Annotated in this window: 106 protein-coding genes, 1 tRNA gene and 1 pseudogene (1 of these 108 only partly in view); 38 read left to right on the forward strand and 70 right to left on the reverse strand. The window is 74.8% G+C overall.

The window, feature by feature from the left end:
• Window positions 1–120: 120 nt before the first annotated feature.
• Window positions 121–1,542: an NlpC/P60 family protein gene (locus ACH443_RS11925; RefSeq protein WP_430590424.1), complete on the reverse strand. Its 1,422-nt coding sequence runs from the start codon at window positions 1,540–1,542 to the stop codon at window positions 121–123.
• A 341-nt stretch (window positions 1,543–1,883) separates the two neighbouring features.
• Here ACH443_RS11925 and ACH443_RS11930 point away from each other — a divergent pair, with 341 nt between their 5' ends.
• The 4 genes from ACH443_RS11930 to ACH443_RS11945 all read left to right on the forward strand — a co-directional run bounded on the left by ACH443_RS11930 (window position 1,884) and on the right by ACH443_RS11945 (window position 5,991).
• Window positions 1,884–3,305 carry a bifunctional o-acetylhomoserine/o-acetylserine sulfhydrylase gene (locus ACH443_RS11930; protein ID WP_430590579.1) on the forward strand — a complete coding sequence of 474 codons (1,422 nt, stop codon included), beginning with the start codon at window positions 1,884–1,886 and terminating at the stop codon, window positions 3,303–3,305.
• A complete protein-coding gene (locus tag ACH443_RS11935; protein WP_430557482.1) occupies window positions 3,302–4,591 on the forward strand; it encodes a homoserine O-acetyltransferase in 1,290 nt (429 codons plus the stop codon). Before ACH443_RS11930 ends, ACH443_RS11935 begins: the two co-directional genes overlap by 4 nt.
• Window positions 4,592–4,598: 7 nt before the next feature.
• Complete coding sequence (locus ACH443_RS11940) at window positions 4,599–5,441, forward strand: aldo/keto reductase (protein ID WP_430557483.1); 843 nt, start codon at window positions 4,599–4,601, stop codon at window positions 5,439–5,441.
• 121 nt (window positions 5,442–5,562) lie between these two features.
• A complete protein-coding gene (locus ACH443_RS11945; protein ID WP_429766758.1) occupies window positions 5,563–5,991 on the forward strand; it encodes a VOC family protein in 429 nt (142 codons plus the stop codon).
• Between the two features lie 9 nt (window positions 5,992–6,000).
• Here ACH443_RS11945 and ACH443_RS11950 read toward each other — a convergent pair whose 3' ends face one another.
• Window positions 6,001–6,942 carry a hypothetical protein gene (locus ACH443_RS11950; RefSeq protein WP_430590425.1) on the reverse strand — a complete coding sequence of 314 codons (942 nt, stop codon included), beginning with the start codon at window positions 6,940–6,942 and terminating at the stop codon, window positions 6,001–6,003.
• A 90-nt stretch (window positions 6,943–7,032) separates the two neighbouring features.
• Here ACH443_RS11950 and ACH443_RS11955 point away from each other — a divergent pair, with 90 nt between their 5' ends.
• Window positions 7,033–7,992, forward strand: a complete 960-nt coding sequence (locus tag ACH443_RS11955; protein ID WP_429766756.1) for a zinc-binding dehydrogenase — start codon at window positions 7,033–7,035, stop codon at window positions 7,990–7,992.
• Between the two features lie 82 nt (window positions 7,993–8,074).
• Here the strand turns inward: ACH443_RS11955 and ACH443_RS11960 are convergent, their stop codons facing one another.
• Together ACH443_RS11960 and ACH443_RS11965 are read right to left on the reverse strand one after the other, a co-directional pair.
• Window positions 8,075–9,661 carry a hypothetical protein gene (locus ACH443_RS11960; RefSeq protein WP_430590426.1) on the reverse strand — a complete coding sequence of 529 codons (1,587 nt, stop codon included), beginning with the start codon at window positions 9,659–9,661 and terminating at the stop codon, window positions 8,075–8,077.
• Between the two features lie 251 nt (window positions 9,662–9,912).
• On the reverse strand, window positions 9,913–10,230 hold the full coding sequence (locus ACH443_RS11965; RefSeq protein WP_429733876.1) for an MTH1187 family thiamine-binding protein: 318 nt from the start codon (window positions 10,228–10,230) through the stop codon (window positions 9,913–9,915).
• A 61-nt stretch (window positions 10,231–10,291) separates the two neighbouring features.
• On the opposite strand from ACH443_RS11965, the gene cofD reads away from it, so the two are divergent.
• Genes cofD through ACH443_RS11980 form a run of 3 tightly spaced genes read left to right on the forward strand, consistent with a single transcriptional unit; the run spans window position 10,292 to window position 12,377 of the window.
• Window positions 10,292–11,242, forward strand: a complete 951-nt coding sequence (gene cofD, locus ACH443_RS11970) for a 2-phospho-L-lactate transferase (protein WP_430590427.1) — start codon at window positions 10,292–10,294, stop codon at window positions 11,240–11,242.
• Window positions 11,239–11,997, forward strand: a complete 759-nt coding sequence (cofC, locus tag ACH443_RS11975; RefSeq protein ID WP_429766752.1) for a 2-phospho-L-lactate guanylyltransferase — start codon at window positions 11,239–11,241, stop codon at window positions 11,995–11,997. The genes cofD and cofC overlap by 4 nt, the downstream gene beginning before the upstream one ends.
• 38 nt (window positions 11,998–12,035) lie before the next feature.
• Window positions 12,036–12,377: a cupin domain-containing protein gene (locus ACH443_RS11980; protein ID WP_429766749.1), complete on the forward strand. Its 342-nt coding sequence runs from the start codon at window positions 12,036–12,038 to the stop codon at window positions 12,375–12,377.
• Window positions 12,378–12,410: 33 nt separating this feature from the next.
• Here the strand turns inward: ACH443_RS11980 and ACH443_RS11985 are convergent, their stop codons facing one another.
• Complete coding sequence (locus ACH443_RS11985; RefSeq protein ID WP_430590428.1) at window positions 12,411–13,391, reverse strand: aldo/keto reductase; 981 nt, start codon at window positions 13,389–13,391, stop codon at window positions 12,411–12,413.
• A gap of 91 nt (window positions 13,392–13,482) precedes the next feature.
• On the opposite strand from ACH443_RS11985, the gene ACH443_RS11990 reads away from it, so the two are divergent.
• The 3 genes from ACH443_RS11990 to ACH443_RS12000 all read left to right on the forward strand — a co-directional run bounded on the left by ACH443_RS11990 (window position 13,483) and on the right by ACH443_RS12000 (window position 15,972).
• The gene (locus ACH443_RS11990) at window positions 13,483–14,967 is read left to right on the forward strand and encodes a PLP-dependent aminotransferase family protein (RefSeq protein ID WP_430590429.1); all 1,485 of its coding nucleotides are present in this window, start codon (window positions 13,483–13,485) and stop codon (window positions 14,965–14,967) included.
• Between the two features lie 70 nt (window positions 14,968–15,037).
• The gene (locus ACH443_RS11995; RefSeq protein WP_430557490.1) at window positions 15,038–15,478 is read left to right on the forward strand and encodes an ATP-binding protein; all 441 of its coding nucleotides are present in this window, start codon (window positions 15,038–15,040) and stop codon (window positions 15,476–15,478) included.
• Complete coding sequence (locus ACH443_RS12000) at window positions 15,475–15,972, forward strand: DUF4143 domain-containing protein (RefSeq protein ID WP_430590430.1); 498 nt, start codon at window positions 15,475–15,477, stop codon at window positions 15,970–15,972. Before ACH443_RS11995 ends, ACH443_RS12000 begins: the two co-directional genes overlap by 4 nt.
• 38 nt (window positions 15,973–16,010) lie before the next feature.
• On the opposite strand, the gene ACH443_RS12005 is transcribed toward ACH443_RS12000, so the two are convergent.
• From ACH443_RS12005 to ACH443_RS12015, 3 genes are read right to left on the reverse strand one after another with little or no spacing between them, the layout of a single operon-like run.
• Complete coding sequence (locus ACH443_RS12005) at window positions 16,011–16,616, reverse strand: nitroreductase family protein (protein WP_430590431.1); 606 nt, start codon at window positions 16,614–16,616, stop codon at window positions 16,011–16,013.
• Window positions 16,617–16,660: 44 nt separating this feature from the next.
• Window positions 16,661–18,841: a YhgE/Pip family protein gene (locus ACH443_RS12010; RefSeq protein ID WP_430590432.1), complete on the reverse strand. Its 2,181-nt coding sequence runs from the start codon at window positions 18,839–18,841 to the stop codon at window positions 16,661–16,663.
• Window positions 18,838–19,752, reverse strand: a complete 915-nt coding sequence (locus ACH443_RS12015) for a hypothetical protein (protein WP_430590433.1) — start codon at window positions 19,750–19,752, stop codon at window positions 18,838–18,840. The genes ACH443_RS12010 and ACH443_RS12015 overlap by 4 nt, the downstream gene beginning before the upstream one ends.
• 94 nt (window positions 19,753–19,846) lie before the next feature.
• Between ACH443_RS12015 and ACH443_RS12020 the strand changes: the two genes are divergently transcribed.
• Window positions 19,847–20,485 carry a TetR family transcriptional regulator gene (locus tag ACH443_RS12020; protein ID WP_430590434.1) on the forward strand — a complete coding sequence of 213 codons (639 nt, stop codon included), beginning with the start codon at window positions 19,847–19,849 and terminating at the stop codon, window positions 20,483–20,485.
• 18 nt (window positions 20,486–20,503) lie between these two features.
• On the opposite strand, the gene ACH443_RS12025 is transcribed toward ACH443_RS12020, so the two are convergent.
• The 4 genes from ACH443_RS12025 to ACH443_RS12040 form a co-directional block, all read right to left on the reverse strand.
• On the reverse strand, window positions 20,504–23,539 hold the full coding sequence (locus ACH443_RS12025; protein ID WP_429766735.1) for an FAD-binding and (Fe-S)-binding domain-containing protein: 3,036 nt from the start codon (window positions 23,537–23,539) through the stop codon (window positions 20,504–20,506).
• 130 nt (window positions 23,540–23,669) lie between these two features.
• The gene (locus tag ACH443_RS12030) at window positions 23,670–24,728 is read right to left on the reverse strand and encodes a TetR/AcrR family transcriptional regulator (protein WP_430590435.1); all 1,059 of its coding nucleotides are present in this window, start codon (window positions 24,726–24,728) and stop codon (window positions 23,670–23,672) included.
• A gap of 83 nt (window positions 24,729–24,811) precedes the next feature.
• Window positions 24,812–25,627: an ABC transporter permease gene (locus tag ACH443_RS12035; RefSeq protein WP_429766732.1), complete on the reverse strand. Its 816-nt coding sequence runs from the start codon at window positions 25,625–25,627 to the stop codon at window positions 24,812–24,814.
• Entirely contained in the window at window positions 25,624–26,616 is a 993-nt protein-coding gene (locus ACH443_RS12040) for an ATP-binding cassette domain-containing protein (RefSeq protein ID WP_430590436.1), read from the reverse strand. Before ACH443_RS12040 ends, ACH443_RS12035 begins: the two co-directional genes overlap by 4 nt.
• A 138-nt stretch (window positions 26,617–26,754) precedes the next feature.
• On the opposite strand from ACH443_RS12040, the gene ACH443_RS12045 reads away from it, so the two are divergent.
• The gene (locus ACH443_RS12045; protein WP_430590437.1) at window positions 26,755–27,816 is read left to right on the forward strand and encodes an NAD-dependent epimerase/dehydratase family protein; all 1,062 of its coding nucleotides are present in this window, start codon (window positions 26,755–26,757) and stop codon (window positions 27,814–27,816) included.
• Here ACH443_RS12045 and ACH443_RS12050 read toward each other — a convergent pair.
• The gene (locus ACH443_RS12050; RefSeq protein WP_430590438.1) at window positions 27,796–28,341 is read right to left on the reverse strand and encodes a MarR family winged helix-turn-helix transcriptional regulator; all 546 of its coding nucleotides are present in this window, start codon (window positions 28,339–28,341) and stop codon (window positions 27,796–27,798) included. The genes ACH443_RS12045 and ACH443_RS12050 overlap by 21 nt on opposite strands.
• A 135-nt stretch (window positions 28,342–28,476) precedes the next feature.
• Here ACH443_RS12050 and ACH443_RS12055 point away from each other — a divergent pair, with 135 nt between their 5' ends.
• Window positions 28,477–29,109, forward strand: a complete 633-nt coding sequence (locus ACH443_RS12055; RefSeq protein ID WP_430590439.1) for an FMN-dependent NADH-azoreductase — start codon at window positions 28,477–28,479, stop codon at window positions 29,107–29,109.
• A gap of 115 nt (window positions 29,110–29,224) precedes the next feature.
• On the opposite strand, the gene ACH443_RS12060 is transcribed toward ACH443_RS12055, so the two are convergent.
• The 3 genes from ACH443_RS12060 to ACH443_RS12070 form a co-directional block, all read right to left on the reverse strand.
• Window positions 29,225–29,668, reverse strand: coding sequence for an OsmC family peroxiredoxin (locus tag ACH443_RS12060; RefSeq protein WP_429766724.1), 444 nt, complete (start codon window positions 29,666–29,668; stop codon window positions 29,225–29,227).
• 120 nt (window positions 29,669–29,788) lie between these two features.
• Window positions 29,789–31,270 carry a hypothetical protein gene (locus tag ACH443_RS12065; protein ID WP_430590440.1) on the reverse strand — a complete coding sequence of 494 codons (1,482 nt, stop codon included), beginning with the start codon at window positions 31,268–31,270 and terminating at the stop codon, window positions 29,789–29,791.
• A 61-nt stretch (window positions 31,271–31,331) separates the two neighbouring features.
• Window positions 31,332–31,913 carry an RNA polymerase sigma factor gene (locus ACH443_RS12070; protein WP_430590441.1) on the reverse strand — a complete coding sequence of 194 codons (582 nt, stop codon included), beginning with the start codon at window positions 31,911–31,913 and terminating at the stop codon, window positions 31,332–31,334.
• A 149-nt stretch (window positions 31,914–32,062) separates the two neighbouring features.
• Here ACH443_RS12070 and ACH443_RS12075 point away from each other — a divergent pair, with 149 nt between their 5' ends.
• Complete coding sequence (locus ACH443_RS12075) at window positions 32,063–33,967, forward strand: DUF4012 domain-containing protein (RefSeq protein WP_430557662.1); 1,905 nt, start codon at window positions 32,063–32,065, stop codon at window positions 33,965–33,967.
• A gap of 124 nt (window positions 33,968–34,091) precedes the next feature.
• Window positions 34,092–34,832: an LPXTG cell wall anchor domain-containing protein gene (locus ACH443_RS12080; RefSeq protein ID WP_430557661.1), complete on the forward strand. Its 741-nt coding sequence runs from the start codon at window positions 34,092–34,094 to the stop codon at window positions 34,830–34,832.
• Between the two features lie 79 nt (window positions 34,833–34,911).
• Here the strand turns inward: ACH443_RS12080 and ACH443_RS12085 are convergent, their stop codons facing one another.
• The 11 genes from ACH443_RS12085 to ACH443_RS12135 all read right to left on the reverse strand — a co-directional run bounded on the left by ACH443_RS12085 (window position 34,912) and on the right by ACH443_RS12135 (window position 44,598).
• Window positions 34,912–36,588, reverse strand: coding sequence for a glycosyl hydrolase family 18 protein (locus tag ACH443_RS12085; RefSeq protein ID WP_430590442.1), 1,677 nt, complete (start codon window positions 36,586–36,588; stop codon window positions 34,912–34,914).
• A 181-nt stretch (window positions 36,589–36,769) separates the two neighbouring features.
• The gene (locus ACH443_RS12090; RefSeq protein WP_430590443.1) at window positions 36,770–38,410 is read right to left on the reverse strand and encodes a LuxR C-terminal-related transcriptional regulator; all 1,641 of its coding nucleotides are present in this window, start codon (window positions 38,408–38,410) and stop codon (window positions 36,770–36,772) included.
• A 96-nt stretch (window positions 38,411–38,506) separates the two neighbouring features.
• Window positions 38,507–38,932, reverse strand: coding sequence for a D-aminoacyl-tRNA deacylase (gene dtd, locus ACH443_RS12095; protein WP_429766713.1), 426 nt, complete (start codon window positions 38,930–38,932; stop codon window positions 38,507–38,509).
• Window positions 38,929–39,945: an asparaginase gene (locus tag ACH443_RS12100; protein WP_430590444.1), complete on the reverse strand. Its 1,017-nt coding sequence runs from the start codon at window positions 39,943–39,945 to the stop codon at window positions 38,929–38,931. The genes dtd and ACH443_RS12100 overlap by 4 nt, the downstream gene beginning before the upstream one ends.
• 10 nt (window positions 39,946–39,955) lie before the next feature.
• Window positions 39,956–40,300 (reverse strand): DUF2516 family protein, encoded by a 345-nt coding sequence (locus ACH443_RS12105; protein WP_430546128.1) that lies wholly within the window; start codon window positions 40,298–40,300, stop codon window positions 39,956–39,958.
• 9 nt (window positions 40,301–40,309) lie between these two features.
• Window positions 40,310–40,735: a type II toxin-antitoxin system VapC family toxin gene (locus ACH443_RS12110; protein ID WP_429766708.1), complete on the reverse strand. Its 426-nt coding sequence runs from the start codon at window positions 40,733–40,735 to the stop codon at window positions 40,310–40,312.
• Window positions 40,736–40,781: 46 nt separating this feature from the next.
• On the reverse strand, window positions 40,782–41,087 hold the full coding sequence (locus ACH443_RS12115; RefSeq protein WP_430590445.1) for a type II toxin-antitoxin system Phd/YefM family antitoxin: 306 nt from the start codon (window positions 41,085–41,087) through the stop codon (window positions 40,782–40,784).
• 174 nt (window positions 41,088–41,261) lie between these two features.
• Window positions 41,262–42,095, reverse strand: coding sequence for an ABC transporter permease (locus ACH443_RS12120; protein WP_429766704.1), 834 nt, complete (start codon window positions 42,093–42,095; stop codon window positions 41,262–41,264).
• Complete coding sequence (locus ACH443_RS12125) at window positions 42,092–43,147, reverse strand: ABC transporter ATP-binding protein (RefSeq protein ID WP_430590446.1); 1,056 nt, start codon at window positions 43,145–43,147, stop codon at window positions 42,092–42,094. Before ACH443_RS12125 ends, ACH443_RS12120 begins: the two co-directional genes overlap by 4 nt.
• Window positions 43,148–43,273: 126 nt before the next feature.
• Complete coding sequence (locus ACH443_RS12130) at window positions 43,274–44,203, reverse strand: permease prefix domain 1-containing protein (protein ID WP_429766700.1); 930 nt, start codon at window positions 44,201–44,203, stop codon at window positions 43,274–43,276.
• On the reverse strand, window positions 44,200–44,598 hold the full coding sequence (locus tag ACH443_RS12135; protein WP_429766826.1) for a PadR family transcriptional regulator: 399 nt from the start codon (window positions 44,596–44,598) through the stop codon (window positions 44,200–44,202). Before ACH443_RS12135 ends, ACH443_RS12130 begins: the two co-directional genes overlap by 4 nt.
• A 132-nt stretch (window positions 44,599–44,730) precedes the next feature.
• Here ACH443_RS12135 and ACH443_RS12140 point away from each other — a divergent pair, with 132 nt between their 5' ends.
• Window positions 44,731–46,749, forward strand: coding sequence for a DHA2 family efflux MFS transporter permease subunit (locus ACH443_RS12140; protein WP_430590447.1), 2,019 nt, complete (start codon window positions 44,731–44,733; stop codon window positions 46,747–46,749).
• Window positions 46,750–46,786: 37 nt separating this feature from the next.
• Here ACH443_RS12140 and ACH443_RS12145 read toward each other — a convergent pair whose 3' ends face one another.
• From ACH443_RS12145 to ACH443_RS12155, 3 genes are read right to left on the reverse strand one after another with little or no spacing between them, the layout of a single operon-like run.
• Window positions 46,787–48,016 carry an aromatic acid exporter family protein gene (locus ACH443_RS12145; RefSeq protein WP_430590448.1) on the reverse strand — a complete coding sequence of 410 codons (1,230 nt, stop codon included), beginning with the start codon at window positions 48,014–48,016 and terminating at the stop codon, window positions 46,787–46,789.
• Between the two features lie 10 nt (window positions 48,017–48,026).
• On the reverse strand, window positions 48,027–49,178 hold the full coding sequence (locus ACH443_RS12150) for a YgfZ/GcvT domain-containing protein (protein WP_430590449.1): 1,152 nt from the start codon (window positions 49,176–49,178) through the stop codon (window positions 48,027–48,029).
• A 10-nt stretch (window positions 49,179–49,188) separates the two neighbouring features.
• Window positions 49,189–49,755, reverse strand: coding sequence for an FABP family protein (locus ACH443_RS12155; RefSeq protein WP_429766694.1), 567 nt, complete (start codon window positions 49,753–49,755; stop codon window positions 49,189–49,191).
• A 169-nt stretch (window positions 49,756–49,924) separates the two neighbouring features.
• On the opposite strand from ACH443_RS12155, the gene ACH443_RS12160 reads away from it, so the two are divergent.
• Both ACH443_RS12160 and ACH443_RS12165 read left to right on the forward strand, forming a co-directional pair.
• The gene (locus ACH443_RS12160) at window positions 49,925–50,311 is read left to right on the forward strand and encodes a DsrE family protein (protein WP_429766693.1); all 387 of its coding nucleotides are present in this window, start codon (window positions 49,925–49,927) and stop codon (window positions 50,309–50,311) included.
• A 187-nt stretch (window positions 50,312–50,498) separates the two neighbouring features.
• Entirely contained in the window at window positions 50,499–51,173 is a 675-nt protein-coding gene (locus tag ACH443_RS12165) for a YceI family protein (RefSeq protein WP_429766692.1), read from the forward strand.
• Window positions 51,174–51,212: 39 nt separating this feature from the next.
• Here the strand turns inward: ACH443_RS12165 and ACH443_RS12170 are convergent, their stop codons facing one another.
• Window positions 51,213–51,959, reverse strand: coding sequence for a hypothetical protein (locus ACH443_RS12170; protein WP_430590450.1), 747 nt, complete (start codon window positions 51,957–51,959; stop codon window positions 51,213–51,215).
• 276 nt (window positions 51,960–52,235) lie between these two features.
• Between ACH443_RS12170 and ACH443_RS12175 the strand changes: the two genes are divergently transcribed.
• Window positions 52,236–52,958: a winged-helix domain-containing protein gene (locus ACH443_RS12175; RefSeq protein ID WP_430590451.1), complete on the forward strand. Its 723-nt coding sequence runs from the start codon at window positions 52,236–52,238 to the stop codon at window positions 52,956–52,958.
• Window positions 52,959–53,078: 120 nt separating this feature from the next.
• Entirely contained in the window at window positions 53,079–54,011 is a 933-nt protein-coding gene (locus tag ACH443_RS12180) for an alpha/beta fold hydrolase (RefSeq protein WP_430590580.1), read from the forward strand.
• 32 nt (window positions 54,012–54,043) lie between these two features.
• Here ACH443_RS12180 and nth read toward each other — a convergent pair whose 3' ends face one another.
• Window positions 54,044–54,793, reverse strand: coding sequence for an endonuclease III (gene nth / locus ACH443_RS12185; RefSeq protein WP_430590452.1), 750 nt, complete (start codon window positions 54,791–54,793; stop codon window positions 54,044–54,046).
• A 186-nt stretch (window positions 54,794–54,979) separates the two neighbouring features.
• Between nth and ACH443_RS12190 the strand changes: the two genes are divergently transcribed.
• Window positions 54,980–55,657 carry a Crp/Fnr family transcriptional regulator gene (locus ACH443_RS12190; protein ID WP_416345052.1) on the forward strand — a complete coding sequence of 226 codons (678 nt, stop codon included), beginning with the start codon at window positions 54,980–54,982 and terminating at the stop codon, window positions 55,655–55,657.
• A 430-nt stretch (window positions 55,658–56,087) separates the two neighbouring features.
• Here the strand turns inward: ACH443_RS12190 and ACH443_RS12195 are convergent, their stop codons facing one another.
• Complete coding sequence (locus ACH443_RS12195; protein ID WP_429766688.1) at window positions 56,088–56,549, reverse strand: RidA family protein; 462 nt, start codon at window positions 56,547–56,549, stop codon at window positions 56,088–56,090.
• A complete protein-coding gene (locus tag ACH443_RS12200; RefSeq protein ID WP_139820690.1) occupies window positions 56,549–56,713 on the reverse strand; it encodes a DUF4177 domain-containing protein in 165 nt (54 codons plus the stop codon). The genes ACH443_RS12195 and ACH443_RS12200 overlap by 1 nt, the downstream gene beginning before the upstream one ends.
• Window positions 56,714–56,852: 139 nt before the next feature.
• On the opposite strand from ACH443_RS12200, the gene ACH443_RS12205 reads away from it, so the two are divergent.
• From ACH443_RS12205 to ACH443_RS12215, 3 genes are all read left to right on the forward strand, one after another.
• Entirely contained in the window at window positions 56,853–59,225 is a 2,373-nt protein-coding gene (locus tag ACH443_RS12205; RefSeq protein WP_430590453.1) for a transglycosylase domain-containing protein, read from the forward strand.
• Window positions 59,222–60,151, forward strand: a complete 930-nt coding sequence (locus ACH443_RS12210) for a metallophosphoesterase (protein ID WP_430557664.1) — start codon at window positions 59,222–59,224, stop codon at window positions 60,149–60,151. Before ACH443_RS12205 ends, ACH443_RS12210 begins: the two co-directional genes overlap by 4 nt.
• Window positions 60,152–60,244: 93 nt before the next feature.
• Window positions 60,245–60,321 (forward strand) — tRNA-Pro (locus tag ACH443_RS12215).
• A 97-nt stretch (window positions 60,322–60,418) separates the two neighbouring features.
• On the opposite strand, the gene ACH443_RS12220 is transcribed toward ACH443_RS12215, so the two are convergent.
• The 6 genes from ACH443_RS12220 to ACH443_RS12245 all read right to left on the reverse strand — a co-directional run bounded on the left by ACH443_RS12220 (window position 60,419) and on the right by ACH443_RS12245 (window position 65,282).
• Window positions 60,419–61,279 (reverse strand): site-specific integrase, encoded by an 861-nt coding sequence (locus ACH443_RS12220; RefSeq protein ID WP_430590454.1) that lies wholly within the window; start codon window positions 61,277–61,279, stop codon window positions 60,419–60,421.
• Between the two features lie 90 nt (window positions 61,280–61,369).
• A protein-coding gene (locus tag ACH443_RS12225) for an IS3 family transposase (protein ID WP_430590455.1) occupies window positions 61,370–62,553 on the reverse strand; the annotation gives its coding sequence in 2 pieces (ribosomal slippage) (window positions 61,370–62,263 and window positions 62,266–62,553; 1,182 coding nt in all).
• Between the two features lie 259 nt (window positions 62,554–62,812).
• Window positions 62,813–63,007, reverse strand: a complete 195-nt coding sequence (locus ACH443_RS12230; RefSeq protein WP_429766681.1) for a DUF1737 domain-containing protein — start codon at window positions 63,005–63,007, stop codon at window positions 62,813–62,815.
• 130 nt (window positions 63,008–63,137) lie between these two features.
• On the reverse strand, window positions 63,138–63,890 hold the full coding sequence (locus ACH443_RS12235) for an AraC family transcriptional regulator (RefSeq protein ID WP_430590456.1): 753 nt from the start codon (window positions 63,888–63,890) through the stop codon (window positions 63,138–63,140).
• Between the two features lie 50 nt (window positions 63,891–63,940).
• Window positions 63,941–64,243 carry a putative quinol monooxygenase gene (locus ACH443_RS12240; protein ID WP_429766677.1) on the reverse strand — a complete coding sequence of 101 codons (303 nt, stop codon included), beginning with the start codon at window positions 64,241–64,243 and terminating at the stop codon, window positions 63,941–63,943.
• A gap of 256 nt (window positions 64,244–64,499) precedes the next feature.
• Complete coding sequence (locus ACH443_RS12245) at window positions 64,500–65,282, reverse strand: hypothetical protein (protein WP_430590457.1); 783 nt, start codon at window positions 65,280–65,282, stop codon at window positions 64,500–64,502.
• Between the two features lie 299 nt (window positions 65,283–65,581).
• Here ACH443_RS12245 and ACH443_RS12250 point away from each other — a divergent pair, with 299 nt between their 5' ends.
• On the forward strand, window positions 65,582–66,469 hold the full coding sequence (locus ACH443_RS12250; RefSeq protein ID WP_430590458.1) for a hypothetical protein: 888 nt from the start codon (window positions 65,582–65,584) through the stop codon (window positions 66,467–66,469).
• Between the two features lie 13 nt (window positions 66,470–66,482).
• On the opposite strand, the pseudogene ACH443_RS12255 reads toward ACH443_RS12250, so the two are convergent.
• Window positions 66,483–66,572 (reverse strand): annotated as a pseudogene (locus ACH443_RS12255) (integrase core domain-containing protein); the annotation flags it as partial.
• Window positions 66,573–66,852: 280 nt separating this feature from the next.
• Between ACH443_RS12255 and ACH443_RS12260 the strand changes: the two are divergent.
• The 3 genes from ACH443_RS12260 (at window position 66,853) to ACH443_RS12270 (ending at window position 69,601) form a co-directional block, all read left to right on the forward strand.
• Entirely contained in the window at window positions 66,853–67,119 is a 267-nt protein-coding gene (locus ACH443_RS12260; RefSeq protein WP_429766673.1) for a GlsB/YeaQ/YmgE family stress response membrane protein, read from the forward strand.
• Between the two features lie 178 nt (window positions 67,120–67,297).
• Entirely contained in the window at window positions 67,298–68,266 is a 969-nt protein-coding gene (locus ACH443_RS12265) for an epimerase (protein ID WP_430590459.1), read from the forward strand.
• An 87-nt stretch (window positions 68,267–68,353) separates the two neighbouring features.
• The gene (locus ACH443_RS12270; RefSeq protein WP_430590460.1) at window positions 68,354–69,601 is read left to right on the forward strand and encodes an NAD(P)/FAD-dependent oxidoreductase; all 1,248 of its coding nucleotides are present in this window, start codon (window positions 68,354–68,356) and stop codon (window positions 69,599–69,601) included.
• A gap of 23 nt (window positions 69,602–69,624) precedes the next feature.
• Here the strand turns inward: ACH443_RS12270 and ACH443_RS12275 are convergent, their stop codons facing one another.
• The 6 genes from ACH443_RS12275 to ACH443_RS12300 are packed head-to-tail and all read right to left on the reverse strand — an operon-like array spanning window position 69,625 to window position 79,303.
• On the reverse strand, window positions 69,625–71,043 hold the full coding sequence (locus ACH443_RS12275) for a UDP-glucose dehydrogenase family protein (protein ID WP_430590461.1): 1,419 nt from the start codon (window positions 71,041–71,043) through the stop codon (window positions 69,625–69,627).
• Entirely contained in the window at window positions 71,040–73,694 is a 2,655-nt protein-coding gene (locus ACH443_RS12280) for a phosphotransferase (RefSeq protein ID WP_430590462.1), read from the reverse strand. The genes ACH443_RS12275 and ACH443_RS12280 overlap by 4 nt, the downstream gene beginning before the upstream one ends.
• The gene (locus ACH443_RS12285) at window positions 73,687–75,474 is read right to left on the reverse strand and encodes an ABC transporter ATP-binding protein (protein ID WP_429766667.1); all 1,788 of its coding nucleotides are present in this window, start codon (window positions 75,472–75,474) and stop codon (window positions 73,687–73,689) included. The genes ACH443_RS12280 and ACH443_RS12285 overlap by 8 nt, the downstream gene beginning before the upstream one ends.
• Window positions 75,467–76,732: a glycosyltransferase family 4 protein gene (locus tag ACH443_RS12290; RefSeq protein ID WP_430590463.1), complete on the reverse strand. Its 1,266-nt coding sequence runs from the start codon at window positions 76,730–76,732 to the stop codon at window positions 75,467–75,469. Before ACH443_RS12290 ends, ACH443_RS12285 begins: the two co-directional genes overlap by 8 nt.
• Complete coding sequence (locus ACH443_RS12295; RefSeq protein WP_430590464.1) at window positions 76,729–77,985, reverse strand: glycosyltransferase family 4 protein; 1,257 nt, start codon at window positions 77,983–77,985, stop codon at window positions 76,729–76,731. Before ACH443_RS12295 ends, ACH443_RS12290 begins: the two co-directional genes overlap by 4 nt.
• 10 nt (window positions 77,986–77,995) lie before the next feature.
• On the reverse strand, window positions 77,996–79,303 hold the full coding sequence (locus tag ACH443_RS12300) for a glycosyltransferase family protein (protein WP_430590465.1): 1,308 nt from the start codon (window positions 79,301–79,303) through the stop codon (window positions 77,996–77,998).
• A 139-nt stretch (window positions 79,304–79,442) separates the two neighbouring features.
• Here ACH443_RS12300 and ACH443_RS12305 point away from each other — a divergent pair, with 139 nt between their 5' ends.
• Complete coding sequence (locus ACH443_RS12305) at window positions 79,443–80,825, forward strand: DUF4232 domain-containing protein (protein ID WP_430590466.1); 1,383 nt, start codon at window positions 79,443–79,445, stop codon at window positions 80,823–80,825.
• 34 nt (window positions 80,826–80,859) lie between these two features.
• Here ACH443_RS12305 and ACH443_RS12310 read toward each other — a convergent pair whose 3' ends face one another.
• The 3 genes from ACH443_RS12310 to ACH443_RS12320 all read right to left on the reverse strand — a co-directional run bounded on the left by ACH443_RS12310 (window position 80,860) and on the right by ACH443_RS12320 (window position 85,466).
• A complete protein-coding gene (locus ACH443_RS12310; RefSeq protein ID WP_430590467.1) occupies window positions 80,860–81,480 on the reverse strand; it encodes a hypothetical protein in 621 nt (206 codons plus the stop codon).
• A complete protein-coding gene (locus ACH443_RS12315) occupies window positions 81,477–83,330 on the reverse strand; it encodes a LamG-like jellyroll fold domain-containing protein (RefSeq protein ID WP_430590468.1) in 1,854 nt (617 codons plus the stop codon). The genes ACH443_RS12310 and ACH443_RS12315 overlap by 4 nt, the downstream gene beginning before the upstream one ends.
• Window positions 83,331–83,615: 285 nt before the next feature.
• Window positions 83,616–85,466: a cytochrome c biogenesis protein DipZ gene (locus tag ACH443_RS12320; protein WP_430557638.1), complete on the reverse strand. Its 1,851-nt coding sequence runs from the start codon at window positions 85,464–85,466 to the stop codon at window positions 83,616–83,618.
• Window positions 85,467–85,593: 127 nt separating this feature from the next.
• On the opposite strand from ACH443_RS12320, the gene ACH443_RS12325 reads away from it, so the two are divergent.
• Complete coding sequence (locus ACH443_RS12325; protein ID WP_429766653.1) at window positions 85,594–86,280, forward strand: fasciclin domain-containing protein; 687 nt, start codon at window positions 85,594–85,596, stop codon at window positions 86,278–86,280.
• 219 nt (window positions 86,281–86,499) lie between these two features.
• Here the strand turns inward: ACH443_RS12325 and ACH443_RS12330 are convergent, their stop codons facing one another.
• The 3 genes from ACH443_RS12330 to ACH443_RS12340 all read right to left on the reverse strand — a co-directional run bounded on the left by ACH443_RS12330 (window position 86,500) and on the right by ACH443_RS12340 (window position 89,099).
• On the reverse strand, window positions 86,500–87,219 hold the full coding sequence (locus ACH443_RS12330; protein WP_430590469.1) for an anti-sigma factor domain-containing protein: 720 nt from the start codon (window positions 87,217–87,219) through the stop codon (window positions 86,500–86,502).
• On the reverse strand, window positions 87,212–87,784 hold the full coding sequence (locus ACH443_RS12335) for a sigma-70 family RNA polymerase sigma factor (protein ID WP_429766650.1): 573 nt from the start codon (window positions 87,782–87,784) through the stop codon (window positions 87,212–87,214). Before ACH443_RS12335 ends, ACH443_RS12330 begins: the two co-directional genes overlap by 8 nt.
• A gap of 247 nt (window positions 87,785–88,031) precedes the next feature.
• Window positions 88,032–89,099, reverse strand: coding sequence for a 3-deoxy-7-phosphoheptulonate synthase (locus ACH443_RS12340; RefSeq protein WP_430590470.1), 1,068 nt, complete (start codon window positions 89,097–89,099; stop codon window positions 88,032–88,034).
• Window positions 89,100–89,540: 441 nt separating this feature from the next.
• On the opposite strand from ACH443_RS12340, the gene ACH443_RS12345 reads away from it, so the two are divergent.
• From ACH443_RS12345 to ACH443_RS12355, 3 genes are all read left to right on the forward strand, one after another.
• A complete protein-coding gene (locus tag ACH443_RS12345; RefSeq protein ID WP_430590471.1) occupies window positions 89,541–90,038 on the forward strand; it encodes an NUDIX hydrolase in 498 nt (165 codons plus the stop codon).
• A gap of 26 nt (window positions 90,039–90,064) precedes the next feature.
• Window positions 90,065–90,451, forward strand: coding sequence for a DUF5655 domain-containing protein (locus tag ACH443_RS12350; RefSeq protein WP_430590472.1), 387 nt, complete (start codon window positions 90,065–90,067; stop codon window positions 90,449–90,451).
• Window positions 90,452–90,617: 166 nt separating this feature from the next.
• Window positions 90,618–92,936 carry an immune inhibitor A domain-containing protein gene (locus tag ACH443_RS12355; RefSeq protein ID WP_430590473.1) on the forward strand — a complete coding sequence of 773 codons (2,319 nt, stop codon included), beginning with the start codon at window positions 90,618–90,620 and terminating at the stop codon, window positions 92,934–92,936.
• A 143-nt stretch (window positions 92,937–93,079) separates the two neighbouring features.
• On the opposite strand, the gene ACH443_RS12360 is transcribed toward ACH443_RS12355, so the two are convergent.
• The 10 genes from ACH443_RS12360 to ACH443_RS12405 form a co-directional block, all read right to left on the reverse strand.
• On the reverse strand, window positions 93,080–93,820 hold the full coding sequence (locus ACH443_RS12360; RefSeq protein WP_430590474.1) for a glutamine amidotransferase: 741 nt from the start codon (window positions 93,818–93,820) through the stop codon (window positions 93,080–93,082).
• 9 nt (window positions 93,821–93,829) lie between these two features.
• Window positions 93,830–94,786 carry a bile acid:sodium symporter family protein gene (locus tag ACH443_RS12365; RefSeq protein ID WP_430557286.1) on the reverse strand — a complete coding sequence of 319 codons (957 nt, stop codon included), beginning with the start codon at window positions 94,784–94,786 and terminating at the stop codon, window positions 93,830–93,832.
• Window positions 94,787–94,828: 42 nt separating this feature from the next.
• Entirely contained in the window at window positions 94,829–95,641 is an 813-nt protein-coding gene (locus ACH443_RS12370) for an ABC transporter permease (RefSeq protein WP_429766638.1), read from the reverse strand.
• Window positions 95,638–96,657, reverse strand: coding sequence for an ABC transporter ATP-binding protein (locus ACH443_RS12375; RefSeq protein WP_430590475.1), 1,020 nt, complete (start codon window positions 96,655–96,657; stop codon window positions 95,638–95,640). Before ACH443_RS12375 ends, ACH443_RS12370 begins: the two co-directional genes overlap by 4 nt.
• Before the next feature lie 68 nt (window positions 96,658–96,725).
• Window positions 96,726–97,496, reverse strand: coding sequence for a hypothetical protein (locus ACH443_RS12380; RefSeq protein WP_430557287.1), 771 nt, complete (start codon window positions 97,494–97,496; stop codon window positions 96,726–96,728).
• 5 nt (window positions 97,497–97,501) lie between these two features.
• The gene (locus ACH443_RS12385; protein ID WP_430590476.1) at window positions 97,502–98,278 is read right to left on the reverse strand and encodes a hypothetical protein; all 777 of its coding nucleotides are present in this window, start codon (window positions 98,276–98,278) and stop codon (window positions 97,502–97,504) included.
• Window positions 98,275–99,237, reverse strand: coding sequence for an ATP-binding cassette domain-containing protein (locus ACH443_RS12390; RefSeq protein ID WP_429766630.1), 963 nt, complete (start codon window positions 99,235–99,237; stop codon window positions 98,275–98,277). The genes ACH443_RS12385 and ACH443_RS12390 overlap by 4 nt, the downstream gene beginning before the upstream one ends.
• On the reverse strand, window positions 99,234–99,629 hold the full coding sequence (locus tag ACH443_RS12395; protein WP_429766628.1) for a GntR family transcriptional regulator: 396 nt from the start codon (window positions 99,627–99,629) through the stop codon (window positions 99,234–99,236). The genes ACH443_RS12390 and ACH443_RS12395 overlap by 4 nt, the downstream gene beginning before the upstream one ends.
• A gap of 144 nt (window positions 99,630–99,773) precedes the next feature.
• Window positions 99,774–100,319, reverse strand: a complete 546-nt coding sequence (locus ACH443_RS12400) for a hypothetical protein (RefSeq protein WP_430590477.1) — start codon at window positions 100,317–100,319, stop codon at window positions 99,774–99,776.
• 49 nt (window positions 100,320–100,368) lie between these two features.
• Window positions 100,369–100,827, reverse strand: a complete 459-nt coding sequence (locus tag ACH443_RS12405; protein ID WP_430590478.1) for a DUF6194 family protein — start codon at window positions 100,825–100,827, stop codon at window positions 100,369–100,371.
• A gap of 39 nt (window positions 100,828–100,866) precedes the next feature.
• Between ACH443_RS12405 and ACH443_RS12410 the strand changes: the two genes are divergently transcribed.
• Together ACH443_RS12410 and ACH443_RS12415 are read left to right on the forward strand one after the other, a co-directional pair.
• Entirely contained in the window at window positions 100,867–101,622 is a 756-nt protein-coding gene (locus ACH443_RS12410) for a MerR family transcriptional regulator (RefSeq protein WP_430590479.1), read from the forward strand.
• The gene (locus tag ACH443_RS12415) at window positions 101,619–102,431 is read left to right on the forward strand and encodes an alpha/beta fold hydrolase (protein ID WP_430590480.1); all 813 of its coding nucleotides are present in this window, start codon (window positions 101,619–101,621) and stop codon (window positions 102,429–102,431) included. Before ACH443_RS12410 ends, ACH443_RS12415 begins: the two co-directional genes overlap by 4 nt.
• A gap of 74 nt (window positions 102,432–102,505) precedes the next feature.
• On the opposite strand, the gene ACH443_RS12420 is transcribed toward ACH443_RS12415, so the two are convergent.
• Window positions 102,506–103,621, reverse strand: coding sequence for an aspartate-semialdehyde dehydrogenase (locus tag ACH443_RS12420; RefSeq protein WP_430590481.1), 1,116 nt, complete (start codon window positions 103,619–103,621; stop codon window positions 102,506–102,508).
• Between the two features lie 7 nt (window positions 103,622–103,628).
• Entirely contained in the window at window positions 103,629–104,930 is a 1,302-nt protein-coding gene (locus ACH443_RS12425; protein WP_429766618.1) for an aspartate kinase, read from the reverse strand.
• A gap of 246 nt (window positions 104,931–105,176) precedes the next feature.
• Here ACH443_RS12425 and ACH443_RS12430 point away from each other — a divergent pair, with 246 nt between their 5' ends.
• Window positions 105,177–106,946 carry an N-acetylmuramoyl-L-alanine amidase gene (locus ACH443_RS12430; protein WP_430590482.1) on the forward strand — a complete coding sequence of 590 codons (1,770 nt, stop codon included), beginning with the start codon at window positions 105,177–105,179 and terminating at the stop codon, window positions 106,944–106,946.
• On the opposite strand, the gene ACH443_RS12435 is transcribed toward ACH443_RS12430, so the two are convergent.
• Complete coding sequence (locus tag ACH443_RS12435; RefSeq protein ID WP_429766615.1) at window positions 106,943–107,719, reverse strand: TSUP family transporter; 777 nt, start codon at window positions 107,717–107,719, stop codon at window positions 106,943–106,945. The two genes, ACH443_RS12430 and ACH443_RS12435, sit on opposite strands and share 4 nt — an antisense overlap.
• Before the next feature lie 81 nt (window positions 107,720–107,800).
• Here ACH443_RS12435 and ACH443_RS12440 point away from each other — a divergent pair, with 81 nt between their 5' ends.
• Complete coding sequence (locus tag ACH443_RS12440) at window positions 107,801–108,328, forward strand: SRPBCC domain-containing protein (RefSeq protein ID WP_429766613.1); 528 nt, start codon at window positions 107,801–107,803, stop codon at window positions 108,326–108,328.
• Window positions 108,329–108,343: 15 nt separating this feature from the next.
• On the opposite strand, the gene ACH443_RS12445 is transcribed toward ACH443_RS12440, so the two are convergent.
• The 4 genes from ACH443_RS12445 to ACH443_RS12460 all read right to left on the reverse strand — a co-directional run.
• Entirely contained in the window at window positions 108,344–108,913 is a 570-nt protein-coding gene (locus tag ACH443_RS12445) for a DUF5063 domain-containing protein (protein ID WP_429766611.1), read from the reverse strand.
• A gap of 75 nt (window positions 108,914–108,988) precedes the next feature.
• The gene (recR, locus tag ACH443_RS12450) at window positions 108,989–109,588 is read right to left on the reverse strand and encodes a recombination mediator RecR (protein ID WP_429766609.1); all 600 of its coding nucleotides are present in this window, start codon (window positions 109,586–109,588) and stop codon (window positions 108,989–108,991) included.
• Window positions 109,589–109,628: 40 nt separating this feature from the next.
• Window positions 109,629–110,234 carry a response regulator gene (locus ACH443_RS12455; protein ID WP_430557297.1) on the reverse strand — a complete coding sequence of 202 codons (606 nt, stop codon included), beginning with the start codon at window positions 110,232–110,234 and terminating at the stop codon, window positions 109,629–109,631.
• Window positions 110,231–110,907: the 3' portion of a sensor histidine kinase gene (locus ACH443_RS12460; RefSeq protein WP_430590483.1), read on the reverse strand. 577 nt of this gene lie beyond the right edge of the window; only the last 677 of its 1,254 coding nucleotides appear in the window; its start codon lies off the right edge, out of view — the gene reads right to left on this strand; it ends in the stop codon at window positions 110,231–110,233. Before ACH443_RS12460 ends, ACH443_RS12455 begins: the two co-directional genes overlap by 4 nt.

The following is a 110,907-nucleotide window of genomic DNA, read 5'->3' on the forward strand; positions in this document are numbered from 1 at the left end:
CGCGCCCGGGCTCGGCGCCCCCCGCCCCGCCCGCCCGGCCCCCCCCCCCCCCGGCCGGGGGGGGGGGGGGGTCGCCCCCCCACCCCCCCCCCGGCCCCCCCCCCCCCCCGCTCACAACCCCTACGGGCGGCCGGCGTACGGCATGACCTCGTCCCAGCGGACCGGGGTCTCGCGGACGTCGATGCCGGGGCGCGGGGCCTCGACCATCATCCCGCCGCCGGCGTAGATCGCCACGTGCCGGATGGTCGACGGGTCGGACGTGTCGTTGGCGTAGTAGATCAGGTCGCCGGGGCGCATCCGGTCGTAGGAGACCTTGCCGACCGTGAGGTACTGCGACCGCGACGTGCGGGTGATCCACACGCCCGCCGCGTTCCACGCGCCCGACGTCAGGCCGGAGCAGTCGTAGCCCGGGTTGCCGTCGCCGCCCCACTGGTAGGCCGTGCCGATCTTCGAGCGCGCCCACGCCAGCGCCTCGCGGCCCTGCGCGGCGCTGCCCTGGCCGACGCCGCTGACCGGCGGGGGCTCGGGCCTCGGGTCCGGCTTCGGGTCGGGCCGCGGCGCCGGGTCCGGGGCGGGCTCGCGGGTGCGCGTCGGCTGCGGGTCGGGCTCGGCCGCCCGCCCGGCGTCGGCCCGCGCGCCGTCCGTGCCCCCGGACCGCGGGCGCTCGGGTTCCGGTCCGGCCTTCCCGGCGGCGTCCGCCCCGTCGGCGGTCCCGTCGGACGCGCCCGACGAACCGCCCGACGACGAGGCGTCCTCGGCACGGTCCCGCGCGGCGGCCTCGCGCGCGGCGACGACCTTCTCCTGGCGGTCGGCCTCGCGCTGCCGCTCGAGCTCGACGCTGGTGCTGCGCAGGTCGGCCAGCCGCGTGAACAGGCGGTCGCGCTCGTCCTCGGCCGCGGCGGTGCGGGCGGTGAGGTCGTCGGCCGCGCGCCGCGCGGTGGCGAATGCGGCCTCGGCCGCCGCGCTGGCCTCCTGCTGCGCGGCGCGGGCGGCCTGCCAGCGGGCGTCGGCGTTGCGCGCCGCGGAACGCACGTCCGCCTGCCGGGCGAGCGCGCCCGCGACCTTCCGGTCCACCGCGCGCTGCGCGGCCTCGGTCGACACGACGTCGCCGACCTCGCGCGCCCCGGTGACGACGTCGAGCGGCCCGAGACCGTTCTCGTTCGCGCGCGCCGTGGTGCGGTACGCCTCCGCGAGCGTCCCCCGGGCATCGTCCTCGGCCTGCTGGGCGCGGTCGGCCCGCTCGCGCGCCTCCGCCGTCCCGCGCTTCGCGGCGGCGAGCGCCTCGCGGGCCTCCGCGTAGTCCTCGGCGGCGGTCTGGACCGCCGCCTCGGCGCGCCCGAGCTCGGCGCGGATCGCGTCCAGCCGCGCCTGGGCGCCGGTGACGTCGAGGGCGGCGGCGTCCGCCGCGGCGTGCGCGGCCGCGACGTCGTCGTCGGACGGGGGCTCCGCCCACGCGACCCCGCCGGCGACGACGGGCGTGCAGGCGAGCAGCACGACGACGGTCCACGACGTGACCCTGGCGGCACGGCGGGTGCGAGGCATGGTCTGCTCCTCCGTGGGCTGACGCGCCGGCGGGCGCGCTCCGGGCAACCTCGCCCAGACTCACCCCGGCCGACCAGGAGCGCCACCGGAGAGTGCGCCCAGGACACGCCAGGCAAGCCGACACGCCGTCCATATCCTGGTCCCGAATGGCGAGACACGGGTGTCGCGCGCTACGCCGCCGGGCTACGGTCGTCCGCATGACCCGTCGAATGTGCCGCTGACCACCGCGCACGTTCGCCTGCCTGCGGCCGCTCGTCGACCCAGCCATCCGCTCCGCGTGCGCAGCCGACCGCCGCGGCCCGCCCCAGACGCGCAGGCCTCCTGGTTCCCGCCGCGGCCCGATCACCGCCGACCGAGCCCGAACCGCGCCCGACACCGCCCAGGAGCACGTCATGACCTCCAGCTGGACCTTCGAGACCCGCCAGATCCACGCCGGCCAGACCCCGGACCCCGTCACCGGGGCCCGCGCGCTGCCGATCTACCAGACCACCTCGTTCGAGTTCCCCAGCGCCGACGTCGCCGCCGACCGCTTCGTGCTCGCCGACCTCGGCCCCATCTACACCCGCATCGGCAACCCCACGCAGGAGGCCGTCGAGGCACGCATCGCCGACCTCGAGGGCGGCGTCGGCGCGCTGCTCGTCGCGTCCGGGCAGGCCGCCGAGACGCTCGCGATCCTCAACGTCGCGCAGGCCGGCGACCACGTCGTCGCCAGCCCCAGCCTGTACGGCGGCACCTACAACCTGCTGCGCCACACGCTGCCGAGGCTCGGCATCGAGACGACGTTCGTCGACGACCCGCACGACCCCGAGTCCTGGCGCGCGGCGGCCCGGCCGACCACCAAGGCCTTCTTCGCCGAGACCATCCCCAACCCGCGCGCGGACGTGCTGGACATCGCCGCCGTCTCGACCGTCGCCCACGAGGTGGGCGTGCCGCTCATCGTGGACAACACGATCGCCACCCCGTACCTGGTGCGCCCGATCGAGCACGGCGCGGACATCGTCGTGCACTCGGCCACGAAGTACCTCGGCGGGCACGGCGCGGCCATCGGCGGCGTCATCGTCGACGGAGGCACCTTCGACTACGCCGCGCAGCCCGAGCGCTTCCCCGGCTTCAACCAGCCGGACGAGAGCTACCACGGCCTCGTCTACGCCCGCGACCTCGGCGTGGGCTCCGCGCTCGGCGCCAACCTCGCGTTCGTGCTCAAGGCGCGCGTCCAGCTGCTGCGCGACCTCGGCCCCGCCGTCGCCCCGTTCAACGCCTTCCTGCTCGCGCAGGGCCTCGAGACCCTGTCGCTGCGCGTGGAGCGGCACGTCGCCAACGCGCAGACCGTGGCCGAGTGGCTCGAGGGGCGCGCCGACGTGCGCCTCGTGCACTACGCCGGCCTCCCCTCGTCGCCGTGGCACGAGAACGCCCGGAAGTACGCGCCGAAGGGCGCCGGCGCGGTGATCGCGTTCGAGCTCGACGTCGCCGACCCGGAGCTCGCGAACGCCGCGGGCCGCGCGTTCGTCTCGGCGCTGCAGCTGCACTCGCACGTCGCGAACATCGGCGACGTGCGGTCGCTGGTCATCCACCCGGCGTCGACCACCCACGCGCAGCTCACCCCGGAGGCGCAGGCGCAGTCCGGCGTGACGCCGGCCCTGGTGCGGCTCGCGGTCGGCCTCGAGGGGATCCAGGACATCCTCGCCGACCTCGAGCTCGGCTTCGCCGCGGCGGCGGACGTGGTCGCGGGCGGCACGACGTCGGACGACGAGGCCGCCGCGTGACCGCGGTGCCCGGCCCTTCCGCGCGGTGCGGGGGCGGCGTCGCCGCCACCGTGCCGTCGGTGGGCGGCCGCCACCAGGCCGCCCCCACCGTCCGCCCCACGCCGGTCTCGCGGGACCGCGTCAAGCCGCCGGTGCCGGCCACCGGCGCGTGGCGCGAGGGCGACCCGGCCGCCGACCGGGCGTTCGTCGACGTCGGCGCGGTCGAGCTCGAGGCGGGCGGCGTGCTGCCCGACGTGCGTGTGGCCTACGAGACGTGGGGCGAGCTGGCCCCCGACGGCACCAACGCCGTCCTCGTGCTGCACGCGCTGACCGGCGACGCGCACGTCACCGGCCCCGCCGGGCCGGGGCAGCCGACCGCCGGCTGGTGGGCCGACATGATCGGCCCCGGCGCGCCCATCGACACCGACCGGTACTTCGTCGTCGCGCCCAACGTGCTGGGCGGCTGCCAGGGCACCACGGGGCCGGCGTCCACCGCCCCCGACGGGCGGCCGTGGGGCGGGCGCTTCCCCCGCATCACCACGCGCGACCAGGTGGCCGCGGAGATCGAGCTCGCCCGGCAGCTCGGCGTCGAGCGCTGGTCGCTGGTCGTCGGGGCGTCGATGGGCGGGCTCCGCGTGCTGGAGTGGGCGCTGCTCGGCCCCGAGGCCGGGATCGCGGTGGACGGCATCGCCGCCATCGCGACGACGGCGCAGACGTCGGGCGACCAGATCGCGTGGGCGCACCCGCAGCTCGGCGCGATCCGGGCGGACCCGCGCTGGCGCGGCGGCGACTACTACGACGCCGCCGACGGCGACGGCCCGGACACCGGGCTCGCCATCGCCCGTCAGATCGCGCACACGACGTACCGGACGGCGGCCGAGCTCGACGTCCGGTTCGGGCGGCTGCCCCAGGGCGGCGAGGACCCGCTCGAGGACGGCCGGTACGCCGTGCAGTCGTACCTCGACCACCACGGGGACAAGCTCGCCCGGCGCTTCGACGCCAACTCCTACCTCGTGCTCACCGAGTCGATGCTGAGCCACGACCTGGGCCGCGACCGCGGCGGCGTCGAGTCGGCGCTGTCGCAGATCACGGCCCGCGCGCTGGTCGTGGCGGTGGACTCCGACCGGCTGTTCCCGCCGGAGCAGGCGGGCCGCATCGCCGCCTGGGTGCCGGGGGCGGAACCGCTGCGCATCGTCACGTCCGACTTCGGCCACGACGGCTTCCTCATCGAGTTCGACCAGCTCGGGCCCATCGTCGCCGACTTCCTCGCCGGCGCGAGCGTCGAGGAGGACGAGGCCGGGGCATGATCGGCGTATGACCACCACCGTCACGCTGCCCGACGGTCGCGCGGTCCCCGCGCTGGGCCAGGGCACCTGGTTCCTCGGCGAGACGCCGTCCCGCCGCGCCGACGAGCTGGCCGCGCTGCGCACCGGCCTCGATCTGGGCCTCACCCTGATCGACACGGCCGAGATGTACGGCGAGGGCGCGGCCGAGGAGCTGGTGGGCGAGGCCGTCGCCGGACGACGCGACGACGTCGTCCTGGTCAGCAAGGTGTACCCGTGGAACGCCGACGCCCGCGGCACGGTCGCGGCGTGCCGGGCCAGCCTGCGCCGCCTCGGCACCGACCGGCTCGACCTCTACCTGCTGCACTGGCGCGGCGGGGTGCCGCTGGCGGAGACGGCGGCCGCCCTCGACGCGCTGGTGCAGGCGGGCGACGTGCTCGGCTGGGGCGTCAGCAACCTCGACGTCGACGACCTGCGCGAGCTCGACGGCGTCGCCGGCGGGCTGGGCAGCGCGTGCCAGACCGACCAGGTGCTCTACAACCTGTCCCGGCGTGGGCCGGAGCACGACCTGCTCCCCATCCTCCGGGAGCGCGGCCTCGCGGCCATGGCCTACTCGCCGGTGGAGCAGGGGCGCATCCTCGGCGACCCCGCGCTGCGGAAGGTCGCCCGGCGGCACGGCGCCACCCCGGCGCAGGTCGCGCTCGCGTGGGTGCTGGCGGGAGAGGGCGTCGTCGCGATCCCGCGGTCCGGGTCCGCCGCGCACGTGCGCGAGAACGCCGCGGCTCGCGACCTTCGCCTCGGGGCCGAGGACCTCGCCGAGCTCGACGCCGCCTTCCCGCCGCCCAGCGGCCCCGTGCCGCTCGACATGCTCTGAGGGGACCCGCCGCCGGCCCGCGGTGCCCGCCGCCCGCGCGTGTGTCAGGGGCCTTGCCTAGCGTGGTGACCGGCCGCCGACCCGCGCGGCCAGCCACCCCGCAGCGCTGCTGGAGGCCCCCATGGTCCGGCTCAACCCGTATCTCAGCTTCAAGAACCAGGCCCGCGAGGCCCTCGAGTTCTACCGGTCGGTGCTCGGCGGCGAGCTCGACGTCAGCACGTTCGGCGGGATGCCGGCCGACTCGGGCATGCCGATCGCGGACTCCGACAAGGACCTCGTCATGCACGGCCAGCTCGAGACGCCGTCCGGCCTCACGCTCATGGCCGCCGACACCGGCTCGATGATGCCGTACGTCGCACCCACCAGCGGCGTCACCGTCGCGCTGACCGGCGGGCCGGAGGACTACGACTACGTCGCGGGCGCGTACGCGAAGCTGGCCGAGGGCGGCAGCGACGCGATGCCGTTCGACAAGGCGCCGTGGGGCGACTTCTACGGCCAGGTGACCGACCGGTACGGCATCACCTGGATGTTCGACGTCGGCGCCCCCTGACGGCGACCGTCACGCGACGAGCAGGCTCTCCCGCCGGGCGGCGAGCGCCGCGAGCTCCGCCTCGGCTGCCGCGGACCGCTCGGCGAGGCGCTGCCGGACCCCGTGGACGGCGCGGCTCGCCGCCGCGACGCGGTCGCGCGCCTCGGCGATCCGGTTCCGCACCGACCAGTCGGTGAAGATGTTGTCGAACCAGACGTCGAGCGTGCGGGTGAGCCCGTCGACGCCGACCCCGCCGACCCCCTGCTCGCCGAGGTCGCCGAGCTCGACGGTGAGGTGCCGCAGCGCCCCGTCCGCCTCACGCAGCAGGCCCGCGGCGCGGTCCATCCTGTCGTGCTTGACCATGCTCGCGAGCATGCCGCCGTCGAAGAACGTGTCGTAGGTGGACCAGCCGTCGGCGCCGCGGAGCTCGACCTCCGCCGCGGCCAGCGCCCGCGCGGCCCGCTCGGCGGCCGCCTGGGCCTGATCGATCTCGACCTGCTGGGCACGCCACCCGCCCACCTGCTCGGCCACCGCGGCCAGCTCGGCCGCCCCGGGGCCGCCCGCGCCGTGCACCCACTCCTCCTTCGCCGCGAGCGCGGTGCGCCACCGGGCCCGCACGTCGCCGAGCGCCGCCAGACCGGCGTCGACGGCGCGCACCTCGCGCTCCGCGGCGTCCCGCCGCGCCTCCGCCGTCGCGGCGACGTACTCCGCGGCCTGCTGCTCGGCGCGCTCGGCGTCGAGGCGCTGCGCGCGGTCGCCGCGCAGCCCCGCCCACACGCGCGCGAGGCTCAGGGACTCCAGCCGCGCGACGTCGGCCGCCTCGTCGGCGAGCGAGGCCCGCGCGTCCGCCAGAGCCTCCTCCGCCGCGGCGAGCTCCCGGCCCGCGACCTGACGCCGCACCGACTGCTGCGCGTGCTCGACGACGGCCGCGCGCGCCGCGGCCAACTCTTCCTCGACCCCACCGGTAGGCATGGCGGACAACCTAGGGCATCTCCGGCCCCGACCTCCAGGTCCGTCCGCGCGGGCCGACCACCAGGAGGGCGGGACAGTAGGTTGGGACGCATGCTCGCCGCCACCGTCGCCCGGTTCTCGCCCGACTCCCCCCTCGACGGCCTCGAGGTGGGTGAACGCCCCGAGCCCGAGCCGCGGGAGAACTGGACCACCGTGCGGGTGCGCGCCGCGACGCTCAACCACCACGACCTGTGGTCGCTGCGCGGCGTGGGCCTGCGGCCCGAGCAGCTCCCGATGATCCTCGGCACCGACGCCGCGGGCACGGCCGCGGACGGCACGCCGGTGCTCCTGCACGGCGTGATCGGGGCCGACGGGCACGGCGTCGGGCCCACCGAGCGACGCACCCTGCTGTCGGAGCACTACCCCGGCACGCTGGCGGAGTACGTCGCGGTGCCGACCCACAACCTGGTGCCCCTCCCCGACGACCTGTCGTCGGAGGAGGCCGCGTGCCTCCCGACCGCCTGGCTCACCGCCTACCGGATGCTGTTCGGCGCCGCCGGCCTCGCCCCCGGCGACCGGGTGCTGGTGCAGGGCGCGGGCGGCGGCGTCGCCTCCGCGGCGATCGTGCTCGGCGCCGCGGCCGGCCTGGAGGTGACGGTGACCTCGCGCTCCGCGGAGCGCCGGGAGCGCGCGCTGGAGCTGGGCGCGGCGCACGCCGTCGAGACGGGCGCCCGCGTGCCGGCCCGTGTGGACGCGGTGATCGAGTCCGTCGGTCAGGCCACCTGGGCGCACTCGGTGCGCTCCGTGCGGCCGGGCGGCACGATCGTCGTCTGCGGCGCGACGTCGGGCGACGCCCCGCCCGCCGAGCTGACCCGCGTCTTCTTCAACGAGATCCGGGTGCAGGGCGTGACGATGGGTTCGCGCGACGACCTGGCCGCGCTGACCCGGTTCGTCGCCCGCACCGGCGTGCGGCCCGTCATCGACTCGGTGGTGCCGCTCGCGCGGGTCGGCGAGGGGCTGGCGCGTCTCGCGGCCGGCGAGCAGACCGGCAAGATCGTCGTCCTGCCCTGACCCCGCCCTGTTGTGAGCGTGATCTTGGCCCTGTTTCGCAACCGGAACAGGGCCAACGTCACGCTCACAACAGCCCCCAGGCTCAGGCGAAGCGGTGCCGGAAGGCGTCCATCAGGGTCGGGCCCTCGGCGCCGAGGCGCCAGACGCTCCACCCGTCGGCGGTGGGCGAGCCCGAGGCGGCGGACGCCGCGTGGTCCGGGTGCCAGTAGCGGGAGCCGTCGGCGAGCTGGATGGCGCCGTCCTGGTGCAGCACGGCCTCGAAGTACTGGCGGCGACGCGGGCGCGACCACACGATCGTCGTCGGGTGCACCAGCGTGCCGGCCAGGGCGACGAGGTCCGGGTCCACCTCGTCGTCGCCCGCGGCGGGCGGCGCCCACGACCCGGACGCCGCGAGCGGCTCCGGCGGCGGCGGGACGGGCGACGTGAGCGGGTCGTAGCCGTGGTCGTGCGGCGCGGGCGTCCAGCCGAGCTCCAACGGGTCCGACGGCGGCGTGCGCAGACGCGGCGGCTCGAGCGGCGGCACCTGCAGGCGGGGGAGGTCGTCCTCGACGCCGGACCAGCGCGGCTCCGGCACCGGCAGGTCGAACGCGGGGGCGGCGACCTCCGCGAACGCCTGACCGAAGTCCTGCCGACCGAAGTCCTGCCGACCGAAGTCCTGCCGACCGAGGTCCGGCGACGGCACGTCGAGCTCCGGTCGCGACGTGAAGCGGTCCGAGCGCGAGCGGCGGCGCGGGGCTCCGTCAGGGAGCGGCGGCCGCTCGCGGGTGATGTCGCGGTCGTCGTCGAGACCCGTTGCGCGGCTCGGGGCGGGCGCCGGGATCGGCGACGAGGACGGCGGAGGCACGGGAGCGTGCGGGGCCGGCACGGGCGGCAGGGGCTCGGCGGCCGGGACGGGTAGCGGGCCTCCGGGGAGCGCGGCATCCGACGGGCCGGCCTCGGCCGACCGCGGGCGCGCGGCCCGGCGGCGGGTCCGCGACGGCGGGGCCGCCGACTCCGCCCTGTCGCGAGGCGCCTGCACCGTGGCGGGCATCTTCCCGCCCAGCGCGAGCCCGACGGCCACGCCCTCGGCGAAGGTCTCGGGGTCGACGCGGTCGGGCGCGTCGGACGCCCGCGCGGCGGCGTCGTCGGACGCGGCGACGGTGTCCGTCGGCGCCGCCGGCGCGGCGGGCGCGGACAGGCTCGGGGCCGACGGCGCGGACGCGGGGTGGATCACCAGCGGCGAGACGTCCACGAAGCGGCGCCCGTCCGCGCTGTGCACCACGCCCATCTTCAGCACCTCGACGGGCATGGTGGGCTGACGCAGGAAGTCGACGGCGTTGAGGATCTCCTCGCTCGCCTCCTGGCAGATGACGATGAGCCGCGCGCTGCTGCGGCCCGGCTGCGACCGGGTGATGGGCACGCTGTCGTAGAACGCCGCGACGTCGCGGTGGAACGCCGACGGCCCGCCGTGGTACCGCTCGGCGAGGGCGCCGCGCGTCAGTCGGCCGGCGGCTCCGGCGTGGTCCAGCGCGCGGGTGAGGGCGGCGCGGTCGAGGTCGGCGACGAGCTCGACGACGACGGGCGAGCCGGTCGCGTCGAGGGCGAGCAGGTGCGGCTCGTCCGGGCCGACGCCGGGACTCACCGGGAAGATCTGCTCGCCGAGCAGGCCGTCGATATGGCTGTCCACCACCCGGTGGGCGGTGGTCCCGACCCCCTGCGCGCTTGCTGCGGGCGACCGGTCGGACTGGACGAGGAGGGGCCTCTGGGCATCGACCTCGAACAGGGGCATTGCACACCACTCCTGGATCGGACCCGACCCCGGCGGCCGGATCCCGGGGCAAGCCTAAGGCCCTTGCGGCGTGGCGTGTACCACAGCGGGCTCCCAGGCGCGCGTCGGCGCAACAGGCCGCCCGCGGAGAGGTCCGGCGACGTGCCGCGGGGCTACGCGTGCCCGGTGCCGCCGTCGTCGGCGAGCCTCTCCTCGACGCGCGCGACCTTCGCGTCAAGCTGCCCGGTGTACCCGGGCCGGATGTCCGCCTTGAGCACCAGCGACACCCGGTGCCCGCCCGCGCCCACCGCCTCCGTGGCGCGCTGGATCACCGGCATCACCTCGTCCCAGTCCCCCTCGATCTCGGTGAACATCGCGGTGGTGCGGGTGGGGAGCCCGGACTCGCGGACGATGCGGACGGCGGCGGCGACGGAGTCCGCGACGGACTCGCCCGCGCCGAGCGGGGCGACGGAGAAAGCGAAGACGGCCATGCCCCCATCCTGCACGTCCACCTCCGCCCGCGTCGGTCCACGAGGACCGTAGGCTCGTCGGGTGAGCACACGCGTCACCCTTCTCGCCGGCGGGGTCGGCGGCGCCCGCCTGGCGCACGGCCTCGCCCTCGCCCTGCCCGACGACGGCGCCCGGGCGCCCGACGGCGGCCTCACCGTCGTCGTGAACGTCGGCGACGACACCGAGCGGCACGGCCTGCTCGTCTCCCCCGACCTCGACACGGTCATGTACACGCTCGCCGGCCTGAACGACGAGACCCGCGGCTGGGGACTGACCGACGAGACGTACACGACGCTCGACCAGCTCGCCCGGCTCGGCGAGGACACGTGGTTCACGCTGGGCGACCGGGACCTCGCCACGCACGTGGTGCGCACGGCCGCGCTGCGCGAGGGGCAGCCGCTGCACGCCGTCACGGCACGGCTCGCGGCGTCGCTGGGCGTGCACGCCCGCCTGCTGCCGGTGACCGACGACCGGCTGCGCACGCTCGTCGACACGCCGTCCGGCCGGGTCGCGTTCCAGGAGTACTTCGTGCGGCGGCAGCACGCCGACGCGGTGCTGGGGATCGAGCTCGACGGCGTCGCCGCAGCCAGGCCCGCGCCCGGGGTGCTCGACGCGATCGCGCGCGCCGACCTGCTCGTGGTCGCGCCGTCCAACCCGTTCCTGTCGGTGGAGCCGGTGCTGGCCGTGCCCGGGGTGCGCGACGCCGTCCTGGCCTCGCCCGCACGGCGCGTGGCCGTGAGCCCGATCGTCGGCGGGCAGGCGATCAAGGGCCCGGCGGCGCAGATCCTCGAGACGCTGGGGCACGAGGTGTCCGCGCTGGGGGTGGCCCGGCTGTACGCGGACCTGGTCGACGTCATGGTCGTGGACGACGCCGACGCCGACCTGGCCGGCCCGATCCGCGAGCTGGGGGTCGAGGTGCTCGTCACCGACACGATCATGGGCGGGGCCGCCGGCCGCGAGCGCCTCGCCCACGACCTGCTCGCCCTCGGATGAGCGCACCGGACGGTCCCGCCCCCGTCCGCACGATTGCGCTGGTGCCGCTGCGCGACGGCGTCTCGGGCAAGTCGCGGCTGGCGTCCTCGCTCGACCCGGCCGCGCGACGCCGGCTCGTCGCGGCGCTGGCCCGGCACGTCGTCGCCGTCCTGCTGGCGGCGGACGGCGTCGACCGCGTGCTCGTCGTCACCGCCGACGTGCCGTTCGTCGACCAGACCCTCGCCCCGCTCCGTCACGGCGGCACGTCGATCTCGACGCGGCAGCTCGAGCTGCCGCGCCGAGCGGAGACTGCCGCGCCGAGCATCGAGGTGGTGCCGCAACCGCCGGGGCGGCCGGGGCTGAACGCGGCGCTCGACGTCGGGCGAGAGGCGGCGCTCGAGCGCGGCGCGGACCGGCTGCTCGTCGCGCACGCCGACCTGCCGCTGCTCACGACCGACGACGTCGCGGCCCTGCTCGCCGCGGGCGCGCCGGCTCCGGACGACGCACGGCGTCGTGCCGCCGCCGTCGTCGCCACCGACCGGCACCTGGCGGGGACCAACCTGCTGGTGCTGCCCGCGGCGCCACCGTTCCGGTTCCGCTTCGGCGAGGCGTCGCGGGCGGCGCACGTCGCCGAGGCCGAGCGCGCGGGACTACGGCCGGTGGTCGTGCGCCGCCCGGGCACCGCCGTCGACCTCGACACGATCGACGACTGGGGCGAGCTGCCCCGCGCCGTCCGTGACCGGCTGCGGCACGGGCTCGACCTGCCGCTCCCCTGACACCGCTCAGTCCTGCCGGGGACGGCAGTCGACCCGGCATGAGCACCGAGTCGAGCATCGAGCTGATCGAGCAGGCCACGCTGCCGGGCGCGGACTTCGAGGGTTACCTGCACGGGTCCACCGTGTCGGTGATGTTCGAGCGGTTCGACCGGGACGGCGTCGGCCCTCGCCTGCACCGCCACCCCTACACGGAGACGTTCGTCCTCCGCTCGGGGCGGGCGCTGTTCCGGGTGGGCGACGACGAGGTGGTCGCCGTGGGCGGCCAGATCCTCGTCGCCCCCGCCGGGACGCCGCACAAGTTCACGGTGATCGGCCCCGAGGTGTACGAGGCCCTGCACGTGCACGCCAACGACCGGTTCGTCACCGAGTGGTTGGAGTGACCGCGCAGGGCCCCCGCCGGTCACCCCTGACGGTCAGACGGCGTCGAGACGCGCACGCACGTCGTCGTCGAGGTCGAGGTCCGCCGCACCCAGCAGCTCGTCGAGCTGCGCGACGCTGCTCGCCCCGACGACCGGGACCACGGGCACGTCGCCGCCGAGGAGCCAGGCGAGCACCACCTGGTGGGGCGTGGCGCCGATCTCGGCCGCGACCTCGCGCAGCACGCGCAGCCGCTCGTGCGTCGTCGGGTGGTCGAAGCCGTCCCACAGCGGCTTGTCGTCGCGCACCAGCGCGCCCTGCATGAGCGGCGAGTAGGCGACGACGGCGAGCGGGTGCTCGGTCGCGGCCGACGCGCCGGCGTAGTCGAGCAGCTCGTACGACGCCCAGTTGTGCCGGCCGACGTCGGGCCGCGGGTACGGGTAGGTGAGCTGCTGCTGCACCAGGCCGTACGGCGCGACGCCCTGGCGACGGGCCTCCTCGCGCGCCTCGACGACGCGGTGCAGCGCGACGTTGGAGATGCCGCCGATCCCGATCAGCCCCTCCGCCTGGAGCTTGCCGAACGCGCCGACGGTCTCGGCGAGCGGGGTGTCGTAGTCGTCGACGTGGCCGTAGTAGGCGTCGATGTGGTCGACACCGAGGTGGCGCAGGCTCTCGCGCGCCTCCCACGCGATGGTCTCCGCGCCGAGCCCCTGGTAGTTCGTCGGCGGCACGTGCTGCAGCGGCAGGTTCGGGTCCTTCTTGGCGGCGCCCACCTTGGTGGCGATGCGCAGCTCGTCACGGTTCCCCCGGTCGGCGAGCCAGCGGCCGATGACGTCCTCGCTGTCGCGGCCGTGCCCGCCACCCCAGCCGTTGTAGTTGTTCGCGGTGTCGAGGAACGTGCCGCCGGCCTCGACGAAGCGGTCGAGGACCGCGCGAGCGGTCTCCTCGTCGGTGCGGGTGCCGAACCACATGGTGCCGAGGCACAGCGTGCTGACCTCGAAGGACGTGGTGCCGTCACCGATGGTGCGGTAGCGCATGGTGTCTCCCTGTCGCGTGGCGCCGGGGCGGTCCCCCGGCTGACACCCACGACGCTAGATGCCGATCGGTCCGGGTGTACCGTCCAATTTCATGGCAACTACCCAGACCAATCCCGTGCTGGCGTGGGACACCGTCCTCGACCTCGGGGACGACGACGCCCCGCTGGTCGCGCGCGTCGAGCGCGCCGTGCGGGACGCCGTGCACGCGGGCCGGGTCCCCGGCGGGGCGGCGCTGCCGCCGTCGCGCGCCCTCGCGGAGACGCTGGGGGTGTCCCGGTGGGTCGTGACGGAGGTGTACGGCCAGCTCGTCGCGGAGGGGTTCTGCGAGGCCCGCGTCGGGTCGGGCACCCGGATCGCGGCCGGCGCGGCTTCGCACGCCACGCCGAAGCACCCGACGGCGCGCCCGACGTCGTCCGGCGCCGCCCCCGCGCGCCGCGCCCGCCTGGACCTCGCGCCCGGCGTCCCCGACCTGCGGCACGTGCCCCGGGCGGCCTGGCTGCGGGCGCTGCGCGACGCCCTGGCCGACACCCCCGACGCCGATCTGGGCGCCCCGCACCCGGCCGGCCACCCGGCGGCCCGCGGCGCCGTCGTCGCGTACCTGGCGCGTGCCCGCTCCACGTGCGCCGGGCCCGACGACGTCCTCGTGACGCACGGCGCCACCGACGGCATGACCCGCCTCGCCCGCGCGCTGCGCTCCGCCGGCCACCGGGCGATCCTGGTCGAGGACCCGAGCTGGGGGCGGCTGCGCGACGTCGCGCGCGACGCCGGCCTGGTCCCGGTACCGGTGCCCGTCGACGACCGTGGGGTGGACGTGGCCGAGCTCGCCGCGTCCGCCGTGCGGACCGGCGCCCGCGCCGCGCTGGTCGCGCCGGCGCACCAGTTCCCCACCGGCGTGGCCCTCGCGCCCGAGCGGCGCGACGCGCTCGTGTCGTGGGCGCGCGCCGTCGACGGCCTGGTGGTCGAGGACGACTACGACGCCGAGTTCCGCTACGACCGGCGCCCGGTCGCGGCGCTGCAGGGTCACGACCCGGGTCGGGTCGCCCTGCTCGGGTCGCTCAGCAAGACCGTCTCCCCCGCGTTCGGGCTCGGCTGGCTGGTGCTGCCGCCGCGCTGGCGGGCGCGCCTGGGGACGGACGCGGGCGGCCCCGCGCCGTCGACCCTCGACCAGCTCGCGCTCGCCCGGTTCCTCACGGGGGGCGGCTACGAGCGGCACCTGCGGGCCGCCCGCGGCAGGTTCCGCCGCCGTCGTGCCGCCCTGCTCGCCGCGCTCGACGACGCGCTGCCCGGCCTGCCGGTGACGGGCCTGGCGGCCGGGCTGCACGTGGTGCTCGGTCTGCCCGACGGCGTCGCCGCCGCCGACGTCGTCCGCGCGGCCGCGGCGCGCGACGTCGCCGTCGCCGACCTGCGCCGCTACCGCGTCACGGCGGCGCCGCTGCCCGCGGCCCCGCAGGAGGCAATCGTCGTCGGGTACGGCAACCTCGCCGACGCGCGGGTCGACGAGGCAGTCACGGCGCTCGCCGGGGCGGTGCGGGCCGCGACGACGCCTCGAGACATCGCGGGAGTGCTACCTCGTTGAACGTCAGAGTGATACTCGAGAGATCGCAGAAGTGATACTCAGATCATCGCAGAAGTGATATCTATCCACGATGAGCGGCTATACCAGGCGCATGGTCGACAGTCTCCTGCTCGACTCGCTCGACACTTTCGGGGCGGTGATCATCGAGGGGCCCCGCGCCGTGGGCAAGACGACCACCGGGCTTCAGCTCGCCAAGAGCTCCGTCCGCCTCGACTCGTCTCCGGAACTCTCCGGACTGGCTGAGGCGTCCCCTCGAAGCGTCCTCACAGGCGACACGCCTCGGCTGATCGACGAATGGCAGCTCGCGCCCACTCTGTGGAACGCCGTCCGGCACGAGGTGGACCAGCGCGGAGCGCCCGGTCAGTTCATCCTCACCGGGTCCGCGACTCCTGCCGACGATGTCACCCGGCACAGCGGCGCAGGACGCTTCCGGCGCGTCACGCTCCGACCGATGTCCCTGGCGGAGAGCGGTGAGGGCACCAATGATGTCGCGCTGTCGGCGATGCCTTGAGCCGTGTCTTCGTCGTCGAGGAGCAGCCCGCCTGGGCACCCCAACTCCGCTCGCGCGTCCGGCTGCGCACCCAGCCGAAGTGGCATTTCGTCGATCCTTCCCTCGCCGCCGCCGCTCTCGGCGCCACCACGCGCACGTTGCTCGGCGACCTCAACACCCTCGGCCTGCTGTTCGAGTCCCTGTGCATCCGTGACCTACGCGTGTACTCCCAGGCGCTCGGTGGCACCGTCTACCACTACCGCGACGAGGTCGGTCTCGAGGTCGACGCCGTCGTCGAGATCGCAGACGGTCGATGGGCCGCGTTCGAGGTCAAGCTCGGCGGCACAGCGCACATCGACACCGCGGCGGCCCATCTCACCGCGCTCGCGAAGAAGGTCTCGGCCCAGCGCGCCGACCAGCTCACCTCACTGAACGTCCTCACAGCAGGAACCACCAGCTACACACGGCCCGACGGCGTGAACGTGGTTGCCCTCGGCCACCTGGGCGGCGCGTAGGCGTCCCACCGATCCGTCGGGGCGTGACAGTCCGGCCGTCACCACCGCCCGCGGTGCACGACGTCCTCCAACGGCTTGCGACGGCGGCGCGTCGGGGAGCCCTTGGCCCCGCCGTCGGCGGGGTGCCCGACGGCGACCACCCCGGTCTGGACCCACGCGTCGGGGATGCCGAACGCCTCGCGGAACGCCGGCATCTCGCCCGCGCCGACGCCGAAGAAGCACGCGCCCAGGCCCTCGTCGACCGCCGTCTGGAGCATGAGCAGCGACGCCATGCCCGCGTCGACGTGCCAGTACGGCACGGGCCAGCGCGCCTCGTCGCGGTCGGTCCACCCCTTGTCGGCCTCGGCGTACCGGCCGAGGTAGGCGTCCTTGGAACACAGCGCCACGACGAGCACCGGGGCGGTGCGCATGCCCGCCAGCCAGGCGGACATGTCACGCTCGGAGTCCGCCGGGGTCGCGGCGGACCAGAACCGTTCGCGGTCCGCCGCCTCCGTGAGGACGAGGAACGACCAGCCCTGCGAGAACCCCGCGCTGGGGGCGCGCACGGCGTTGCGCACCAGCCGGTCCACCGTCTCGGGCGGCACGGGCTCGTCCGTGAACCGCCGCACCATCCGCCGTCTGCGCACCACGTCCTGGAACTCCACGCGCCCATCCTGCCCCCTTGCCGGACAGGCGGTGCGCGGGGAGGTCAGAGGACGAGCTCGGGCTGCAGCTTCGTCACGGTCCACACACGCTGCCTGCGGGCGGCGAGGGTCGTGAGGCCCAGCGCGACGACGAGGACGCCGAGCAGCACGGTGACGTCGCGCGTGACGGTGGCGAGGTTGCCGCCGTACAGGAGCTGGCGCAGGCCCTCGACGGCGTAGGTCATCGGCATGAACTGGTGCATCGCCTTGAGCGGCTGCGGGATCGTCTGCCAGGGGAACGTGCCGCCCGCGGTGACGAGCTGCACCAGCATCAGCACCAGCCCCAGGAACTGGCCGGCCGCGCCCAGCCAGACGTTGAGCGCCTGGAGGACCGCGACGAACGTGCCCGACACCAGCACGAGGAACAGCGCCGTGAACAGCCCGTAGGACGGCTGGATGTCCAGCGCGAACTTCGTCACGGCGAACATCGCCGCCACCTGCACGACGCCGATCGCGGCTGGGGTGGCCCAGCCGCCCAGCGCCGTCGCGAGCCCCGACCGGCCCGCCGCGAGCGCCCGGGTGGACAGCGGCCGCACCAGCAGGAACAGCACGTACGCGCCGATCCACGTGGCAAGCGACAGGAAGAACGGCGCGAGGCCGGCGCCGTACGTACCCGCCGACGACAGGGCGTCGTTGCGCACCTCCAACGGGTTGCCGATGGTCGACGCCGTGTCCTCGCGCGTCTGGTCGTCGAGGTCGGGGATCTGGCCGAGGCCCTCGGCGAGCCCGTCGCGCAGCTCGGCGATCCCGCTCTTCAGCTCCCCGGAGCCGTCCGCGAGCTTCGTCGTGCCCGAGGCCAGCTCCGCGGCCCCGTCGGACACCTGGCCGGTGCCGTCCGCGAGCCGGTGCACGCCGTCGACGAGCGCGGGCGTGGCGGCGGCGAGCTGGCCCGTGCCGTCGGCGAGCCGGTCGGCGCCGTCCGCCGCCGACGCGATGCCGGCGGTGAGCTGCGGCGTCGCGCCCGCCAGGGTGGCGGCGCCGTCAGCCACCCGCCGGGAGCCGTCCGCGAGCTGGTCGAGCTTCTCGGACGCGCCCTCGACCGTCGTCACGGCCGACTCCACGTCCTTCCGCTGCGCGTCGAGGGCGCCGTCGACGTCGGCGCGCGTGGCGTCGAGGCGGTCGAGCGCCTGCGTGCGGAGGTCGGCGCACTGCGCGGCGAGGTCGGCGGCGTCGTCCGGCACCTGCGCGCACAGGTCGGCGAGCTGCTGGTCGAGGTCCGTGCGCCCCTGGTCGAGGGCGGACGCCGCGTCGGAGCGCGCGCCGTCGAGGGTCGGCAGCACCTGCCCGGCCGCCTCGGCGGCCTCCTGACCGTACTGCGCCACCTGGGCGTTGCCGTCGGCCACCTGGGCGGCGCCGTCGGCGAGCTTCTGGGTCTGCGCGGGCAGGTCGGCCGTCCTGTCCTGCAGCGTCCCGAGGCCGGTCGCGAGCTGCCCCGCGCCGTCGTCGAGCTGTCCGACGGCGGACGCCAGCGTGCCGACCTTGCCGTCCAGGGTCGCGGCGCCGTCCGCCGCCTGCGCCGCGCCGTCGGCGAGCGTGTGCGCGCCGTCGTCCGCGTCCGCGAGGCCGTCGTCGAGCGACGTCGCGCCCGTGAGCAGCTGCTTCGCGCCGTCCACCGCGTCCGCGAGGTTGGTGTGGATGGACGCGAACCCGCGCAGGAACGTGTCGGCCGCCTCGGTGCCGACCTCCTCCGCGATCGAGTCGCGCACCTTCCCCACGATCGTGTCCGAGATGGTGCCCGCGAGGTAGTTGTTCGCGTCGTTCGTGATGAGCGTGAGGCTGGCCTGCTGCGGCTCGAACTCCCCCGCCGACGCGAGGTCGGCGGAGAACGTCGGCCCGATGATCAGGGCCGCGTCGTAGCGGCCGGAGCGCACCCCCGCCTCGGCGTCCGCCTGGGACGTCTCGACCCAGCCGAACCCGCCGTCGTCGAGCAGCTGGTCCGCGACGTCGCGGCCGAAGTCGCGCTCGGTCGTCTCGCCGGTGTCGGCGTCCTTCGTCGTGGTGCCCTCGTCCTGCACGACGACGGCGGCCGGGACCTGCTCGAGCTGCCCGTACGGGTCGTGGTTGGCGAACAGGTACAGCCCCGCGTACAGCGTGGGGATGAGCGCCATCGCGAGGATGGCGAGCTTCGGCAGGCGCCCGGCGGCGAGACGCTTGAGCTCCGAGAGAGCGAGCCGGACCGCGGTCATCGGGCCTCCTCCTGCGGGTCGTCGGCCGGCGTCGCGGCCATGCTGTCGTGGATCGGGGTGTCGTCGATCGGGGTGTCGTCGATCGGAGTGTTGTCGGGGGCCGCGGCGTCGGGCGGGTCGTCGAGCTCCTCCTCCGCGCGGGCGTCGGGGTCGGGGGACGGCTCCAGCTCGTCCTCGACCTCGGGCTCGACGACGGGGCCGGTCTCGGCGGCGGGGAGGACGGCGGTCGCGCCGGGCTCCTCAGCGGGCGCGCCGGGGGTCTCGCGCCGCACGACCTGCGGCGGCTCGTGCAGGGTGGCGCCGCGCGCGGGCGGCAGGTCGACGCCCAGGTCGCGGGCGGACGACCGCGTGCACTGCACGAGCACGCCGAGCCCGGACGCGGCGAGCGTGCGCGCCGTCTCCCACCAGCCGGACGGCTCGCCGCCGTGCCGGTCGGGCAGCGTCAGCACGACGAACCGGACGTCCGGGTTCTCGGTCGCCAGCGCCGCGAGGACGGCGGTGCGCACGACGCCGGGCAGCTGGTCCACCCGCCGCCCGCGGTCCTCGGTGAGGGCGCGCTCCTCGAGCCACCGCGTCACGTCGCGCGGCAGCGACCGGCGGCCGGCGAGGGCCAGGCCCTCAGCGACGACGTCGGCGAGGGACAGGGCGTCGTCGGGCTCGCTGATACCGGGCACGTCGACGACGGCGGTGCGGGCGCGCAGCGCGGGCGGCGGCACGACGGCGCCGTCGAGGCGCACGGTGCCGGACGACGGGACGAACCGCCCGGTCGCGACGAGGGCGAGGGCGGTGTGTCCGTGCCCCGGCTCGCCCGCGACGAGCAGGCACTCCCCCGTCGACCAGGCGAGGTCCGTGGCCTCCAGCATCGGGTCGCGACGCCCGTCGACCCGCACCCCGCTCAGCGTGATCTGCACCCTGCTCCCCGTCCCCCGACACACTGTTGACTTGCGATCAACAACTCTACGACCGCTGTTGACTGATGGTCAATAACGCCGTACAACTGTGCCCATGACCTCCGCCACCCCGCGCCCCCGCACGCGCCACGAGCCGTCGGACCGGCGCCGCCAGCTCCTCGAGGCGGCCGTCGCCGAGGCGGAGGCCGCGGGGCTGGACGCGCTGACGCCGGCGACGGCGGCCGCCCGCGCGGGGGCGTCGAAGGCGCTCGTCTTCCACTACTTCGGGTCCACGACGGCGCTGCGCCGCACGGTCGCGCTCGAGGCGGTGTCCGACCTGGAGCAGACGCTGCTGGCACCCGACGATCGTCCCCTCGCCGACCGCCCGGCGCACGCGATGTCGCTGTTCCTGGGCTCGGTCACGTCGCACCGGCGCGTCTGGGAGGACATCTGGCGCGGCGCGCTCGCCGGCGACGACGCCACCGAGGACGCCCTGCAGCGCGTGCGGACCGCGCTCGTCGCGCGCATGACGACGACGGCCGGCGTCATCGGCTTCACGCCCAGCGACCGGCTGCAGCTCCTGGCCGGCGGGTGGGTGGCGCTGGTCGAGAGCGTCACCGCCGCCTGGCTGGGCGGCAGCGGCATCCCGCGCGACGAGCTCGAGCGGCTGCTGCTCGAGTCCCTCGTCGTCCTCGTCCCGGAGCTCCCTGAGCCCGCGCGCTCCGGCGTCCTCGCCCTCGTCCGCCGTCCCTGACGCTTGTGGGCGCGCGGGTCAGAGGCGCTCGGCGATGACCTCCACGAGCGCCTTGCCCTGCGTGCCCTCGAGCTGCACGGCCTGGGTGCGGCAGGAGAAGCCGTCTGCCACGTACTCGGTGCCCGGCGCGGCCTCGCGCAGCGCGGGCAGCAGCGCGTTCTCCGCCACGGCGACGGACACGTCGTAGTGGCCCTTCTGCATGCCGAAGTTGCCGGCGAGGCCGCAGCAGCCGGCCAGGACCTTGATCTCGGCGCCCGCGGTGCGCAGCAGCGCCTCGTCGGCGTCGAAGCCCATCACGGAGTGCTGGTGGCAGTGCGGCTGCACCACGGCGGTGAGGTCGGACAGGTCGGGCATCTCCCAGCCCGACCCGGCCGCCGGCGCGGTCTCCGGCGAGGTGAACAGCTCCGCCAGGGTGCGGGTCGCGTCCGCGACGGCCTGGGCGCGCGGGTCGTCGGGGAAGAGGTCCAGCAGGTCCGAGCGCAGCACCGCCGTGCACGACGGCTCCAGCCCGAGGATCGGGATGCCGTTGACCGCGTACGGCCCGAGCACGGACAGCAGCTGCGACAGCCTGCGGCGTGCGCCGTCGAGCTGGCCGGTCGAGATCCAGGTGAGCCCGCAGCACGCCTGCTGGTCGGGGACGACGACGTCGTACCCCGCCGCGGTGAGCACCTTCACCGCGGCCTGCGGGACGGAGGGCGCGAGGGCGTCGCTGAACGAGTCCGCCCAGAGCACGACCTTCGGGCGCGATCCCGTGGGGCGGTCGTGCGGCGTCTGGCCGGCGCCCAGGCCGGGCACGCCGTGCGACGCCCAGCCGCGCTTCCACCAGGTGCGGAACGGGATCTCCGCGAACTGCGGCACCTGCCGCCGCGTGTCCATGCCGCCCGCCCACAGCACCGCCTTCGCGATCCACGGCACGCCGAGCACCTTGTTGACGAACCGCGGCATCCCGCCCGCGAGCCGCGCCCAGCGGGGCAGCCAGCCGAGGGCGTAGTGGTCCACGGGGCGCAGCTTCCCCTTGTAGGTACGGTGCAGCACCTCGGACTTGTACTGCGCCATGTCGACGCCTGCCGGGCAGTCGGACGAGCACGCCTTGCAGCTCAGGCACAGGTCGAGCGACTCCCGCACCTCGGGCGCCGTGAGGCCGCCCACGAGGGTGCCGTTGACGGCCTCCTGCAGCACACGCGCCCGCCCGCGGGTCACGTCCTTCTCGTCCTTCGTCGCCTGATAGCTGGGGCACATGAACCCGCCGGAGGCGTGGTTGTCGGCGCGGCACTTGCCCACGCCGACGCAGCGGTGCACGGCGGTCGTGAGGTCGTGGTGGTCGTGCGCGAACGAGAACCCGGTGTGGCCCGCCTTCTTCGCGATGCCGTGCAGCGGGCCCGAGCCCGCCATCCCCCGGTCCCCCACCGGCAGCGTCGAGAGCACGGCCTTCGCCGCGGGGCGGCGCAGGTCGGCGTCGACGGCCGCCGGACGCACGACGACGCCCGGGTTGAGCAGGTCGTCCGGGTCGAACAGCGCCTTGAACCGCTCCATGAGCCGGATCGCCTCGGGCGTGTACATCAGCGGCAGCAGCTCGGAGCGGGCGCGGCCGTCGCCGTGCTCCCCCGACAGCGAGCCGCCGTGGTACGCCACCAGCCGCGCGGCATCGGTCATGAACGTGCGCAGCACGGAGCCCGACGTCTCCATCGGGATGTCGATGCGCAGGTGCACGCAGCCGTCACCGAAGTGCCCGTAGGGCAGCCCGTCGACGCCGTAGCGCTCCATGAGGTCCTCGAGGTCGCGCAGGTACGCGCCCAGGCGCTCGGGCGGGACCGCGGAGTCCTCCCAGCCCGGCCACGCCTGCTCCCCCGCGGGCGTGCGGCCCGCGAGCCCCGCGCCGTCGGCGCGGATCTGCCACATCTTGGTGGCGTCCGGCCCGGCGGGCAGCACCAGCGAGGACAGGGCGGACGACGACGTCACGATCGCCTCTGCCCGCGCGCTCGCCTCGTCCTGGCTCGCGCCGCCGACCTCGATCATCAGCCAGCCCGCGCCCTCGGGCAGCGCCGGCACGGACGCCTCGCCCTTGGCCCTGCGCACGACGTCGACCAGGCGGGCGTCGAGGCCCTCGATCGCGAGCGGCTTGTGGCCGAGCAGGTGCGGGACGTCGTCGGCCGCCGCGGGCATGTCCGGGTAGCCGAGCACGACGAGCGTCGGCGCGGTCGGCACGGGCACCATCCGCAGCGTGGCGCCGAGCACCGTGACCAGCGTGCCCTCGGTGCCCACCAGCGCCTTGGCGAGGTCGGAGCCGTTCTCCGGCAGCAGGTGCTCCAGCGAGTACCCGGACACCTGGCGCCCGAACCGGCCGAACTGGGTGCGGATCAGCGCGAGGTTCTCCCGCACGAGCTCCGCCAGGCCCGGCACGGCGGCGAACGTCGCGTCGCCGCGGCCCGCGGTGAAGCGCCGGCCGCGTCCGTCGACGACGTCGAGCTCCACCACGTTGTCGGCGGTGCGGCCGTAGGCCACGGCGTGCGGGCCGCACGCGTTGTTGCCGATCATCCCGCCGAGCGTCGCGCGGTTCTGCGTGGACGGGTCCGGGCCGAAGCGCAGGCCGTGGGCGGCGCCCGCGCGCTGCAGGGTCGACATCACGGTACCGGGCTCGACGACGGCCGTCCCCGCCTCCGGGTCGACGGAGACCACCTCGTTCAGGTGCCGGGAGAAGTCGAGCACCGCGCCCGTGCCGACCGCGTTGCCGGCCACCGACGTGCCGGCGCCGCGCGCCGTCACCGGGATCTTCAGCTCGCGCAGCACCTCCAGGCCGCGGACCACGTCGCGCGAGCTGCGCGGGAAGGCGACGACGTCGGGCACGACGCGGTAGTTCGAGGCGTCGGTGGAGTACTCCGCGCGCCGCCGGGAGGAGGAGTCGACGTCGCCCGCGATCACCGTCCGCAGCGCGGAGACGACGGCCGCGCGGGCCTCGTCGGCCGCGCGCCTGGCCGCGCTCTCCGCCTCGTCACGGGTGGGCGCGACGTCCGCGCCGCCGTCCGGGGTGGGGGCGTTCCGGGTCTGGGCTGGCACGCGCCGATTCTGCCATCGGAGCCCCCGGGGTGCCGACGCGTCCACGCCGCCGACGCCCCGCCCGCCCCCGTCGAGCAGTCGGTCCGTCGCCGGAAGGGGTCGTCCCCGCGACGGATCGCCTGCCCGGAGGTCAGCCGCGGTCGGCCTTCTCCTGCGCCGCCCGCACGGCCTCGGCCTCCGCCTTCAGGGCGTCACGCTCGGCCTTCTGGAGGTCGCGCACGCGCTTCTGCGCCTCGCGCACCCGCTTCTCGGCCTCCTTGCGCTTCGCGGCGGCCTTCTTGACCTTGGCGTCGGCGGCGTACGCGCCCGCGGTCGCGACGGCGGCGGCCACCTCCGGGTCGTCGCCGGGCGACGCCGCCGGGGCGCGGCCGTCGGGGTGGACGACCGCCGCGTCCCGCGACGCGACGTAGGCGCCCACGCCGTCGAGCGTCCGCTCGAGGCCCCATGCGACGTCGTCGAGCTCGTCCAGGCCGCCGCCGCTGGGGGGCACGTACGTGCCGCGCTCGACCAGCGGGCGCAGGTAGGGGAAGCGCACCTCGTCGACGAGGTGGCGCAGGACGTCGTGGTAGGCGGAGCCCAGGGCGTCGCCGTCGCCGCCCGCCGCGACGACTGCCCGGTCCAGGTCGCGACCCAGGATCGCCGCGTTCCGGACGTAGCCGCTGGTGAGCAGGATCGTCGCGATCTTCTCGTCGTCGTCCAGCGGCGTGGAGCGCAGCGCGCGCAGCCCGGCGTCGAGCACGCGCAGGTTGGCCGGGGTCATCGGGGCGCCGGTGACGGGGATGTCGAGCACCCAGGTGTGCTTGCGGAAGACCGCGAGGGTGAACAGCGCCCACTCCCGCAGCTCGGCGCGCCAGTCCGCCGGCTCGTGCGCGGGCGGGAACTCGACGTCGATGGCGACCTCCTGCATGAGCAGCAGCAGGTCGTCCTTGCTGGTGACGTACCGGTACAGCGACATCGTGGTGAAGCCGAGGCTCTTGGCGACGCGCGCCATGGAGACGCCGGCGAGGCCCTCGGCGTCCGCGATCTCGACGGCGGCCTCGACGATGCGCTCGATGCTCAGCTCCCGGCGGGGCACGCGCTCCGGCCGTTCCGCCACGCCCCAGGCCAGCGCGAGGCGCGGCGGCAGCTCCGGCACGTCGGGCCCGGGCGGGTCGGTCTCCGGCAGGTCCGTCTCCGGCGTGTCCGTCATGGGTTCATCATCCCCGAATCTCCCGTCGGTCGAGCCTGTCGAGACCCGGGACGCGGTCCCGACAGGCTCGTCCGCCATCAGGATCAGCGGGCGGTCCGACGGCGGTACAGGCGGCCGCCGGCGACGACGCTCGCCGCGAGGAAGCCCACCAGCCACACGCACGCGGTGACGATCGTGCCGGCGTCGGGGCTGCCCATGAGCAGGCCGCGCACCGACTCGATGATCGGCGTGAACGGCTGGTGCTCGGCGAAGCCGTGCAGCCAGTCCGGCATGGTGTCGACGGGCACGAACCCCGAGCTGAGGTACGGCACGAACAGGAAGATCATGTTCACCGACATCGACGCCTCGACGCTGAGCACGAGGCCGAGGGTGACGCTGAGCCACGTGAAGGTCAGCACCGACAGGACCGCGAACCCGGCGAAGCCCAGCCAGCCGGCGAGGCCTGCGGCCGGGTCGAACCCGTAGGCGAGCGCCACCAGCAGCACGACCGCGGCCGAGGCGAGGTTGCGCACGACGCTCGCGACCACGTGCCCCCACAGCGCGGACGGCCCGAAGATCGGCAAGGTCTTGAAGCGGTCGATCGTGCCCGTGGCCATGTCCTGGGCCACGCCGGTGGCCGCGGTGGCGGAGTTCATGCCCAGGCACATGATGAGCACGCCGGGCACGACGTAGTCGATGTACTCGCCCCCGGTGCCGCCCGCGATCGCCCCGCCGAAGATGACGACGAACACGGTCATGATCAGCACGGGCAGCGCGAACGCGGTGATGAGGCCGTCGATCGAGCGCAGGGAGCGGCGCGCCTCGCGCCGGGTCATGGTGGCGACGTCGCGCAGCGGCGCGCGCGTGGCGCGGACGGGGGCGGGTGCCGTCGGCCTCGCCGGGGCCAGGGTGGTGGTCATCGCAGCGCCTCCTCAGGGGCGGTCTGGTCCGTGGTGCCGGTCGTGCGGTCGGTGGCGGCGCTGCCGGTGAGCGCCAGGAAGACGTCGTCGAGGGTGGGCTTGACCACGCTCACGCCCGCGACGGCGAGGCCGCGGGACTCGGCCCGCTCGAGGACGTCACGGATGGCGCGGACGGGCTCGGCGCTCGGGAAGGTCAGCGCGAGCGCCCGGAGGTCCTCCTCGGCGGCGTCGAGGCCGACGACGCCGAGCTCGCGCGCGGTGGCGAGGCTCGCGGCGTCGTCGAACGTCACGCGCACGTGGTCCCCGGCGACGAGGGTCTTGAGCTCCTCGGCCGTGCCGCGCGCCGCGATGGTGCCCTGGGCGAGGACGGCGATCGTGTCGGCGAGCCGGTCGGCCTCCTCGAGGTACTGGGTGGTGAGCAGGATCGTGGTGCCGTCGGCCGCGAGGCCCCGCACCACCTCCCAGAGCTGGGAGCGCGACGCCGGGTCGAGCCCCGTGGTGGGCTCGTCGAGCACCAGCACGGCCGGGTCGGCGACGAGGCTGATGGCCAGGTCGAGGCGGCGGCGCATGCCGCCGGAGTAGGTGCCGACCCGGCGGCGGGCGGCGTCGGTCAGGTCGAAGCGCTCCAGGAGCTGGTGGGCCCGACGGCGCACGACGCGCTTCGGCAGGTGGGCGAGGTCGGCCATCATGACGAGGTTCTCCTCCCCCGTCTGGAACTCGTCGACGCTCGCGTACTGGCCGGTCAGCGCGATGCTGCGCCGCACCGCGGCGGGCTGCTTCACGACGTCGGCGCCGGCGATGGTGGCCGTGCCGCCGTCCGGCTGCACCAGCGTGGTGAGGATGTTGACGGTGGTGGTCTTGCCCGCGCCGTTCGGCCCGAGCAGCGCGAAGATCTCGCCGCGTCGGACGGCGAGGTCGACGCCGCGCAGGACGGCGGTGCGTCCGTAGGACTTGCGCAGCCCCCGCACCGCGATCATCGGGTCGTTCATGGCCGTTCCCCTCGGTCGGTCTGTGTATGACATACACGAGCGTACGGCATACACAACGTGTTGGCCATACACATCGTGTCTCCGATACACGCGGGCCCTGCACGCGCGCCGCGCCGCCACCGCGGCTACGGTCGGACCGTGCGCGTCGTCGTCGTGGGAGCCAGCGGAAACGTCGGGACGGCCGTGCTGGGCGCACTCGCCCGCGAACCCGCCGTGACCTCGGTCGTCGGCGTCGCCCGGCGCGTGCCGCGCGCCGACGGCAGCAGCACGGTCACCTACCCGCACTCCGCCGCCGAGTGGGTCCGCGTCGACCTCACCGACACCGCGGACGCCGTCGTGCGCGGCCTCGACCGGGCGTTCCTCGGGGCCGACGCCGTCATCCACCTCGCCTGGGCGCCGCCGTCCGCCCGCGACTCCGGGCAGGCCCGACGCCTCAACCTCGACGGCTCGCGGGCCGTCGCCGACGCCGTCGTGCGCGGCGGGGTGCCGCACCTTGTGTTCGGCTCGACCTCCGGCGTCTACTCCCCCGGCCCCCCGGACGGCGGCCTCGTCGGCGAGGACTGGCCGCGGCGCGGCGTGCGCACGTCGTCGTACTCCGTGCAGAAGGCCGCCGTCGAGCGGATGCTCGACGACGTCGCCGAGCGGCACCCGGGGCTGGTCGTGACCCGCGTACGCCCCGCGCTCATGCTGCAGCGCGAGGCCGGCGCCGAGCTCGCGCGCTACTTCCTGGGGCCGCTCGGCACCCGCGCGCTGCGGCTCGCCGCGAAGCGCGCCCCCGAGGGGGCGCTGCTGCCCGCGGTGCCCGCGCTCGCCGGGCTCCGCCTGCAGGTGATGCACGTCGACGACGCCGCCGACGCGTACCGCGCCGTCGTCGTCGGCCGCCATCCCGGGGCGTTCAACCTGGCGCCCGAGGGCTGGCTGACGTCGGCCGACCTCGCCGACACGCTCTCCGGCGGCCGCAGCGTCGAGGTCTCGCCCGAGGTCGCGCGGACCGGGCTGACGGTCGCCTCCCGGCTGCGCCTCGCGCCGATCGACGTGGGCTGGTTCGACATGGCCCGCGCCGACGTCGTCCTCGACGCGACGCGCGCCCGCGAGCTGCTGCGCTGGGAGCCCGCCCACGACCCGCGCGACGTGCTGCGCGAGACGGTCGAGGGCGTCATCGCCGGCACGGGCGCCGGCTCACCGCCCCTGCTCGGCTGACTCCGCGGGGAGCGGTCCGCAGCCGGTGCCGCGGGCCCGCTCGCCGCACGCGAGCGCCGGGTCGATCGTGCGCACGACGACGTCGGCGGCCACGCCGAGCGCCGCGAGCTGATCGTCGTCGAGGGCGTCCACCACGAGGCGGCGCACCTCCCGGACGTGCCCCGGGGCGGCCGCCACGAGCTTGTCCCAGCCCACGTCCGTGAGCCGGGCCTCCATCCGCCGCCGCCCGTCGGAGCACGCGCTGCGCTCGACCAGGCTGGACCGCTCGAGGCGACCGACGGCGTGCGACAGCCGGGACAGCGAGCCGCGCGAGAGCGCCGCCAGGTCGGACATACCGAGGGTGCGCCCGGGCGCCTCACCCAGGGCGACGAGCACGTGGTACTCGAACAGGTTGAGCCCGGAGTCCGCGCGCAGCTGCGCGTCGAGCGTGGCGGGCAGGGTCATGAGAAGCGCGGCTACCGACGACCAGCTCCGCTGCTGATCGTCGTCGAGCCACACCGGGGCGTCGGTCGGTGCGGACGGCATACCCCATCCTAGGCCGACTTGAACCGTCTACACCGTCCGGGTACGTTGATATTGAACGTTCAAGACGACGTTCTCCCCAGCGCTGTGCCCGTCCGCCGCCCGTGCGCCGGCGACCCCCACCGGAGGAACCACCCCATGACGCTTCTTCGTCTCGACGCCAGCATCCAGGGCGACCGGTCCGCGAGCGCCGCCCTCGCGGACACCGTGGTCGCGGAAGTCATGGCCGCCCGCCCCGGCACCGCCGTCGTCTCCCGGCACCTGGGCAAGGACCCGCTGCCCGCGGACGCCTGGGCCCACGCCACCTCGGGCGGCTTCGTCGCCGAGTCCGAGCGCACCCCGCAGCAGCGGGCCGCCCTCGACCTCGCCGCGGCCCTGGCCGACGAGGTCCGCGCCGCGGACGCCTTCGTCCTCGCCATGCCGCTGTACAACTACGGCGTCTCGCAGCACGCCAAGACCTGGATCGACCTCGTCACGACCGGCGCGGGCGCGGGAGTGCCCGTGCTCGAGGGCAAGCCCACGGTGCTCGTCACCACCCGTGGCGGCTCCTACGGCGAGGGCAGCCCGCGCGCCGGCTGGGACCACAACACCGACTACCTGCGCCGCATCCTCGCGGACCTCTGGCTGGCGGACCTCACCGTGGTCGAGCGCGAGTTCACGCTGGTGGGCGTCAACCCCGCCCTGGACGAGTTCTCCGACGTCGCCGCCGTCATGGCCAAGCAGGCCGAGCAGGACGCCGTCGCGGCCGGGCGAGCGCTCGCCGCCCGCTGAACGCCGAGATAGAGAAGCTGGACCCGCGAGATAGAGAGGGGGACCGGACCACTGGTGTGGTGGCCCGGTCCCCCTCTCTATCTCGCGGGTCCAGCTTCTCTATCTCGGCGGGGGGTCAGCCCTCGAAGGTCACGTCCAGCGTGATCTCGCCGACGCCCGCGAGCGCCTTCGAGACCGGGCAGCCGGCCTTCGCGGCCTCGGCGGCGGCGCGGTACGCGTCGGCGTCGATGCCGGCGGCCGAGCCCACCACGGTGAGGTTGATCTTCGAGATCTCGAGGCCGCCGCCGGCGGCCGGGGTCAGGGTGACGTCGGCGGTCACGTCGGTCTTGCCGGGCGTGCCGCCCGCGTTCGCGACCTCGAGCGAGAACGCCATCGCGAAGCACGACGAGTGCGCGGCGGCGATGAGCTCCTCCGGGCTGGTGACACCCTCCGCGGCGTCCGCCGTCCGGCGGGGGAACGAGACGTCGAACGCCCCGACGCCGGAGCTGGCGAGCTCGACCCGGCCGGAGCCCTTCTGGATGTCGCCGTTCCAGGCGGTGCGTGCGGTACGGGTGGACATAGGAGATCTCCTTCGTGCTCCGGGACAGGTCACGACGACCGTAACCCGCACCCGCACCTCGCGTCAGGGAGCGCCCGCGTGGTGGCGGTCACGTCCGGGCGACGGCGTCCGCCACGGGCCTCACCGCGGGGCCGAGAAGTCCATCGCGTCGTCCACGACGGCGACGACGGACCACGCGTTGCCGTCGGCGTCGGACAGCTCGTACGCCGGGACGAGCACGACCGAGCCGTCGTCCTGCGTCTGCTGCGCCAGGCCGAGCCGTGCGTCGGTGATCTCGACGTCGGAGACCGGCCAGTCCACCGGGTCGCCGGCGGCGGGCGGCGCGGGGGGCGCGGTCGGCTCGGTCCCGTCCTCCTCGGACGCAGCCCACATCTTCTCCTCGTCGGCGTACACGACCGGCCAGGCCGCGCCGGAGAACCGCGGGTCGCCGAGGCGCTGCACCGCCTCGGCCGGGCTGATCACGGGGTACTCGCCGAGGTCCTCGGTGGTGGCGAGGAACCCGTCGAGCCAGGCGACGCCCTCCTCCCCGACGGTGGCGCTCCACTGGGCGCCGGTCCGGCTGCCGTCGACCACCTGGGAGGCGGTGACCCAGCGGCTGGGGTCGCCGTCGGTCTTCTCGCCCACCTCGATCTCGAACGTGTCGGGGTCCACGCCGAGGCTCCGCATGACGTCGGTGAGCGCGTCGCGCGCCTCCCGGTCGCCGACGGACGACGTCGCCGGCTCGTCGCAGGCGGGCTCGGTGCCCTCCTCGTCGTCCCCTCCGTCGCTGCGCGCGGCGACGTCCTCGCACTGCCACGGGTCGGCGCCGGGGTCGTTGTAGCCGAACGTCGCGCTGCCGTCGGCGGACAGCCAGACGTGCGAGCCGCTGCCGTCCTGGGGCCCCACGGTCCAGCCGTAGTCCCACCGCGGCTCCCCCTCGACCCCGAGCGTCTGCGCGAGCCGCGCGGCCCCCTCGCGGGTAGCCACGCCGGTCGCGTCGAACGCGAACGCCGAGGCCGTCCCGCCCTCGGTGGACAGCCCGTCCGCGTGGAAGACGGCCCGGCCGGAGGTGGCCCAGCTCGGCATGGTGGAGGCGGTGTCCGCCGACCCGGCGGCGTCGCTCGCGCCCGCGCTGTCCTCGGCGGCGCCCATCGCCGCGCCGCCGGCTGCGGCGTCGTCCCCGGCCGCCCCGGCGGCCCGGCCGCCGCCGTTCAGCACGACCGGGGCGTCAGCGGACGCGGACGCGCCGGGCGCGGCAGCGCCGCCGAGGGCGTACCCGCCCACGCCCACCGCCGCGAGCACCACGACGCCCGCGGCGGCCAGCCACGGCGTGCGGCGCCGCCCGCGGCGCGCGGCGAGCTCGTCGCCCTCCTTGCCACCGGTCAGGTCGTCCCCGGGCCTGTCGGCGGCGGAAGCGTCGCCGTCACCGGCCAGCCGGGCGTCGACCTTCGCCCGCAGCCCCGCACCGACCGCCCCCGCCCCCGCGGCCGGGTCGGCCGCCCGCAGGCGGGCGAACGCCTCGTCGGCGCGGTCGTCGCGGTCGTCGCGCGGCCCTGCCGGAGTGGCGGGCTCCCCCTGGGTCGCGTCACCGCGCACCTCGTCCTGGCCCTCGTCCCGGCTCATGATGTCCTCCCGGCCCTGCGGCCCGCCGGCCCGGCGGGCGTCTCGCACCCCGTCTGTGTCGTCACCGCGCGCCCGCTTGCGCCGCGGCGTCGCCCTCGCCCGCTGCGTCGTCCTCACCCGTGCCGTCGTCGGCCGCCGCCTCGGCGTCCCAGGCGGCGCGCAGCCGCGCCCGCGCGCGGGACAGCGCGGCGTCGGCTCCCCCGCGCGAGACTCCCAGCACCTGCGCCAGCCCGTCGCCGCCGACGCCGTCCCACGCGACGAGGAGGAGCACCTGCCGGTCGCGCGGCGAGAGGCGCGCGAGGACCGCGCGCACGCGGTCGTCGTCGACGGCGAGCGCCGCAGGGTCGACGTCGTCGGGCACCTCCGGCACCACCGCGACGGGCGTCGGCCGAGCCTTGCGGCGGTGGTTGGCCAGGACGAAGCCGGCGGTCCGGTAGAGCCACGGCAGCTCCGCCCCGCGCGGCACGTCCGCCCGGCGGCGCCAGGCGGTGGCGAGGACGTCGGCGGCCAGGTCCTCCGCCTCCGCCCCGCCCGTGGGGAGGCGCCGCACGAGGTAGCGGTGCACCGCCCCCGCGTGCGCGGCGAAGAGGTCGTCGAACCACGCCGTGTCGTCGTCGACACGCGCCGTCTCGTCCGGGTCCACCGGGCCTCCTGCGGTCCTGGGCGCGCGAGGGCGCGCGCCACCCCTCGACGCGACTGTGTCGCCGCACCCCGCGGTCTTGCACCCGCGCGCGCCGACATCACCCGCAGATTCATCCCTCCGACCGCGCCGCGCGGACCTACGGTGCGGGGATGACCGTCGACACGGGCGCGGCGCCCGCCAGCACGGAGCCCGCGGCGCCGGCGCCGCGCCGACGGCGCGCCGTGCGCTGGGTGCTGCTCGGCGCCGTCGTCGCCCTGCTCGTCGTCGCCGTGTGCGCGGTGCTGCTGGTCCGCGACGCGCTCGCCGCGCGCGGCGCCCTCACCCGGGCCGCCGCGCAGGTGCCCGCGGTGGCGGAGGAGCTGCGCGCCGGCGCCCGGTCCGAGGCGGACGGCGCCTCCCCCGCGACGCTCGCCTCCTCACCGGCCCTGGCGGAGCTGCGCGCGCAGACCACGATCGCGCGCGAGGCGACCGACGGCCCGCTGTGGTGGCTCGCCGCACGCCTCCCCGTGGTCGGCCCGTCGGCGGGGGCGGCCGTCGACGTCGCCGTCGTGCTCGACGACGTGACCGACGACGTGCTGCCCGCCCTGGCCGACCTGGCCGACGCCGTGGCCGCCACGGGCCGCACCGCGGACGGCGGGCTCGACCTCGCCCCCCTGCGGTCGGCCGCCCCGGGGATGGTCACGGCGCGGGCCTCGATCGACGCGTCGAGCGCCCGGCTCGACGCCGTCGACCCGGCGGCCCTGCTGCCGCAGCTCGTCGACCCGGTCACGTCGCTGCGCGACCGGGTCGACGAGCTCGCCGGCGCCGTCGCGACCGGCGACCGCGCGGCCGCGCTCGCCCCGGCGATGCTCGGCGCGGACGGTCCGCGCACCTATCTCGTCCTGGGCATGAACAGCGCGGAGCTGCGGCCGGGCGGCGGGATCCCGGGGGCGCTCATCCTGGTGCGGGTCGACGACGGGCGCGTCGAGGTGGTGCGGCAGGTGGGCTCCTCCGAGGTCGGCCCGTTCCGCTCCCCCGTGCTCCCCCTGTCCGCGGACGACGAGGACGCCTACACGGGCCGGCTCGGCACGTTCGTGCAGGACGTGACCGCCACCCCGGACTTCCCGACGTCGGCCACGCTGGCCGCCGAGATGTGGGCGCGGGCGCAGGGCGAACAGGTCGACGGCGTCCTCGCCACCGACCCCGTCGCGCTCTCCCACCTCCTCACGGAGACCGGCCCCGTGCGGGTGCCCGTGTCCCGCCCGGTGGCGGAGGCCCTGGGCCGCGACTCCGTGGAGCTGACGGCCGAGAACGCCGTCGACGTGCTGCTGCGGCGCGTCTACGACGTGCTGGACCCCGAGACGGCCGACCGGTTCTTCGCCGACGCCGCTGCCGCGGTCCTCGCCCGCGCGACGTCCGAGGACGTCTCCCCGGGCGCGCTGCTCACCGGCCTGCAGCGCGCCGCCGGGGAGCACCGGGTACGCGTCTGGTCGGCGGACCCCGCCGAGGAGGCCCGGCTCGAGGGCACGCTGATCGCCGGCTCGTACGCCGCCGACCCGCGCGCCGCGGACGCCGTCGGTGTGTTCCTCGGCGACCACGTGGCCGGGAAGATGTCCGCCTACCTCGAGTCGTCGCTGCACGTCGTCGACGGCACGTGCACGGCGGGCGGGCGGGTGGACACGCTCGAGCTGACCCTCGCGTCGACGGCCCCCGCCGACGCGGCCACGTCGCTGCCCTGGTACGTCGCCGGGCTGCCCGGGCGAGCGCGTCCGCCGGGCACCCTCAGCCTCGCCGTGACGGTCGCGGGGCCGCGCGACGCCGAGGCCCCGCGCGTCGAGCGCGACGGGACCGCCGTCGGCGGCGAGGCCCGCACCACGCACGGACGTCCCACCCAGACGGTCACGGTCGTCCTCGCCCCGGGCGAGAGCACCACGCTGCGGCTGGTCGTGCCGGCGGCCCCCGGCACCGCGACGGGCGACGCGGGCGGCACGCCGGACGGCCGGCTGGAGGTCTGGTCGACCCCGACGACGACGACCGGCGGGCTGCTCGACGTCGAGGCCCCGACCTGCGGGTGAAGATGCCCCGCTGCCTGCGGTTTCACCCGGGTGAGACGGGGTCCGCGGAACGCCCGCGCGGCTAGCGTGAGGGCCCCGGGCAGCCGCCGGGCAGCACGGAGAGCACCGCCCCCGAGGAGTCGAGATGGCCCACGCACGCACCGCCGCCGGCGCCGCCGTCGGCCTGGTCCTGAGCGGCGCTATCGCGGTCGCCGCCGCCGCGCCGGCGCTCGCCGACACGGTGCCCAGCCCGAACAGCAGCCCCAGCAGCACGGACTACCCGCCGCCCGAGGTCCCGACGCTCACCGCACAGATCTTCCAGCCCGAGTGCGACGGCGACGTGCCCTACCTCCGCTACGCCGTCACCGCCACGGGCACCGAGAACACCACCGTGACCATCACGTGGCTCAACCCGGGCGGCGACGACGTCGTGCAGGCCGACCTCCCGATGAGCGGCCGGGTCCTGTGGCCGGGCGCCGTCGTGGACGCGTCGGGCGCGCCGCTCGACTGGCCCGGCTGGCGCCTCGAGAACGGCGTCTGGGTGGAGGGCGACGAGTTCGACTGGGTGCGCCCGTCCGTGGACGTGAAGCTCGAGGTGAACCCCGAGCTCACCATGACCGCCGCCTACCCGCCGTCGTCGCCGAACTGCGCGACCAACCCGCCCGGCACCGTGCCGCCCGACGAGCCCGGCGAGCCGACCCCCGGCACGACCGTCCCCGCCGCGGTGCCCGCGGACGGCGCCCCGCCCGCGGCCGCCCCGCCCGCGTCGGGCTTCCTGCCGCAGACGGGCGCCGGCGTCGCCGGGCTGGTCGCCGCGGCCGCCGCGCTCGTGGCCGCGGGCGGCGTCGCCGTCGGCGTCGCGCGCCGGCGTCGTACCGACCACTGACGCTCCCCACCCGTCGGTCGGGCCTGTCGAGACCCGGGTCTCGACAGGCTCGACCGGCGGTGCGCGTCCGGGTGGCGGATCAGCAGGCGCCCCGGTCCGCCCAGACCCCCCACTCACCGGTGGTGCCGGGCTCCTCGCCCTGCGTCCACCACTTGGCCCGCCACTCGTGGCCCTCGTGCGCGACCGTGGCGCCGCCGGTGTACACGGCGCCCGCGTCCCACGCGGTGGCCGCGCAGTCGCCCGGCTCGGTGGGCGGGTCCGTCGGGTCGGTCGGCGGGTCCGTCGGGTCCGGGCCCGGGTCGCCCGGGTCGACGGGCCCGGGCGTGCCGGTGAACAGCCCCGCCTCGACGGCGTCGAGCAGCTCGCCCGGCTCGTCGCCGGACAGGTCCCACCACATCGCGCCGCCCAGGCCCTGGGCCCTGATGTAGTCCGACTTCTGCGCCACGGTCCGCGGCGTGTCGAGGCTCCACCACGTGGTGCCGTCGTAGCGCCAGGCGGCGCCCACGGCCTCGTCGTAGTAGCCGGTGCCACGGTTCTTCAACAGGTCGTAGTCCTCGATGCCGGCCTCCCACGTGGCGGGCGCCCCGCCCGTCGCCGGCCCCCACGGCTCGGCCCGGGTCGCGCCCGTCCAGCCGCGACCGTACATCGCCATGCCGAGCCCGAGCTGCGCCGGGTCGACACCGTTCCCGACGTACTCCTGGACGGCCTTGTCCGCGCTGAACCGACGGCCGTCGGAGCGCGGGTCGGCCGGGTCGTCGTACAGATTGATCTGGTGGCCGGTGAGGTCGGGCTGCCAGGCGCCGTGCAGGTCGTAGCCCTGGATGTTGCCGAAGTCGAGCGACTCGAAGACGGCCGGGTCGTTCCACCCGCCGGCCTCGATGTCCTCCGGGTTGGCGGGCAGGAACGCCGACAGCAGGTAGTCCTCGCCCGTCGTCGCGCCGTACGCGTCGAGCTGCTTGCGGAACTCGGCGAGCAGGAGCTTGAAGTTCTGCCGGTCGTTGACCTCGTCGACGTGGTTGCCCTCGTTGCCGTTCTGCGACCCCGGCCACTCCCAGTCGATGTCGAAGCCGTCGAAGACGCCGGCGGCGGCGCCCGGACCCCCGCGCCCGTCGATCACGGGGAGGTTCCCCTTGAGGTACTGGTCGACGCACGAGCTGACGAACTTCTCCCGCGACGCCTGGGTGGCGGCCGCCCGGGAGAAGTTCTTCGACCACGTCCAGCCGCCCAGCGACAGCATCACCTTGAGGTGCGGGAACTTCGCCTTGAGCTGCTTGACCTGGTTGAACGACCCGGCGAGCGGCTGGTCCCAGGTGTCGGCGACGCCGCCGACGCTGGTCGCCGCCGTGTAGGTCATGCCGTAGTCGGCCCACGCGTCGCCCGCGCCGTCCGACCCGTTCGGTCCGGTGCCCTGCGCCTTGTTGGCCTCGAAGCAGGTGAGCGTCTGGTGGTGGATGTTGCCGAAGGAGTAGTTGATGTGGGTGAGCTGCTCGGCCGCCCCGGAGTCCACCAGGTCCTTGACCTGGAAGCCCCGGCCGTACACGCCCCACTGCGTGAAGTAGCCGACGTTCCGGTAGCCGTTGATCGCGCTGTCGCCGGGGTTCGCCGGCTCGGCGGAGGCGCTCTGCGCGGCGGCGACGGCGCCGACCGCACCGGCGGCGGCGACGGCGAGCGCCGCGACGCCGGCCAGGACGCCGCGGAGACGACGTCGTCGACGCGGGTGTCCGGGGTGGCGCGGTCCCTCTGCGTGCTTGTCCATCGGGGTTCCTCCCTGTCCTGCGCGGATGGGCCCGCGCCCGCAGGCGCGGGTGGATCAGATGGTGCACGCAAAAGTTAAGACAGCTTCCTATCCCGGCGACATCGGGGACTCCCACACTCACCGGCGCCGGCCGTACGCGACAACGCGTACGCCCGCGGCTGCGGGCCAGGTCGGGCGCGGGTCACGACGCGGGCCGCAGCGCGACCACCGTGAGCTCGGCGCGCGAGCTCACGCCGACCTTGCGGAACACGCGCCCCAGGTGCACCTCGACGGTGCGCACGGACACGCACAGCCGGTCGGCCACCTGCTTGTTCGCCAGGCCGTCCGCGACGAGGCGCGCGACGTCGAGCTCCCGCGCCGTGAGCACGTCCGCCCAGCGCGCCCACACGTCCGCGAGCCCGTCCGGACCGCCCCGGCACGTCCGCACGGCGCTCACCACGAGCGACGGCACGGCGGCCGGGCGCGGGTACCCGAGGTCGCGGCAGGCGGTGACCGCGGCGGGGACCGGGTCCGGGCCGACGGCGCGCAGCCCGGCGGCGAGGGTGTCGGAGCCCCCGGTGCGACGTGCCACCTCCGCCGCGAGCCCGCCGACGACGTGCGTCACCGGCAGCCGCGCCGCGGCGTCGTCGAGCACCCGGGCCGCCTGCTCGGCGTCGCCGCCGCGCAGGAGCACCAGCGCCTGCACCACCCGCAGGTGCGCCTCCGCCAACGGGGAGAGCCCGTCGGCTCCCGCCCAGGCGACGGTCTCGCGGTACGGCACCGCGGTCACGACGGCCCGCGCCAGGACCTCGTCGGCCTCGCGGGGGTAGCGGTCGAGGCGGGCCAGCGCCTCGACCACGGCGGCCAGGACGGCGCGGTCCGCCGAGGACACCGTGGCGCGGGCCACCGGCACGACGAGGCGCGCGAGCCGGACGCCCGGCGGGTCGTCGTCCGCGTCGAGCGGGGCGGCCGCGCCGCCGCCCGGGCGCGGGGCGGCGGTACCCGCGGCGCGGGCGACCGTCCGGGCGTCGACCAGCGCGAGCACCGCGTCGCGGGCACGCTCGGCAGCCTCCTGGACCGTCGCCACGCCGGTGCTCGCGACCCGCTCGAGCCACCCGGCGGCGTCACGCACGTGCCCGGCGAGCAGCGCCGCGCGCCCCGCGACGAGGAACGCCCGCGCCCGCACGTCTCCGGTGCCGTGGCTGGCCGCCTCGCGCGCGATCGCGTGCGCCACGACGGCGCACCCCTGCCCCAGCCGCTGCCGGGCGAGGCGCACCAGGCCGTCGGCCAGGGCCGGGTCGCCGGCGAGGGTGGCGAGCGCGGCGTGCCACCGCGCCGCGCCGGGCTCGCCCACCCGCTCCAGCTCGGTCGCCAGGGCGGCGTGCACGGCCGTGCGCTCGGTGAGGTCGGCGTCCTCGTGCACGACGGCGCGCAGCCTCGGGTCCGCGACCCGGAACCGGCCGTCGGCGAGCTGGAGGTGCCCGGCCAGCGGCGGTGCGAGCAGCCGTTCGACGGGGGCGCCGGTCGCGCCGAGCAGGACGTCGACGCGGTCCAGGACGAGCACCCCCGCGGTCAGCAGCAGGCGCCGGTCCGCCGCGTCGAGCGCGCCGGCGGTCCCGTCGAGGGCGGCCGCCCGCACCGCGGCTGTCACGGGGAGCGGGTCGGGCAGCGCGGCGACGCCGGCGAGCTGGTGGGGCGTGAGCAGACCGAGCGTCTGGGCGAGGGCCTCGGGGTCGGCGCCGACGAGCTCCGAGACCCGTCGCACGACCTGCGGCGCGACCGGGCGTGCACGCGCGCCGGACGAGGACTGCCAGGGCGCCGCAGTGTCGCGGATCGAGGTCATCGTCGGCCTCCCGTCTCGTGCCGGGCCTCGGTGCTCGGCGGCACCACTCTGCCGCATCGCCCCGAGATGTGCGCGAAGACGCAGGTCAGCGATTTGTCAGGTCTCCACCAATATCGTCACGGGGCCGTCGTTCACCAGGGCGACGTCCATGTCCGCGCCGAACCTCCCGGTGGCCACCTCGAGGCCCCGCGACCGCAGGTCGGCCACGACCGCGTCCACCAGCGGCTCCGCCACCGGGCCGGGCGCGGCCGCGTTCCAGGTGGGCCTGCGACCTTTGCGCGCGTCCCCGTACAGGGTGAACTGGCTGACCACCAGCACCGGGGCGCCCGCGTCCGTGACCGAGCGCTCGTCGCGCAGGATCCGCAGCTCCGCGATCTTGCGGGCGACGGTCGCCACCTCGGCGGCGCCGTCGTCGTGCGTCACGCCGACGAGCGCGAGCAGGCCGGGGCGGTCGATCGCGCCCACCACCTCGCCGTCGACCGTGACGGACGCGCTCGACACGCGCTGCAGCACGGCCCTCATGCGACGTCCGCCGCGAAGGCCGGGCGCACCGCGCCGACCGGGGCCCCGCCGCCCAGCACGGGCGTGACGCCGACGGCGTCGAGCGCTGCGGCGTCCGCCCCCGCGACGCCGGCCGCCCCTGCCGCGCGCATCGCCGCGGCGAGGATGGCCGGGCGCGGCCGGTCGCCGCCGTCGAGGATCTTGAACGCCACCGCCGACCCGTCGGGCAGGCCCGCCGCGCACACGCCGTCCGCGCCGATCTTGGCGATCGCGCCGGGCACGGCGGTCATGACGAGGGTGTCCTCGCGCCCGCGGCCGGCCACCATCTCCGGGTGCCGCGCCATCGCGCGCGCGATCCGCCCGCCGTCGGCGGAGGCGCCGTCGGCGGCCGCCGACGCGAGCCGGCCGAACGAGCGGGCCAGCCCGAGCACGGTCGTGGAGAACAGCGGCGCGCCGCAGCCGTCCACGGTGACGTGCGGGTCCGCGCCCCCCGTCAGCCCGACGACGGCGTCGCGCACCGCGTGCTGCAGCGGGTGGTCGACGTCGAGGTAGGTCGCGGCGTCCCAGCCGGCCGCGACGCAGGTCGCGAGCATCGCGGCGTGCTTGCCCGAGCAGTTCTGCGCGATCCGCTCCGGGCCGTGCCCTGCCTCCTGCCAGGCGAGCGCCTCGGCGCGGCCCAGCGGCAGGTCGGGCGTGTTGCGCAGCGCGGACTCGTCGAGCCCGGCGCCGGCGAGGATCTCGCGGACGCCGGCCAGGTGCTCCGGGGCACCGCTGTGGCTGGCGGCCGCGAGCGCCAGGAGGCGGTCCGGCAGGTCGAGGCCGGTGCGCAACATGCCCACGGCCTGCAGCGGCTTGACCGACGAGCGCGGCCAGATCGTCGTCGTCGGGTCGCCCAGGGCGAGCCGGACCGCGCCGTCCGGGCCCAGCACCACCAGGTGCCCCAGGTGCACCGACTCCACGAGGTCCCCCCGCACGACCTCGGCCAGCGGGGCCGCGCCCCGCGCCACGGGCGCGCTCGAGCCAGGCGTCGTCACCTCGACCACGTCACCAGCCGCCCGTCGGGCCCTGGGGACGACGCCCCCCGCCCGTGCCGTAGGGCAGGATCCGCGGGCGCACGTCGACCCAGTAGATGATCGCGGGCGTCACGGCGATGACGTTGAAGAACGACCCGGCCGTCATGAGCATCGGCGGCAGCCCGAACAGCCCGATGAGGGCCGCGATGCCGAGGATGATCAGCCAGATGTTCTTCTTCAGCTTCCCCTCGGACACGTAGGCGTTGGCCGGCCGGCGGGCGGCGTCGAGGAACGCGACGAGCTGCACGACGAACACCACGACGGCGAGCACGACGAGCACGATGTACTGGAAGGATCCGAAGGCGGCGGAGATCACCCGCCGAGCCTACGGGAGGACGCGGAGGCGCCGGGAGCGGGCGGCGCCCGCGACGTGCTCGTCCCACGCGGCGACGACGGTGTCGTCGTGCGCGACGGCGAGGGCGCTCGCCACGTGCAGGGCGTCGGCACCACGCAGCGGCACGGGGCACGACGCGACGAGCTCGGCCGCGCGCTTCGAGACCTCGGCCGTCACCTCGAGAGTGTGCAGCCCGACGCTCAGCTCGTCCCAGATCGCCGTCCCGCGCCGTCGCGCGAGCGGGTCGAGGACGCCGGCCCGCTCGCCGGCGGCGAGCGCCGCCCGCACCTCGGCGTCGGCGATGCGCGACGAGACGACTATGTCGGCGCGGTTCCACAGCGCGCTCGCCAGCGCCGAGCCGGGCTCGGGCACGCACAGCTTCACCAGCGCGCTGGCGTCGAAGTAGACGAGTGCCATCCTGCTCCGTTCTCCGTGACGGCGGTCGGGCGGGTCGAGAACGGCGTCAGCGCCGGATGCGCCGCACGAGGTCGGACATGCGCGACGCCGGCCGGGCCGCGGGGCGCGGGGCCGGCCGCGCGACCGCCCGGGCGGCCTCGCCGTCGTCGGGCACCGCGTGCACCGGCCGCTCCGTCGCGGCGGGCGTGAGCAGGCCGTCGCGCACCAGCCCGGCGACGAGGTCGGCGGTCTGCACCCCCGACAGGCGTGCGACCGGCACCCCCCGCTCGGTGATGACGACCTCCTCGCCCGCCCGCGCCTTCTCGATCCACGACTTGAGCTCGGCGCGCAGCGCGCTGACGGAGACCTCCATGACCGACGACCGTACCGTCCCCGTCGAGCCCCGAACAGACACCACCGCCGAGGGAATACCGAACCTGACGAGGTAGGACGCACCCTGCCGAGGTAGGACGAGACCTGCCGAGGTAGTACGAGACCACGTGTCCGGTACCACCTCGGCAGTCCTGCTGCTCCCGCTCCCTCGGCGTCAGACGGCGCGCCGGTAGGCGCGGAACGCCGACGACGCGAGCGCGCCCATGACCGCGACGGCGCCGGCGAGCAGGCCCAGGTGCAGCCACACGGTGCCGGGGTCGGCGAAGCCCTGGAGCGCGTCGCGGGCCACGACCACCGCCCAGTCGAACGGGTTGTACCTCGCGGCGGTGGCGATCCAGTCCGGCGCGAGGGCCGGGTCCATCACCGCCGACGAGAGGAACATCAGCGGGATCGTCAGCAGCTGCGAGACGCCGATGAGCGCCTCCTGCTGGCGCGTGAGCAGGGCGACGGCGCCGGACAGCGCCGCGAACAGGCAGCTCAGCAGCGCGACGGCGACCAGCATGACGAGCACGCCGGCCCAGCCGCCCGGGAACCGCGCCCCGCCGAGCCACGCGACACCCACGACGACCAGCGCCTGCGCGCAGCCGAGCAGCGCGTACCAGGCCATCGACGCGGACAGCAGCGCGCCGCGGCTGGTCGGCGAGGCGAGGAAGCGGTCCATGACGCCGCGGTCCATGTCCTGCACGAACGTGGTGCCCGCCCAGGCCGCGCCGCCCATCGCCGTCATCATGACGACGCCCGGCGTGAGGTACTCGAGGTAGCTGACGTCCGCTCCCCCGGCGAACCCGGGGATCTCGATGACGGACCGGAAGAGCTGCCCGAACAGCAGCAGCCAGATCATCGGCTGCAGCAGGTTCATCACCATGAAGACGGGGATGCGCACGCCCTGTCGGGCCTGCCGCCCCGTGAGGAGCGCGGCCTGGGTCAGCGCGCTCGTGCGACGGGCCGGACGGCGCGTCGTGGTCGGGTCGATCGTCGCGGTGCTCATGCCGCCACCTCCGTGGCCTCGGCGCCGGCGCTGCCGGCGGTCTCGCTCGCGGCCCGGTGGGCCGCCTCCAGGCTGCGGCCGGTGTGCCGCAGGTAGACGTCGTCGAGCGTGGGCCGGGACAGCCCCGCCGCCCGCACGCCCAGGCCCGCGGTGTCGAGGGCCGCGAGCAGCGCCGGGAGCGCGGTGGCCCCCGCGTCGGCGCGCGCCCGCAGCGTGCGACCTTCCGCCACGACGTCGACGACGCCCGGCACGCCCGCGGCGACGGGTGCGGCGGCCGCCGCCGCGGCGACGTCGTCGAGCTCGACGGTGACGCCGTCGCCGCGCAGCCCGTCCTTCAGCGCGTCGGGGGTGCCCGCGGTGACGACGCGGCCCGCGTCCACGATGACCACCTGGTCGGCGAGGCGGTCGGCCTCGTCCAGGTAGTGGGTGGTGAGCAGGATCGTCATGCCGTCGCCGGCCGCCATGCGCTCGATCTCGGCCCACATCGCGGCGCGCGCCTCGGGGTCGAGGCCCGTGGTGGGCTCGTCGAGGAACAGCACCTGCGGCCGGTGCACCAGGCCGACGGCGACGTCCAGCTTGCGCGCCATCCCGCCGGACCAGGTCTTCACCAGGCGGTCGGCGGCGTGCGCGACGCCGAACCGCTCGAGCAGCTCGCCGGCCCGCGACCGGGCGTCGCGGGCGCCGAGGCCCTGCAGCCGGCCGGCCAGGACGAGGTTCTCGCGGCCCGTGCCCATCGGGTCGGTGACGGGGCGCTGCGCGACGTAGCCGATGGCGCGCCGGACGGCGGCCGGGTCGCGCACGACGTCGTGGCCCGCGACGCGCGCGGTCCCGCCGTCCGGGGCGGAGAGCGTCGCGAGGATCTTCACGGTGGTGGACTTGCCGGCGCCGTTCGGGCCGAGCAGCCCCAGCACGCTGCCGGAGGCGGCGGCGAGGTCGAGGCCGTCGAGGGCGCGCACCGTGCGCGAGCCTCGACGAGCGGTGCGGCCGGAGCCGTAGGTCTTGGTCAGGCCGGCGACCTCGATCGCCGGCGCCGACAGGGTCGGGGTGGACATGCTTCCTCCAGGGGTCGGAGGGTCCGGCGCACGCCCTAGGGTGGGAGTGCGTCTCGTGGTGCGGTCGTGCACCGGACCCGAGCCACCGGTCCCGGGCGATGGCAGTCGCCCGGGACCGTTCTGCTGCTACTTCTTCTGCTGCTCCTCCGTCGACCGGAAGAGCATCCGGGCGAGGACGAGCATCATCACCGCGAGGGCGACGACGAAGGTCAGCCAGGACCAGGCCCAGCCGACGGTGACGCCGAGGACGACGAACACGACGAACGCCACCAGCCAGATGACGACCGTGTAGACGCCGAACCGCGCGGCGGCGGCCGGGTCGTGGTCGAACCGGTCGTAGTGGTGACCGGAGGCCTGGGCCCGCGCGACGTCCCGCACCCACGCCTTCTTCCGGTTGGTCTGCGTGACGCCGAGCATCGTGAACACGACGCCGCCCACCACGAGGAGTCCTGCCGAGACGACGTACCCCCACGCCTCGAACGTGCCGAGCAGGGTGAACCCGGCGAGGAGCAGGCCGAAGACGGCGAGGCCCGTGGCGAGGTAGTAGCCGCCCGCGCGCCGCGACGGCACGGGATGGTTCGTCGTCGTCTCCTGCGAGAGCGACGACCCGACCACGAACCCGGCGGCGCTGGACGCCGTGAGCAGGAGCGCGGCGACGACGACGCCCGGCAGGGCGAGGACGTCGAGGGCTGCCAGCAGGCAGAGGGCGACCAGGGCCACGAGCACCAGCGACGCGAGGACGACGCCCAGGACGAAGCGCGGCTTCGGCCGGACACGGTGCTGCCGGGCGGCCACGAAGGCCTCCTGCAGCGCCGTGCGGGGCGCGCCGCCGGTCTCGGCGACGACGTCCGCCTGCGCGTCGGCGACGAGCGCGCCGACGTCGCCCAGCTCGTCGAACGCCCGGCGGGCGGCGTCGTCGGGCGACGCACCGCCGGCCTGCAGCTCGGCGGCCCGGGCCTCGAGGTTCGCCCGGATCTCCTCCTTGAGGTCCTGGACCTCGGGGGACGGCTCGACGCCCGCGAACGCGTCGTCGAGGAGGCGGTGGACGGTGGTCATCGGGAGGTGTCCTTGTCTGTGCTGGTGCCCGTGCTGGTGCCGGTGCTGAGGAGGGAGTCGATGACGTCGCGGGTGGCGACCCACGCGGCGACGTTGCTCCGGAACACGGCCCGCCCGGCGTCCGTGATCCGGTAGTACTTGCGGCGCCCGCCCTGGGACTCGTCACCCCAGTAGGCCTCGACCAGGCCGTCCTTGGTGAGACGGCGGTACGTCGCGTAGAGCGTGGCCTCCTTGATCTCGTGCGCACCGCCCGTGGCGTCGCGGATCGTCTTGTAGATCTCGAAGCCGTAGCGGTCCCCGCGACGGAGCGTCGCGAGCACGATCGTGTCGGTGTGACCACGCAGCAGGTCGGCGGAGAACGCGTCGTCCGCCGTCGAAGGTTCAGCTCGCTGCATCACGCCAAGTACTGTATCTCATCAACTACTCGACGACAACGAGTGGTTCCGCATGCCGACCCGCACCGTCCGTGGCAACGTGCGACCCGGACGAGTTTCGACAGGCTCAACCACCGGGCCGGGAGGCATCCCATGACCGCTCCGAGCGCACCACCCGCCGAACCGGAGGCCCTGCCGCAGCGCAGGGTGCTGGCCATCTTCGGCGGGCTCATGCTCGCGATGCTGCTCGCCGCGCTCGACCAGACGATCGTCGCGACGGCGCTGCCCACCATCGTGTCCGACCTCGGCGGCGCGGAGCACCTCTCCTGGGTCGTGACGGCCTACATGCTCGCGAGCACGGCCACCACGGTGCTGTGGGGCAAGCTCGGCGACCTCTACGGGCGCAAGGCGCTGTTCATCGCCTGCATCCTCATCTTCCTCGTCGGGTCGATCCTGTCCGGCACGTCCCAGACGATGGGCCAGCTCATCGCGTGGCGCGCCGTGCAGGGCGTGGGCGGCGGCGGGCTCATGGTGCTGTCGCAGGCGATCATCGGCGACGTCGTCCCGCCGCGCGAGCGCGGCAGGTACCAGGGCTTCTTCGGCGCCGTCTTCGGCGTCTCGTCGGTCGCCGGCCCGCTGCTGGGCGGCTTCTTCGTGGACAACCTCGACTGGCGCTGGGTCTTCTACATCAACATCCCCATCGGCGTGGTCGCGCTGCTCGTCGTCGCCTCCGTGCTCCCTCGCATCGAGGCCGGCCGCAAGCCCAAGGTCGACTACGCCGGCATCGTCCTGCTCGCCATGGTCTCGACGGCGATCGTGCTGGTCACGAGCCTGGGCGGCAGCACCTGGGCGTGGGACTCCGTCGCCGTGTGGGCGATGATCGCGGCCGCCGTCCTCGGGATCGTCGCGTTCGTCGTCGTCGAACGGCGAGCCCCCGAGCCGGTGCTGCCGCTGCACCTGTTCCGCAGCAGGGTGTTCACCGTGGCCGCGGTCGTCGGATTCGTCGTCGGGTTCGCGATGTTCGGCGCGATCACCTACCTGCCGCTGTACCTGCAGACCGTCAAGGGCTCCACACCCACGGAGTCCGGGCTCGAGATGACGCCGATGATGCTCGGCATGCTGCTCACGTCCATCGGGTCCGGGCAGCTCATCTCCCGCACCGGGCGGTACAAGATCTACCCGATCCTCGGGACCGCGATCACCTCCGTCGGCCTCTACCTGCTCTCGCTCATGGGCCCGGACACGAGCACGCTCCAGGCCGGCCTGAGCATGTTCGTGCTCGGCGCCGGGCTGGGCATGGTCACGCAGGTCCTGGTGATCGCGGTGCAGAACGCCGTCGACTACAAGGACCTCGGCACGGCCACGTCGGGCGCCACCTACTTCCGGACCATCGGGTCGTCCGTGGGCGTCGCGGTGTTCGGCACCGTCTTCGCGAACCGGCTCGGCACCGAGCTCACCACCGCCGTCCCGGCGACCGCCCAGGGCCCCTGCTCACCGGCCGCCCTGTCCGCCTCGTCGCAGACGCTCGCGCAGTGCCCGCCCGAGGTGCAGAGCTGGTTCGTCGACGCCTACGCAGGCGCGCTGCACGTCGTCTTCCTCTGGGCCGTACCGGTGGCGGCGCTCGCCTTCCTCCTCACCTGGCTGCTGCCCGAGGTCGAGCTGCGCAGCGCCACCCGCGGGGACGGGCCCGGCAGCGCGGGCCAGGCCGCCGGTGGGTCGTTCGGACTGGGGTCCGCCCGCACGTCGCTCGACGAGCTGCGGCTGATCCTGTGGCGCCGGGTGGGCAAGCTCGACCCGCTCAAGGTGTACGAGACGATCTCGCGCGACGACGACCTCACCGCCGAGGAGGCGTGGATGGTCACGCGTGTCTCCCTCAAGCGGAAGCGCTCCGTTCAGCTCATGGCCGAGCGCACCGAGGTCTCGCCCGCGACGGTGCGGCGGGTCGCGGAGGCGCTGGAGGCGCGCGGCCTCGTCGAGGTCGACGGCGACGCGGTCCTCGCCACCCCCGACGGCGACGTCGCGGCCGAGTCGATCCGCGAGGCGGAGCGGCAGCGGCTGCGGCGGTACGTCGCCGAGTGGCCCGGCGGCGACGAGCCGGAGGTCGACGAGCTCGTGGAACAGCTCACCCACCAGCTCCTCGCCGACGACACGGACACCGTCGAGCACCGCTGAGACCAGCTACCTCGGCAGGTTCGGTACTACCTCGCCGTCACATCTCCGGGAGGGCGTCCCGCGCCTCCTCGGGCGGCAGGCCCGCCGCCTCCAGCAGGTCGACGACGGGCGAGCGCAGCAGCAGCACCAGCGACTGCACCTGCCAGTGCCCCTCGCCCACGGTGCGCGGGTCGACGTCGCGCGCGACGTCGAGGAGCGCGTCGCGCGCCTGCCCCAGGCCCGTGCCCGAGCCGAGGGCGGCGGCGAGCAGCCGCACGCCGTGCGCGAGGCGCACGACGAGGTCGGCCACCGGGTCGGCGGTCGGGTCGACCTCCGGCGGGGGCGGCAGCCCGCCCGACAGGGGCGCCGCCGTCACGCGGTGGCTGCCCTCCTCCCCCAGCTTCCCCAACGAGCGGAGCGTCGCCGGGGCACGCCGGGCGAGCACGCGGACGCTGCGCATGGCCCGGTCGACCAGCACCGCCTGGCCGGTGAGCCGCGTGATCTCCGCCCTGAGCACGCGGTTGACGCTCACCCGGGCGATCTCGTCCGACTTCGTCGCGACGTCGTGCCACTCCTCGAGCGACTTCTCGGCGGCCCGGCCGCGCACCAGCGCCGCGGCGAGCTCGTCGGCGTCGCCGTCGCGCAGGCCCAGCGCGACGGACTCCAGCGTGAGCGCCAGCTCCCGGGTCGCGCTCTGCGCCAGGTCACGGATGCGCCGCCGCGGGTCGCCGGGCGTGAGGAGCGCGACGAGCAGCGCGACGCCGCCCCCGACCAGGGCGTCCGTCCACCGGCCGAAGGCGCCGTTGGTCGCGACCGACGCCGGCAGGCCCACGACGACGCCCGCCTGGACGCCCGCCTGGATCGTCACCAGCGGGCCGCGGTCGACGAACCGGGCGAGGAGGGCCGAGACCGCCATCACCAGCGCGATCTGCCACCAGCCCGACCCGATGAGGTGGACCATGAGGTCCCCAAGACCGACGCCGAGGGCCACGCCCGCGGCCACCTCGGCCACCTTCCGCAGCTCGCGGTCGAAGCTGAAGCCGAGGCAGACCCACGCGGCGACGGCGGCGAAGAAGGGCTGGGTGTGCCCGAGCACGACGACCGCGATCCCGTACGCGACGCCCGCGGCCAGCGCCGCCTGGACGATCGGCCAGAACGCGACCCGGACCCGCGAGATGCCCTGCCGCAGCCGGATGCGCCGGGGCAGGGACCGCAGCGCGGCGCGCGCGGCGGCGCCCGCGCGGCGGGACATGTCGCCCGTGGGACGGGCCGCCGGCTCGTCGCTCACGGGCGCCTGCTCACAGCAGGCTCTGCGGGGCGTCGGGCCCGCGCGGGGTGAGGCCGCGGGTCAGCGGCCCGTGCGCCTCGGGGCGGTCGGCCGAGACGCCGTCGCCCGGCACCACGACCTCCTGCGCGGCCGCGACCTGCAGCTCCTGCCCGCCGACGTCGCCCACCACGGTGAGCTCGGCGTCCTCGGGGGCGGACCGCTTGATCACGGCGAGCGCGACCGGTCCGAGCTCGTGGTGCCGCGCCACGGTGGTCACGGTGCCGACCGCACGCCCGTCGGGCCCGCCGACGAACACCTGGGCACCCGCCTCGGGGACCACGTGCTGGGAGCCGTCGAGGTGGAGCAGCACCAGCCGCCGCGGCGGGCGGCCGAGGTTGTGCACGCGCGCGATCGTCTCCTGCCCGCGGTAGCAGCCCTTGTGCAGGTGGACGGCGGTGCGCAGCCAGTCGAGCTCGTGCGGCACGCTCCGGTGGTCGACCTCGTGGGCCAGCCGCGGGCGCCACGCCTCGACGCGCAGCGCCTCGGTGGCCCAGGTGCCGGCCAGGCGCCATCCGGCGGCCTCGCGCTCGGCGACGGCGGCCTCCAGGTCGGCGCGCGGCACGAGGACGAGGCGCCACGGACGGTCCAGGCCCGGGTGCTCCGTCTCGGGCGGGCCGTACCGGGTGCCGCCCTGAGCGACGCGCGGCCAGGTGTCCCACCAGGTCACGGGCTCGCCCTCGACGCCCTCGGCGTCGACGGGCTCCCCCAGCGCCGCGTACTCGGCGGAGAGGTCGTCGATCTCGACCCGCATCATGAACTTCATGCGCTCGAGCCAGGCGGCGAGCGGCGCGGCGTGGTCGCCCTCGGTGACCAGCCAGGTGGCCTCGCCGTCGTCGACGACGCCGGCGGCGTGCTCGACGTGGCCCTGCGGCGACAGCACGAACAGCTCGGTGGAGGTGCGCGGCGGCAGCGCCTGCACGTCCTGCGACGTGATCGAGTGCAGCCACGACAGGCGGTCGGGCCCGGCGACGCGCACGACGCCAAGGTGCGACTGGTCGACCACGGCGCCGCCGCGGGCGAGCGCGCGCTGCTCGGCCACCGGGTCCCCGTAGTGCCAGGCGACGCCCTCGTCGGCACCCGTGGCGGCCACGGCGCCCTGTCGGGCCAGGAGCGGCGAGTCCATCGGGGTCCCCTCAGTCGTTCTCGACGCGGTCGAGCTGGGCGGAGGCGTACGAGCCGAGCGGGTGCCCGAACGCGGCGAGCTCCTCGACCCACATCAGGCGCCCCTCGACCAGGCCGTACAGGCGCTTCGCCGCGGTGACCTCCGCGGCCGTCGAGGTGCGGGCCACGAAGTCCGTGGCCAGGTCGATGCGGCCGTTGCCCGCGACGCCGAGGAACAGGGAGAGCCGGCCGGACGCGTCGGTGACGAGCACCTCCAGCGCGTGCCGGTCGTCCTCCAGCCCCTCCGGCCGGTCGCTCGACACGCGCCAGTAGCCGGTCTCCGTCGACCAGACCGTGTCGGGCTCGTCGTCGCCCGGCGCGTCACCGCCCTCGCCGTCGGCCGCCGCGGCGGAGCGCACGCGCAGCGTGGACTCGAACCGCAGGTAGGGGCCGCCGTCGTGGTCGAAGACGAGGTCGTGCACGAACGGCGTCTCGTCGATGCCGGTGTACTCGATCACACCCTCGCCCCGCCAGCGGCCCACGAGCCACGCGAGCGGGTAGACCTCGGGCGCGAGTCCTTCGGGGAAGGCGAAGGGCATCAGCGCTGGCCCTGGAACAGCTTGTAGACGACGTAGCCGGCGAACCAGATGATCGTGACCGAGACGACGACCAGCAGACCGGTGAACACTGCCTCGAGAGCGTGGATCGACATGCCGCGATCCTACCCAGCCGTCACCCGGTCGGTCAGCGTGAGTAAGGTCGCCGCCCATGAGCACCCCCACCGCTGCGACGCCCGCGCGCTCGCTCGTGATCAAGACCACGTCGGGGACGGACCGGCCGGAGGCCGCCAACCAGGCGCTCACCGTGGCGGCCGCGGCCGTCGCCGCCGGCGCGGAGGTGAGCCTGTGGCTCACCGGCGAGGCGGCGTGGTTCGCCGTCCCGGGCCGCGTGGCGGAGCTCGAGCTCGAGCACGCGGCACCCGCCGCCGACCTGCTCGACGCCGTCCTCGCCGCCGGCTCGGTCACCCTCTGCACGCAGTGCGCAGCCCGCCGTGACCTCGGGCCCGACGACGTCCTGCCGGGCGTCCGCATCGCCGGGGCGGCGGTCTTCGCCGAGGAGGTGCTCCGACCGGGGGCCCAGGCGCTCGTCTACTGACGCCCGCACCGACGTGTGAGGCGCACCACCCGGCCGGCGGACCCACTCCCGCCGGGCACCCCCCGTACCGTAGATTGAACGTTGAAGCATCGAGTGACGTCCCGCCGTCGAGCCGGCCGGCGGGCGCACGTGCCCCACGGGCCCGCCCCCCGGCGCCGGCCGACGTCGCGACCACGGAGAACCATCCATGACCTCGTCCACCAGGACCTGGAACGACCTCGTCATCCCCGCCGCCGGCGACTACGTGCTCGACAAGGAGCACCGGCGGCTCGGCTTCCTCGCGATGCACATGATGGTGAGCCCGGTGCGCGGCGAGTTCTCGTCGGGGAGCGCGACCATCCGCGTGGCCGAGGACCCGCTGCAGTCGTCGGTCGCAGCCAGCCTGGACGCCGCGTCGATCAGCACCCACCTGCCGGACCGGGACGCGCACCTGCTGAGCCCCGACTTCCTCGACGTGGAGAACTACCCCACGATCGACTTCCGCAGCACGGGCCTCGAGTGGCGCACCGAGGTCGACCCGATCTTCTCCTGGGCCCGGCTCAAGGGCCGCACCCCGGGTCGCGCCGACACCGCCCCCAGCACGCTGAAGACGTCCGCGAAGTTCGTGCTGCACGGCGACCTGACGATCCGCGGCATCACGCACCCGATCGCGCTCGACGCCGAGTTCGGCGGGGCTGGGCGCGACCCGTACGGCCGCGACATCTTCGGCTTCAGCGCGGCGGCCGACTTCGAGCGCGAGCGGTACGGGCTGGTGTGGAACGTGCCGCTCGAGGCCGGCGGCGTGCTCGTGAGCAAGAAGGTGCGCATCGAGCTGGCCGGCGAGGCCATCAACATGGCGGGCGTGGTCGAGCGCCCGGCGTGACGCCGGGCCGGGCCCGCCACCGCGGGGTGGCGCGCCGGCTCAGGCGACGACGAGTCGCCCCACGACGAACACCAGGATGCCGCTCACGGCGACCGGCGCCGTGACCGCGGCCAGCATCGCCCGGCGGCCGGTCAGCGCGGGCTGACGCTCGAAGAGCAGTCGCAGCACCGCGACCACCAGGCCGGTCACGGCTCCCGCGACCAGGCCGCTCACCGGGTCGATCGACGGCAGGAGCGTCGCCACCCCGCCCGCCGCGACGGCGCCCAGCACCACACCCACGAGCGAGCCCGCCCAGCCGCGCGCGACCGGCGTCGCCGACACCCCCGCGGCGACCGCGAGGCCGAGCGCGCTCACGACCACGAGCGACGCGCCCGCCTCGGAGCGCCCCGCGGCCACCCAGCCGGAGCAGCACACCGCGACGACCGCGCCCGTCACCGTGCCGCTCACGGACTCCACGAGCCGGGCCCGCCCGCCGCGGCGCAGCATCTCCGCGACGAACGCCAGCACCAGAGCCATCGCGAGCACCAGCGGCACGTTCCGCAGCACCGGCTCGCCCTGGGTGGCCCACGCCACGGCGACGGCGCCGAGCCCCGCGACCCCCACGACGACCGTCGTCCCGCCCTGGGCGGGCAGCCGCAGCAGCGGGCCCCAGCCCGTCGCGAGGAGCAGCACGAGGACCCCGGCCACCGCCGTCAGGGGCAGGATCCCGTAGTCGTCGAGGGCGGCGGCCGCCGCGACGACAGCGGAGAGGACGGCCGTCCAGACGGCGCGGGTGGTGACGGTCACGACGACGAGTGTCGCAGACGGCGGGCGGCGCCCCGCCCGCTCGCGACACCGGCCGCGCCCCGCCGCCGACACGTCGCGGCACCCTCTCGGCCGCGCCCGTCACAGTCCGGTCGTCGATCGGAAACGCGCCCGCAACACGGTTCGGGGCACACTGCGGGAACCGGTCACCCGACCGGGACGGGTGCGGTGTGATCGACGCCGCACCGCGGTACGTTGGCGGACGCACCTGTCGGACGCTGTCGAACGGACCGTCCGACGACCCGGGAGGAGGTGCCGGTGGCCGAGCTGCTGATCCTCACGCCCGCGTCCGGCGGGTCGGTCGAGGTGCTGCCCGCCCTCGGACTGCTGAGCCACCGGATCCGGGTGCTGCCCATGGAGCCGTCCGCACTGGTGGACGCCCCGGACTCCGACGTGGTCCTGCTCGACGCGCGTCGTGACCTCGTCGCCGCCCGCACCACGTGCCGGCTCCTGCACGCCACGGGCCTCACCGTGCCGCTCGTGCTCGTGCTCACCGAGGGCGGGCTGACCGTCGTCACGCACGAGTGGGGCGCCGACGACCTGCTGCTCGAGACCGCGTCCCCCGCCGAGGTGGAGGCGCGCCTGCGCCTCGTCATCGAGCGGTCCGAGCGCGGCCCCGTCGACGACGGCCCGCAGGAGATCGCCGCCGGCGACCTCGCGATCGACGCCGGCGGCTACACCGCCCGGCTGCGCGGGCGTCCCATCGACCTCACCTACAAGGAGTTCGAGCTCCTCAAGTACCTGGTGCAGCACCCCGGGCGCGTCTTCACGCGGGCCCAGCTGCTGCAGGAGGTGTGGGGCTACGACTACTACGGCGGCACCCGGACCGTGGACGTGCACGTGCGGCGCCTGCGCGCGAAGCTCGGCCCCGAGCACGAGCAGCTCATCGGCACCGTCCGCAACGTCGGCTACCGGTTCGACCCGCCCAAGGAGCCGCGTCCGTCCGAGGGCGGAGACGTGCCGGTCGAGTCCGCCGGCTGAGCCCGCCCGCCTGCCTGACCTGAGCCCGTCGCAGGGTCGGGCAGGCGGACGAACCTGTGACATCGCGCGCCCGTACGGGCCCCGGCGCGCCGCAGCGGGTAGGTTCGACCGGTGACCGCGATGTCGGACTCCAGCGACTTCTCCAGCGCCCTGGTCGACGGACCCTGGCGGCACGAGCTCGTGCCCGCGAACGGCGCCCGCTTCCACGTCGCGCTCGCCGGGCCCGACCGGACGAACGGCGGCCGCAGCCCGCTCGTCGTGCTGCTGCACGGGTTCCCGCAGTTCTGGTGGGCGTGGCGGCACCAGATGGAGCAGCTCGCCGACGCCGGGTACCGGGTGGCGGCGATGGACCTGCGCGGCGTGGGCGCCTCCGACAAGCCGCCGTCCGGCTACGACGTCCCCACCGGCACCCAGGACGTCGCGGGCGTGGTGCGCTCCCTCGGCCACGACCGGGCGGTCGTCGTCGGGCACGGCACCGGCGGCGTCACCGCGTGGTCGATGGCGCGGCTGCAGCCGGCCGTGACCGCGGCCGTGGGCGCCGTCTCCGCGCCGCACCCGGCCCGCCTGCACGTCTCGGGCCGCCGGCTGCTCACCCCGCTGGCACGCCGCCAGCTCGCCGCCTACCAGCTGCCCACCCTGCCCGAACGCCGGCTCACCGACGGCGACCAGGTGGCGCGCGTGCTGCGCGACGGCGCCGCGCGCCCCCTCGGCACCGACGCCTACGAGCTGTACCGCACGGTGATGCGGATCCCGTTCGCGGCGCACACCGTGATGGAGTCGCTGCGCTGGATGGTCCGCTCGACGCCGCGCCCCGACGGCCGCCGCTACCTCGCCGCGCTGCGCGAGCCCGTCGACGTCCCGGTGCTGCAGGTGCACGGCGAGCTGGACGGCTTCCTCGACCCCCGCCACGCCCCCGTCGACGGGGCGGCGCTCGCCCGCGACTTCCGCTACGAGACCGTCGACGGCGCCGGGCACTTCCTGCCCGAGGAGGCCCCCGACGAGGTCGGCAAGCTCCTCGTCGACTGGCTCGACCACGCGCTCGCCGCCCGCTGAGACCGGGTCACGGCTCGGTCAGTGGTCGGGGCTCAGCCCCGCGGCCCCGGCTTGACGAGCTTCGCCGCGGCGACCGGGTCGGTCTCCCCGATCCCGAACGACGGGCACCAGCGCGCCACCGGGCACGCCCCGCACGCCGGCCGCCGCGCGTGGCACCGCCGGCGCCCGTGCCAGACGAGGTGATGGCTCAGCATCGTCCAGTCCTTCTTCGGGAACAGCGCCCCGACCTCGTGCTCGACCTTGACCGGGTCCTCCTGGTCGGTCCAGCCGAAGCGGCGCGCCAGCCGGCCGAAGTGCGTGTCCACCGTGATCCCGGGGACGCCGAACGCGTTGCCCAGCACCACGTTCGCCGTCTTGCGCCCCACGCCCGGCAGCGTCACCAGGTCGTCCAGGCGGGCCGGGACCTCGCCGTCGAACCGCTCCACGAGCGCCTGCCCCAGCCCGATGATCGAGCGCGTCTTGGCCCGGAAGAAGCCGAGCGGCTTGAACAGCTCCTCCATCTCCGCCGGGTCCGCGCCCGCGTACGCGGCGGCGTCCGGGTAGCGGGCGAAGATCGCCGGCGTGGTCGCGTTGACCCGCACGTCCGTGGTCTGCGCCGACAGCACCGTCGCCACCAGCAGCTCCAGCGGCGTCGTGAAGTCCAGCTCCGCCCGCGCGTCCGGGTACGTCACCGCCAGCTCGCGGTCGATGCGGCGCGCGCGTCGCACCAGCGCGACCCGCGACTCGCCCGTAGGCGTCGCGTCGGACGGGAGGGCGGTCGAGGAGGTGGGCTTCGTCGGCACACTGCGAGCGTAGCCACGCCCGCCCACACGGGCTCCGGCAACGCTTCCCCGGCGCCTCCCGGCGCTTCGTCGTGCCGCGATTTGGTGCGGTGAGGCAGACTGAGAACCGGAACACACCCTCTTGACAACCCCCGGACGACCGCACCCGACCCGGGACGGCCGCCCACGAACCACGTGAGGAATCCTGTGGACGACACCGTCGTGCTCTCCGCCCCTCTCTTCGCGGACATGGAATCCGAGGAGACGAAGGCGCTCTTCGAGTCCATGGTCCCGGTCGAGCTGACCCGCGGGGACGTCCTCTTCCGCGAGGGCGAGCCCGGCGACCGGCTCTACGTCATCGCGCAGGGCAAGATCAAGCTCGGCCGTCGGTCGAGCGACGGCCGGGAGAACCTGCTGTCGATCCTCGGCCCCGGCGAGATGTTCGGCGAGCTGTCCCTGTTCGACCCGGGCCCCCGTACCGCGACGGCCTCGTCCGTGTCCGACGCGCTCGTCTACGAGCTGCGCCACCAGGCCCTCGTGCAGTGGATCGCCGCGCACCCCAGCGTCGCCACCACCCTGCTCGGCGCCCTGGCCCGCCGCCTGCGCCGTACCAACGAGACCCTGGCCGACCTCGTCTTCTCCGACGTCCCCGGCCGCGTCGCCAAGGCGCTCCTCGACCTCTCCGCCCGCTTCGGCGAGCCCAACGACGACGGCATCCGCGTCGCCCACGACCTCACGCAGGAAGAGCTCGCCCAGCTGGTCGGCGCCTCGCGCGAGACGGTCAACAAGGCTCTGGCGGACTTCGCGACGCGCGGTTGGGTGCGTCGTGAGGGTCGCGCTGTGGTGCTGCTGGACATCGACCGTCTGGAGCGGCGGGCTCGCTAGTCCTCGCGGCCGCACCTGGTTGCGGCCGACACCTTTCTCGCTGCCGCAGGCGGGAGGGCCGCCACTCCTGCCTTGCGCGTCGCGGTTCGTTCGCGCCGCGCCGTCGTGCGGCCGCGTGAGGAGCGCGCTCGCTCGTGGTGGGAGATCTCCCGGTGCTGTGACCCGGCCGGGGACCTGTCCCCCGAAGCCACCCGCCGCCGGCGCCCTGCAAACCCAGGGACCGCAGGTCGCGCCGCGCACCGTCACCACGTCGTCGAGCGCGTCATCCGAGGAAGCGGCGCGCGAGACGGTGCAGGAGCGGGTGGGGACGAGGTCCTTCGCCAGGTCGTAGAAGTCCCGAAGTCGAGGGCCCCCCTGGGGCCCGTGAACGAGACCTGGCGAAGGACCTCGTCCCCACCCGCGTCCGCAACCAAGAGCTACGGACAGAACCTCAGGAAAGCTCGACGACCAGCTCCACCTCGACCGGAGAGTCGAGCGGAAGAACCGCCACCCCCACCGCGGAGCGGGCGTGCACGCCCGCCTCGCCGAAGATCTCGCCGAGGACGTTCGAGGCGCCGTTGACGACGCCGGGCTGGCCGGTGAACGACGGGTCGGAGGCGACGAAACCCGTCACCTTGACGATCCGCGCGCCGTCGAGGGTGCCCACGAGGGAGCGGACGGCGGCGAGCCCGTTGAGCGCGCAGGTGCGCGCCAGGTCGGTGGCCTCCTCCGGCGAGACGCCGGCGCCGACCTTGCCGGTCAGCGGCAGCGCGCCGTCGACGAAGGGCAGCTGGCCCGCCGTGTAGACGTAGTTCCCGGAGCGGACGGCGGGGACGTAGGCCGCGACGGGCGCGGCGACGTCGGGCAGGGTGATGCCGAGCTCGGCGAGCCGGGCCTCGGGCGAGACGCTCATCACTGCCCGCCGGAGGGGCGCTTGAGGTAGGCGACCAGGTTGGTGCTGTCGGGGCCGGGGACGACCTGGACGAGCTCCCACCCGTCGGCCCCCCATTGGTCGAGGATCGCCTTGGTGTTGTGGATCAGCAGGGGGATGGTCGCGTACTCCCACGTGGTAGCCATGCCGCGATCGTAACCAGCGACCGCCCCGAGCGCCGTCGTCACGTCGTCCCGTCGCTCCCACGACGGGTCCACACGATCTGCACAGCGGGACCGGCGTCGCGGCCGTGCCGCCCCGGACTCAGCCCGTACCCTGGTGGGCATGGCCAAATCCGACCCTCGCCGCATCACGCGCACGATGCCGGCGACGCAGCTCGTCGCGCTGCTGCTCGCGTTCGTCCTCGCGGCCGGTGTCGGCGGCGTCCTCGCCGCCGGGCTGGTCATCCCGATGGTGGCGGGAGCCAACGCCGCGGCCGACAGCACCGTCGCGATCTACGACGAGGTGCCGGCGGAGCTGGAGCCGCGGCCGATGTCGCAGCAGTCGCGCATCTACGCCGCGAACGGGAAGCTGCTCGCCACGTTCTACGCGCAGAACCGCATCGTGGTGCCGCTGGACGAGATCTCCGAGCCGATGCAGCACGCGGTGATCTCCATCGAGGACGAGCGCTTCTACGAGCACGGCGGCATCGACGTGCAGGGCATGACGCGCGCGCTGGCCAACAACGTGGCCGGCCACGCCACGCAGGGTGCGTCGACGCTGACGCAGCAGTACGTGAAGAACATGCTCATCGACCAGGCCCTGCAGGACGGCGACCAGTTCGGCGTCATCAAGGCGAGCGAGGACTCGATCTCCCGCAAGCTCACCGAGGCGAAGATGGCCATCTCCCTCGAGAAGACGATGACCAAGGACGAGGTGCTGCAGGGCTACCTCAACGCCGCGCAGTTCGGGTCGCGCAGCATCTACGGCGTGGAGGCCGCGGCCCGCTACTACTTCGACAAGCACGCTTCCGAGCTGAGCATCGTCGAGGCCGCGACCATCGCCGGCATCACGAAGTCGCCGAGCCGCTTCGACCCCACGGTGAACCCGAAGGACGCCAAGGAGCGTCGCGACCTCGTGCTGCAGAACATGTGGAAGCTGGGGTACATCTCCACCGAGGAGCGCGACGAGGCGAAGGCGACGCCGATCAAGAAGTCGCTGGACGTCAACCCGACCGAGATCGGCTGCGCCGCCGCCAAGGACTCCGCGTTCTTCTGCGACTACGTCACCAAGGAGATCGTCACCAACCCGGTGTTCGGCGAGACGAAGGCCGAGCGTCAGCAGCTGCTGTACCGCGGCGGCCTCGAGATCCACACCACGCTGGACCCGAAGAAGCAGAAGGCCGCGGCCGCGGCGGTCAAGAACGCCGTCCCCGCGGGCGACTCGAGCGGCCTGCAGTCGGCCATCGCGTCCGTCGAGCCGGGCACCGGGAAGATCCTCGCGATGGCGCAGAACATCCCCTACACGCCCTCCGAGGGCAAGGAGGGGACCACGCGCGTCAACTACGCGGCCGACCCGACCCACGGTGCGTCCGGTGGTTTCCAGGTGGGCTCGAACTTCAAGCCGTTCGTGCTCGCGGAGTGGCTCAAGGAGGGTCACACCCTCTCGGAGCGCGTGAACGCGAACGAGGTCACCCGCGTGGTGGGCAACTTCCAGACCAAGCCGTGCGTCGGCTGGCTCGGCCCCGAGCCGTGGACACCGGGCAACGCCGAGGGCGGCGGGCAGGGCTACATCAGCGCGCTCGAGGCGACCTACCGGTCCGTCAACACGGCCTACGCGTCGATGGGCTACGAGCTCAACCTCTGCAACCTGCGCAACACCGCGTGGGACATGGGCTTCCGGCCCACCCGGTCCGAGGACAACAACGGTGCCGTGATCAACGAGCCGAAGCGGGACAACATCGACGTCCGGGCGCCGATGATTCTCGGCACCCAGGAGTCGACCCCGCTGTACCAGGCGGCGGCCTACGCGACGCTCGCCACCGGCGGCACCTACTGCTCGCCGGTCGCGATCACCGCGGTCTCCGGCCCCGGAGGCAAGGAGTACGACGTCCCGGACGCGAAGTGCGACAAGGACGCCCTGCCCTCCAACGTCGCGAACACCGTGGTGTACGCGATGGAGAAGGTCTTCACCGAGGGCACCGCGCGCACGCTGGGCGGTCTGGCGGACGGGCGGCCGGTCGCCGGCAAGACCGGTACGTCGAACGCGTCGGCACAGACCTGGTTCACCGGGTTCACGCCGAACCTCTCGACCTCCGTCTGGGTGGGCAACGCCGACAAGCCCAACGAGGACCACACCAACGGTGGGGTTGTGAACGGCAAGCCCTACCGCGTCCTGTACGGCTCGACCGTCGCCGCCCCGGCGTGGAAGGACTACATGGACAAGGCGATCTCGGGTCTCCCGGTGAAGGACTTCGGCGCCCCCGACCAGTCCATGATCGGTGTCTCGGCCCCGCCGCCCTCGTCGGGCGGTGACGACGGCGACGACACGAGCGACGACGGCGGCGGCGGCGACAAGGGCAAGGAGCCCAAGGGCGACGAGGGCAACGACCGCGGCGGCAACGGCAACGGGAACGGCCGCGCCGACGCGGCGGCCGCCTGGGACGCCGTCCAGAACGGTGACTGGGAGTCGCTCGGCGACGCCTGGGGCGACAACTGACCCCCGGCTGGCAGGTCGCCGGCGGGCTCGTCGCCGCCGGCGTCGCGGGACTCGGTTACGCCCACCTGGAGACCAAGCTCTTCACGGTGCGCCGGGCCACGGTTCCGGTGCTGCCCGCGGGCGAGCCCGAGCTGCGGGTGCTGCACGTGTCCGACCTGCACCTCACGCCGTCGCAGAGCCGCAAGATCGCCTGGGTGCAGTCGCTGGCGGAGTACGAGCCGCACCTGGTGGTGAACACCGGCGACAACCTGGCCCACCGGGACGCGCTCGGGCCGCTGCTGGAGGCGCTCACCCCCCTGCTCACGACGGCGCCCGGCGCGTTCGTCATGGGGTCGAACGACTACTACGCGCCCGTGCCGAAGAACCCCGCGCGGTACCTGCGCCGCGACACCCGCATCGTGCACACCCGCCCGGCCGAGCTGCCCTCCGACGAGCTGGCCGGCGCGATGGTCGCCGCCGGATGGCGGGACCTCACCAACCGCCGCGACACGGTCGAGGCCGACGGCCGGCTGCTGTCGCTCGTGGGCGTGGACGACCCGCACCTGGACCGTGACGACTTCCCCCCGTCGCCGGCCACCACCGGCGTTGCGCCGGACGACGCGGTGCTGCACCTCGGCGTCACGCACGCCCCGTACCGGCGCGTGCTGGACCGCATGCACGCCGACGGCGCGGACGTCGTCCTCGCCGGCCACACGCACGGCGGGCAGCTGCGGCTGCCGGGCGTCGGCGCGCTCGTCACCAACTGCGACATCGACCGACGCCGGGCCAGCGGCCTGCACGGCTGGCCGGGTCCGCGGCCCGACGAGACGGGCGGTGCGGGCTCCGCGTGGCTGCACGTGTCGGCCGGCGCGGGCACGTCGCCGTACGCCCCGGTGCGCTTCGCGTGCCGCCCGGAGGCGACGTTGCTCACGTTCACCGCCCGGTAGCCGGATCTCGTTTTCGTCCAGGCCCGATCGTCGGCTATTCTGAGCAGGCTTCCGCACGAGGACGTAGGTCCTGCGGCGTGGAAGCAAGTCCTTCGGGGTGTGGCGCAGCTTGGTAGCGCGCTTCGTTCGGGACGAAGAGGTCGCAGGTTCAAATCCTGTCACCCCGACCAGCCGAGAGGCCCTCTGACCAGCGGAAACGCTGAGCAGGGGGCCTCTCGCTTTGCCCATCGGGACGTCGAAATCGCCGTTGGGGGCGCAACTGGGGGCTTACGCACCGGCAGCGGAGTCGGTACCCGGCAGCTTGAACAGCGGTTCCATGTGCCAGTCGGGGGCGACGACTTCGATGGTGGCGAACGAGTTCATGAAGGTCGCACCGTCCTGAATCACCGGTCGTAGCTCGTGCCGGTAGATGCGCTCCGTGGTCGAGGTGTCCGAGTGCCCGACGACGTCGGAGATCTTCTCGACCGCGGCACCGCCCAGCGACATGAGCGAGACGAACGAGTGCCGTAGCTCGCGCGGCGTCCACTGGGCAGGGTCGATGCCGGGCACCAGCTTGAGCGCCGACCGGAACCCACGGCGCACGTTGGCTGCGTCCAGTGCCGTGCCGAGCGTCGTCGTGAACACGAGGCCGTGCTCCTTCCACACGGTGCCGGCCTTCACCTTGTCGGCAACTTGGTCGCGATGTCGCCGACGGAGGACGTCGGCAACGAGCTCGGGCATCGCGAGGGTGCGCCGCGACTTCTCTGTCTTCGTGTCTCCAGACTTCCGCACCGAGCGCCAGACGGCGATCGTCGGCGGCTCACCCTCGAGGTCGACCCGATCCCACGTCAGCGCGCGCATCTCCTCGGTCCGGATCCCGACGAGCATCGAGACGACGATGTACGGGTACATCCAGTGACCCTTGGTGAGCATGAGGACGTCGAGGGCCTGCTTGTCGGAGAGCGACTTCGACTTCCGTCCGGCCGTACCCCGGGGCGTCACCACGAGCTCGACGACATTCCGCTCCAGGAGGTCGCGCGCCATCGCCCGCTTCACGACGGCGTTGAGGCATGCCCTGACGTCCGTGATGGTCCGGGTCGAGTGGGTCGCGACCAGAGACTGCAGCAGCTTCTCGACGTGCTTGGCCACACATGTACTCGTGCTTCCTGACGGTCGCGTCGTCGACCTGGCCCTGCCCGTAGAGCAGGGGTCTGCTGCACGGGTAGGTGACAGTGGTTGTCAGGCGGCGAGTGCGACCTGAGTGGTGATGATGGCTTCGTACTCGATGGGGGTCAATCGTCCGAGGCGGGCCTGGCGGCGGCGTCGATGGTAGGTGCGCTCGATCCAGGTGATGATCGCGATCCGTAGTTCGGCCCGGGTGGTCCATCGGCGGCGGTCCAGGACGTTCTTCTGCAGCAGGGAGAAGAAGGACTCCATCGCGGCGTTGTCGCCCGCGGAGGCGACTTGCCCCATCGATCCGACCATGCCGTGACGGCGTAGCGCGGCCAGGAATTTCCGGCTTCGGAACTGGCTGCCTCGGTCGCTGTGGATCACGCAGCCGGTCACGTCGGCGCCCTCGACGTGGCGTCTGGCGACGGCGTTCTCCAGTGCCTGGACGGCCAGCCTCGACTTCATGCGGGCGCTGATGGAGTAACCCACGATCCGGTTGGAGTACACGTCCTTGATCGCGCACAGGTAGACCTTGCCCTCGGCCGTGGGGTGCTCGGTGATATCCGTCAACCACAGGCTGTTGGGCTCACTGGCAGTGAAGTCACGTCGCACGAGGTCGTCGTGCGCGGGCGGGCCGGGCTTCTTGCCGCCCTTGGTCGCCTTCTTCTTGCCGAACACCGACCACCAGCGCCCGTCGCGACACAGCCGCCACATCGTGCGGTCACACCCGACATGGCCTGCCTGGCGGGCCTCGTCGGCCAGGAGCCGGTACCCGAACTCCGGGTCGTCTCGGTGGGCGTCGAACAGGGCGTTGGCGAGATGAGCCTGCTCGAGGTCGGTGGCCGTGACCGGGTCGGCGAGCCACCGGTAGTAGGGCTGGCGGGCGATCTTCAGGACCCGGCACGTCACCGCGACGGGGATCCCCGCTGCGGCGAGCTCACTCACGAGCGGGTAGCTCATTTTCCCGGCAGGTGCGCCTGGGCGAAGTACGCCGCCGCACGACGCAGCACCTCTTTCTCCTGCTCCAACGCACGCACCCGCTTGCGCGCCTCACGCAGCTCGGCAGACTCCGACGCCGTCACGCCGGGCTTCGCGCCGTCCTCGACATCGGCCTGGTGCAGCCAGTTGCGCAGGCACGACTCGCTGATGCCGAAGTCCTTCGCGACCTGCTTGACCGGGATCTCGCCCTGCCGGGCGATGGCCACGACGTCGTCGCGGAACTCCTCGGGATGGGGTCTGGGTACGGGACACATCCTTCCAGCAGCACCCGCAGGCACCACAGGTCAGGTGTCACCTATCCGTGCAGCAGTCCCACCGCGACTTGAGCGTGTCGTCGGGTACGAGGTAGGCGGCTCCTACTGCCCGCCAACGGCGGAGCCCAGCACCAGCACGGCCGTAGCACCGGGATCAGGCCCCCCTGAGGTCCCCGGTATCGGGAACACGGGCTTTGCGCGCGCCTCGCTGGGGCGGAGGACCTCCACGATGGCCGCCGGCAGCCCACCTGAGGAAGCATCACTCCTCGGACGTCGACCGGGGCCACAGCACGGCCTGTGCGGCGATGACCCGCTCCCCGCTCAGGCTGATCGACGGTGACCCGTAGAGGCGGTAGCCCAGCGTCAGGGCTTCGGAGACGCGGCGGCAGAACGTCGCGTCATCCGGGCCGGTCAGTAGTCGATACACGGGAAGCCCGTCCGGCGGCTGAGTCATGCGATCTCCTTGCGGTGCGGGGTGGATCAGTTCTGCCACTTCCCCTGCCGGATGCCCACCACCGATGCTGACGCGGCAGCGGGACGCTCAGGCCTGGCGGGTGCGAGTCAGCGAGCTGGCGGCCGACAGTTCAGGACCGGAAACTAGCCCGGTACTGCGTGGGAGTACGGCCGGTCAATTCCTTGAATGCGAGGTTGAAGGCGGACAACGAGCTGTATCCGACGGCGTACGCGACGTCCGTGACCGGGGCCTCGTCGGCGGCGAGGTGCTCGATCGCGGCCGCGACCCGCATCCTGCGCAGCACCGCGCGCCACGTCATGCCGGCCTCTTTCTCGAAGCGGCGCGCGAGGGAACGCGGGGCGAGGCCCACCGCGTCGGCGACATCCTCGAAGCGGACCGGATCCGTGAGGCGTCGCTCCGTCAGCGCCAGCGCGCGGCGCAGCTCGGGCGAGCGGCCCGCCGGCACGACGACCGGGCTCGGCTCCCGGGCGAGCCGCCAGGCCACCGCGGCGAGCGCGGAGTACAGCGTCTCGGCGTACGCGGTCAGCGGTGCGTCAGCCTCGCCCCAGGCGCGGCACTCGGCCAGCAGCGCGTGCGCCAAGGGGTCGAGGTCGAAGACCGTCAGCGGAGCCGGCGGGGGCGGCACCCAGGCCGTGTCGAAGAGGACGGATGCGGTCGTGGCCGGCCGCGGGATGCTCACCCGGATGGATCGGCCCGCCTCGATCAGCGCGGCGCGCGCCGGCGGCAGCAACCATGCCTGGCCCTGCGCCTCCAGCCGGAGGGTTCCGGCGGAGGCGCAGAGCAGGTAATGGCGGTCCGGGCAGAGGTCGCGGGCGGGCTCCGGCGCGAACCTGCGGACGAAGCTGGACGCGCGGCGGGTCATCGGCGGTCTCGCACGGCTCGATCCTAGGCGGCTGGTCGTGGCGCCGTCGGTCAGGCCACCGACTCAAGCAGGTCAGCACGGAAGCGCCGGCTCACCGTCGTGCCGTTCTGCAGCGGGCGGACCGACCCGCCTAGGCGCGCGAAGGAGTCGGAGCCCAGGTAGCGGGCGAACGAGGCCTCGTCGTCCCACTCGTGGACCACGGCGATCGCGGTGTCGTCCTCGCGTGCGGCGTAGACCCGAAAGGCGACGTTGCCGGGCATCGCGCGCACCAGGTCGGCCTCCGCATCGAACCGGGCGAGGGCGGCGGGGCGGTCGGCTGCGGCGGTGTGGAGATCGAGGATCGCGATGAACATGGGGCCTCCTGACGTGGGCGGCGGCTGCCGCGGAACGGGGACGACCCGATCCTCCGGCAGGGTCGACGCGGCACGCTCCCGCCGGTCGGACACGTTCACGCGTCCACCGGACGCGAGGTCATATCGCTGGAGTTGCCGCTGGCCGGCGCCCCGTCCTGCCTTCTTCCCGCCGCAAGCTCGCGACAATGGCCAAGGTCAGCCACTGATCAAGTGGTACCCGGGTGGGCGTTCACCGACCCTGAGTGTCCGGTGCGTCTCAGTGCGTCGTGACGGGTCGCAGGTACAGGCCGGCGCGGCAGCCCAGTTCTCCCGGCTCGAGCAGGATCCGGTCGAAATCGGTGAACCGCCAGGCCTCCTCATCGTCGGGCCGGACTGCCACCACGCAGTCGCGCGTGCCCAGCACCTGGACGGCGACGACGAGCACGTCCTCCTCCCGTTCGGCGTCGACCGCGGCGTCGTCACCGAGCGCGGCCCACACCGCAGGCCCGACATCCGGGGGCTGCGTGCCGTCGGGTAGCGCATTGAGGACCTCGAGTACACCCGACTCGAGGTCGGCGCGCTGAGACGCGACGGGGGTCGGCCGCGGTGTTGCCGCCGTGAGGGGCTCTGGACAGTCGATCTGATCGTGGTCGGCGACACCGTCCGGGTCGAACTGGTGCACGACGAACCGAACGCACGTCGTGCGGCTCCCGGAATTCCTTCCGACGTCGAACAACCCGACGCCGTCTTCGTGAGCTACGTGGACGGTGACAGCCAGGTCGACCTGCGCGCCCCTGTCGTCGTCCGTGCGGCCTTCCCAGGCGAGCGGCACCACGCCGTACGAGGCACCGACCACGTCATGGGGAAAACGGGGGTAAGCCACGGCGCCCCGGGTCACGGACTCAGCATCCAACGCCTCACCTTGCACCTCCTGGATGTCGTCCGCGAGGCCGACGATCACGTCCCCGTTGAGACTGCGCGCCAACCGCTCCCCGCTCTGCGGAGTGAACGCGACATACCCGATCACGGCGGGGACTCCGAACACGAGCGCGAGGAACACGAGTGCCCCCGCCCGGCCGCCTCCGCCGCGCGCCGACCGGCGGGTGCGCTCAGGCGCGACGTCAGCGCCCCAAGGATCGATCACATCCCGGATCATCTCGGTGCGGGCGGGCCAGCGGCAAGAGTCGGCCGATGCCGGGACTCCCCCGGCGGGCGACTGCTGACCTGCAGCGACGATGTCATCGCATCAAGGTGCGAGCCCGACTGCTCTGCCGTTGGCGCCGCTCATCGGGCCGCTCGGAACCGGCGGCAGCCAGCGGGAGGCTGGCGCTCCGGGCAGCGGTCCGCCAGGATCGTCGCGTGCTCAACGCCGAGGGCAAGCCACAGCGTCGCAAGACCGGCCTCTTCATGAAGGTCCTGGGACTCGTCGCGCTCCTCGCGATCGTGCCGACGATCGCCACCATCTACATCGTGAACAAGCTGGTCGACGGGCCCGTCCGCGACGCCGCCGGGATCTTCGTCGCGGAAGACGGCGATGCTCTGGCCGCTGAGCTCGGGGAACGCGTCGCGATCGGGATCGCCGACGACGTCGAACCGTCCTACGACGAGCCCGCCGACGCCGCCGCGATCGTTCAACGACCCGCGATCGTGTCGCCGCGGCTGCCGCAGGGCGAGGACGGCGTGTCCTACTCGGTCGTCGCCCTCGCCTGGCAGGGGTCTTCCGGCGACCACGACGGAGCGGTGATCGACCTCGCCATCGTGGTCAACGTCGATCACATCGACAGCGTCATGGGCGATGCGGGTCGCAACTCGGGGAGCTCGAGGTCCTGCTGGCGGTTCGTGGTCCGGGCATCCGACCTGGACGACATCGCCGACTACGACAAGGTCGACTGCCCGAAGGCCTCGTCGCCTGCCCAGCCCTCGCCGACGCCGCCTCCGTCCCTCGACGAAAGCGAGAGCGGCGAGGTACGGCAGGTGCTGGACCGGCTCCCCGACCGAGCGAGCCCGGACGACGCGATCGCGGCCCTGCGCGCCGTCTTTCCCCGGGTCGACGTCGTCCGGGCGGAACGGACAGCCGACGAGCCCGTCGCAGCCGTGGGCATCACCCAGGCACGCGACTGCATCGTGGCCGTGCGCCCGGACGGCAAGCCCACGTGGCAGTTCACTGCCTTCGACAGGATCCTCATCGGACCCGGCGGGTCGGGCTGCACACCGAGCCTTGACACCAGCCCGGTCACCACCCACTAGTTGTACCCGGCCATCACGTTGGTTGCAGTCGGCTGATTGGTGGTCGTCCGTCGAGTGCGCTGTGGCGGCGTTCAGTGTTGTAGTGCTCGATCCAGGGCGCAAGAGTGTCCCGCCCCGGCTCTGATGGAGGCGCCGTCGGGGCCACGGGGCGCCTCTCCGTGATGATCGCCGCTGGAACGGTCGCCGGCCTCCGGCGACGGACGCTAGCGCCACAACCGTCAGCAGGCGCGGCGAGACCGCTCGGCTACCTGCGGGGCCGCCGTGTGTCCTTCGCCACGTGCCCTTCAGGATGCGAGACACGAAGACCCGTGGAAATGTCCCGGCCCGGCGCAGAAGTGCGTTTCGCTGTGAAGTTCTGATTCGCGAACGAAAAGGAGATTGTCGTGAGCATCATCGGGTGGATCCTCATCGGGCTCATCATGGGAGCAATCGCCCGGGCCATCGTTCCGGGTGCGCAGAAGGGCGGCTGGATCGTCACGCTGCTGCTCGGGATCGTCGGCGCGCTCGTGGGTGGGTTCATCGCATCGGCTGTCTTCGGCACCAGCGTGAACGACGAGTTCTTCGACCTCGGCACGTGGGGCTTCGCCCTCGTCGGGTCGATCATCGTCGTGGCGATCTGGTCGTGGGCCACAGGTCGCAAGCACGCCTGACTCTCCATCGCTCGCCCCCTGCGCACCACGACCCGCGCAGGGGGCGAGTGCCGCAGTCCTGGGTCCGGCCGCGCGCCATGGCCGAGATACTGATCTCGATCGGCAACGGCGTCGCCATGCAGGCCCACGGCGGAGAGCCCGGCGTCGACAGTGTGCTCGAGGTGCGGAAGGGATGACGATGCGCGGACGTGCGGTGGTCGCGGGCTGGAACGGGTTCATCGGGCACCGGCTGGTGGCCGACCTGACGAAGCGTGGGTACGACGTCGCCCGCGTCGGGCGCACGGGTCCCGAGGCCCGCTGGGGCGACCCCGCCGCGCTGGCCGCCGCCGTCGACGGCGCCGACCTGGTCGTGAATCTCGCGGGCAAGAGCGTCGGCTGCCGGTACACCGAGGCGAACCGCGACGAGATCCTGCGCTCCCGGGTCGCCACCACGCGGGCGCTGCACGAGGCGATCGCGGCGGCCGCGGCGCCCCCACGACTGTGGCTCAACGCGAGCACCGCCACCATCTACCGGTACGCGGCGGACCGACCGCAGACCGAGTCCGACGGCGAGCTCGGCACGGGCTTCTCCGTGGACGTCGCCCGCAGCTGGGAGCGCGAGCTCTTCGCCGGCGACCTGCCCGGCACGCGCCGCGTGGCGCTGCGCATGGCGATCGTGCTCGGCGGGCCGGCGTCCGACCTGCTGGCCCGGATCGCGCGGCTCGGCGTGGGCGGGCCGCAGCACGACGGCTGGTGGTTCCCGCACCGCCGCTACCGCGGCATCGGCGACGAGCCGACGGGCGGCCCGTTGCCGGTCCACCGCTCCGGCGGCCGGCAGAGGTTCTCGTGGATCCACGTCGACGACGTGCTCGCCGCGATCCGGTTCCTCGACTCCCACGACGAGCTCGCCGGGCCGGTCAACCTGTCCTCGCCGCACCCGAGCGACAACCGCACCCTCATGGCCGAGCTGCGCCGCGCCGTCGGCATGCCGGTGGGCCTCCCCACCCCGCGCTGGCTGCTGGAGCCCGCGCTGTGGGCGCTCCGCAACGAGTCCGAGCTGGTGCTCAAGAGCCGCTGGGTGCTCCCGGAACGGCTGACCTCCGCCGGCTTCGAGTTCTCCTGGCCGCAGATGCGGCCCGCGATCGCCGACGTCGTCGGGCAGCGCTGACGCGTCCGGGCGGAGGGTCGCCAGCAGCGCGGAACTGTGGCACCGTCGGCCTCGGCAGCCCTCTTCCCCGCTGGTCAGGAGTCCACCATGCCCGCGTCGTCCACCGCACCCGTCGTCGTCGTCGGAGGCGGCCTGGCCGCCGCCAGGGCCGTGGAGGCCGTCCGGGAGCAGGACGCCGACGTCGACCTCGTCGTCGTCACCTCCGAGGGGCACCGCCCGTACGAGCGCCCGCCCCTGTCGAAGGACTACCTGCGGGGGCAGGCGGAGCCGGACGTCATCTACCCGCTCAAGGCGGGCTGGTGGGACGACCACGCCATCGACCTGCGCACGCTCACGACCGTCGTCGACCTCGCCCCGGCCGACCACGAGGTGACGTTCGCCGACGGCTCCACGCTCGGCTACTCGAGGCTGCTGCTCGCGACCGGCTCGACGCCCCGCGCGCTCCAGGTGCCGGGCCGGAGCCTCATCGGCGTGCACACCCTCCGGACGGTCGACGACGCGGACCTGCTCGCCGGCCTCCTGCTGCCCGCGTCGCTCGAGGGCGAGGGCAAGGTCGTCGTCGTCGGGGACGGCTGGATCGGCACCGAGGTGGCGGCGTCCGCCCGGATGCTCGGCCTGGACGTGTGCCTCGTCGGCCAGACCGAGCACCCCCTCCAGGCCACGCTCGGCCCGGAGCTCGGCTCTTTGTACGGGAAGCTGCACGACGAGCGCGGCGTCGTGCGGCACCGCGGCGACGTCGTCGCGTTCACCGGGGAGTCCGGGCGGGTCAAGGGCGTCGAGCTGGCCGACGGCACCCACCTGGAGGCCGACCTCGTGGTGATGGGCGTGGGCGTGACGCCCAACGTCGGCATCGCGTCGGCCGCGGGCATCGAGCTGCGCTCGCGCGACCTCGGCGGCGGGATCCTGGTGGACGGCACCTTGCGCACCTCGGCGCCCGACGTCTTCGCCGCCGGCGACATCGCCTCCGTCCCGTCGCCGCACTACGGCCGCCCGCTGCGCGTGGAGCACTGGGCCGTGGCGCAGGACACGGGCGCGCACGCCGGCCGCGCGATGCTCGGCGACGACGCCGCCTACGACGTCCTCCCCTACTTCTTCAGCGACCAGTACGACGTCGGGATGGAGTACAAGGGTTTCGTCGACCCGCGCGCCGGCGACACCGAGGTCGTGATCAGCGGCTCCGTCGACGACCGCGAGCTCGTCGCGTTCTGGCTGCGCGACGGCGAGGTGCAGGCGGGCATGGCCGTCAACGTGTGGGACCGCATGGACGACGTCGAGGAGCTCATCCGCTCCCGCCGGCAGGTCCCCCGCGCCGAGCTGGAGGCGTTCACGGGCTGACGTCCCGTGAGCGTCTCTGTCCGTCAGGAAGACGGAGTCGAATCCTGACGGACAGGGACGCTCGCGGGGCCGACGGCGGGGCGGCCGAGGGCGCGCACCCGCCAGCCGGCGGCGGCCCAGCGGTCGGCGTCGAGCGCGTTGCGACCGTCGACGACGACGCGGCGCGCGGGCTCGAGGGCCGCCGGGTCGAGGTCGCGGAACTCCTGCCACTCGGTGAGGTGCAGCACGAGGTCGGCGCTGGCGACCGCCTCCTCGACGGTGTCCGCGTAGCCCAGCGTGGGGAAGGTGCGCGCGGCGGTGGCGTTGGCCCGCGGGTCGTGCACGCGCACGTGCGCCCCCTGCAGCTGCAGCTGGGCGGCGACGTTCAGCGCGGGCGAGTCGCGCACGTCGTCGGTGCCGGGCTTGAACGCCGCGCCCAGGACGGCGACGCGGCGCCCGAGCACGCTGCCGCCGCACTCCTCGACCGCCAGCGCGACGGTGCGCGACCGGCGCCGCATGTTGATGGCGTCGACCTCGCGCAGGAACGTCAGCGCCTCGTCGACGCCCAGCTCGCCGGCACGCGCCATGAGCGCGCGGATGTCCTTGGGCAGGCAGCCCCCGCCGAACCCGAGGCCCGCCGACAGGAACTGGTGCCCGATGCGGGCGTCGTGCCCGATCGCGTCCGTCAACGCGACGACGTCGCCGCCCGCCGCGTCGCACAGCTCGGCGATCGCGTTGGCGAACGAGATCTTCGTGGCGAGGAACGCGTTCGCCGCCACCTTGACCAGCTCGGACGTGGCGAGGTCGGTGACGAGGAACGGCACGCCGGCGTCGACGACGGGCGCGTACAGCTCGCGCAGCGCCTTCTCGTGGCGCGGGTCGGTGACGCCGACGACGATCCGGTCCGGTCGCAGCGTGTCCTCGACGGCGCGGCCCTCGCGCAGGAACTCCGGGTTCCACACGACGCCCACCTCGACGCCCGCGGGGGCGAGGCGGTCGGCGAGCGCCTGCAGCCCGCCGGCCGTGCCCACGGGGACGGTGGACTTGCCGACGAGCAGCGCGTCGCCGCGCAGGTGCGGCACGAGCGCGGCCACGGCGGCCTCGACGTGGCTCGTGTCCGCGGCCATCGAGTCCCGGCGCTGCGGCGTGCCGACGCACACGAAGTGCAGGTCCGCGAACGCGGCCGCCTCCGCCGGGTCGGTCGTGAACCGCAGGCGCCCGGCGGCGGTGTGCCGCTCGACGAGCTCCGGCAGCCCGGGCTCGTAGAACGGCAGCCGGCCGGCGGCCAGGTCGGCGATCTTCGCCGGGTCGGTGTCCAGGCCGAGCACGTCGTAGCCCAGCTCGGCCAGGCACGCGGCGTGCGTCGCACCCAGGTAGCCCGTGCCGATCACGGTGACGCGCGCGGGCTCGGGCACGGCGGTGTCGGCAGCGGTCGCGGCGGCGGTCGTGGTGGCGTGCGTCATCGGTCCTCCAGGGTGTGCAGGGCGGGCTCGAACGGCAGGGTCCGGTCGAGGTCGGTCAGGAGTGCGCCGGGCACGTCGCGGGGCGCAGGTCGGAAGGCGTACACCGCGGCGAGGCGGGCGCGGGCGGCGGTCGCCCAGGCCCGCAGCGCGGCCGGGTCGGCGCCGGTGCCGTGGCCGTAGCCGTAGCCGTCGACGACGGCGCGGGCCACGCGGGCTGCGCGGGCGGGCGGGCACAGGCCCTGGTGGGCGCGCAGCTCGAGGTGCACGAGCAGGTTGGCCAGGTCGAGCGCCGGGTGCGCGACGGCGGCGAGGTCCAGGTCGAGCAGCCCGACGCGCACCCCGTCCCCGGGCACCGCGTCGCTGTCGATGTGCACCAACAACTGCTTGTCGTGCAGGTCGCGGTGCGTGAGCACCGGGGGCGCCGCGGGGCCGGCGGCCAGCGCGGCGCGCACCCGCCGGACGACGGCGTCCGCGGTGGCGTCCGTCGTCGCGCCGTGGGCGGCGGCCAGCCCCCACCAGCGGGCGACGACCGCACCCTCGGCCACGGCATCGTGCGCCGCGACGCCCGACGACGGCGGCGCGTCCTGCAGCCGCCGCAGCCCGCGCCCCACGGAGCGCCCCGCCTCGTCGAGCACGGGGTCGGGCACGTAGGGCTCGCCCAGCAGCTCGTGCAGCGTGCGCCCGGGCAGCGCGGTGGTGGTGACGAACCCGTCGCCGCGGCCCACGACCTCCGGGGTGGCGAACGCCGACGACGGCACCGCCACGTCCCCGGGCTCCCGGCCCCGGCGGGTCACCTTCGTGTACGTACCGGCGGGGTCGCGCACCACACCGCGCCGGCCCGAGCGGTGCGCGACGAGCATCGCGCCCTCCCGCACCCGCGCGGCGAGCGACGGCAGGTCCGGGTCGGCGCCGTCGGGCTGGAGCACCAGCCCGCCGCCGGCGACCTCCCGCGCCCGGGCGTCCACCCGGGCGGCGAGGCGCGCTGCCGTGCGCACGTCGGCGTCCCAGCGGCCGGCGACGACCCGGCCGTCGGCCTCGGTGCCGACCACGAGCAGGCGGTCCGCGCGCCGCGGGACGACGGCCGAGAGCCGCCGGCCGTCGTCGGCGAGGACGTCCGCCAGCTCGCACGCGACCGGCGCGTACCGGATCCGCTCCGCCGGCGGGCCCGTGCCGTCCTGCGCGGTGGACGTCGCGGGGATGGCGGGCGGTGCAGGCACGGCGGGCGCCCCGGCCGTGCTCGCGGCGGTCCCGGCGCGGTGGCCGCTGCGCGACGCCGCGGCGTCGAGCACGTCGCCGAGGTCACCGCCGGCGCCGTCGAGGACGTCGCGGGCGAGGCCGACGAGCCGCACGGTGCGGCCCGCCCAGCCCGTCTCCCGGCGACGGAACGGCTCGGTGGCGCGGCGCAGCAGGTGCGCCGCGGTCGCGTGCCGCAGCGCGGTCCGGTCGGGGGCCGGCGCGCCCGCGTCGTCGCGCCCCGCGAGGACGGCGGCGAGCCGGGCGGCCGCCGTCGGGACCCCCTCGTGCGCCCGGACGAGGCTCGCGGCCAGGGACCCCAGGTCGTCCTCGGGTGCGCCCCACCGTGCGGCGTCGCCGTCGACGAGCCAGAGCGCGCCGGAGGGGTCGCGCACGAGCTGGTCGAGCGAGAGGTCGCCGTGCAGCGGGACGGCACGGCCCGGGACGACGGACAGGTGCTGGTCGAGCGCGTCGGCCAGCGGCCCGACCGTCTCCGTGAGCCAAGGCAGCAGGCCCGCGACCGCGTCGGCCACGGGCCGCAGATCGCCCCGGGCGAGGTCACCCCGCGCGGGCCGCGGCGGCATCGCGGCGGCCGACCCGTGCAGCGCCGCGACCGCCGCGCCGACGTCGCGCAGCCCGGCGTCGCCGAGCGCGCCCGCGGCGTCGAGGGCGTCGAGCGGGTCGCCGTCCACCCAGCGCGTCACGACGACCCCGCGGCTCTCGTCGTGCGCCAGGACCCGCGACGCGGGCACGCCCGCCGCGGCGAGCAGCCCGTACCCGGCGACGGCGCGCGACACCGCCGTCGGCCGCACCAGGCGCAGGAGGATGTCGTCGCCCCCGTCCGTCGCCACGTGCAGCACCGCGCGCCGCTCCGGGTTGTGCCGCACCAGCCGGACCGTCGCGTCCGGCCCGGCGCCGTCCGGTCCGAGTCCGTCCGACCCGACGCCGGGCAGGCCGAGGTCGGCGAGCATCGCCGACGCACCGCCGCGAGCGAGGAGCCGGGCACCGGGCAGGTCGCGGTCGGCCGCCCAGCCGGTCACGACCAGCCCGGCGTCCGCGTCCGCCAGCACGACGTCGTCCGGCGCGGCGCGGCGCAGGGCCTTGTCGAGCTTGGGACGGGCGTGGTCGGCGTAGGCGCGTACGAGGAGGTCGCGCGGGGCGCCGACGTCGGGCACCCACCGCGCGGCGAGCAGGCAGCTCGTGCCCGGCTTGTAGCGCAGGTAGGGCCGCGTCACCACGCCCGACGTGCCGGTCGCCGTCGCTATCCGCCGCGCCAACGTCGCCGGGTCGAGGAGGTCGGCCAGCGCGGGCACGGCCGGGTCGCGGGCGACCAGCTCACGGTCGGCGACGTGGTCGGCCAGGCGGACGGCTGCACCGTCCATGGTGCGACCGGGCGTCTCGATCAGCCGCTCAGTCACGCCCCACCCCCGCGGGGGCGGCCGCGCCGAGCACGGCGTCGGGCGGGCCGGACGCGACGATCCGCCCCGCGTCGAGCCGCACGACGCGGTCGCAGTCACGGGCGGCGTCGAGGTCGTGCGTCACGACGAAGGTGGTGCGGCCGCGGGTGAGGCGGCGCATGGCGTCGACGACCTCCCGTTCGGTCTGCTCGTCGAGGCCGGTCATGGCCTCGTCGAGCAGGACGACGGGGGCGTCGAGCATCGCGGCACGCGCGATGGCGATGCGCTGCCGCTGCCCGCCGGACAGGGTCGCGCCGCGCTCCCCCACGACCGTGTCGTAGCCGTCGGGCAGGGCGGTGACGAAGTCGTGCGCGCCCGCGACGCGGGCGGCGCGCTCGACCTGCGCGTCGGTGGCGTCGGGGACGGCGGCGGCGATGTTCTCGCGCACGGTCCCCCGGAACAGCACGCTGTCCTGCAGCACGACGGCGACCGACTGCCGCACGCTGCGCAGCGTGAGGTCGCGCAGGTTGTGTCCGTCGATCCGCACGACGCCGGAGTCGGGGTCGCGCAGGCGGGACAACAGCGAGACCAGGCTGGACTTGCCGGCCCCGGACGTCCCGACGACCGCGACCCGCTCCCCCGGCCGCACCGCGAGGTCGAGCCCGCGGAGCACCGGGTGGCCGGGCACGTAGGAGAACCACACGTCCTCGAACCGCACGTCGCCGCGGGCGTCGCGCAGGGGCCGGGCCCAGCTCGCGTCGACCACCTCGGGGCTGCGCTCCAGCACCTCGACGACGCGCTCGCTCGACGCGCCGGCCTGCGCGATGCGGCCGGTGTACTTCGCGATGTCGCGCATCGGCTTGAACGCGGCCTTGAGGTAGGTGAGGAAGACGGTGAGCTCGCCCGGGGTCAGCGCGCCGTCGAGCACGCGCTGCGCCCCCACGTAGAGCACGACGGCGGTCGCGAGGCCGACCAGCACGTCGGTGGAGCGCTCGAGGCCGGCGGACAGCCGCTTCGCCTTGACCCCCTCGCGCAGGGAGGACGTGTTGGACCGGGCGAACCCGGCACGCATGCGGTCCTCGAGCGAGTACGCCTGCACCACCTTGACGGCCGCGAGCGACTCGGTGGCCAGCGACGCCAGCTGCCCCTCGGCCTTGCGCTGGTCGCGCGAGACGTGCCGGATGCGCCGCGACAGCCGGCCGCTGGTGAGCAGGAAGACGGGCAGGACGACGAGCATCACGAGCGCCAGGACCGGGTCGAGCACCGCGACCACCACGACCATGCCGACGAGCGTCACGACGTTGCCCAGCATCGGCAGCATCGCGGTGACCGACACCTCCTTGAGCCGCCCGACGTCGCTGGTGAGCCGGGTGACGAGGTCGCCGGTGGTGGAGCCGTCGTGGAACCTCAGGCTGAGCCGCTGCAGGTGGTCGTACAGGTCCGCGCGCACGCCCGTGAGGACGCGGTTGCCGGCCAGCGCGAAGCACACGGTCATGGCGTAGGCGGCTCCCGCCCGCAGCAGGACGACGACGAGCAGCGACCCCGCGGCGAGCGCGATGACGAGCCCGAGGTTCGCGGGCGCCGGCCCGGCGACGCTCGACCCGGTGGCCGCGACGATCCCGTCGACCACGTACTTCAGCGGCCACGGCTCCAGCAGCCGCATCGCGACCTCCGCGAGCAGCGCCAGGCCGCCCAGCACGAGCAGCCTTCGCTCGGGCCGCACGTGGTGGCGCAGGTGCGGCCAGAACCGGCGGAACGACCGGCCGGCCGCCCGCACCGACCGCTGGCGACCCTCAGCCACGGCGACCACCCCCGGCGCTGGAGCCGGCCTCGGCAGGCTCGACCGACGAACGGGTCTCGACGAGCTCGACCGACGGGACGAGCCCGGGCAGCTCGACCCCGGCGAACCCCAGCGCACGGCGCACGACGGCGGACCAGTCGTGCCGCTCGACGGCGACCTCCCGGGCTCGGGCGCCGAGCGCGGCGCGGCGATCGTCGTCGTGCGCGAGCGCGACGATGGCGTCGGCGAGCGCCGCAGCACGACCCGGAGGCACGAGCACCCCGGCGTCCCCGTGCTCGAGCGCGTCGGGCAGCTCGCCCACCGCGCTCGCCACGACCGGCAGCCCGGCCGCCAGGTACTCGTAGACCTTCAGCGGCGAGAAGTAGAAGTCGTCGAGGGCGGGGTACGGCGCCACGGCGACGTCGGCCCGGTGCAGCAGCGCGGGGACCTCCGACGGCGCGACGGCGCCCGCGTGCTCCACGGCGTCCGCGACCCCGAGCGCGTCGGCCCGGGCGAGCACCGCCTCGCGCTCGGGACCGTCGCCGACGAGAAGCAGGCGTGCGTCGGGCACGCGGGCACGCACGCCGGCGAACGCGTCGATCAGCACGTCGAGGCCGTGCCACGGCTTGAGGGTGCCGACGAACAGCACGGTGAACGCCGTCGTCTCCTGTCGACCCCAGCACCGACCCGCGGCCGGAACGATCCGCCCGGTGTCCACCCCGTTCGCCAGCACGTGGACCTTCTCCGGGTCCTCGCCGGCGCGATCGGCCGCCCAGGCCGCGACGGGGCCGCTCACGGCGACGACGGCCGTCGCGGCACGGACGGCCGCGCGGACGCAGCGCTCGGCGGCCGCCTCGTCGACGAGCTCGCGGTGCGTGCGCTGCTCGGCGACCAGCGGCGCGTTCACCTCGAGCACGCTGGGGACGCCGTCGTCGGCGGCCCAGGCGGTGGCCGCCGTGCCCCAGAGGGAGTAGCGCTCGTAGACGAGGTCGATCCCGGCCCGCTCGTGCAGCGCGTCCAGGAGGTCGCCGACCCGGGCGTCGGCGTCCTGCAGGGCACGCTCGCGTCCGGCGGTGGAGCCGGTCGGCGCCACCGGCACGCGGTGGACGACGACGCCCCGGAGGTCGTCGGGGGTGTCGTCGCCGGGGCGCGTCGTGACGACGTGCACCTCGGCGCCGGCACGCACCAGCTCGCGCAGCACCGCCTGGACGTGCACCGACGACCCCTTGCGGCCGAACACCGGGACGCCCGGGTCGGAGCTCACGTACGCGACCCTCATGCCGCCCTCCCCTCCGCGGCGGGTGCCGCGCTCTCCAGCACGTCCAGCAGGCGGCGGGACGTGCCGACGACGTCGAACTCGGCCTCGATGCGGGCGCGCGCACCGTCGGCGAGACGGGCTGCCTCGCCAGGGTCGTCGAGCAGGGCGCCGAGCGCCGCGGCGAGCGCGGGGGCGTCGCCGGGCGGCACGAGGCGGCCGGTCTCGCCGTCGCGCACCGCCTCGGGGATGCCGGTGACCGGCGTCGAGACGACGGGGGTGCCGAGGGCCATCGCCTCCAGCAGGACCGTGGGCAGGCCGTCGCGGTTGCCGTCGGCGCCGAGCACGCACGGCGCGGCGAAGACGGCGGCGCGGGCGACGACGTCACGCACCCCGTCCTGCGGCAGCGGGCCGTGGAAGGTCACGTGCTCAGCGCCGTCCCGCAGCAGGCCGAGCACGGCGGCGCGGTCACGCAGCTCGGCCTCCTCCGGCCCGGAGCCGACGAGGTCGAGGTGCACGTCGCGGCCGGCCGCCACGAGGAGGGCGAGCGCGTCGAGGAGGTCGCCGAAGCCCTTCTTCTCGACGAGGCGCCCGACGGCGCACACGCGCCCGGGCCGTCGCGGCGCCGTCGCGCGGGCGTACTCGTCGAGGTCGAGCCCGTTGTACACGCGTACGACGGCGTCCGCGGCGGGCCCGTAGGTGTCGCGCAGGTGGGCGAGGTTGTGGTCGCTCACGGTCACGACGGCGCGCGCGTCGGCGAGCTTCGTCCGCAGGTCGGCCGGGTTGACCGACTCGTGGAAGATGTCCTTCGCGTGCGCGGTGAACGTGTACCCGATGCCGAGGACGGCGGCGGCGAACCGCGCGACCGTGGTCGCGACGGACCCGAAGTGCGCGTGCAGGTGCGTCAGGCCGGCGTCGTGCGCGGCGGACGCGACCCACAGCGCCTGCACGGCGTCCTCCGGGTCGGCGGCGAGCAGGTCCGCGAGCACGGCGGCGGGCAGGCTGCGCAGGTCGAGCCGGTCGTGGGCCTCCGCGAGCGCCGACCACGCGTCCGACGCGCGGGTCGCCCGCGGCACGAACCGGACCGGCGCGGCGACGTCGGCCAGCGCCGCGTGGAAGCGGGTGTCGACGGGGGCGCGCAGGGAGAAGATCTCGATCTCCACGCCGCGGCGCTCCAGGCCGCGCACCTCGTTGACGATGAACGTCTCCGAGAAGCGCGGGTACATCTTGGTGACGTAGCCGACGCGCGGAGTCGGTGCCGTCGTCGAGGGAGTCATGGGGGTGGTCTCAGGCCGTGGCACGGTGCTCCTCCTCCTGGTTCTGCGGGTGCGGGGTGGCTGCCGCCGGGCGGGCCGGGGCCTCGTCCCGGTGGGCGAGCCGGTCGACGAGCGCGTCGACGAGCTCCGGGACGCGCGACAGCCCGTCGAGGTCGACGTCGACCTCGGGACGCCGGGGCGCGTCGTCGACGGCCGTGCGGGCGAGCCATGCCCCGACCCGATCGGGGGTGATCGCGCCGACGAGGACGTCGAGCAGCCCGAGGTCGGCGAGCCGGCAGGCCCGCACGAGCTGCTCGGCACGAGGGTGCGTGCGCGGCACGACCAGGCCGGGGCGGCCGGACGCCAGCAGCTCGCACACGGAGTTGTAGCCGCCCATCGTCACGACGGCGGCTGCGCCCTCGACCAGGGGCACGACGTCGCGCACGAACGCGTGCACCTCGAGGTCGTCGCGGCCCGCGGCGACGGCGTGCAGCCGATCGCGCGCCGCCTCGGGCAGATAGGGCCCGGTGACGAGCACGCCGCGGTGGCCCGGGGGCAGCGGCGCGGCGGCGAACGCCTCCGCGAGCGCCGCGCCGTCCTGTCCGCCGCCGACGAGGCAGAGGACGTAGGGGTCGGCGCTCGTGGGCGCCGGCGTCCCGACGGTGCGGCCGCGACCGAGGTAGCCGGTGGAGGTGGTGGACGCGCGACCGCGACCGAGGTAACCGGTAAACACAGCCCGGGCGGCGACGTGCTCCGGCAGGGCGTACTCGGTGAGCGGGTCGTAGACGCGCGCGTCGCCGTACACCCACACCTCGTCGAAGAACCGCTCGATCACCGACGTGCTGCGCTGCTCGCGCCACTCGCGGACGGCGACCTCGGGGGTGTCGAGCACGTCGCGCAGCCCCAGCACGCACGCGGTGCCGCCCTCCGCGCGCAGGCGCCGCAGCGCGGGCAGCAGCTCGCCGCCGACGCCGAGGGGCACCTTGTCCACCACGAGCACGTCGGGGCGGAAGGCGGCGAGCGCGCCGTCGATCACCCCCGCGCGGACGCGGACGACGTCGTCCAGCGTGCCGGCCCAGGTGCGCGGCCCGTAACCGCGGTCCGGGTCCTTGCCGACGCGCGGCAGCGTCACGACCTCCGTGCGCTCCGGCAGAGGCAGGCTCGTCGCCTCCCGCGCGCCGGACAGGAGGAGGACGTCGACGTCCGGGTCGGCGTCCACCACCGCGCGCGCCAGCAGCGACGTGCGCCGCACGTGGCCGAGGCCCTGCGTGTCGTGGGAGTAGAACGCGACCCGGCGTCGCGCCGGGAGCTCGGGTTCGACCGCTGATATCTGTCGCACCCTGGCAACCCTGCGGAGGTTGCCTGAGTCACGGATGAGGCGGCCATGAGGGGGTTCTCATCCGGAAGGGCGCAGCATCTGCACAGAGCACGCCCAGGTCCGCCGCTCGTCCGTGCGGGAGGTCTGGCACGCTCCCGTCGTGACCCGACGACGCACGTCCGCCCTGGTGGCGGCGGTCATCCTGTTGGCCGGCACCGCGGCGCTGCTCGCCGTCTGGCGCCCGTGGGACCCGGTGCCCGACGAGCTGCGTGCGGCCGCACGCCAGGTCGCCCACCTCCCCGGCGTCGTCTCCGCGGAGGTCACCGACTACGAGGTGGTCTTCCGCGACGCGAAGGACGGCGCTGTCGCCCTCGTCACCCTCGAGGTCGGGCTCGACGGCGGGCTCTCCCCCGAGGCCGCGAGCGCGGCCGCGTCGCAGGCGGACGACGTCGTCGCGGAGACGCAGGTCGACGGGGTGCGCACGCTGTCCCGCACGACGACGGTCCACGCCGGCGACCCGCGGACCGTGCACGGCGTCGAGGTCTACCCGCTGACGGCGTGGGTGACCGAGGACGGCGACGCGTCCTCCGTCGCGGACGCCGTCGTCCTCCGCCGCGCGGGCGCGACGACGGTGAGCGGCGTCAGCGCGGAGGCGGCCGACGGAGAAGGGCTCGTGCGGCTGGCGGAGGAGGCCGCGGAGCACAAGATCGCCGCGTCGCTCGGCACCGCCGACGACGCCGTGCGGTACGACGCCTCCGGGCGCGTCCCCGTGGTGGCGGCCGCGCGGCTGGCCGTCGACGCGGCCGGACGGCCGGGCGTGGCGTCGGTCGTCGTGCACGCGGGGTTCCCGGAGGGAACGGCGACGGCGGACGACTCGGCGCTGACGCTCCAGGTGGGTCTGGACGGGCCGACGTCGTCCCCCGAGGCGGACGACGTCGCGCGCTGGCTCGACGACCCGGCCCGCGACGCCGGCGGCCGCCACCTCGCGTACACGCTCACCGAGCCGGGCTACGCCTCGCGCGTCGACGGCTGGGTCGCGGCCGCGCCGCCCCCGACGCCCGAGGAGCACACCGTGCCGCTGCCCGCGGGCGTCGGGGCGTGGCCGGACGACGACGACGCCCCGGCCTGCGCGAGCGACGACCTCCGCCTCACCCTCGGCACACCGGACGCCGCGGCCGGCGGCCGGTATCTCGCCGTGCTCGCCGAGAACGTGTCCGAGCGGCCGTGCGCCCTCGACGGCGTGCCGCGGCTGACGTTCCGGAACGCCGACGGCGAGCCGCAGGACGACGTCACGACCGAGCCCGCCGCACCGGGCGTCGTCCCGGGCCGCGTCGTCGTGCCGGTGGGCGAGCGCGCGCTGGCGACCGTGCAGTGGCGGGCCATGTCGGCGGCGAACGACCCCGACGTCACCACGACGGTGGACGTCGTCGCCGTCCCGGACGGAGATCCGGTCCCGCTGACCCCGACCGCCGAGCTCGACCTGCTCGACGGCGCCGAGGTGCGCGTCGGCCCGTGGGCGCAGGGGGCGGAGGGCTGGACGTGAACGGCGCCGCAGGCCGCCAGGCGGGGTGGTGGGCTCAGTCCCCGCACAGCTCCGCGACCTCGGCCCGGAACTGGTCGGACCCGAGATCGAGGTCGCTGATCCACAGCATGTGGCCGAGCTGGAGATTCGACTCCCGGGCGATCCCGAGCGACCGGACGCGGAGCGGCGCGTGCTCGATCCCCGTGCGGCTGCTGACCGCGGCGCCGTACCGCATGTCCGCGTCCATGGGGCCCCACGGCCCCACGACCCACATGGCCACCTCACGCCCGGGCGGGATCTCGACCTCGGCGGTGGTGTCCGCCTCGGGCGGGGGGCCGTCCGCCGGGTCGCGGAACCCGTAGTCGTCCCGCGGGTCGGCTGCCACGGCGCCGAACCGGAAGACGTCGGGCAGCAGGCTCGTCACGGTGATCGGCCAGCGCGCGTCGTTGCGGACGGTCTGCACGACGGCGACGTCCTGGTCCGCGGCGAAGAGCGCCCAGAGGCCCTCGTCGGGGTACGTGCACTCGTCCGTGAATCCGGCACCCGTCGAGGACACCGACCCGAGCTCCACGCCCGCGCTCGCCGACAGCCCCCACCACCCGCCGAGGGCCGCGGCCGCCAGCACCGCCGCGCCGACGACCGCGACGGTCGAACGCCGGACCCGCCGCGTGCTCACATCGCCCCGAAGCACCAGCGCCGGATCTTCGACTCGTCCTGCACGGAGTCGAGCACGCGGACGCCGTCCACGGCGCCGCGCCAGGCGCCGCCGCCGACGGTGACCGGCCCGGACGGCGCGGCCGTGAGCGGCCCCGCCTGCGCCCGACCGGACCGTACGGGCGCCCCCATCCCGGTGAGGGAGCAGGTCCACAGGTCGACGGCGCCCGTCGCGGCGTTCCGCGTCCCCGCGAGGAAGACCCAGCTGCCGGGCTCGGGGGCGACGCCGGACACCGCGGTCGTCGACGTTCCGCCGTCGCCGGTGGCGACCGAGAACGCCCAGCAGGTGCCGGTCGCCGACGTGCAGGAGTCGTCGGCGACGGTGCCGAGCGTGAAGCCCGGCCGTCCGTCATCCCCCTGCGTGACGACGGACGCGGTGACGCCGTCGGCGTCGGGCCGCACGAACGCCGCCACGGTGACGTTGCCCGCCGCGTCGACGACGGCGCCGTCGGTCGCCGCCACGTCGGAGTCGGCGTCGAAGGTCAGCGCGCCGTCGCCCGGGACGCCCCAGGGACCGGGCGACCACAGGTCCGTGCCGGACAGGGCGAGCGCGTTGCCGCCGCCGAGGGTGCTGCCCGCCGTCGTCCCCGCGAGCTCGTCGAACCACCAGGTCGCACCGCGTGCCACGGGGTACGCGACCACGAACCGGTACTCCCGCCGCGGGCCCACGTTCCCCGCGGCGTCCACCGCCTGGGCGTACAGGATGGTCGGGCCGGCATAGCTCGGCGTGAGCTCGACGACCTCCCCCGGCTGTGCGCGGTCGAACAGGGCGTCACCCACGGTCGAGTACTGCACGTAGGCCACGTCGTCGGAGCCCGGCACGTCGAACCGGAACCCGCCGGTCATCCCGACCCCGCCCGCGGTCCGGTCCTCGAGGTAGACGGCGGGGTACCCCTCGACCGGCGTGACGACGGTCTCGCCGGGGGCCGTCACGTCCACGGTCAGCTCGCAGCCGACCGGCGCCGTGAGACCGCCGCTCGGCAGCACCGCCTGCGCCGACCACCCGTACGTCCCGCCCTCGGCGAGGACGCCGTCCGGGACCTTGACGGAGTGGGTCGCCCCCGACGCCTGCGGCGTGGTCGGGGCCGACCGCCACAGCTCGTCGCCCGTCGCGAGGTCGCGCACGACGAACTCGGCGCTCATCGAGGACGGGAACGGCTCGCGCGCGTTGGAGAGCTCGGCCACCAGGGTCGGGGTCGTCGAGCGGACAGCCGGGCGGGCGTCCTCCGCCGCGCACGACGTCTCCGGCCGCATCGTGCCCAGCGCGACGACGGTGTCCGTCGCCCGCAGCTCGACGGTCAGGGTCGCGTCGGGGCCGAAGGCCGCCCGGCCGCAGCCCCGACAGTCCTCGTCCGCCGCGGCGAGGCCGAACGCCAGCGGGTCGCCGGAGCGCACGGCCTGCCCCACAGCCCGGGTGACGTCGACCTCGACGCGCCGGTCGCCGCCGCACCCCGCGCCCTTCAGGTCCGCGCCCGTCGAACGCCAACCGGGTGTCGAGGCGGCCCACGTGGTCGCCGCGGTCACGGCCGGGACCGCGTGCACCCGGACGTCGTCGACCCCGCACGCCTGGTCGCGGCCCACCGGGAGCGACAGCGTCGCGGCGACCAGCACTCCGTCGGCCAGCGCGGCCGGGTCGCCGAGGTCCCCGAAGTCGTAGGCCACGCGCTGCACCCCCCGCGCGGGGCAGCCCCGCCCGCCCTCGCCGACGCACCGCCCGACGACCCGGTCGCCGTCGAACCCGACGCCGGCCGTGCTGGTCGGGGCGCCGCTGCGCAGCGCCGTCCACGCGCGCGGGCCGGACTCGAGGACCACCCGCCCGCTCGGGACCTCCGTCGTCTCGAGCCGTGGTGCGGCACCAGGTGAGGCCGTCGCCGTCGTGGCGCCTCCTGTCAGCACGAGTCCAGCAAGGGCGAGCGCTGCCAGGAGCTGACGTCGTCGAACCACCGTTGACCACCGTTCGTCGTCCTCGACGCGACCCGTGCAGGTCGCCCGGACCGTCTCATCCCGGACAAGTCCGACCGAAAGGTAGCGGATCCCGTCGCCTCAGCGAACTGCAGGACCTGTTTTTCACCCGCTCGCACCGACTTCGTGCCGTCCTCAGCCGAAGGTGAACGTGTAGACGGCGACGCCGTCGGGCACGTCGAGCTCCACGATCCCGTCGGTCGGCCCGTCGCCGCGCAGCACGTCGTACAGCGTCGGGTTGCCGGCCACGTCGATCTCACGCTCGGCGCGGACGCTGCCGTCGTCGGCGAGCACGCGGGCGGTGACCGTCCCCTCGCCGCCGAGGACGCTGAACACGTCGGTCGAGCGGTACGCGAGCCGCAGGGTCGCGTCGTCGGAGGCTGCGGTCGCCCCCTGGAAGTCGACGTCCCACGTGCCGCCGAGGGAGAAGGTGTCCCGCGGCTGGTCGTCCGGGTGGGCGAACACCTCCCGGCCGGAGCCGTACTCGGGCGAGCCCGAGTAGTTGAACACCTTGTTGAGGGCGAGGTAGGTCTCCGGCGTCGTCTCCCCGCCGGGCGTCGTGTCCGCGACGTCGGTCGCGGGCGGCAGCTCGACGTCCGGGTCGGCGGCGCGCAGCAGGTCGCGGACGTGCTGCTCGGTGACGTCGTAGCCGCCCTCGCCGTGCTTGATGTAGCGGACGGTGCCCTCGGCGTCGATCAGGTACTCCGCCGGCCAGTACCGGTTCCGGTACGTCGTCCACGTGGAGTAGGAGTTGTCCTGCGCGATCGGGTACTCGACGCCCAGGTCGCGGGCGCCGGCGACGACGTTACGTGTCTCGCGCTCGAAGGCGAACTCCGGCGTGTGCACCCCGATGACCTCGAGACCGGCGTCCTCGTACGCGTCGTACCAGGCGCTCACGTGCGGGATGGCGCGCTGACAGTTGATGCAGGAGTAGGTCCAGAAGTCGATCAGCACGACCTTGCCGCGCAGGTCCGCGAGGTCGACGGGGGCCCCGTCCTCGGTGTTGAGCCAGTGCGTGATGCCCGTGAGCGGCGGCGCCGTCCCGCAGTCGGCGAGCTCTGTCGACCCGTTGGAGCAGTTCGACAGCTCCCGGTTGGCGTCGGTGACGATCCCGCCCAGGTCCAGCGCGTCCTGCACGGACGCGTTCTCGTCCACCCGCTGCTGCAACGCACCCGTGTAGTCGGGCAGGGCTCGCTGCAGCTGCTGCGGAAGATTCAGCGCCAGGGCCCCCGCGAGCAGGATGACGACGACACCGCCCGTGACGCGGATCCCGCGCTGGTGGCGGCGGAAGGCCGACACCCGCTCCGCGACCCGGCGCCCGGCCAGCGCGAAGACGAGCAGCGGGATCGCGGCGCCGACGGCGAACGACACCGTGAGGACCACCGTCCCCGGCCCGATGTCGCCCGTCGCGCCCGCGACCGTGATCGCCGCCAGCACCGGCCCGGCGCACGGGACGTAGAGCACCCCGAGCCCGAGGCCGAGCAGGAACGCGCCCCGGTCCTGGCCGGCCGCGCGGCGCGACCCCAGCGACGCGAGCCGCAGGAAGGGGCGCTCCAGCACCTCCTCGAACCGCGGCACGATCATCCCGACCCCGAGGGCCGCGAGCAGCACGATGCCGACCCAGCGCAGCAGGTCCTGCGGCAGCCCGAGGGCGCCCAGGACCAGCGAGCCCAGCAGCGTCATCGCGCTGAAGCTCAGCACCAGGCCGGCGATCACGAGGTAGGGGCGCCACGACCGCGCACGGGCGGCGCGGGCGGGCCGCTCCGTCAGGTCGACGGCGGCTCCCCCGCCCGTCGGCGCGACGCCCGTCTCGACCTGCCCGCCCGCGCCGGTGCGGACCGCCGTCGGCACGTCGAACCGCAGCGCCGGTTCGCGCGCGCCCTGCACCCCGCCGGCGAAGAAGATCACCGGGAGCATCGGCAGGATGCACGGCGAGATGCCGGTGATGAGGCCACCGAGCAGGCCGATCAGGACCAAGGTCTCCATGACCGTCGTTCGGAACCGCGGGGCCGGCGGATGGGATCGCGGACGACACCCATCCGGCGCGGCGCTCGCTCCGAACCCCCGTCGAGCGCCCCGGACCGGAGGGGCGACGACGCAAGGAGAGAGAACGATGAACGTCCGCACTCGCACCCGCACCGCCGCCGCCGGCTTCGCCACCCTGGCCCTGCTGGGGCTCGCCGCCTGTTCGTCCGACTCCGGCTCCGACGCCGGGTCCGGCTCCGAGGAGACGATGACCGAGGAGTCGCCGATGGCCTCCGACGAGCCGTCGGACGAGATGAGCGAGGACATGTCCGCCGACCCGGCCGCGAACCTCGTCGGCCCCGGCTGCGACGCCTACGCCGAGCAGGTGCCCGACGGCGCCGGCTCCATCACGGGCATGTCGACCGACCCGGTCGCCGTCGCCGCGTCCAACAACCCGATGCTCACCACGCTGACGAAGGCCGTCAGCGGCGAGCTCAACCCCGACGTCGACCTGGTCGACACCCTCAACGGCGGCGAGTTCACCGTGTTCGCGCCGGTCGACGACGCGTTCGGCAAGGTCGACAAGGAGACGCTCGACACCCTGGCGACGGACGCCGACCTCCTGACCACGGTGCTCACCTACCACGTGGTGCCCGGCCAGATCCTGCCCGAGGACATCGCCGGCGAGCACGAGACCGTCCAGGGCGACACCCTCGAGGTCACCGGCGAGGGCGACGAGCTCAAGGTCAACGACGCCAACGTCGTCTGCGGCGGCGTGATGACCCAGAACGCCACCGTCTACCTGGTCGACTCGGTGCTGATGCCGCCGATGTGACCCGTATCCGGCCGGGCACCGCAGGGGGGTGCCCGGCCCACCCCGGGACCGACCGGCCCGCCTCGACTCGTCCCGAGGCGGGCCGGTCCACGTTCCGGGCGGGCCGCGGGGACCGTGCCGTCGACCGGTCAGCTCGTCAGGAGGTCCTCGCTCGGGACCCGCGGCCGGCGCGCCGTACCCGGCTCCGTCGCGCACGACCTGGCAGGGCTCGGACGCGTCCTAACCCTCCGCCAGCACGACGATCGGGTCGGTCGTCGGCTGCTCGGACCCGCCGTCGGGCTCGACGGTCACGGCGACCCCGACGCCCGGGACGTCCTGGACCAGGTGCTCGACGCGGCCGCCGGACGCCTGGAGCACGCCGGCCGGGGCGACGTCGCCCTCGGAGCCCACCACCCAGAGCTGGTAGTCCTTCCCCTCGCCCGGCCCGGGCAGGTCGCTCGCGGTGAACAGGAAGTCGTCGCCGGCGGCCAGCACGGACGCCGCGCCGCCGCCCGCCACGGGCGAGGTCAGGAGCTGCGCGTCGGGGTCGGCCAGCATCTCGGCGACGCGGTCGAGCTGCGCCTCCACCTGGAGCCCTGCGCGGTGCTCCTGCACGGCGATCGTCGTCGGCACGGCGACGGCGACCACCGCCGCGGCGGCGACCGCATACCGCACCCACCGTCGTCCCGCCGGGCCCTCGGCCGGGCGGGCGCTCGGGGCGGCCGGGCGCTGCGGCGTCTGCGCGACCCGGGTCAGGACGGCGTCACGGACGTGCGCCGGCGGCGCCTGCTCGACGGCGAACGCCGCGACGACGTCGCGGTACTCGTCGAGGGCGCGCCGCGCGTCCGCGTCGGACTCCAGCAGGCGCTCCACGGCGCGGCGCTCGAGGTCGTCGACCGCGTCGAGCGCGTACGCGGGCAGCAGGTCCCACGCGTCGCGGTTCGCGTCGGTGTCAGCCACGGTTCACCCCCAGGCAGTCGCGGAGCCGGCCGAGACCGTCACGGATGCGGCTCTTCACGGTGGGGAGGGCCGCACCGAGCTGGTCGGCCACCTCCCGGTACGTCCGGCCGCCGTAGTACGCCTCGACGACGGCCTCCCGCTGCATGGCGGTGAGGGCGTCGAGGCAGCGCCGGACGGCGGCGCCCTCGAGGCGTCGTTCCACGTCCTCCGCGACGACGTCGCGCTGCGCCCCGGCCACGGAGGTGTCCAGGTCGCGCTGGTCGCGGTCGCGGCGGGACTGCTCGGAGCGCACCCGGTCCACGGCGCGACGCCGCGCGAGCGTCGCGACCCACGTGCGGGCGGACGCGCGGGCAGGGTCGAACCGCGCTGCGGTCTGCCACACCTCCACCATCACCTCCTGGGTCACCTCGGCTGCGTGGTCGGGGTCGCGGAGCACGCCCAACGACGTCCCGTAGGCCACGGGGGCGAGGGCGTCGTAGACGGGCCCGAACGACGCGGGGTCGCCGTCCACGCACGCGACCAGCGCGTCGTCGACGGGACCGCGGGCGGTCGTGGGGGGTGGCACCCCGACAGTCTGCCGTACCGGGCAGGCCGATTCGATCGCCATCGGCTCCTCGCGTGTCCGTCCCGGACCCTCCGGGACGTGAGGGGTTCGGTGCGAACGGCTCCGCGGATGGGACCGCCCTGTGTGCGGCGCGTCACGGCCCGTCGCTCGTCCCGCCTTCCCGCACCAAGCGCGAGCGTCCCTGCCGGTCAGGAGTCCGCAAGTGAATCCTGACCGGCAGGGACGCTCGTCGTCCGACGCGTCGCCGTCAGGCCTCGCGCCGCTGCCGCACCGCCCCGGCGAGGGTGCCGAGCAGCTCGGCCGTGGTGTCCCAGTCGAGGCACTTGTCGGTGACGGACTGGCCGTAGACGAGGCCGTCGAGCGGCCCCGGCTTCTGGGCGCCCGCCACGAGGAAGCTCTCCATCATCAGGCCGGTGACGTCCCGCTCGCCGTCGGCGACGCGCGCCGCGAGCTCCCGCACCACCTCGGCCTGGCGCACGTGGTCCTTGCCGGAGTTGCCGTGCGACGCGTCCACCACGACGCCCGCCTCCACGGCCCCGCCGAGGCCGGACGTGCGCGCCACCGCCAGCGCGTCCGCGACATCCTTCTCGGAGTAGTTCGGGCCACCGCGCCCGCCGCGCAGGATGACGTGGCAGTCCGGGTTGCCGGTCGTCTCGACCGCGGCCGCACGCCCCTGCGCGTCCGCCCCGAAGAAGGTGTGCTCGCTCGCCGCCGTGATGCACCCGTCGACGGCGATCTGCACGTCCCCGTCGGTCGCGTTCTTGAAGCCGACCGGCATCGACAGGCCGGACGCGAGCTGCCGGTGCACCTGCGACTCCGCGTTGCGCGCGCCGATCGCGCCCCAGGTCACGGCGTCGGCGATGTACTGCGGGCTCGTGGGCTCGAGGAACTCGCACGCGGCGGGCACGCCCGCGTCGAGCACGCCCAGCAGCACCTCGCGCGCCAGGCGCAGCCCGTGGTGCACGTCGTGGGAGCCGTCCAGGTGCGGGTCGTTGATGAGGCCCTTCCAGCCCACCGTGGTGCGCGGCTTCTCGAAGTACACCCGCATCACGACGACCAGGTCGTCCGACAGCTCGCGCGCCACCGGCGCCAGACGTCGGGCGTAGTCCAGCGCGGCGGCCGGGTCGTGCACGGAGCACGGGCCGACGATGACGAGCAGGCGGTCGTCCTCGCCACGCAGGACGTCGCGCACCTCGCGGCGGGACGTCGTGACGAGGTCGCTGCGCGGGGTGCCGAGCGGCAGCTCCGCCCGCATGGCGCCCGGCGCGGGCAGCGGGTCGAGCGCGCGGACCCGCAGGTCGGAGGTCTCTGCCATCAGGTCAGTATGCGGCCGGCCGGTATCGGACGGCGCGAGTTCAGACGGCGCGGTGCGGGCGGTGGTGGCGGGCGTGGTGCCGGTGGTGGTGCTCAACGCGGGGCTCCTGGGGGGTGTCGGCGGCGGGGCGGTCGGGGTGGGGCTCGGCGTCGTCGTCGTGACGTCTCGAACCGTGGTCCATGCCCGACCGGAGCGGCCCGTCTGACGACGAAGGGCCCGGACGCACGATGCGTCCCAGGCCCTGTGCTGGCTCCGGTGAAGTGGTGTCGGTCAGGCGTCAGCCCGCCGAGCCCCTACCGGAGCCGGCGTAAAGCGCCAATACCAACGGATGTCCACGGCGACGACGGTACGTCGCCCTCCCCGCACCCGTCCAGTCGCGTCCACCATCCGGTCCGGCGGCCCGGCCCGGCAGCACCGGGCAGACCCTCGTAGGGTCGACGCATGCCGGTGCCCGAGTTCGTCTCCGCCCTGCGCTCCCACGTCGGCCACGACCTGCTGTGGCTGCCGGGCGTGTCCGCCGTCGTGCTCGACGACGACGGTCGGCTGCTGCTCGGCCGCCGCGCCGACAACGGCCTGTGGGCGGTGGTGTCCGGGATCCTCGAGCCGGGCGAGGACCCGGCCGTCGGGCTGGCCCGCGAGGTGCTCGAGGAGACGGGCGTCGACGTCGTGGTCGACGCGCTCGTGGCGGTCACCGTCACCCCGCCGGTCGAGTACCCGAACGGCGATCGCTCGCAGTACCTCGACCTGTGCTTCCTGTGCCGGGCGGCGAGTCCCGCCGCGGCCGCGCGGGCGCACGTCGCCGACGACGAGTCCACCGACGTCGCGTGGTTCGCGCCCGACGACGTCCCCGCGGACCTCGCCCCCTCGTCCGCCGAACGCGTCGGCCACGCCCTCGGCTGGCTCGCTGCCGGCTCCGGAGCCCCCTACTTCGTGCGCTGACCACCCGCCCGAGAGGAGCGCGACCCGTGCCGACGCCCGCCACGCCGTCCACCCCCGAGGACCTGTTCGCGCACTCCCCCACGGGCCTGACGATCTGCCGGGCGTTCGCGACGCTCGTCGCGGAGGTGACCGGCGACGACGTCACGACGCGCACCACGAAGACGCAGGTCGCGTTCCGGCGCCGCCGCGGCTTCGCGTTCGTCTGGCCGCCGTGGGTGGGGGTGCGCGACCACGTCGACGCGCCCGCCGTCGTCTCCTTCGTCCTCCCCCGCGAGGACCGCTCACCGCGGATCGAGCAGGTGGCACACCCGACGTCGACGGCGTGGACGCACCACGTCGAGGTCCGCGACCCGGCCGAGCTGGACGACGAGGTCGCCGCCTGGGTGCGCGAGGCGTACGACGCCGCGGGCTGACTCCGTTCCCCCTGGTCGGCGAGACGTTCTCTGTTCGTCTCGCGGGTGAAACCTGGAAGTGGTTATGTGTGCCCCGCCACAGTTTGCCGAGCGCACCGACGCGCCACGGCACGACGGTGCCCGGCCACCGCGACCGGGTCGCTCCGACACCCCTGGAGGAAAAACCGTGAGAGCACGCACCACGAGCGCGTTCGGCGCAGCGGGAGCCCTGCTGGCCGCCGCCGTCCTCGCCCCCGGCCTCGCCGCGTCGGCGTCCTCGGCGCCCGCGGCGGACGCCCCACCGAACGACCCCGCGGCACACGTCAAGGAGGACGACCGTCCCGACCCGCTGGCCGAGAAGCGCACCGCGCTCAAGCAGGAGGCCGTCGACCGCGTCGCCATGGGTGACGCCACCGTGCAGACGCGGGGCAAGGGCGCCCACACGTCGAAGTCGGTGAAGGTCGGCAAGAACCAGTGGGTCGAGTACGAGACCGAGCAGACGGCGCAGCTGCTGACCTTCCTGGTCGACTTCGGCGACCAGGCCGACCCGCGCTTCCCCGACGCGCCGCAGTCCGGGCCGCAGCACAACGAGATCCCGGAGCCCACGCGCAGCGACAACTCCACCTACTGGGAGGACGACTTCTCCCAGGAGCACTACAAGGAGATGTTCTTCACCGGGCTGGAGGACCAGGACGGCGAGTCGTTCGCCGGCGTCTACGACGAGATGTCCTCGGGCCGGTTCGACCTGCAGGGCGACGTGTCCGACTGGGTGACCGTGCCGTACAACTCCGCGTCGTACGGGGAGACCGAGTCGAACAAGGACATGACGCGCTTCGTGCAGGACTCGGCCGACGCCTGGTACGCCGATCAGGTCGCGCAGGGCAAGACGGCCGAGGAGATCGACGAGTACCTGCAGTCGTTCGACGTCTGGGACCGTTACGACATCGACGGCGACGGGATCTTCGACGAGCCCGACGGCTACATCGACCACTTCCAGGCGATCCACGCGGGCGAGGGCGAGGAGGCCGGTGCACCCACGTCGGCCATCTGGTCGCACCGGTGGGCGGTCAACCCGCTGGGCACCGACGGCCCGGCCGCGTTCCCGAAGGTCGGCGGCATCAAGATCGGCGACTCCGACCTCTGGATCCGTGACTACACGACGGAGCCGGAGAACGGCGGGCTCGGCGTCTTCGCGCACGAGTTCGGCCACGACCTCGGCCTGCCCGACTACTACGACACCGAGGGCGGCGAGAACGGCACCGCCTTCTGGACCCTCATGAGCTCCGGCTCGTGGCTCGGCCACGGCGACGGCACCATCGGCACCACGCCGAACCACATGGGCGCCACGGAGAAGATGTTCCTGGGCTGGCTCGACTACGCCACCGTCGACCAGGGCGAGCGCGCCACGGTCAAGCTCGGCCCGTCGTACCACGCCACGACGAACTCGCAGGCCGTCGTCGTGAACCTGCCGGACGGCGTCAAGGACGTCGACCTCGGCGTCGACCCCTACGACGGGGAGTTCGCCTACTCGGGCACCGGCAGCAACGCGAACTACACGCTCACGTCGCCGTCGTTCACCGTGCCCGACGGCGCCTCGCTCACGGCCAAGGTGCAGTACGAGATCGAGCCCGGCTACGACCACGCCTTCGCGGACGTCTCGACCGACGGCGGCGACACCTGGGAACCGCTGGCGACGAACCTCTCCGACGAGGACGCGAACGGCGGCATCTCGGGCGACTCCGGCAAGAAGTGGGTGGATCTCACCGCCGACCTCGCCGACCACGCCGGCCAGGACGCCCAGGTCCGGTTCCGCTACCAGAGCGACGGCGGCCTGAACCTCACGGGCTTCATGGTCGACGACGTCGCCGTCGGCGACGCGCTGACCGAGGACTTCTCCGACGGGTTCGGGGACTGGACGAACGACGGCTTCCACGTCATCGGGGCGGACGGCACGTACGAGGTCGAGTACTCGCACTACTACGTGGCGGAGAACCGGCAGTACGCCGGTTACGACACGACCCTGCAGACCGGGCCGTACAACTTCGGCTGGACGCTCTCGAAGCCGAACACCGTGGAGCACTTCCCGTACCAGGACGGCCTGCTGGTCTGGTACGCGAACAGCTTCTACGGCGACAACAACACGTCGCAGCACCCGGGCGGCGGGCAGGCCCTGCCGGTCGACGCCAACCCGCAGGCGCTGCGGTGGTCGGACGGCGCGCTCGCCCGCAACCGCATCCAGTCGTTCGACGCGACGTTCGGCCTGGGCAAGTCCGACGCGTTCACCCTGCACCGGGAGACCGCGGCGGGCATGACGACGCTGCGGACGTGGAAGGAGAAGGCGGAGAGCGTCTTCAACGACAAGGACCCGTACGCGTACTACGACGAGTCCAACCCGGGCGGCTCGGTCATCGTCGGCGGCACGGGCACGAAGATCGCCGTGAAGTCGGTGAACTCGAAGAACGGCGTGATGACGGTGGACGTCACCACGCCGCGCAAGAAGGGCTGACCGCGAGATAGAGAGGGCAGACCCGCGAGATAGAGAGGCCCGGACGAGACCGCATCCCTGCGGTCTCGTCCGGGCCTCTATCTCGCGGGTCTGCCCTCTCTATCTCGCGGGTCTGCCCTCTCTATCTCGCGGGTCTGCCCTCTCTATCTCGCGGATCGGGCGTAGCGCGTCACGAAGTTCCGCAGGATGCGCATGGGCTCGGTGACCTGGTGCTCGCGGGAGCGCGCGACGATGCGGTCGCCCTCCTCGGGCGGGAAGTACCCGTAGGTCCGGTACACCTCGACCCGCTGCTCGATGCCGGCCAGGTCCAGCTCGGGGTGGAACTGCGTGGCGTAGAGGTTCCGGCGCACGCGGAACATCTGCACGGGCGCGTCGGCGGACCGGGCGAGCAGGGTGGCCGACGGCGGCAGCTCGCGCACCGCCTCCTTGTGGCCCAGGTACGCGGTGAAACGCGCGGGCATGCCCGCGAGCAGCGGGTCCGCCAGCCCCTCCGGGGTCAGCTCGATCTCGGCGGGGCCCACCGGCTCGGAGTAGGTGCGGTCGACGACGCCGCCCTGGTGGGTGCCGAGCGTCCCGACGCCGTAGCAGGCGCCGAGGAACGGGAAGTCGCGCTCCACGAGCACGTCGAGGAGGTCCGCCATCTCCCGCTCCACGCGGTGCTGGACGGCGGACTTCTCGTCCTCGGGGTCGGAGGAGTTGAACGGCCCGCCCCCGACGATCACCCCGGACAGCTCCTCCGGGTCGACGCGCGGCAGCGGTTCCCGCTCGAGGCGCACGCGGCGCAGGGACGCGGGTCTCAGCCCGGAGTAGCGCAGGACGGCGTCGTACTCGCCGTCGGCGGCGACGTCCTCGGCCCGCGTGCCGAGGAAGAGGAACGGTCTCACCGGTGCAGGCTAGGCCTCGGCCGACGCCGTCGCCCGCGCGCTCTCCCCCACCGGACGCCGCGCCCAGTAGGACGCGAGCAGCGAGCCCGAGACGTTGTGCCACACGGAGAACAGCGCGGCCGGCAGCGCCGCGGCGGGGCTGAAGTAGGTGGTCGCGAGGCTCGCGGCCAGCCCGGAGTTCTGCATGCCGACCTCCACGCTCACCGCGCGGCGAGCCGGCTCGTCGAAACGGACGGCGGCGGCCGCGCCGTACCCGAGCAGCAGCCCGGCGCAGTTGTGCACGATGACGGCGAGGGCGACCAGCAGGCCCGTGCTCAGGACGGCGTCGGCGTTGGCTCCGACGATGCCGGCCACCACGATCACGATCCCCAGCACGGACACCAGCGGCAGGTACGGCAGCATGTACCGCTCGACGACCCGGCCCGCGAACGTGCGGACCAGGAGCCCGGCGATCACGGGGAACAGGACCACCTGGGCGATCGACGTCACGAGCGAGCCGTAGGTGACGTCGAGGTCGGTGCCGGCCAGCCACAGCACGAGCGCCGGGGTGAGCAGCGGGGCGAGGAGCGTCGAGACCGTGGTGAGCGCCACCGACAGCGCGGTGTCGCCCTTGGCCAGGTAGACGATGACGTTGGACGCCGTGCCGCCGGGCGCGGCGCCCACGAGGATCATGCCGATCATCGCGTCGCCCTCGAGCCCGAACAGGTGGCCGATCGCCCACGCCAGCAGGGGCATGATCGTGAACTGGGCGACGACGCCGATGGCGACGGCCGCGGGGCGCTTCGCGACGAGGGCGAAGTCCCGACCCGTCAGGGTCAGCCCCATGCCGAACATGATGATCCCCAGCAGGAGCGGGACGTGCGCGGCCAGCGGCGCGAACGTGCTCGGGGCTGCCAGCCCGGCGACCGCACCGAGCAGGACGAGCACGGCGAACCACTGACCCACGAGCTCTGCAACTCTGCGCATGGGGTGGCACCCTACTCTCCGCCCGGTGCGGCCGACGGGACGTCACGACCAGCGGAACAGCCGCCCCGCGAGCGGGAGGAGCACCGCCGTCCACACCACCATGACGACCACCTGCAGCAGCGGGAACCCGTCGCCGAACCAGCCGGTGTCCATGGCCTGCGCGGTCGCGCCCATCGGGGTGAACTGCCCGATCTGCCGGACGACGTCGGGCATGATCGGGCCGGGCGTCCACAGGCCCGCGAGGAACAGCATGGGGAAGTAGATCAGCGAGCCGACGGCGTTGGCCGTCGACGGCTTGCTCACCAGGGCGGACAGCAGCATCCCCACGGAGAACATCGCGAGCATCCCGAGCACGAAGGCGAGGAGCACGACGCCGAGCTGCGTCGGCGCGACGAGCCCGAAGGCCAGCTGCGCGACGACGAGCGCGAGGGCGACGCCCACCAGCGTCGTGGCGACGTTGATGGTCAGGTGGGCCACGATGAGCGCCTGCGGCCGCATCGGCGTGGTGGACAGCCGCCGCAGCACCCCCTTGTCGCGGAAGGTGGCGAACGTGACCGGCAGCGACAGGACGGCGAGGGTGCCGATCGCCATCGAGAGCACGGTCGGCAGGTAGGTCGCGATCGGCGTGACCCCGTACCAGATCGAGTCTGCCGGGGCGTCGGTGATCGGCTCCCGCATCCCGGGGATGCCGAACCCGACCCCCAGCAGGATCACGGACGGGAAGAGGATCCCGAAGAACACGGACCCGAAGTCGCGCAGCCAGACGCGGGTCTCGGTGCGCACCAGGCGCCCGTACCCGCGCCAGCCTCGGCCGGCGGTCGGGCGCGGGGCGGCGTCGGCGGTGATGGCGGTCATGACCGGTCTCCTTCTCGGGTCGTGGCGGAGACGAGCGGGGTGCCCGTCGAGGTGTCCGGCTGGGCGTCCGGCTGGGCGTCCGGCTGGTAGGTGCGGCCGGTGACGGCGAGGAACACGTCCTCGAGCGACCGGGTGACGGTGCGGACGTCGTCGGGCACGAGGTCGGCCGCCGCGAGGGCGGGGACGACGGCGAACAGCACGCGGCGCGTGCCGGTGACGGCGACCTCGGTGGCGCCCTGCGCCTCGGCGGTCGCGACCTCGGCGTCCCGGGCGGCGAGCTCCGCCAGGAGCTCACGGCCGCGCGCGACGTCGTCCGGTGCGAACCGCACGACGACCGTGCGCCCGTCGTCGAGCCCGTCGATCAGGCCCTGCGGCGTGCCCGCGGCGACGACGCGGCCCGCGTCGATGACGACGAGCCGGTCGCAGAGACGCTCGGCCTCCTCCATGAAGTGGGTGACGAGCAGGATCGTCACGCCGGTGGCCCGCACCCGCTCGACGAGGTCCCAGGTGGCGCGCCGTGCCTGCGGGTCGAGGCCGGTGGTGAGCTCGTCGAGCACGGCGATCTCCGGGTTGCCCACCAGCGCGAGGGCGATCGACAGCCGCTGCTTCTGGCCGCCGGACAGCTTCCCGAACTGCCTGTCGGCGTGCTCGCGCAGGTCGAGCAGGTCGAGGAGCTCCCCGGGGTCGGCGGGGTCGGAGTAGAACCCGGCGAACAGCCCGAGGGCCTCCCCGACAGTGATCTTGTCGTGCAGCATCGCCTCCTGGAGCTGCACGCCGAGGATGTCCTTGACGGCCGCCGGGTCGCGCTGCGTGTCGATGCCGCGCACGCGCACGGTGCCGCCGTCGGCCTGCCGCAGGCCGGCCAGCGTCTCGACGGTCGTGGTCTTCCCGGCCCCGTTGGGGCCGAGGATGCCGAAGATCTCGCCGGGCTGGACGGCGAACGACACGTCGTCCACGGCCACCTTCGGTCCGTACGTCTTGCGGAGGTTGCGGACCTCCACGATGGGGTCGGCCATCTCGATGCTCCTCTCGGTCGTGCGGTTCAGGGGTCCTCGGTGTCTGCGGACAGCGAGGTTCGGGTGGTTCACGGCCGGACCCGTACGCGGGCCATCAGCCGGAGAGCTCCGACGCCGGCGACCGCGACGGCGAGGACGCCGCCGCCCGCGACGACGAGCGCCGCGACGACGGGGTCGTCGTACCCGCCGCGCAGCGGGATGCCGAGCAGACCGGTGCGCGTCGACAGGTCGACGATCGCGAGCGGGACCAGCAGCGGGACGGCGTGCAGGGGGCCCAGGAGGTACAGGCGCGCCGGCATCGCCCGGTAGTAGCCGATCGCCGCGGCGCCCACGAGCGCATAGGTCAGGACGACGAGGGTCTCGCCGACGATCGTGACGACGATCCCGGCGACCGTGTCGAGCGGCACCGGTGTGGCACCTCCCGGCCACGGCTCGTCGATGGCACGGAAGACCCGCTCCTCGGCGAGGGTGAGCAGGACCGTCAGCACGCCGAACACGGGGCCGACGATCGCCGCTCCCTGCAGGACACCGATGACGAGCGACCGGCGGGTCCCGCCCGCCGCGAGGTGCCCGCGGAGCCAGGCTCCGCAGTAGACGGCCGCGACCGCGAGGGCGACCCATCGCGCCGGAGCGCCCGCCAGCTCGTAGGTCAGGCCGACGAGCTCCCCGCCCCACCGGTCCACGGCGGCCGGGACCACGGCGACGACGAAGGCCCAGATGCCCCAGAACCAGGCGCCCGCGGCCAGCAGCCTCCGGACGAACCGGCGGCGGACCGCCGCCGACGCGACCCGCTGGAGCGTGCCGGCATCGGGTGTCGAGGGGGCTGTCGTGGTGGTCATCGCGCTCACCTCGTCGGCCTGAGTCGCAGGGTGCGCAGCTGCCACCACGCCCAGCCGGCGGCCAGCGCGAGCACGACGAGCGCCTGCAGCAGCCCGAGCGCGGCGGGCGCGCCGTCCCCGCCCAGGCCGAGGGCGCCGAAGGCGTCGGCGAACGCCCCGTTGCGGGTGGCGTGGTCGACGAGGACCAGCAGCGCCAGGCCCGGCAGCAGGAGCGCCGTGCCCCGCCACACGCCGTACGTCCGGTAGGAGGCCTGGGCGGCGACGCCGACCAGGGCGTACACGACGACGGCGATGGCCTCGCCCGCGGCGGTGACGACGAGCCAGGCACCGCCGGCGTCGAGCCCGCTCCCGAGCTGCTCCCACTCCCAGCCGAGCGCGCCGAAGAGGGCACGCTCCACGAGCAGGAGGAGCGCGTACGCCACGCCGTAGGCGACGCCCGCGGCGAGCGCGGCGACCAGCGCGCCGGTGAACAGGGACCGGCGGGTGCCACCCGCGGCAAGGTGGGGCACGACGAGCGCGGCGACCGCGATCAGGCCCAGGGAGAGCGCGAACCAGGGCGCGGCGTACTCGGCGCCCGTCATCGCGCCCCCGCCCATGACGCCGCCCACCTGGCGCACCACCAGCGGCACGCCCACGGTGACGACGAGGAAGATCGCCCAGAAGACGCCGCCGATGACGAGCATCACCTGGCCGACGGACCGCATCACGCGCCGGACCGCCCGCGCGTGCGCCCGGGCCGTGAACGCGTCGCGCTCGGCCGGTGTGACCACGACGGCGCTCATCGCCGCACCTCCGTCGCGCCGGCGGGCTCCGGCTGGGTGAGGCGCACGAACAGGTCCTGCAGCGGCAGCGACCCGAGCTCGACGCCGGCCGCGCGGGCCGCGGCGGCCGTGCCGTCGTCGGGCGCGCCCTCGATCGTGACCTGCACGGTCGCGCCCAGGCGCTGCCGGTGCAGCTCGCGCCGCCCGCGGGCGAGCTCCTCGACCGCGGCGACCGGTCCGGTGAGGCTGAACCCGCGGGACTGCATCTCCTCGGCGGTCTCGGCGAGGAGGACCTTGCCGCGGTGCAGCACCACGACGTCCTCGAAGAGCCGCTCGACCTCCTCGACCAGGTGGCTGGACAGCAGGATGGTGCGCGGGTGCTCGGCGTAGTCGGCGAGGATCTCGTCGTAGAACGCGTACCGCGTGGGGGCGTCCATGCCGAGGTAGACCTCGTCGAGGATGGTGAGCGGCGCGCGCGCCGCGAGGCCGATGGTCGCCCCGACGGCGGACCGCTTGCCGCGCGACAGGGCGGTCGGCTTCTTGCGGGGGTTCACCTCGAACGTGTCGAGCAGCCGCGCGGCCAGGTCGGCGTCCCAGTACGGGCGCAGGTCGGCGTAGTACTTGAGGGTCTCGGAGACCCGCTCGTCGTCCATGAGGTCGCCGCTCTCGCGCACGAGCTGCACGTTGGCGGTGACCCACGGGTTCTCCCACGGGTCCTCGAGCAGCTCGCCGGCGCCGACGCGGACCGTGCCCTCGGTGGGCCGGTTGAACGCGGCCAGCAGGGTCAGCAGCGTGGACTTGCCGGCGCCGTTGCGGCCGAGCACGCCCGTGATGACGCCGGGCCGCAGGTCCAGCGTCACGCCGTCGAGAGCGGTGCCGGCCTCGTCCTTGACGGCCGCGCCGTCCATGGTCAGGCGGCGCTGGGCTCCGAACCGGACGACGACGTCGTCGAGACGGGCGCCGAAGGGTGCGGGGGTCATGGCTCCTCCGTGGTGGTCGTGGGGCCGCCGGGCTCCCGGCGGCCGGTGCCGAGCACGTACGCGACGAGCTCGTCGGTCGAGATGCCGAGCAGGTCGGCCTGCGCGAGCGCCGGGCCGAGCACGTCGTCGAAGTACGCGGTGCGGTGCTGGTCCAGCAACCGCGTGCGGGCGCCGGGGGCGACGAACATGCCCAGGCCGCGGCGCTTGTACAGGACGCCCTCGTCCACCAGGCCGGCGAAGGCCTTGGCGGCGGTGGCGGGGTTGATGCGGAACGTCGTGGCGAACTGAGTGGTCGACATGACCTGCTCCTCCTCCGCGAGCTCACCGGCGAGCACCTGCGCGCGGATCATCGTGGCGATCTGCACGTAGATGGGTTCGGGACCGTCGAACACGCGGGCCTCCTCACGGCAGGTTCAGTGGTTCTGGGGTTCATTACTCGACTAATGAACCATAGACCCGCGTCGGCGCGCAACCCTTTCCGGCGAGGTAGTACAGATCTCGGCGAGGTAGTCCCGGTTTCCGCGAGGTAGTACCTCTCACGGTGGCGCGCGCCGTCCGACCGTGGGCGCGACCACCGCGATCGCGGTCGCCGCGAGCACGTGCCAGGCGGGGTGCGAGAGCTGCCCGGCGAGGGTGCCGACGCCGAGCACGGCCAGCGCCAGGAGCAGCCTTGCCCTCAGACGCGGCCGGACCCGGGCGCGCAGCAGCACCGCCACGACGGCGACAGCCGCGGCCGCGCCCTGCGCGACGACGGACGCCCCGGGCCAGAGGGCCGCCAGCACGACGTCGGCCAGCGTCGGGACGAGCCACCACCAGGCCCGCAGACGCCGCCCGGTGAGGTCGGCGACGGCGTCCGCGGCGACGAGCGCGTACGCGCCCAGCAGGGGCGGGTCGTGCACGACGGGGTTCCACGGCGGCGCGGGACCGTGCTGCACCCCCGAGCCGACGCCGACCAGCACGGCGAGGACGCCGAGCGCGGCGCGCGGCCCCGTTCCCGGACCAGGCCGCCGCACCGTCGTGAGGATCCAGGCACCCGCGACGACGAACGCCAGGCTCGACCAGGTGTCCGCGGACCACGCCATCTCCCCAGTGAAGGAGGCGGGGGGCCTCCTCGCCGCCCGGGACCGGCGGTCAGGAGAGCCCGCGGCGGCGCTCGTACCGACGGCGCGCGGCGTCGTGCGCGCCGCGCAGCAGGCCGAGGACGGCGTCGCTCGTGCGCTCCCCCGGGTTCACCACGCACACCCACCCCAGGTCCCCGTACAGCGGGTGCGGGAGCAGGACGTCGGGGACGACCGCGATGCGCTCCCGGCCGCCGCCCACGAGCTCCCGCGCCCGCTCGCGACCCACGTGCACGTTGACGCGCCACCGGTCCGGCCGGTCGAGGTCGCAGGAGACGTCGTCGGGGTAGTTCTTGGTGACGACCGTGCCGTACGGCTGCACGGTGGTCGGCACCTGCCCGTCGGGGGCGTAGTAGAAGAACGCGTCGCCCCACGCGATCTCCGGCGTCCCGTCCCCCGGGCGGGGCTCGAGGACGAGCGCCCCGTCGAGGCGCCGCACCGTGTCGATGATCTGTTCCATACTCGTGCTCATGGTTCAAGCGTGACCTTGAAGTGCTTCTGTGGGGTGAGGATGGACCGTCCGCTGCGTACCGTCGACGTCGCCCGCGCCGCCGGCTACTCCGTCCAGCAGGTGCGCGACCTCGAACGGCTCGGCGTCCTCCCTCCCGCCCGCCGCGAGCCGAACGGGTACCGCACCTACGACACCCGCCATGTCCTGGCCGCCCGCGCCTATCGGGGGCTCGCCACCGCCGTCGGGCCCGTCGTCGCGCGACGCACGATGGCCGCGCTCCCAGGGGCGCCCCTCGCGGACGCCGCCGCCGCGGTCGACGACCTGCACGCCGGGCTCGCGGCCGAGCGGGCCCAGACCCTCCAGGCACTGACCGCGCTCGACGCGATCCGGAGCGAAGCCGCGGCGCCCTCCCCCGGGAGCAGCCTGTCGATCACCGAGCTCGCCGACGCGCTCGGCGTGCGCACGTCCACGCTGCGGCACTGGGAGGCCGAGGGGCTGCTGGAGCCGCAGCGGGTGGGCTCTCTGGGCGCGCGCGCCTACGACGCGCCCGCCAGCGCGACCGCCCGCGTGGTCGCCGCCCTCCGCGCCGCCGGGTACGGCATCCCCGCGCTGCGCGCCGTGGTGTCCGCGCTGCGGGGGCTCGGCGGCACCGCCGAGGCCGAGGCCGCGCTGCGGGAGCGGCTGGACCGGATCGCGGTGCGGTCCGTGGCACTGATGAAGGCCGGGGCCGACCTCGCCGCCGTGCTCGACGGCGCTGGGCGCACCCCGTCACCCGTCCGGCGACGCGCGGCGGGACCGGCGATGCTGGGGATGTGAGCGATCCCCGCACCCGCGACCGCCGCGACAGGGTCGTGGCCGGCATCCACGTCGTCGTCGACGGGCCGCCCGACGCGCCTCCGCTGCTGCTCCTGCACGGCTCGGGGGCGACCGCGGCCAGCTGGTCGCCGACGGTCGCGACCCTCGCGGCGTCCCGTCGCGTCCTCGCGATCGACCTGCCCGGCTGCGGCCGCTCGGCGCCCGCGCCCCCGTACGACGTCCCCGCGCTGGCCGACCGGGTCGCGGCGCTCCTCGACGAGCTGGGCGTGGCCGCGCCCCGGGTGGTCGGGCACTCCAGCGGCGGGTACGTCGCGACGGAGCTCGCCGTGCGGCGACCGGACCTGGTCGGGTCGCTGGTCCTGCTGAGCACCGGGCCTGCCCCTGACGCGATGCTCCCGGAGGCCGCTGCCGTGCGCGTCCTCATGGGGCGACCCTTCGGCCCGCTGCTCTGGCCGCTGCGCACGACGGGGATGCTGCGCCGCGGGATCCGCTCGGTGACCGCGCGCCCGGTCGTCGTGCCCGACGGCTTCCTCGCCGACGTGCGCCGCACCCGGTACCGCGACTTCAGGCAGATCATGGACGGCTACGCGGCCTACCTCGCCGAACGGCCGCTGCCGGACCGGCTCTCCGCGGCGGGCGCCGCGCCGCTGGTGGTCTTCGGCGACGCCGACCCGCGCTGGGACCCGGCGTCGGCGCGCCGGTACGAGGCCGTGCCCGGCGCCCGCGTCGAGTACCTGGCCGGGGTCGGGCACGTGGCCATGCTCGAGGACCCCGGCGGCGTCAGCCGTCTGATCCTCGACGCCGCCTGACCGCACCGCCGGTACGGGCCGGGGCCCGGCGACGATCGCTCGTCACCGGGCCCCGAGGTGGTCGTGCGCCGACGTCAGGCGGGCGCGGCCTCGGCCGCGTCGACGTCGTCGAGCGCGTCCAGCTCGGCCAGGTCCGCAGCGACGATCTCCGCGATCTGCACGGCGTTGAGCGCCGCGCCCTTGCGCAGGTTGTCGTTCGAGACGAACAGCAAGAGTCCGCGCCCGCCGGGCACGGACTCGTCGGTGCGGATGCGCCCGACGAACGACGGGTCGGCGCCCGCCGCCTGCAGGGGCGTCGGCACATCCGCCAGCTCCACGCCCGGCGCGGCGGCCAGCAGCTCGCGCGCCCGCTCCGGCGTGATCGCGGCGCCGAACTCGGCGTGGATCGCCAGCGAGTGCCCGGAGAACACCGGTACGCGGACGCAGGTCCCCGCGACGGCCAGGTCGGGCAGGCCGAGGATCTTGCGGGACTCGTTGCGGAGCTTCTGCTCCTCGTCCGTCTCGCCGGAGCCGTCGTCCACGAGGTTCCCCGCGAGCGGCAGCACGTCGAACGCGATGGGCGCGACATACTTCTCCGGCTCCGGGAACGTCACGGCCCCGCCCGAGTGCGCCAGCCCCTCCAGGTCGCCGGCCACGGCGGCGCGCGCCTGGTCGGCGAGCTCCTTGACCCCGCCGAGCCCCGAGCCCGACACCGCCTGGTAGGTCGCGACGCGCAGCCGCTCCAGCCCGGCCTCGTCGGCCAGCGGCTTGAGCACCGGCATCGCAGCCATCGTGGTGCAGTTGGGGTTCGCGACGATGCCCTTGGCGGCGTCGGCGATCGCCTCCGGGTTCACCTCGGAGACGACCAGCGGCACCTCGGGGTCGAGGCGCCACGCGGACGAGTTGTCGATGACGACGGCGCCCGCCTCGGCGAACCGGGGCGCGTGCTCGCGCGACGTGCCGCCGCCGGCCGAGAAGATCGCGACGTCGACGTCCGCGAGGTCGTCGGTGGCCGTGGCCGCGACGTCCTCCACGACGACGTCCACGCCCTCGAACGGCAGCGTGCTGCCCGCCGAGCGCGCGGACGCGAAGAACCGCAGCTCCTTGACCGGGAAGGCGCGCTCCGCGAGCAGGCGGCGCAGCACGCCGCCGACCTGGCCGGTGGCGCCGACGACGGCGACGTTGATCCCGGACTCGTTGATCTGGACCATCAGCGCGTCACCGCCCCGAGCCGGCGTAGACGACGGCCTCGCCGTCGGCGGAGTCCAGGTCGAACGCGGTGTGGATGGCGCGCACGGCGTCGTCCAGGGCGTCCTCCCGGGTGACCACCGAGATGCGGATCTCCGAGGTGGAGATCATCTCGATGTTGATGCCCGCGTCGCGCAGGGCGCCGAACAGGCGCGCCGAGACGCCGGGGTGCGACTTCATGCCCGCGCCGACCAGCGACAGCTTGCCGATCTGGTCGTCGTACTGCAGCGAGGCGAACCCGAGCTCCTCCTGCAGCGCGTTGAGCGCCGCCAGGGTGCTGGGGCTGTCGGCGTGCGGCAGCGTGAAGGAGATGTCCGTCAGCCCGGTGTGGGCGGCCGAGACGTTCTGCACGATCATGTCGATGTTCGCGCCGGTGCCGGCCACGACCTCGAAGATGCGGGCCGCGGTGCCGGGCTTGTCCGGCACGCCGACGACGGTGATCTTGGCCTCGCTGCGGTCGTGCGCGACGCCGGAGATGATCGGGGCTTCCATCTGGGTTTCCTCCTCGGCCGCCGGGGCGTTCGGGTCGATCGCGTCGCCGTGCGTGCCGGTGACGAGGGTGCCGGTGGTGCTGCTGAACGAGCTGCGCACGTGCACGGGCACGTCGTAGCGGCGCGCGTACTCCACGGCACGCAGGGCCAGGACCTTCGCGCCGGACGCCGCGAGCTCGAGCATCTCCTCGTAGGTGACGCGGTCGATCTTGCGCGCGCTCGGGACGATGCGCGGGTCGGCGGTGAACACGCCGTCGACGTCGGTGTAGATCTCGCAGACGTCGGCGTCGAGGCCGGCCGCGAGCGCGACCGCCGTCGTGTCCGAGCCGCCGCGGCCGAGCGTCGTCACGTCGTTGGTGGAGCTGACTCCCTGGAAGCCCGCGACGATCGCGACCTGCCCCTTCTCCACCGTCTCGCGGATGCGGTGCGGCACCACGTCCACGAGCCGCGCGCGGCCGTGCACCGCGTCGGTCATGAGGCCGGCCTGCTGGCCGGTGAAGGACTTCGCCTTGACCCCGAGGTTCGTGATCGCCATCGCGAGCAGGGACATCGAGATGCGCTCACCCGAGGTGAGGAGGATGTCCAGCTCGCGCTGCGGGGGCAGGGGGGTGATCTGCCCGGCGAGGTCGAGGAGCTCGTCCGTGGTGTCGCCCATGGCGCTCACCACGACGACGACGTCGTTCCCCGCTCGCTTGGTCGCGGCGATCCGCTTCGCCACGCGCTTGATGCTGTGGGCGTCGGAGACGGATGATCCGCCGTATTTCTGCACGACAAGTGCCATGTCACAACCTTCTGCTGGCCGGCCTCCGTCTCTCTCAACGGTCCGCCGGGGCTTGTGCTTGCCCGTCGATGGTACGTGCCGTCCCGGCGGGCCGACCGCCGCCGTCTCGCATCGTGGCACCCGTGCGCACCCGGCACCACCGGCGCCGTGCGGTCCGGGTCGGCCCGCGCGCTCCGGGCCGCGCGACGGCACGAGCCGGTCTATGTTGGCGTCGTCCACCTGCCGTCCGCGCCAGGAGACCGACCGATGACAGCACGCCGCTGGACATCCGCCGCCGCCGTCGCCGTGGCGCTCGCGCTCGTCGCCACCGGGGCTCCCGCGACCGTGGCGGTGCCGCACCTCCCGGCGCGGTCCGCCACGACGTCCGCCGGGGGCGGCGCGGGCGGCGACCCGTCCGCCGTCGAGGCGACCGTCGAGGTGACGCCGGCGGCACCGCCCGCCCCCGGCACCGCCCGCACCTTCGGCTCGGACGAGGCGCGGGCCACGGGCGACGACGTCGTCACCGCCACCTCCGACGTCAGCGGGTTCGCGACCGTCGGCGTCACGTGGTCGGGTCGCGCCGACGCCGACCTGGACGTCGCGGCCCGCACCTCCGACGACGGCGGGGCCACCTGGTCGGCCTGGGGCCCGCTGGAGGTCGAGGCCCCCGATCCGGGCGCGCCCGAGGGCGGGTCCGCGCCCCTCGTCGTCGGGGAGGTGGACCGGGTCGAGGTGGCGGTCGGGAACGTCGCGGCCGAGGACGTGCGCGACGCCGAGCTCGTCGTCGTCGACCCCGGCCGGGGGGCGGTGGACCGCGCCGCCGCGGACCCGTCGCTCGACGACGACGGCGCTCTCTCGCCCTTCGGGAAGGGTGCCGGCGGCGTCGTGCGGCTCCCGGGCGCCGTGGCGACCGGGGACCAGCACGACGGCCCCGCCATCCGGTCCCGCGCCGACTGGGGCGCCGACGAGTCCCTCATGACCTGGACCCCGCGGCAGGGGCAGGTCGAGGGCGCGATCATCCACCACACCGCCGGGACCAACAGCTACACGTCCTCGCAGGTGCCGTCGATCATCCGCGGCATCTACACGTACCACGCGAAGACCCGCGGCTGGGGCGACATCGGCTACAACTTCCTCGTCGACCGGTGGGGCCGCATCTGGGAGGGACGCACCGGCGGCGTCGAGCTCGAGATCGTCGGGGCGCACGCCGTGGGGGTGAACGACGAGACCGTCGGCGTCTCGGTCCTCGGCAACTACGAGCAGGCCACCGTCAGCGACGCGGCCGTCCGCGGCGTCGTCGACCTGCTGGCCTGGAAGCTCGCCCTGCACGGCGTCCCGGCCCGCGGCTACACCACCCTCGACGGCTCGCGCGAGGCCCGGATCTCCGGGCACCGCGACGTGGGCAGCACCGCCTGCCCGGGGGCCTCGATCTCCCGGCGCATGACCGAGATCCGCAGCAAGGTCGCGCACGACCAGGCCAGGTGGGGACACCTGTGGAACAAGAGCACCGGGTACCTCGTCGAGTACCGGCCGCACGCCACCCGCGACGAGGTGTGGTTCGTCTCCGGCAGCACCCGGCACCTCCTCACGAGCACCAGGGCGCGCGCCGCGCTGGCGAAGCGGCTCGGCCGGGCCTCGTACGCGAGCCGCACGTTCCTGACGAGCCTGGAGCGGGGCACCGACTTCGACTCCCGCTGGGCCCGGGTGCCGTCCGGCCGCTACGTCATGCTCGACGGCAACGGCGACCTCATGTGGGCGACCGCCTGCGGCACCGTGCGCCACTGGGGTGGCGACTGCACCGACCCCCGGGTCCCCGACCGGGCCAAGGACGCCTTCGACGTCGAGCCCATCTCGTTCTTCGCCAGGTCCGACCGGACGGGCTACCTCTACCGGATCCACGAGGGCCGCAGGGAGCGCGTCTACACGAGAGACGCCTGGTGGCGGCTCACGCGTGCGGTCGGCTGGAGCGAGCTGCGGGACGTGAAGGTCACGTCAGCGCTGCTGAACGAGTTCCCCGCCGGTCCGTCGCACCGCTAGGCGCCGGTGACGACGTCGTAGCCCAGCTTCACGATCAGGGCGCCCACCACGACGACGAAGATGACGCGCACGAACGCGCTGCCCTTCGCCACCGCCATCCGTGCCCCGACGTACGCGCCCACGAGGTTGGCGGCGCCGATCATCAGCCCGAGGCCCCACAGGACGGCGCCGTGCGGCACGAAGAACAGCAGCGCGCCGAGGTTGGTCGCGAAGTTGACGATCTTGGCCAGCGCCGACGCCGGCAGGAAGGCGTACCCCAGCACGCTCACCAGCGCGATGACGAGGAAGGTGCCGGTGCCCGGGCCGAGCAGCCCGTCGTAGGCGCCGATGACGAGGCCGATGCCCGCGGCCGTCCAGCGGTGCCGGTTGCCCTCCCAGCGGAGGTTGTCGTGCGCACCGAGCTTCGGCTTGAGCACGGTGTACGTGGCCACGCCGATCAGCACGACGAGGATGATCGGCTTGAACAGGTCGGCCGGGATGCGGCTCGCCAGGGCGGCGCCGCCGAACGCCCCCACCAGCGCGGCGACCGCCATCGGTCCCGCCGTCGTGAGGTCCGGGCCCACGCGCCGGTAATATGTCACGGCACTGGTGGACGTGCCCATGATCGAGCCCAGCTTGTTGGTGGCCAGCGCCTGCACCGGCGAGATGCCGGGCACCAGCAGCAGGGCGGGGAGCTGGATCAGGCCGCCGCCGCCCACGACGGCGTCGACCCAGCCGGCGGTGAGCCCGGCCAGCACGAGCAGCACGATGGTGAGGGTGTCGAGGTCGGGCACCGGGGAATCCTGTCATGCCCGCCGTCGGCCGGTGCCCGTCCCATCTCCCGACGCACGCCTCTCCGTGCCACCCTGGGAGGCATGACGGACGAGCAGCGTCCCGCCGTCGCGGCGACCGGCACCGTCGAGCACGGGCCCGGCGGGCGCGAACTCGTCGTCGTGCGCAGGTTCGACGCCGACGCCGCCGACGTGTGGGCCAGCATCACCGAGCCCGGACCGCTCGAGGCGTGGGTCGGCCGATGGGAGGGCGACCCAGCGACCGGCACGATCCAGTTCTTCATGACCGCCGAGAGCGCGGACGCCGAGGCCGCCGAGTGCGTCATCACGCGGTGCGAGCCGCCGCGCGGGTACGCCGTCGACACGGCCGCCCCCGGAGGGGTCTGGCACCTGGCGCTCGACCTCTCGGAGGACGACGGCGTGACGACGCTGACGTTCCGGCAGCGGCTGGGCGCGGACGACGACGTCGCCTCGATCGGGCCCGGGTGGGAGTACTACCTCGACCGGCTCGTCGCGGTGCGCTCGGGCCGGGGTGCGGACTCGGTGGCGTGGGAGTCGTACTACCCCGCGCAGCGCGAGCACTACGCCCGCGCGGCGGCGGCCGCGGGCTGACGAGCCCCGCCCGGCTCAGGAGTGCAGGGCGTCGTACTCCGCCTCGGCGGCGACGTCGTCCGCGACGTCGAGCCGCAGGTGCGCCAGCACGCCCTGCAGCACGCGCAGCGCCGACGACGCGCGCTCGCCCCACACCGACAGGTAGCTGAACTGCCACCACCACAGGCCCTCGAGCTCGTGGCCGTCGTCGAAGTGCTGCAGGCCCTTGGCGATCTCCTCGGCGACGCACGCCAGGTCGCCGGACAGCGTCGCGGGCGCGACGTCGGCGCTCAGCGCCGGGTCGGACACCTCGACGTAGTCGTCGAAGCCGTCGAACATCTGCGCGAGGGCGTCGCGCAGCGGGTCGACGTCGGTCTCGGGCCCGGCGTCGGGCTCCCACCGCTCGGCAGGGACGACGTCCACGATGGCGGCGAGCCGCGCGCCCGCGGACAGCAGGTCGGACGTCGCGAGGATGAGCAGCGCGATCTCCGCGCCCGGCGCGGCGCCCGACGCGACCTGGGTCGTCGTCGAGAGGAACACGCGTGCCTGCGCGGACATCTGCTCGGCGACGTCCCGGAACTCCGATCCCGCCTCGATCTCCCCCACGGTGCTGCCCCCTCCCGCCGCGGTGGCGGCGTCGGTGATGCCGGTCGGTGCGAGTCTCGGGTGCGTCTCGGCTGGTCAGCCGCCGACGACCCGCCGGCCCTCGAACGCGCGACCGAGGGTCACCTCGTCCGCGTACTCCAAGTCTCCCCCGACGGGCAGACCCGACGCGAGGCGGGAGACGGTGACGCCCATGGGCGCGATGAGCCGCGACAGGTACGTGGCCGTCGCCTCGCCCTCGATGTTGGGGTCGGTGGCGAGGATGACCTCGGTGACCGTGCCGTCGGCGAGGCGCGTCATGAGCTGGCTGATGCGCAGGTCGTCGGGGCCGACGTTCTCGATCGGGTTGATGGCGCCGCCGAGCACGTGGTACCTGCCGCGGAACTCGCGGGTGCGCTCGATCGCGACAACGTCCTTGGGCTCCTCGACCACGCAGATCACGTCGTCGGAGCGGCGCGGGTCGGCACAGATGCGGCACCGCTCCGACTCGGCGACGTTGCCGCACGTCTCGCAGAACTGCACGCGCGCCTTGACCTCGGTGAGCGCGTCGGCGAGCCGGCGCACGTCGGCCGCGTCCGCCGCGAGCAGGTGGAACGCGATCCGCTGCGCGCTCTTGGGCCCGACGCCGGGGAGGCGGCCGAGCTCGTCGATCAGGTCCTGGACTGCGCCCTCGTACACAAGGGTCCAGCCTACGGGCTGGCGGGGACGGTCCGGCCTCTCAGAGCCAGCCCTTGGCGCGCGCCAGCCGGACGGCCTCGTGCCGGTTCGCGACGCCGAGCTTCGCCACCGCCGACGACAGGTAGTTGCGCACCGTGCCGGGCGCCAGGGCGGCGCGCTCCGCGATCTCCTCGACGGGGGCGCCGTCCGCCGCGAGCTCGAGCACGTCCGCCTCGCGCGCGGTCAGGGGCGAGTCGCCCGCGGAGATCGCGTCGGCCGCGAGCTCCGGGTCCACGTACCGGCCGCCGCCCGCCACCTGTCGTACGGCGCCCGCCAGCACGGCCGCCGACACCGACTTGGGCAGGAAGCCCCGGACCCCCGCGGCGAGCGCCTTCTTGAGGTGCCCGGGTCTGCCGTGGCTCGTGACGATGACGACACCGCAGGCCGGCACCGTCCTGCGGACCGCCTCGGCGACCTCGATCCCGTCGGCGCCCGGCATCTGCAGGTCGAGCACCGCCACGTCGGGGGCGTGTCGCTCGATCGTCGCCACGGCCTCCGTCCCGTTCCCCGCGACCGCCACGACCTCGAGATCGTCCTCGAGAGCGAGCAGCTGGGCGACCGCGTCCCGGATCAGCGTCTCGTCGTCGGCGAGCACCACGCGGATCACGCGTCCACCTCCCCCGGCACGCGGGCCGTGAGGACGAACCGGTCGCCGTCGGCCGCCACGTCGAGCGCTCCCCCGACGGCGGCGAGCCGCTCCCGCAGCCCGACGAGGCCGGCGCCGCCCTCCAGCCCGGCCACCCCGGCGACGCCCACGCGGGCTCCGTCGTTGCTCACCCTCAGCACCATCTCCCCCGTCTCCTCCTGCCGGTCAAGATCGATCCGGCACTCGCGTGCGGCGGAATGCCGCACGATGTTCGTGACGGCCTCGCGCACCACCCAGGCCAGCGCGTCGGCCTGCGGGGCCGCCAGCTCCGGCACCTCGCCCACGACCCGCACGGTCACCCCCGCCGCGCGCAGCACGGACCGGGCTCCGTCGAGCTCCGTCGACAGGTCGGCCGCCCGGTAGCCGGCGACGACGCGGCGCACCTCGCGCAGGGAGTCCTGGGCGAGCGAGCGCACGTCGTCCATCTCGTCGGCACCCCGCGGGTCGCCGCGGCGCGCGAGCGCGGCCGCGAGCTCGGACTTCACCGCGACGGCGGACAGCGCTCGGCCGACGACGTCGTGCATGTCGCGCGCGATGCGCAGCCGCTCCTCCGCGACGGCGAGCCGCGCCGAGGCCTGCCGCGCGGTGTCGAGCTCGCGCACCACCTCGACGATCCACATGGACAGCCGCACCG

The organism is Isoptericola sp. NPDC019571, assembly GCF_044389385.1.
Lineage (GTDB): Bacteria > Actinomycetota > Actinomycetes > Actinomycetales > Cellulomonadaceae > Isoptericola > Isoptericola nanjingensis.

Bases quoted from the DNA above. Each gene is read 5' to 3' on its own strand.
- ACH443_RS11925 (WP_430590424.1), bottom strand. From the start codon at position 1,542: ATGCCTCGCACCCGCCGTGCCGCCAGGGTCACGTCGTGGACCGTCGTC.
- ACH443_RS11940 (WP_430557483.1), top strand. From the start codon at position 4,599: ATGACCACCACCGTCACGCTGCCCGACGGTCGCGCGGTCCCCGCGCTG.
- ACH443_RS11945 (WP_429766758.1), top strand. From the start codon at position 5,563: ATGGTCCGGCTCAACCCGTATCTCAGCTTCAAGAACCAGGCCCGCGAG.
- ACH443_RS11950 (WP_430590425.1), bottom strand. From the start codon at position 6,942: ATGCCTACCGGTGGGGTCGAGGAAGAGTTGGCCGCGGCGCGCGCGGCC.
- ACH443_RS11955 (WP_429766756.1), top strand. From the start codon at position 7,033: ATGCTCGCCGCCACCGTCGCCCGGTTCTCGCCCGACTCCCCCCTCGAC.
- ACH443_RS11965 (WP_429733876.1), bottom strand. From the start codon at position 10,230: ATGGCCGTCTTCGCTTTCTCCGTCGCCCCGCTCGGCGCGGGCGAGTCC.
- cofC (WP_429766752.1), top strand. From the start codon at position 11,239: ATGAGCGCACCGGACGGTCCCGCCCCCGTCCGCACGATTGCGCTGGTG.
- ACH443_RS11980 (WP_429766749.1), top strand. From the start codon at position 12,036: ATGAGCACCGAGTCGAGCATCGAGCTGATCGAGCAGGCCACGCTGCCG.
- ACH443_RS11985 (WP_430590428.1), bottom strand. From the start codon at position 13,391: ATGCGCTACCGCACCATCGGTGACGGCACCACGTCCTTCGAGGTCAGC.
- ACH443_RS11990 (WP_430590429.1), top strand. From the start codon at position 13,483: ATGGCAACTACCCAGACCAATCCCGTGCTGGCGTGGGACACCGTCCTC.
- ACH443_RS11995 (WP_430557490.1), top strand. From the start codon at position 15,038: ATGAGCGGCTATACCAGGCGCATGGTCGACAGTCTCCTGCTCGACTCG.
- ACH443_RS12010 (WP_430590432.1), bottom strand. From the start codon at position 18,841: ATGACCGCGGTCCGGCTCGCTCTCTCGGAGCTCAAGCGTCTCGCCGCC.
- ACH443_RS12020 (WP_430590434.1), top strand. From the start codon at position 19,847: ATGACCTCCGCCACCCCGCGCCCCCGCACGCGCCACGAGCCGTCGGAC.
- ACH443_RS12030 (WP_430590435.1), bottom strand. From the start codon at position 24,728: ATGACGGACACGCCGGAGACGGACCTGCCGGAGACCGACCCGCCCGGG.
- ACH443_RS12035 (WP_429766732.1), bottom strand. From the start codon at position 25,627: ATGACCACCACCCTGGCCCCGGCGAGGCCGACGGCACCCGCCCCCGTC.
- ACH443_RS12040 (WP_430590436.1), bottom strand. From the start codon at position 26,616: ATGAACGACCCGATGATCGCGGTGCGGGGGCTGCGCAAGTCCTACGGA.
- ACH443_RS12050 (WP_430590438.1), bottom strand. From the start codon at position 28,341: ATGCCGTCCGCACCGACCGACGCCCCGGTGTGGCTCGACGACGATCAG.
- ACH443_RS12055 (WP_430590439.1), top strand. From the start codon at position 28,477: ATGACGCTTCTTCGTCTCGACGCCAGCATCCAGGGCGACCGGTCCGCG.
- ACH443_RS12060 (WP_429766724.1), bottom strand. From the start codon at position 29,668: ATGTCCACCCGTACCGCACGCACCGCCTGGAACGGCGACATCCAGAAG.
- ACH443_RS12065 (WP_430590440.1), bottom strand. From the start codon at position 31,270: ATGAGCCGGGACGAGGGCCAGGACGAGGTGCGCGGTGACGCGACCCAG.
- ACH443_RS12075 (WP_430557662.1), top strand. From the start codon at position 32,063: ATGACCGTCGACACGGGCGCGGCGCCCGCCAGCACGGAGCCCGCGGCG.
- ACH443_RS12080 (WP_430557661.1), top strand. From the start codon at position 34,092: ATGGCCCACGCACGCACCGCCGCCGGCGCCGCCGTCGGCCTGGTCCTG.
- ACH443_RS12085 (WP_430590442.1), bottom strand. From the start codon at position 36,588: ATGGACAAGCACGCAGAGGGACCGCGCCACCCCGGACACCCGCGTCGA.
- ACH443_RS12090 (WP_430590443.1), bottom strand. From the start codon at position 38,410: ATGACCTCGATCCGCGACACTGCGGCGCCCTGGCAGTCCTCGTCCGGC.
- dtd (WP_429766713.1), bottom strand. From the start codon at position 38,932: ATGAGGGCCGTGCTGCAGCGCGTGTCGAGCGCGTCCGTCACGGTCGAC.
- ACH443_RS12110 (WP_429766708.1), bottom strand. From the start codon at position 40,735: ATGGCACTCGTCTACTTCGACGCCAGCGCGCTGGTGAAGCTGTGCGTG.
- ACH443_RS12115 (WP_430590445.1), bottom strand. From the start codon at position 41,087: ATGGAGGTCTCCGTCAGCGCGCTGCGCGCCGAGCTCAAGTCGTGGATC.
- ACH443_RS12120 (WP_429766704.1), bottom strand. From the start codon at position 42,095: ATGAGCACCGCGACGATCGACCCGACCACGACGCGCCGTCCGGCCCGT.
- ACH443_RS12125 (WP_430590446.1), bottom strand. From the start codon at position 43,147: ATGTCCACCCCGACCCTGTCGGCGCCGGCGATCGAGGTCGCCGGCCTG.
- ACH443_RS12130 (WP_429766700.1), bottom strand. From the start codon at position 44,203: ATGACCACCGTCCACCGCCTCCTCGACGACGCGTTCGCGGGCGTCGAG.
- ACH443_RS12135 (WP_429766826.1), bottom strand. From the start codon at position 44,598: ATGCAGCGAGCTGAACCTTCGACGGCGGACGACGCGTTCTCCGCCGAC.
- ACH443_RS12140 (WP_430590447.1), top strand. From the start codon at position 44,731: ATGACCGCTCCGAGCGCACCACCCGCCGAACCGGAGGCCCTGCCGCAG.
- ACH443_RS12150 (WP_430590449.1), bottom strand. From the start codon at position 49,178: ATGGACTCGCCGCTCCTGGCCCGACAGGGCGCCGTGGCCGCCACGGGT.
- ACH443_RS12155 (WP_429766694.1), bottom strand. From the start codon at position 49,755: ATGCCCTTCGCCTTCCCCGAAGGACTCGCGCCCGAGGTCTACCCGCTC.
- ACH443_RS12160 (WP_429766693.1), top strand. From the start codon at position 49,925: ATGAGCACCCCCACCGCTGCGACGCCCGCGCGCTCGCTCGTGATCAAG.
- ACH443_RS12165 (WP_429766692.1), top strand. From the start codon at position 50,499: ATGACCTCGTCCACCAGGACCTGGAACGACCTCGTCATCCCCGCCGCC.
- ACH443_RS12180 (WP_430590580.1), top strand. From the start codon at position 53,079: ATGTCGGACTCCAGCGACTTCTCCAGCGCCCTGGTCGACGGACCCTGG.
- ACH443_RS12195 (WP_429766688.1), bottom strand. From the start codon at position 56,549: ATGAGCGTCTCGCCCGAGGCCCGGCTCGCCGAGCTCGGCATCACCCTG.
- ACH443_RS12200 (WP_139820690.1), bottom strand. From the start codon at position 56,713: ATGGCTACCACGTGGGAGTACGCGACCATCCCCCTGCTGATCCACAAC.
- ACH443_RS12205 (WP_430590453.1), top strand. From the start codon at position 56,853: ATGGCCAAATCCGACCCTCGCCGCATCACGCGCACGATGCCGGCGACG.
- ACH443_RS12230 (WP_429766681.1), bottom strand. From the start codon at position 63,007: ATGACTCAGCCGCCGGACGGGCTTCCCGTGTATCGACTACTGACCGGC.
- ACH443_RS12235 (WP_430590456.1), bottom strand. From the start codon at position 63,890: ATGACCCGCCGCGCGTCCAGCTTCGTCCGCAGGTTCGCGCCGGAGCCC.
- ACH443_RS12240 (WP_429766677.1), bottom strand. From the start codon at position 64,243: ATGTTCATCGCGATCCTCGATCTCCACACCGCCGCAGCCGACCGCCCC.
- ACH443_RS12265 (WP_430590459.1), top strand. From the start codon at position 67,298: ATGCGCGGACGTGCGGTGGTCGCGGGCTGGAACGGGTTCATCGGGCAC.
- ACH443_RS12270 (WP_430590460.1), top strand. From the start codon at position 68,354: ATGCCCGCGTCGTCCACCGCACCCGTCGTCGTCGTCGGAGGCGGCCTG.
- ACH443_RS12275 (WP_430590461.1), bottom strand. From the start codon at position 71,043: ATGACGCACGCCACCACGACCGCCGCCGCGACCGCTGCCGACACCGCC.
- ACH443_RS12290 (WP_430590463.1), bottom strand. From the start codon at position 76,732: ATGAGGGTCGCGTACGTGAGCTCCGACCCGGGCGTCCCGGTGTTCGGC.
- ACH443_RS12295 (WP_430590464.1), bottom strand. From the start codon at position 77,985: ATGACTCCCTCGACGACGGCACCGACTCCGCGCGTCGGCTACGTCACC.
- ACH443_RS12320 (WP_430557638.1), bottom strand. From the start codon at position 85,466: ATGGAGACCTTGGTCCTGATCGGCCTGCTCGGTGGCCTCATCACCGGC.
- ACH443_RS12325 (WP_429766653.1), top strand. From the start codon at position 85,594: ATGAACGTCCGCACTCGCACCCGCACCGCCGCCGCCGGCTTCGCCACC.
- ACH443_RS12340 (WP_430590470.1), bottom strand. From the start codon at position 89,099: ATGGCAGAGACCTCCGACCTGCGGGTCCGCGCGCTCGACCCGCTGCCC.
- ACH443_RS12345 (WP_430590471.1), top strand. From the start codon at position 89,541: ATGCCGGTGCCCGAGTTCGTCTCCGCCCTGCGCTCCCACGTCGGCCAC.
- ACH443_RS12365 (WP_430557286.1), bottom strand. From the start codon at position 94,786: ATGCGCAGAGTTGCAGAGCTCGTGGGTCAGTGGTTCGCCGTGCTCGTC.
- ACH443_RS12370 (WP_429766638.1), bottom strand. From the start codon at position 95,641: ATGACCGCCATCACCGCCGACGCCGCCCCGCGCCCGACCGCCGGCCGA.
- ACH443_RS12375 (WP_430590475.1), bottom strand. From the start codon at position 96,657: ATGGCCGACCCCATCGTGGAGGTCCGCAACCTCCGCAAGACGTACGGA.
- ACH443_RS12380 (WP_430557287.1), bottom strand. From the start codon at position 97,496: ATGACCACCACGACAGCCCCCTCGACACCCGATGCCGGCACGCTCCAG.
- ACH443_RS12385 (WP_430590476.1), bottom strand. From the start codon at position 98,278: ATGAGCGCCGTCGTGGTCACACCGGCCGAGCGCGACGCGTTCACGGCC.
- ACH443_RS12390 (WP_429766630.1), bottom strand. From the start codon at position 99,237: ATGACCCCCGCACCCTTCGGCGCCCGTCTCGACGACGTCGTCGTCCGG.
- ACH443_RS12400 (WP_430590477.1), bottom strand. From the start codon at position 100,319: ATGGCGTGGTCCGCGGACACCTGGTCGAGCCTGGCGTTCGTCGTCGCG.
- ACH443_RS12405 (WP_430590478.1), bottom strand. From the start codon at position 100,827: ATGAGCACGAGTATGGAACAGATCATCGACACGGTGCGGCGCCTCGAC.
- ACH443_RS12410 (WP_430590479.1), top strand. From the start codon at position 100,867: ATGGACCGTCCGCTGCGTACCGTCGACGTCGCCCGCGCCGCCGGCTAC.
- ACH443_RS12420 (WP_430590481.1), bottom strand. From the start codon at position 103,621: ATGGTCCAGATCAACGAGTCCGGGATCAACGTCGCCGTCGTCGGCGCC.
- ACH443_RS12425 (WP_429766618.1), bottom strand. From the start codon at position 104,930: ATGGCACTTGTCGTGCAGAAATACGGCGGATCATCCGTCTCCGACGCC.
- ACH443_RS12430 (WP_430590482.1), top strand. From the start codon at position 105,177: ATGACAGCACGCCGCTGGACATCCGCCGCCGCCGTCGCCGTGGCGCTC.
- ACH443_RS12440 (WP_429766613.1), top strand. From the start codon at position 107,801: ATGACGGACGAGCAGCGTCCCGCCGTCGCGGCGACCGGCACCGTCGAG.